This is a genomic window from Bradyrhizobium sp. 195, from assembly GCF_023101665.1.
GTDB lineage: Bacteria > Pseudomonadota > Alphaproteobacteria > Rhizobiales > Xanthobacteraceae > Bradyrhizobium.
Genome location: NZ_CP082161.1, coordinates 8,102,951 through 8,215,461, shown reverse-complemented (window position 1 = coordinate 8,215,461; position 112,511 = coordinate 8,102,951). Strand labels below are relative to the sequence as shown.

105 protein-coding genes and 1 pseudogene (2 of these 106 running past the window's edge) are annotated in these 112,511 nt (G+C 64.7%); 49 read left to right on the top strand and 57 right to left on the bottom strand.

Annotation, left to right across the window (positions count from 1 at the left end):
• From typA to IVB26_RS38245, 5 genes are all read right to left on the bottom strand, one after another.
• On the bottom strand, positions 1 to 1,344 hold the 5' portion of the coding sequence (gene typA, locus IVB26_RS38265; protein WP_247969996.1) for a translational GTPase TypA. Its footprint begins 483 nt before the window's first position; only the first 1,344 of its 1,827 coding nucleotides appear in the window; the start codon lies at positions 1,342 to 1,344; its stop codon lies off the left edge, out of view.
• Positions 1,345 to 1,582: 238 nt separating this feature from the next.
• Positions 1,583 to 1,876, bottom strand: a complete 294-nt coding sequence (locus IVB26_RS38260; RefSeq protein ID WP_247969995.1) for a hypothetical protein — start codon at positions 1,874 to 1,876, stop codon at positions 1,583 to 1,585.
• Positions 1,873 to 3,303: a radical SAM protein gene (locus IVB26_RS38255; protein WP_247969994.1), complete on the bottom strand. Its 1,431-nt coding sequence runs from the start codon at positions 3,301 to 3,303 to the stop codon at positions 1,873 to 1,875. Before IVB26_RS38255 ends, IVB26_RS38260 begins: the two co-directional genes overlap by 4 nt.
• Positions 3,284 to 4,000, bottom strand: a complete 717-nt coding sequence (locus IVB26_RS38250) for a prolipoprotein diacylglyceryl transferase family protein (RefSeq protein WP_247969993.1) — start codon at positions 3,998 to 4,000, stop codon at positions 3,284 to 3,286. Before IVB26_RS38250 ends, IVB26_RS38255 begins: the two co-directional genes overlap by 20 nt.
• Before the next feature lie 212 nt (positions 4,001 to 4,212).
• Positions 4,213 to 4,977, bottom strand: a complete 765-nt coding sequence (locus IVB26_RS38245; RefSeq protein WP_247969992.1) for a Crp/Fnr family transcriptional regulator — start codon at positions 4,975 to 4,977, stop codon at positions 4,213 to 4,215.
• A gap of 179 nt (positions 4,978 to 5,156) precedes the next feature.
• On the opposite strand from IVB26_RS38245, the gene IVB26_RS38240 reads away from it, so the two are divergent.
• A complete protein-coding gene (locus IVB26_RS38240; protein WP_247969991.1) occupies positions 5,157 to 5,537 on the top strand; it encodes a response regulator in 381 nt (126 codons plus the stop codon).
• Between the two features lie 3 nt (positions 5,538 to 5,540).
• On the opposite strand, the gene IVB26_RS38235 is transcribed toward IVB26_RS38240, so the two are convergent.
• From IVB26_RS38235 to IVB26_RS38225, 3 genes are all read right to left on the bottom strand, one after another.
• Entirely contained in the window at positions 5,541 to 6,269 is a 729-nt protein-coding gene (locus IVB26_RS38235; protein ID WP_247969990.1) for a hypothetical protein, read from the bottom strand.
• Positions 6,270 to 6,380: 111 nt separating this feature from the next.
• Complete coding sequence (locus IVB26_RS38230; protein ID WP_247969989.1) at positions 6,381 to 7,922, bottom strand: alkaline phosphatase D family protein; 1,542 nt, start codon at positions 7,920 to 7,922, stop codon at positions 6,381 to 6,383.
• A gap of 191 nt (positions 7,923 to 8,113) precedes the next feature.
• A complete protein-coding gene (locus IVB26_RS38225; protein WP_247969988.1) occupies positions 8,114 to 9,559 on the bottom strand; it encodes a TAXI family TRAP transporter solute-binding subunit in 1,446 nt (481 codons plus the stop codon).
• Between the two features lie 153 nt (positions 9,560 to 9,712).
• Here IVB26_RS38225 and IVB26_RS38220 point away from each other — a divergent pair, with 153 nt between their 5' ends.
• Together IVB26_RS38220 and IVB26_RS38215 are read left to right on the top strand one after the other, a co-directional pair.
• Entirely contained in the window at positions 9,713 to 10,003 is a 291-nt protein-coding gene (locus IVB26_RS38220; RefSeq protein ID WP_247969987.1) for a 4a-hydroxytetrahydrobiopterin dehydratase, read from the top strand.
• Between the two features lie 97 nt (positions 10,004 to 10,100).
• Positions 10,101 to 10,493: a YkvA family protein gene (locus IVB26_RS38215; protein WP_247969986.1), complete on the top strand. Its 393-nt coding sequence runs from the start codon at positions 10,101 to 10,103 to the stop codon at positions 10,491 to 10,493.
• Positions 10,494 to 10,656: 163 nt separating this feature from the next.
• Here the strand turns inward: IVB26_RS38215 and IVB26_RS38210 are convergent, their stop codons facing one another.
• The 3 genes from IVB26_RS38210 to IVB26_RS38200 all read right to left on the bottom strand — a co-directional run bounded on the left by IVB26_RS38210 (position 10,657) and on the right by IVB26_RS38200 (position 13,973).
• Positions 10,657 to 11,823, bottom strand: coding sequence for a TAXI family TRAP transporter solute-binding subunit (locus IVB26_RS38210; protein WP_247969985.1), 1,167 nt, complete (start codon positions 11,821 to 11,823; stop codon positions 10,657 to 10,659).
• Between the two features lie 18 nt (positions 11,824 to 11,841).
• A complete protein-coding gene (locus IVB26_RS38205) occupies positions 11,842 to 12,684 on the bottom strand; it encodes a hypothetical protein (RefSeq protein ID WP_247969984.1) in 843 nt (280 codons plus the stop codon).
• A 314-nt stretch (positions 12,685 to 12,998) separates the two neighbouring features.
• Complete coding sequence (locus tag IVB26_RS38200) at positions 12,999 to 13,973, bottom strand: NADPH:quinone oxidoreductase family protein (RefSeq protein ID WP_247969983.1); 975 nt, start codon at positions 13,971 to 13,973, stop codon at positions 12,999 to 13,001.
• 219 nt (positions 13,974 to 14,192) lie between these two features.
• Here IVB26_RS38200 and IVB26_RS38195 point away from each other — a divergent pair, with 219 nt between their 5' ends.
• The 7 genes from IVB26_RS38195 to IVB26_RS38165 all read left to right on the top strand — a co-directional run bounded on the left by IVB26_RS38195 (position 14,193) and on the right by IVB26_RS38165 (position 22,021).
• On the top strand, positions 14,193 to 15,032 hold the full coding sequence (locus IVB26_RS38195) for an SDR family oxidoreductase (protein ID WP_247969982.1): 840 nt from the start codon (positions 14,193 to 14,195) through the stop codon (positions 15,030 to 15,032).
• Positions 15,033 to 15,139: 107 nt separating this feature from the next.
• Positions 15,140 to 15,787: an invasion associated locus B family protein gene (locus IVB26_RS38190; protein WP_247969981.1), complete on the top strand. Its 648-nt coding sequence runs from the start codon at positions 15,140 to 15,142 to the stop codon at positions 15,785 to 15,787.
• A 166-nt stretch (positions 15,788 to 15,953) separates the two neighbouring features.
• Positions 15,954 to 17,156: a 23S rRNA (adenine(2503)-C(2))-methyltransferase RlmN gene (gene rlmN / locus IVB26_RS38185; RefSeq protein WP_247969980.1), complete on the top strand. Its 1,203-nt coding sequence runs from the start codon at positions 15,954 to 15,956 to the stop codon at positions 17,154 to 17,156.
• Positions 17,157 to 17,320: 164 nt separating this feature from the next.
• Positions 17,321 to 17,815, top strand: coding sequence for a hypothetical protein (locus IVB26_RS38180; protein WP_247969979.1), 495 nt, complete (start codon positions 17,321 to 17,323; stop codon positions 17,813 to 17,815).
• 81 nt (positions 17,816 to 17,896) lie between these two features.
• Positions 17,897 to 18,673: a phosphatase PAP2 family protein gene (locus tag IVB26_RS38175; protein ID WP_247969978.1), complete on the top strand. Its 777-nt coding sequence runs from the start codon at positions 17,897 to 17,899 to the stop codon at positions 18,671 to 18,673.
• Between the two features lie 93 nt (positions 18,674 to 18,766).
• Positions 18,767 to 20,104, top strand: coding sequence for an argininosuccinate synthase (gene argG / locus IVB26_RS38170; protein WP_246931686.1), 1,338 nt, complete (start codon positions 18,767 to 18,769; stop codon positions 20,102 to 20,104).
• 159 nt (positions 20,105 to 20,263) lie between these two features.
• A complete protein-coding gene (locus IVB26_RS38165) occupies positions 20,264 to 22,021 on the top strand; it encodes an alkaline phosphatase (RefSeq protein WP_247969977.1) in 1,758 nt (585 codons plus the stop codon).
• A gap of 63 nt (positions 22,022 to 22,084) precedes the next feature.
• Here IVB26_RS38165 and IVB26_RS38160 read toward each other — a convergent pair whose 3' ends face one another.
• The 10 genes from IVB26_RS38160 to sdhC all read right to left on the bottom strand — a co-directional run bounded on the left by IVB26_RS38160 (position 22,085) and on the right by sdhC (position 34,040).
• Entirely contained in the window at positions 22,085 to 24,238 is a 2,154-nt protein-coding gene (locus IVB26_RS38160; protein ID WP_247969976.1) for an OmpA family protein, read from the bottom strand.
• A 186-nt stretch (positions 24,239 to 24,424) separates the two neighbouring features.
• Positions 24,425 to 24,667: a hypothetical protein gene (locus tag IVB26_RS38155; protein ID WP_247969975.1), complete on the bottom strand. Its 243-nt coding sequence runs from the start codon at positions 24,665 to 24,667 to the stop codon at positions 24,425 to 24,427.
• A gap of 81 nt (positions 24,668 to 24,748) precedes the next feature.
• Positions 24,749 to 25,135, bottom strand: coding sequence for a VOC family protein (locus tag IVB26_RS38150; RefSeq protein WP_247969974.1), 387 nt, complete (start codon positions 25,133 to 25,135; stop codon positions 24,749 to 24,751).
• A 25-nt stretch (positions 25,136 to 25,160) separates the two neighbouring features.
• The gene (locus IVB26_RS38145; protein WP_247969973.1) at positions 25,161 to 25,985 is read right to left on the bottom strand and encodes an FkbM family methyltransferase; all 825 of its coding nucleotides are present in this window, start codon (positions 25,983 to 25,985) and stop codon (positions 25,161 to 25,163) included.
• 165 nt (positions 25,986 to 26,150) lie between these two features.
• On the bottom strand, positions 26,151 to 28,106 hold the full coding sequence (locus tag IVB26_RS38140) for an ABC transporter ATP-binding protein/permease (RefSeq protein ID WP_247969972.1): 1,956 nt from the start codon (positions 28,104 to 28,106) through the stop codon (positions 26,151 to 26,153).
• A gap of 53 nt (positions 28,107 to 28,159) precedes the next feature.
• On the bottom strand, positions 28,160 to 30,313 hold the full coding sequence (locus tag IVB26_RS38135) for a hybrid sensor histidine kinase/response regulator (RefSeq protein WP_247969971.1): 2,154 nt from the start codon (positions 30,311 to 30,313) through the stop codon (positions 28,160 to 28,162).
• A gap of 204 nt (positions 30,314 to 30,517) precedes the next feature.
• Positions 30,518 to 31,300, bottom strand: coding sequence for a succinate dehydrogenase iron-sulfur subunit (locus IVB26_RS38130; protein WP_247969970.1), 783 nt, complete (start codon positions 31,298 to 31,300; stop codon positions 30,518 to 30,520).
• 101 nt (positions 31,301 to 31,401) lie between these two features.
• A complete protein-coding gene (gene sdhA / locus IVB26_RS38125; protein WP_247969969.1) occupies positions 31,402 to 33,237 on the bottom strand; it encodes a succinate dehydrogenase flavoprotein subunit in 1,836 nt (611 codons plus the stop codon).
• A gap of 3 nt (positions 33,238 to 33,240) precedes the next feature.
• A complete protein-coding gene (gene sdhD / locus IVB26_RS38120; RefSeq protein ID WP_247316609.1) occupies positions 33,241 to 33,645 on the bottom strand; it encodes a succinate dehydrogenase, hydrophobic membrane anchor protein in 405 nt (134 codons plus the stop codon).
• A complete protein-coding gene (gene sdhC, locus IVB26_RS38115; protein WP_247006393.1) occupies positions 33,642 to 34,040 on the bottom strand; it encodes a succinate dehydrogenase, cytochrome b556 subunit in 399 nt (132 codons plus the stop codon). Before sdhC ends, sdhD begins: the two co-directional genes overlap by 4 nt.
• Before the next feature lie 507 nt (positions 34,041 to 34,547).
• On the opposite strand from sdhC, the gene IVB26_RS38110 reads away from it, so the two are divergent.
• The gene (locus tag IVB26_RS38110) at positions 34,548 to 35,408 is read left to right on the top strand and encodes a sulfite exporter TauE/SafE family protein (protein WP_247969968.1); all 861 of its coding nucleotides are present in this window, start codon (positions 34,548 to 34,550) and stop codon (positions 35,406 to 35,408) included.
• A 189-nt stretch (positions 35,409 to 35,597) separates the two neighbouring features.
• Here the strand turns inward: IVB26_RS38110 and IVB26_RS38105 are convergent, their stop codons facing one another.
• Positions 35,598 to 37,127, bottom strand: coding sequence for a malonate--CoA ligase (locus tag IVB26_RS38105; protein WP_247969967.1), 1,530 nt, complete (start codon positions 37,125 to 37,127; stop codon positions 35,598 to 35,600).
• Between the two features lie 115 nt (positions 37,128 to 37,242).
• On the opposite strand from IVB26_RS38105, the gene IVB26_RS38100 reads away from it, so the two are divergent.
• The 4 genes from IVB26_RS38100 (at position 37,243) to IVB26_RS38085 (ending at position 40,492) form a co-directional block, all read left to right on the top strand.
• Positions 37,243 to 38,004, top strand: a complete 762-nt coding sequence (locus tag IVB26_RS38100; RefSeq protein ID WP_247969966.1) for an SDR family oxidoreductase — start codon at positions 37,243 to 37,245, stop codon at positions 38,002 to 38,004.
• Positions 38,005 to 38,331: 327 nt separating this feature from the next.
• The gene (locus IVB26_RS38095) at positions 38,332 to 38,886 is read left to right on the top strand and encodes a fasciclin domain-containing protein (RefSeq protein WP_247969965.1); all 555 of its coding nucleotides are present in this window, start codon (positions 38,332 to 38,334) and stop codon (positions 38,884 to 38,886) included.
• A gap of 183 nt (positions 38,887 to 39,069) precedes the next feature.
• Positions 39,070 to 39,699, top strand: a complete 630-nt coding sequence (locus IVB26_RS38090; RefSeq protein ID WP_247969964.1) for a cytochrome b/b6 domain-containing protein — start codon at positions 39,070 to 39,072, stop codon at positions 39,697 to 39,699.
• Between the two features lie 10 nt (positions 39,700 to 39,709).
• Positions 39,710 to 40,492, top strand: coding sequence for a molybdopterin-binding protein (locus IVB26_RS38085; RefSeq protein WP_247969963.1), 783 nt, complete (start codon positions 39,710 to 39,712; stop codon positions 40,490 to 40,492).
• A gap of 107 nt (positions 40,493 to 40,599) precedes the next feature.
• On the opposite strand, the gene IVB26_RS38080 is transcribed toward IVB26_RS38085, so the two are convergent.
• Positions 40,600 to 41,790: a YbfB/YjiJ family MFS transporter gene (locus IVB26_RS38080; protein WP_247969962.1), complete on the bottom strand. Its 1,191-nt coding sequence runs from the start codon at positions 41,788 to 41,790 to the stop codon at positions 40,600 to 40,602.
• A gap of 135 nt (positions 41,791 to 41,925) precedes the next feature.
• Here IVB26_RS38080 and leuB point away from each other — a divergent pair, with 135 nt between their 5' ends.
• Entirely contained in the window at positions 41,926 to 43,038 is a 1,113-nt protein-coding gene (leuB, locus tag IVB26_RS38075; RefSeq protein ID WP_247969961.1) for a 3-isopropylmalate dehydrogenase, read from the top strand.
• A gap of 130 nt (positions 43,039 to 43,168) precedes the next feature.
• Entirely contained in the window at positions 43,169 to 43,807 is a 639-nt protein-coding gene (locus tag IVB26_RS38070; protein WP_247969960.1) for a DapH/DapD/GlmU-related protein, read from the top strand.
• Positions 43,808 to 43,993: 186 nt separating this feature from the next.
• Here the strand turns inward: IVB26_RS38070 and IVB26_RS38065 are convergent, their stop codons facing one another.
• The gene (locus tag IVB26_RS38065; RefSeq protein ID WP_246919902.1) at positions 43,994 to 44,383 is read right to left on the bottom strand and encodes a hypothetical protein; all 390 of its coding nucleotides are present in this window, start codon (positions 44,381 to 44,383) and stop codon (positions 43,994 to 43,996) included.
• 156 nt (positions 44,384 to 44,539) lie between these two features.
• On the bottom strand, positions 44,540 to 45,325 hold the full coding sequence (locus IVB26_RS38060; RefSeq protein WP_247969959.1) for a hypothetical protein: 786 nt from the start codon (positions 45,323 to 45,325) through the stop codon (positions 44,540 to 44,542).
• A 116-nt stretch (positions 45,326 to 45,441) separates the two neighbouring features.
• On the opposite strand from IVB26_RS38060, the gene IVB26_RS38055 reads away from it, so the two are divergent.
• Positions 45,442 to 46,476 carry an aspartate-semialdehyde dehydrogenase gene (locus IVB26_RS38055; protein ID WP_247969958.1) on the top strand — a complete coding sequence of 345 codons (1,035 nt, stop codon included), beginning with the start codon at positions 45,442 to 45,444 and terminating at the stop codon, positions 46,474 to 46,476.
• 104 nt (positions 46,477 to 46,580) lie between these two features.
• On the opposite strand, the gene IVB26_RS38050 is transcribed toward IVB26_RS38055, so the two are convergent.
• Entirely contained in the window at positions 46,581 to 47,246 is a 666-nt protein-coding gene (locus IVB26_RS38050) for a carbonic anhydrase (RefSeq protein WP_247969957.1), read from the bottom strand.
• 112 nt (positions 47,247 to 47,358) lie between these two features.
• Between IVB26_RS38050 and IVB26_RS38045 the strand changes: the two genes are divergently transcribed.
• Together IVB26_RS38045 and IVB26_RS38040 are read left to right on the top strand one after the other, a co-directional pair.
• Entirely contained in the window at positions 47,359 to 48,240 is an 882-nt protein-coding gene (locus IVB26_RS38045; RefSeq protein WP_247969956.1) for an HpcH/HpaI aldolase/citrate lyase family protein, read from the top strand.
• A 106-nt stretch (positions 48,241 to 48,346) separates the two neighbouring features.
• Positions 48,347 to 50,062 carry a caspase family protein gene (locus tag IVB26_RS38040; protein ID WP_247969955.1) on the top strand — a complete coding sequence of 572 codons (1,716 nt, stop codon included), beginning with the start codon at positions 48,347 to 48,349 and terminating at the stop codon, positions 50,060 to 50,062.
• A 48-nt stretch (positions 50,063 to 50,110) separates the two neighbouring features.
• Here the strand turns inward: IVB26_RS38040 and IVB26_RS38035 are convergent, their stop codons facing one another.
• Entirely contained in the window at positions 50,111 to 50,329 is a 219-nt protein-coding gene (locus IVB26_RS38035; RefSeq protein WP_247973402.1) for a hypothetical protein, read from the bottom strand.
• On the opposite strand from IVB26_RS38035, the pseudogene IVB26_RS38030 reads away from it, so the two are divergent.
• Positions 50,278 to 50,781 (top strand): annotated as a pseudogene (locus IVB26_RS38030) (HpcH/HpaI aldolase/citrate lyase family protein); the annotation flags it as partial. The gene IVB26_RS38035 and the pseudogene IVB26_RS38030 overlap by 52 nt on opposite strands.
• 27 nt (positions 50,782 to 50,808) lie before the next feature.
• Here the strand turns inward: IVB26_RS38030 and IVB26_RS38025 are convergent.
• The 5 genes from IVB26_RS38025 to IVB26_RS38005 form a co-directional block, all read right to left on the bottom strand.
• Positions 50,809 to 53,763, bottom strand: coding sequence for a toll/interleukin-1 receptor domain-containing protein (locus tag IVB26_RS38025; RefSeq protein WP_247969954.1), 2,955 nt, complete (start codon positions 53,761 to 53,763; stop codon positions 50,809 to 50,811).
• Between the two features lie 246 nt (positions 53,764 to 54,009).
• Positions 54,010 to 54,459, bottom strand: coding sequence for a hypothetical protein (locus IVB26_RS38020; protein ID WP_247969953.1), 450 nt, complete (start codon positions 54,457 to 54,459; stop codon positions 54,010 to 54,012).
• 224 nt (positions 54,460 to 54,683) lie between these two features.
• Entirely contained in the window at positions 54,684 to 55,469 is a 786-nt protein-coding gene (locus IVB26_RS38015) for a glycosyltransferase family 32 protein (RefSeq protein WP_247969952.1), read from the bottom strand.
• A gap of 81 nt (positions 55,470 to 55,550) precedes the next feature.
• Entirely contained in the window at positions 55,551 to 56,156 is a 606-nt protein-coding gene (gene leuD / locus IVB26_RS38010; RefSeq protein ID WP_247969951.1) for a 3-isopropylmalate dehydratase small subunit, read from the bottom strand.
• An 81-nt stretch (positions 56,157 to 56,237) separates the two neighbouring features.
• Complete coding sequence (locus tag IVB26_RS38005) at positions 56,238 to 56,636, bottom strand: metallopeptidase family protein (RefSeq protein WP_247969950.1); 399 nt, start codon at positions 56,634 to 56,636, stop codon at positions 56,238 to 56,240.
• 156 nt (positions 56,637 to 56,792) lie between these two features.
• Here IVB26_RS38005 and IVB26_RS38000 point away from each other — a divergent pair, with 156 nt between their 5' ends.
• The gene (locus IVB26_RS38000; RefSeq protein WP_247973375.1) at positions 56,793 to 57,068 is read left to right on the top strand and encodes a hypothetical protein; all 276 of its coding nucleotides are present in this window, start codon (positions 56,793 to 56,795) and stop codon (positions 57,066 to 57,068) included.
• 56 nt (positions 57,069 to 57,124) lie between these two features.
• Complete coding sequence (locus IVB26_RS37995) at positions 57,125 to 57,385, top strand: hypothetical protein (protein ID WP_247969949.1); 261 nt, start codon at positions 57,125 to 57,127, stop codon at positions 57,383 to 57,385.
• 4 nt (positions 57,386 to 57,389) lie between these two features.
• Here the strand turns inward: IVB26_RS37995 and IVB26_RS37990 are convergent, their stop codons facing one another.
• Complete coding sequence (locus IVB26_RS37990) at positions 57,390 to 57,689, bottom strand: DUF1330 domain-containing protein (RefSeq protein WP_247969948.1); 300 nt, start codon at positions 57,687 to 57,689, stop codon at positions 57,390 to 57,392.
• A gap of 177 nt (positions 57,690 to 57,866) precedes the next feature.
• Here IVB26_RS37990 and IVB26_RS37985 point away from each other — a divergent pair, with 177 nt between their 5' ends.
• Entirely contained in the window at positions 57,867 to 58,427 is a 561-nt protein-coding gene (locus tag IVB26_RS37985; protein ID WP_247969947.1) for a hypothetical protein, read from the top strand.
• Between the two features lie 147 nt (positions 58,428 to 58,574).
• Here the strand turns inward: IVB26_RS37985 and IVB26_RS37980 are convergent, their stop codons facing one another.
• From IVB26_RS37980 to ffh, 7 genes are all read right to left on the bottom strand, one after another.
• Positions 58,575 to 58,784: a hypothetical protein gene (locus IVB26_RS37980; protein WP_247969946.1), complete on the bottom strand. Its 210-nt coding sequence runs from the start codon at positions 58,782 to 58,784 to the stop codon at positions 58,575 to 58,577.
• Positions 58,785 to 58,877: 93 nt separating this feature from the next.
• Positions 58,878 to 60,284: a 3-isopropylmalate dehydratase large subunit gene (leuC, locus tag IVB26_RS37975; protein ID WP_247969945.1), complete on the bottom strand. Its 1,407-nt coding sequence runs from the start codon at positions 60,282 to 60,284 to the stop codon at positions 58,878 to 58,880.
• A gap of 409 nt (positions 60,285 to 60,693) precedes the next feature.
• Positions 60,694 to 61,074 (bottom strand): 50S ribosomal protein L19, encoded by a 381-nt coding sequence (rplS, locus tag IVB26_RS37970; RefSeq protein WP_247969944.1) that lies wholly within the window; start codon positions 61,072 to 61,074, stop codon positions 60,694 to 60,696.
• A gap of 110 nt (positions 61,075 to 61,184) precedes the next feature.
• Positions 61,185 to 61,940, bottom strand: coding sequence for a tRNA (guanosine(37)-N1)-methyltransferase TrmD (trmD, locus tag IVB26_RS37965; protein ID WP_247969943.1), 756 nt, complete (start codon positions 61,938 to 61,940; stop codon positions 61,185 to 61,187).
• Positions 61,941 to 62,058: 118 nt separating this feature from the next.
• Entirely contained in the window at positions 62,059 to 62,616 is a 558-nt protein-coding gene (gene rimM / locus IVB26_RS37960) for a ribosome maturation factor RimM (protein ID WP_247969942.1), read from the bottom strand.
• Positions 62,617 to 62,625: 9 nt separating this feature from the next.
• Positions 62,626 to 62,958: a 30S ribosomal protein S16 gene (gene rpsP / locus IVB26_RS37955; protein WP_122400381.1), complete on the bottom strand. Its 333-nt coding sequence runs from the start codon at positions 62,956 to 62,958 to the stop codon at positions 62,626 to 62,628.
• 84 nt (positions 62,959 to 63,042) lie between these two features.
• Positions 63,043 to 64,590, bottom strand: coding sequence for a signal recognition particle protein (gene ffh, locus IVB26_RS37950; protein ID WP_247969941.1), 1,548 nt, complete (start codon positions 64,588 to 64,590; stop codon positions 63,043 to 63,045).
• Between the two features lie 446 nt (positions 64,591 to 65,036).
• Here ffh and IVB26_RS37945 point away from each other — a divergent pair, with 446 nt between their 5' ends.
• Positions 65,037 to 66,101 carry an MBL fold metallo-hydrolase gene (locus IVB26_RS37945; protein ID WP_247969940.1) on the top strand — a complete coding sequence of 355 codons (1,065 nt, stop codon included), beginning with the start codon at positions 65,037 to 65,039 and terminating at the stop codon, positions 66,099 to 66,101.
• A gap of 162 nt (positions 66,102 to 66,263) precedes the next feature.
• Here IVB26_RS37945 and IVB26_RS37940 read toward each other — a convergent pair whose 3' ends face one another.
• Complete coding sequence (locus IVB26_RS37940) at positions 66,264 to 66,980, bottom strand: SIMPL domain-containing protein (protein ID WP_247973374.1); 717 nt, start codon at positions 66,978 to 66,980, stop codon at positions 66,264 to 66,266.
• 5 nt (positions 66,981 to 66,985) lie between these two features.
• A complete protein-coding gene (locus IVB26_RS37935; RefSeq protein ID WP_247969939.1) occupies positions 66,986 to 67,765 on the bottom strand; it encodes a GyrI-like domain-containing protein in 780 nt (259 codons plus the stop codon).
• Between the two features lie 223 nt (positions 67,766 to 67,988).
• Here IVB26_RS37935 and dapF point away from each other — a divergent pair, with 223 nt between their 5' ends.
• Both dapF and mtaB read left to right on the top strand, forming a co-directional pair.
• Entirely contained in the window at positions 67,989 to 68,864 is an 876-nt protein-coding gene (dapF, locus tag IVB26_RS37930) for a diaminopimelate epimerase (protein WP_247969938.1), read from the top strand.
• The gene (gene mtaB / locus IVB26_RS37925) at positions 68,864 to 70,117 is read left to right on the top strand and encodes a tRNA (N(6)-L-threonylcarbamoyladenosine(37)-C(2))-methylthiotransferase MtaB (protein ID WP_247969937.1); all 1,254 of its coding nucleotides are present in this window, start codon (positions 68,864 to 68,866) and stop codon (positions 70,115 to 70,117) included. The genes dapF and mtaB overlap by 1 nt, the downstream gene beginning before the upstream one ends.
• 134 nt (positions 70,118 to 70,251) lie before the next feature.
• On the opposite strand, the gene IVB26_RS37920 is transcribed toward mtaB, so the two are convergent.
• Both IVB26_RS37920 and IVB26_RS37915 read right to left on the bottom strand, forming a co-directional pair.
• Positions 70,252 to 71,361 (bottom strand): DUF2336 domain-containing protein, encoded by a 1,110-nt coding sequence (locus IVB26_RS37920; protein ID WP_247969936.1) that lies wholly within the window; start codon positions 71,359 to 71,361, stop codon positions 70,252 to 70,254.
• Between the two features lie 239 nt (positions 71,362 to 71,600).
• A complete protein-coding gene (locus IVB26_RS37915; RefSeq protein WP_247969935.1) occupies positions 71,601 to 72,302 on the bottom strand; it encodes an RluA family pseudouridine synthase in 702 nt (233 codons plus the stop codon).
• Positions 72,303 to 72,363: 61 nt separating this feature from the next.
• On the opposite strand from IVB26_RS37915, the gene ftsY reads away from it, so the two are divergent.
• Both ftsY and IVB26_RS37905 read left to right on the top strand, forming a co-directional pair.
• A complete protein-coding gene (ftsY, locus tag IVB26_RS37910; RefSeq protein WP_247969934.1) occupies positions 72,364 to 73,311 on the top strand; it encodes a signal recognition particle-docking protein FtsY in 948 nt (315 codons plus the stop codon).
• Between the two features lie 126 nt (positions 73,312 to 73,437).
• Positions 73,438 to 74,040, top strand: a complete 603-nt coding sequence (locus IVB26_RS37905) for a septation protein A (RefSeq protein ID WP_247969933.1) — start codon at positions 73,438 to 73,440, stop codon at positions 74,038 to 74,040.
• 155 nt (positions 74,041 to 74,195) lie between these two features.
• On the opposite strand, the gene IVB26_RS37900 is transcribed toward IVB26_RS37905, so the two are convergent.
• The 5 genes from IVB26_RS37900 to ccmA form a co-directional block, all read right to left on the bottom strand.
• Complete coding sequence (locus IVB26_RS37900) at positions 74,196 to 74,789, bottom strand: DsbE family thiol:disulfide interchange protein (protein ID WP_247969932.1); 594 nt, start codon at positions 74,787 to 74,789, stop codon at positions 74,196 to 74,198.
• Positions 74,786 to 74,968 carry a heme exporter protein CcmD gene (ccmD, locus tag IVB26_RS37895; protein ID WP_247969931.1) on the bottom strand — a complete coding sequence of 61 codons (183 nt, stop codon included), beginning with the start codon at positions 74,966 to 74,968 and terminating at the stop codon, positions 74,786 to 74,788. The genes IVB26_RS37900 and ccmD overlap by 4 nt, the downstream gene beginning before the upstream one ends.
• Positions 74,965 to 75,759 (bottom strand): heme ABC transporter permease, encoded by a 795-nt coding sequence (locus IVB26_RS37890; RefSeq protein WP_247969930.1) that lies wholly within the window; start codon positions 75,757 to 75,759, stop codon positions 74,965 to 74,967. Before IVB26_RS37890 ends, ccmD begins: the two co-directional genes overlap by 4 nt.
• Before the next feature lie 106 nt (positions 75,760 to 75,865).
• Positions 75,866 to 76,534: a heme exporter protein CcmB gene (gene ccmB / locus IVB26_RS37885; protein WP_061880182.1), complete on the bottom strand. Its 669-nt coding sequence runs from the start codon at positions 76,532 to 76,534 to the stop codon at positions 75,866 to 75,868.
• A 232-nt stretch (positions 76,535 to 76,766) separates the two neighbouring features.
• A complete protein-coding gene (gene ccmA, locus IVB26_RS37880; RefSeq protein WP_247969929.1) occupies positions 76,767 to 77,369 on the bottom strand; it encodes a heme ABC exporter ATP-binding protein CcmA in 603 nt (200 codons plus the stop codon).
• 240 nt (positions 77,370 to 77,609) lie between these two features.
• On the opposite strand from ccmA, the gene acnA reads away from it, so the two are divergent.
• The 3 genes from acnA (at position 77,610) to IVB26_RS37865 (ending at position 82,322) form a co-directional block, all read left to right on the top strand.
• Positions 77,610 to 80,330, top strand: a complete 2,721-nt coding sequence (acnA, locus tag IVB26_RS37875; RefSeq protein WP_247969928.1) for an aconitate hydratase AcnA — start codon at positions 77,610 to 77,612, stop codon at positions 80,328 to 80,330.
• A 318-nt stretch (positions 80,331 to 80,648) separates the two neighbouring features.
• Positions 80,649 to 81,425, top strand: coding sequence for a DUF1223 domain-containing protein (locus tag IVB26_RS37870; protein ID WP_247969927.1), 777 nt, complete (start codon positions 80,649 to 80,651; stop codon positions 81,423 to 81,425).
• A gap of 525 nt (positions 81,426 to 81,950) precedes the next feature.
• Entirely contained in the window at positions 81,951 to 82,322 is a 372-nt protein-coding gene (locus IVB26_RS37865; RefSeq protein WP_247969926.1) for a DUF2794 domain-containing protein, read from the top strand.
• A 109-nt stretch (positions 82,323 to 82,431) separates the two neighbouring features.
• Here IVB26_RS37865 and IVB26_RS37860 read toward each other — a convergent pair whose 3' ends face one another.
• The 4 genes from IVB26_RS37860 to IVB26_RS37845 form a co-directional block, all read right to left on the bottom strand.
• Positions 82,432 to 82,962 carry a GNAT family N-acetyltransferase gene (locus IVB26_RS37860; protein WP_247969925.1) on the bottom strand — a complete coding sequence of 177 codons (531 nt, stop codon included), beginning with the start codon at positions 82,960 to 82,962 and terminating at the stop codon, positions 82,432 to 82,434.
• 331 nt (positions 82,963 to 83,293) lie between these two features.
• Entirely contained in the window at positions 83,294 to 84,085 is a 792-nt protein-coding gene (locus IVB26_RS37855) for a Bax inhibitor-1/YccA family protein (RefSeq protein WP_247969924.1), read from the bottom strand.
• Positions 84,086 to 84,365: 280 nt separating this feature from the next.
• Complete coding sequence (locus IVB26_RS37850; protein ID WP_247969923.1) at positions 84,366 to 86,936, bottom strand: ABC transporter permease; 2,571 nt, start codon at positions 86,934 to 86,936, stop codon at positions 84,366 to 84,368.
• Entirely contained in the window at positions 86,933 to 87,652 is a 720-nt protein-coding gene (locus IVB26_RS37845; RefSeq protein ID WP_247969922.1) for an ABC transporter ATP-binding protein, read from the bottom strand. The genes IVB26_RS37850 and IVB26_RS37845 overlap by 4 nt, the downstream gene beginning before the upstream one ends.
• 55 nt (positions 87,653 to 87,707) lie before the next feature.
• On the opposite strand from IVB26_RS37845, the gene IVB26_RS37840 reads away from it, so the two are divergent.
• The 12 genes from IVB26_RS37840 to IVB26_RS37785 all read left to right on the top strand — a co-directional run bounded on the left by IVB26_RS37840 (position 87,708) and on the right by IVB26_RS37785 (position 101,818).
• Entirely contained in the window at positions 87,708 to 88,352 is a 645-nt protein-coding gene (locus IVB26_RS37840) for an arylesterase (RefSeq protein WP_247973373.1), read from the top strand.
• Between the two features lie 172 nt (positions 88,353 to 88,524).
• Positions 88,525 to 89,061, top strand: coding sequence for an RNA 2',3'-cyclic phosphodiesterase (gene thpR / locus IVB26_RS37835; protein ID WP_247969921.1), 537 nt, complete (start codon positions 88,525 to 88,527; stop codon positions 89,059 to 89,061).
• Between the two features lie 210 nt (positions 89,062 to 89,271).
• Complete coding sequence (zapE, locus tag IVB26_RS37830) at positions 89,272 to 90,456, top strand: cell division protein ZapE (RefSeq protein WP_247969920.1); 1,185 nt, start codon at positions 89,272 to 89,274, stop codon at positions 90,454 to 90,456.
• 230 nt (positions 90,457 to 90,686) lie between these two features.
• Positions 90,687 to 91,655: a malate dehydrogenase gene (gene mdh, locus IVB26_RS37825; RefSeq protein ID WP_008145224.1), complete on the top strand. Its 969-nt coding sequence runs from the start codon at positions 90,687 to 90,689 to the stop codon at positions 91,653 to 91,655.
• Between the two features lie 221 nt (positions 91,656 to 91,876).
• Positions 91,877 to 93,073, top strand: coding sequence for an ADP-forming succinate--CoA ligase subunit beta (sucC, locus tag IVB26_RS37820; RefSeq protein WP_246925377.1), 1,197 nt, complete (start codon positions 91,877 to 91,879; stop codon positions 93,071 to 93,073).
• Between the two features lie 4 nt (positions 93,074 to 93,077).
• Complete coding sequence (locus IVB26_RS37815; protein WP_247969919.1) at positions 93,078 to 93,557, top strand: DUF1579 domain-containing protein; 480 nt, start codon at positions 93,078 to 93,080, stop codon at positions 93,555 to 93,557.
• A gap of 33 nt (positions 93,558 to 93,590) precedes the next feature.
• Positions 93,591 to 94,475, top strand: a complete 885-nt coding sequence (gene sucD / locus IVB26_RS37810; protein WP_212252234.1) for a succinate--CoA ligase subunit alpha — start codon at positions 93,591 to 93,593, stop codon at positions 94,473 to 94,475.
• Positions 94,476 to 94,612: 137 nt separating this feature from the next.
• Positions 94,613 to 97,582 (top strand): 2-oxoglutarate dehydrogenase E1 component, encoded by a 2,970-nt coding sequence (locus IVB26_RS37805; protein WP_247969918.1) that lies wholly within the window; start codon positions 94,613 to 94,615, stop codon positions 97,580 to 97,582.
• A gap of 163 nt (positions 97,583 to 97,745) precedes the next feature.
• Positions 97,746 to 98,981 carry a 2-oxoglutarate dehydrogenase complex dihydrolipoyllysine-residue succinyltransferase gene (gene odhB / locus IVB26_RS37800; RefSeq protein WP_247969917.1) on the top strand — a complete coding sequence of 412 codons (1,236 nt, stop codon included), beginning with the start codon at positions 97,746 to 97,748 and terminating at the stop codon, positions 98,979 to 98,981.
• Between the two features lie 52 nt (positions 98,982 to 99,033).
• On the top strand, positions 99,034 to 99,795 hold the full coding sequence (locus IVB26_RS37795) for an SDR family oxidoreductase (RefSeq protein WP_247969916.1): 762 nt from the start codon (positions 99,034 to 99,036) through the stop codon (positions 99,793 to 99,795).
• Between the two features lie 57 nt (positions 99,796 to 99,852).
• Positions 99,853 to 101,253, top strand: a complete 1,401-nt coding sequence (lpdA, locus tag IVB26_RS37790) for a dihydrolipoyl dehydrogenase (protein WP_247969915.1) — start codon at positions 99,853 to 99,855, stop codon at positions 101,251 to 101,253.
• Between the two features lie 34 nt (positions 101,254 to 101,287).
• The gene (locus IVB26_RS37785) at positions 101,288 to 101,818 is read left to right on the top strand and encodes a hypothetical protein (RefSeq protein ID WP_247969914.1); all 531 of its coding nucleotides are present in this window, start codon (positions 101,288 to 101,290) and stop codon (positions 101,816 to 101,818) included.
• 129 nt (positions 101,819 to 101,947) lie between these two features.
• Here the strand turns inward: IVB26_RS37785 and IVB26_RS37780 are convergent, their stop codons facing one another.
• The 3 genes from IVB26_RS37780 to IVB26_RS37770 all read right to left on the bottom strand — a co-directional run bounded on the left by IVB26_RS37780 (position 101,948) and on the right by IVB26_RS37770 (position 104,929).
• Positions 101,948 to 103,123, bottom strand: coding sequence for an IS481 family transposase (locus IVB26_RS37780; RefSeq protein WP_247969913.1), 1,176 nt, complete (start codon positions 103,121 to 103,123; stop codon positions 101,948 to 101,950).
• 148 nt (positions 103,124 to 103,271) lie between these two features.
• Positions 103,272 to 103,862 carry a DUF4337 domain-containing protein gene (locus IVB26_RS37775; protein ID WP_246930832.1) on the bottom strand — a complete coding sequence of 197 codons (591 nt, stop codon included), beginning with the start codon at positions 103,860 to 103,862 and terminating at the stop codon, positions 103,272 to 103,274.
• Positions 103,863 to 103,963: 101 nt separating this feature from the next.
• Complete coding sequence (locus IVB26_RS37770; protein ID WP_247969912.1) at positions 103,964 to 104,929, bottom strand: tyrosine recombinase XerC; 966 nt, start codon at positions 104,927 to 104,929, stop codon at positions 103,964 to 103,966.
• 111 nt (positions 104,930 to 105,040) lie between these two features.
• Between IVB26_RS37770 and IVB26_RS37765 the strand changes: the two genes are divergently transcribed.
• The gene (locus tag IVB26_RS37765) at positions 105,041 to 107,251 is read left to right on the top strand and encodes a primosomal protein N' (RefSeq protein WP_247969911.1); all 2,211 of its coding nucleotides are present in this window, start codon (positions 105,041 to 105,043) and stop codon (positions 107,249 to 107,251) included.
• A 380-nt stretch (positions 107,252 to 107,631) separates the two neighbouring features.
• On the opposite strand, the gene IVB26_RS37760 is transcribed toward IVB26_RS37765, so the two are convergent.
• Positions 107,632 to 108,138: a septal ring lytic transglycosylase RlpA family protein gene (locus IVB26_RS37760; RefSeq protein WP_247969910.1), complete on the bottom strand. Its 507-nt coding sequence runs from the start codon at positions 108,136 to 108,138 to the stop codon at positions 107,632 to 107,634.
• Between the two features lie 675 nt (positions 108,139 to 108,813).
• On the opposite strand from IVB26_RS37760, the gene IVB26_RS37755 reads away from it, so the two are divergent.
• The 4 genes from IVB26_RS37755 to atpD form a co-directional block, all read left to right on the top strand.
• Complete coding sequence (locus IVB26_RS37755) at positions 108,814 to 109,374, top strand: F0F1 ATP synthase subunit delta (RefSeq protein WP_247969909.1); 561 nt, start codon at positions 108,814 to 108,816, stop codon at positions 109,372 to 109,374.
• Positions 109,374 to 110,903 (top strand): F0F1 ATP synthase subunit alpha, encoded by a 1,530-nt coding sequence (gene atpA / locus IVB26_RS37750; RefSeq protein WP_247969908.1) that lies wholly within the window; start codon positions 109,374 to 109,376, stop codon positions 110,901 to 110,903. The genes IVB26_RS37755 and atpA overlap by 1 nt, the downstream gene beginning before the upstream one ends.
• 174 nt (positions 110,904 to 111,077) lie before the next feature.
• Entirely contained in the window at positions 111,078 to 111,953 is an 876-nt protein-coding gene (locus IVB26_RS37745) for a F0F1 ATP synthase subunit gamma (RefSeq protein WP_247969907.1), read from the top strand.
• A 52-nt stretch (positions 111,954 to 112,005) separates the two neighbouring features.
• A protein-coding gene (gene atpD / locus IVB26_RS37740) for a F0F1 ATP synthase subunit beta (protein WP_246931249.1) crosses the window boundary here: on the top strand, positions 112,006 to 112,511 show its 5' end (the start). Its footprint extends 937 nt past the window's final position; 506 of the gene's 1,443 nt are visible here — the first part of the coding sequence; its start codon is at positions 112,006 to 112,008; its stop codon lies off the right edge, out of view.

Genomic DNA, 112,511 nt, shown 5'->3' with positions numbered 1-112,511 from the left:
GCCGCGGGTCGGCGCGTAGAACACCAGGCGCTGGCGGTTGCCGCCCGAGGGCTTCATCTCGATCAGCTCGGACTTGCGCTCGCTCATCTTCTGCACGACGACGCCGGAGTGCTCCTCGTCGACGTCGATCACGACTTCCTCGATCGGCTCCATGGTGGCGCCGGTTGCTTCGTCCTTCTGGTAGACGACGCGCGGACGCGACACCGAGAGCTCAAAGCCTTCGCGGCGCATGGTCTCGATCAGGATCGCGAGCTGCAATTCGCCGCGGCCCGACACTTCCATCGCGTCCTTGTCGGAAGCTTCGACCACGCGCAGCGCGACATTGCCTTCGGCCTCGCGCAGGAGACGGTCGCGGATCATGCGGCTCGTCACCTTGTCGCCTTCGGTGCCCGCGAGCGGGGAGTTGTTGACGATGAAGGACATCGACACGGTCGGCGGGTCGATCGGCTGTGCCGGCAGCGGCACGTCAACGGTCGGATCGCAGAAGGTGTCGGCGACGGTGCCCTTGGTCAGGCCCGCGATGGCGACGATGTCGCCGGCTTCGGCTTCATCGAGCGGCGTGCGCTCGAGACCGCGGAACGCCAGGATCTTGGTGATGCGCCCGGACTCGACCAGCTTGCCCTCGGCGTTGAGCACCTTGACCTGCTGGTTCGGCTTGAGCACGCCCGACGAGATGCGGCCGGTGATGATGCGGCCGAGATAGGGATTGGCTTCCAGGATGGTGCCGATCATCTTGAACGGACCTTCCTCGACCTTCGGCGGCGCGACGTGGTTCAGGATCAGGTCGAACAGCGGCTCCATGCCCTTGTCCTTCGGACCTTCAGGGCTTTCGGCCATCCAGCCCTGCTTCGCCGACCCGTAGAGAATCGGGAAGTCGAGCTGCTCCTCGCTGGCGTCGAGCGCCGCGAACAGGTCGAACACCTCGTTGATGACTTCGGTCGGGCGCGCGTCGGGGCGATCGACCTTGTTGATGACGACGATCGGCTTGAGGCCGACCTTGAGCGCCTTGGAAACCACGAACTTGGTCTGCGGCAGCGGGCCTTCGGCGGCGTCGACCAGCACCAGCGCGCCGTCCACCATGTTCAGGATGCGCTCGACCTCACCGCCGAAGTCGGCGTGGCCCGGGGTGTCGACGATGTTGACGCGGGTGTCCTTCCACTGCACCGAGGCTGCCTTGGCCAGGATGGTGATGCCGCGCTCACGCTCCAGATCGTTGGAGTCCATGGCGCGATCGGTCACCTTCTGGTTTTCGCGGAACGTGCCGGACTGCTGGAGGAGCTTGTCGACCAGGGTCGTCTTGCCGTGGTCGACGTGGGCGATGATGGCGACGTTACGGAGGTTCATGAGTGAGCTTCTTTGCGTTCGAACAATGGGTTAAGCGCGATCTCGCCGGTCGGACCGGGACCTCTTCTCGAAATAACGCTGGAAGACTGGAAACGGGCGCTCGCCGCCCAAAAAGGAAGCCCGGCCATCTTGACCGGGCACCCTACGCGTTGCGGCGCAATATATGCAAAAACCGCCAAAAAAACAATGTGTTCTTTGGCCGTTGGTTGATTGAATTTTGTCCGGAGATTCCCGGGGTTTAGGCTTGCGTTCCAGGATGGGCGGGGGCCTTCCGCCCCTTGATGGCCGCCCAGATCAGGGCGATCCCGCCTATTCCCACGACCAGGCCCAGAAAGACCAGTGGTGCGATGTCGGAGGCGATCCGGCCATCCTCGACCACCGACATTCCGCCGAAGATCAGCGCACAGGCACCCGGCAGCAGCATGAGGATCCCGAAGATCGCCATGAGCGCGGTCAGGCAGCCGCTGCGCTTTTCCGTCGGGGCAGGAGGCGGACCCGGGGGTGCCGGTGGCGGTGCGTCGCTGATGCTCATTCCTGCAAGACCCCTTCCCTCGCCTGCGCGGCAAGCGCGGTGCGGATGCCGTCGATCTTGCCGTTGCGGTAGAACAGATTGTAGGTGTCGAATGGAATGATCGCGCCCTGCTCCGTCACGAAATGGATGCAGCTGCGCTTGACGTTGCCGACGCAGAAATTGAAGCGGTCGAGAAACTGCACGATGGTGACACGGAACACGTTCTCGTAGGAGAGTCCTTCCGGCACCTCGAAGCTCGGCAGGCAGCACAGCAGCTCGCAGACCCGCTCGCTGGTGTTGAGCGGCCCCGACGACAGCGAAAACAGATCGACGAATTTCTCGCGCAGCATCGGATATTTCTCCGGGCTGATGGTGTTGGGCATCACCGCGACCAGCTGCTCCTGCGGGATCAGCGAGGTCAGCGGCAGCACCTTCTCGCCATTGCGCAGGCCGTAACCGATCGAGATGCTTTCGGGGTTGCAGGGCAGCGGAATCATGTCCTTGTCGCCGAACACGCCGGTCTCGATCACGCGCTTGCGGATCTCCGACAGCATGATGCGGTCGGTATTCTTGTCGAAATTCTCGTTGCGGCCGGCGTCCTGCACCGGCTGCAGCGTGACGCCGCGCACGCACTTCCAGGTGAGCGCGTGGCGGACGATATCGCCGATCTCGGCCTCGTTGACGCCGCGCTTGATGGTCGCGACCAGCGTGGTCGACACGCCGTAATGCTCGAGATTCTCCAGCGCTTGCTGACGAATCTTGCGCAAATCCGCGCCGCGCAGGTTGATCAGCGCATCGCGCTGCAGCGAATCGAACTGGAGATAGACCTCCAGCCCGCGCTTGTTCTCGGCCAGCCGCGCCACGAAATCCTTTTCGCGGGCGATGCGCAGGCCGTTGGTGTTGATCATGACGTGGCGGATCGGGCGGGCGCGCACCGCGTCCAGGATCTCGAAGAAATCCGGGTGCAGCGTCGGCTCGCCGCCGGAAATCTGCACCAGATCAGGCTCGCCCTCGCTTGCGACCAGCGCGTCCAGCATCTTCTCGACCGTTGCGAGCGGGGTGAATTTCGTTCGTGTTGGCGAGGATTCCGCGAAGCAGACCGGGCAGGTGAGATTGCAGTGCTCGGTGATCTCGATCAGAGCCAGGCAGGAATGCTGCTCGTGGTCGGAACAGAGACCGCAATCATAGGGACAGCCGAATTCCGTGCGCTGCTGGAATTGCAGCGGCCGATCGCCGGGCTTGATGAAATCCTTGCACAGACGCCAATAGGCGGCATCCGTCGACACCAGCGTCGATTGGACGCCGTGCTCCCTGCAGCGCTTTTCGTACCAGACCTCGTTGTCTTGGATCTGGATCTTGGTCGGCACCAGCTTCAGGCAGGTCTCGCACAGGGATTGGGTCTGGCCCCAGAAGATATAGGGACGCGACTTACGCAACGGCGCGTTCATGCACAGGTCTCGCTTTGGGGGCCGTCGCCAGCATGAATGCGGCGTAGAGCAGGATGGACAGCGACAGCAGGTGAAACAGGGTGAGGGGACCGATCAGCGGGCCGTAGGGTTTGAGGAATTCCCACAGAAAGCGTTGCGCTCCGTAATAGGCGAGCACCAGGTAGAAACCATTGGTGATCACAGAGGCGTTCCGGTTCAAGACCGCCGGCACATAGAGCAGAGCGAATACGGCCATGGCCGCGCTCTCATAGAGCTGCACGGGATGGCGCAGAACGCCGTCACCGAAATCATGGCCGAAGGGCAGCGCGGTCGGCGTACCATAGGTGAAATCGTCAAGGCCGGCGAAGTAGCAGCCGAGCCGGCCGATCGCGATGCCGAGCGCCAGCGGCAGCGCAAACCGCGCGCCGGTTCGGACCGTGATCCCCGCGGACCATTTGTAGAGCTCGATCGCCACGATGCCGCCAGCCAGGGCGCCCTCCACCGAGCGCGCAATGCCGCTCTGACCCGACAACCACAGATTGGCCGAGCCGAACAGATAGGCGCCGAGACCCGCACCGAACACCAGCGCGGCAATATAGGGCAGCTCGAAGGATTGTGCCGGAAACTGCAGGCGCCGCCGCGACAGCCAGTAGACGGCGACGGCCGCCGCCAGCCACGCCAGGATGTCGAAGATGGTGTGAAGAACGGCCCCGCTCATGCGGGGAGAGTATAGCACGGTACGACCGGAAAAGCGCCGCGCATGACCGTGCCCTCTCGCCTTGCGGGAGAGGGCAGCTCCGCTATTTGCCACAAGCTCATTGGGGCGAGGGGTCTCTCGCACCTAGGCGAGTTCGCGGATAGAACCTCTCATCCGACGCGCGCAGTGCGCGCGCCACCTTCTCCCACCGGGGGAAAAGGAAGAACGGCTCGTTATCCGGCCTCTCGCTCCTCGGTCGGATAGACGCCGCGCAGCACCTCCTCGAAGTGCATTTTCACCGCGTCGTTGCACAGGCAGGCGCGAAGCCTCAGGCCGTCGCGGCTGCGAACCAGGATCGATCCGCGCCTGGTGTCGAGAATCCGTTCTGCCTTGAACGACTGAAGCACGCGGCTGGCATAGCTGCGGCCAACGCCGAGCAGCGTCGCAAGCTGTTCGTGCGTCAGGGGTACGCTGTTCTCGTCGCCGGTCCGCTCCATCGCCGCCAGGATCCATTTGGCGGTCCGCTGCTCGATCGAATGGATCGCGTTGCAGGCGGTCGACTGGAAGATCTGCGCCAGCATGCAATCGGCATAGCGGGCGAAGATGTTGCGCAACGACGCCGAGCGCAGCTTGGCCGCTTCCAGCTTGGCGACATGAACGCGCGCAAACGGCCCGCCGAATTTCACGCAGATCCGGGTATAGGCCGGCAGGAATCCCTCGCTAACGATGCCGCCCACCGCGCCCTCGCGGCCGACCAGGATGGTTTCGACGTCGCGGCCGTCCTCGTTGGGGACGAGAAAGGTCGCGAGCGAGGGACCACAGGGGAAGTGGACGACCTGGACGTCGTCGCCGGGATTGTAGAGCAGCTGGCTGGCCGAGCAGTCCTCGACGGAGACGTCGGGCGCAAGCAACGCGTAATCCGCCGCGTTCAGGCGCCGTAACAGATTGTTAGCCGGCCGACTGTCGACCTCGGTTGTAGTGCCGATACGCGCATCCATCGTGAAACCCCCGTCCTCCTCTCACAATACCGAGTTCCGTCCATGTCCTGTGTGCACAAGTGGACAGACTGAATAACTGTGATGTGGTGGGTTTCGTTCCGGGAACCCCCCGATGCGCTGGGCGCAGGTATCGTGGCGCGGCTGTCCCTGATCAGAAAAACCCCCTTCAAGATGCGATCATGGCACCTGCACTTCCCGACGGCTCATCCTGTCCTGCCGACGTCCTGGTCGTGGAGGACGATCCGATCATTGCGATTGATTTCGAGGACCGCCTGCTCGGATTTGGCGTGAGCCATGTGCGTACCGCCGGGTCGGTGACGCAGGCGCTGGACGCGATCGACAAGCGCGCCCCCGATTTCGCACTGCTTGACGTCGAGCTGACCCGCGAGACCAGCTTTGCGGTCGCCGAGCGGCTGGTCGCGATGAAGATCCCGTTCGTGTTCGTCACCGGCTATGGCGCCGAGGTACGCATCCCGGCCGAATTCTCCGGTCTGCCACGCTTGCAGAAGCCGTGTTCGAGCGACGCGCTGGAGGCGGCGTTGCGCACGCGCGGCGCCTGACGGCTATGTGCCGGAGCGGATACAGAGTTCGGCGAGGTCGTTCTCGACGCCCTTGAAGAAAGTGTGCGGAAGCGGCGGCGGTGGTGATGCGATCTTCTTGATCGCCGCGGCTTGCGCAGCTCCCGCCTCCTCCGACAATTGCAGGAAACGCTTCAGCGCCTTCGACCGGCTCTTGCCGGCGAATTCGTCCAGCTTCTCCTCCGTGGGCTCGATTGGATTGAGACGAAGCAGAGCCTCGTTGCCAGTGGCAGGCGCAGACACCGCACCGAGCTTCACGCGGCTGGTCAAATTGTAACGGTCGAAATGCTCGAAGATCAGATCCAGGATCTTGGCCTGGCGCAGCGGCTCTTCCATCGCCAGATAACGCTTCACATCCGCATTGCCCTTCAGGCTTTCCAGCTCGGCCGCGCCGGCGAACGGGTTGTCCGCGGTTTGCCGGTCGATGCGCGCGAATGCATTTTCCAGTATGCGCGTGCCCCATGTGATGACGATATCGCGGCCGCGCGGCTCGAGCTGGTCGGCGACTAGCCCCTTGTCCGTCAGGCATACGGGATCGGCGCTTGCGCGGAGCGACTTGCCGAGCTCGGCGGTCAGGGCCTTGCCGTAGGGCGATGCAAACGCTTCGCGCACCAGCGTGGCCTTGTCCTTGGTTTGCTTTTGGGGCTGCGCCCATGCGGGCAAGGCCGCGCTCAGCAGGAGGACGATGACGATGGTTCGGCGACGGAACAGCACGGCTTCAACTCAAAAATGGTCCGGACGGCATCAGGCCAGCGAAAATGCACGGGCCTGCAATGGTCGTTCGGGCCGGCCGGATGGTTCACCGCCATCCGGCTGCGAGCTGGGTCACGCAAGCTTCGGATCGAGCGTCGTCGACCACAGCGCGACGTCGGCGCGGTCGCGTAAGGTCACAATCATCTGGCCCGAGGCGCCGTCGATCTTGACGTGACCGAAGAACTGCATGCCGGCGGACGGCGGCAGGTTCTGGCTGTCCGGGCCCGGCGCCTTGACGAAGCGCACCTCGGGTCCAAAGGTGTTGTCGAGCGCGTTGGGGCCAAACGTGCCTGCATGCAGCGGGCCCGAGACGAATTCCCAGAACGGCTCGAACTCCTGGAATTGCGCCTTGTTCGGATCGTAATAATGCGCGGCGGCGTAGTGCACGTCGGCGGTCAGCCACACCGTGTTGCTGATCGGTGCCATCTTGATGAAGCGCAGGATGTCGGCGATCTCGAACTCGCGGCCGCGCACCGGTCCGTCTCCTTGCGCGAATGCTTCCGAGCCACCCTTCGGCGTGTCTGGCACGACGAGACTGAGCGGCATGTCGGAAGCGATCACCTTCCAGGTCGCTCGCGAATTGAGCAGGCCGCGCTTGAGCCAGGCGATCTGGTCCGGGCCGAGAAAATAGCTGGCGGAGCCGTAAGCGGTCTCGACATTGGGACCGTTCGGGCCGCGATAGCTGCGCTCGTCGAGCACGAACACGTCGAGATGCGGGCTGTAGGAAATCTGGCGATAGACCCGGCTGGGCTCATTGATGCTCTCGCGCAGCGGATACATCTCGTGAAAGGCGCGCGCGCCGCGCGCGGCGAGCAGCGCGATGTCGCGCTCCTTGTAGGCGGCCGGCAACTCCTTCGACAGCGACCAGTTGTTGGTCACTTCGTGGTCGTCCCACTGCACGAAGATCGGCACTTCGGCATTGAAGGCGCGGATATTGTCGTCGGTGAGATTGTATTTGTGCGCGGCGCGGTACTCGTCCAGCGTCTCGGCGACCTTGGCCTTCTCGGGGATGGTGACGTTCTTCCAGATCTTGCCGTCGGCGAGCTTCACTTCGGATGCAATCGGGCCGTCGGCATAGATGGTATCGCCGGAATGCAGGAAGAAGTCCGGCCGGTGCTTGCGCATCGCGGAGAAGGTGAACATGCCGCCGTCATCGGGATTGATGCCCCAGCCCTGGCCCGCGACGTCACCGCCCCAAACGAAGCTGACATCGCGGCGATCGGCCGGCGCGGTGCGGAAACGGCCGACGACCGCCTCGCCCTCGACCGCGCTGTGCGAGAGATCGCGGAAGCGGACGCGGTAAAAGATGTCTTGGCCGCCCGGCAAGTCTTCGATCAGCATCTTTGCGGTGAAGTCGCTCTCGGGCAGCGCGGCGATCGGCGGCAGCGCGCGGGCATTCCTGAACGTGTCAGTCGTCGCCACCTCGACCAGCATCTGCGCGGGCCGGTCGGTGCGCGCCCACACCACGCCGCCACTGGCCGTGACGTCGCCCGACTGTACGCCATGCGTGACCACGGGCCGATCGGCCGCGCGCGAGAGATAAGGCATCGCGATCGTGCCGAGCGCACCGGCACCGGAGGCGAGGAAGCGGCGGCGGGAGAATTTCAAGTCCATGAATATTGGCTTCGAACCCGAGCTGGCAGGAAAGTCCGTCATTCCGGGGCGCGCCGTCGGGGCGCCAGCCCGGAATCCATTTCTCCTCGTGTATGCGGCGCGATGGATTCCGGGCTCGATGCTTCGCATCGCCCCGGAATGACGGAAGCTATAGTGAGGCAATGTGACGCAGCGATTACGCGGACAAGCGCTTAGGCGTTGCCGGCGGCCCTGAATTGCGCGCCTGCGCGCTGCAGGTTCTGCGGCAGGCTGAACAGCACCGCCTTGCGGTCGGCGACGGCGGCGTGGAATTGATCCAGCGCGATGTTGAAGGCGGTGAGCGCGGCTTCCTCGATCGCGCCGTGATCGAAGCAGCGCAGCGTGTCGCGCAGGATGTCGTCGGCCTCGGCCTGCATCTGGTCGAGCTCTTCGGTCGTCTCGCACTTGCGGGCCGCCGCGATCATGTCCAGCAGCCGTTCGCGCAGATGGCTGTTGTTGTCGCGCTCGTCCTTCTTCAGATAGCCCGCGAACCAGGCGCCGATCGAGCCCATGGCCGAGAGCGCCATCAGGCTCCACCAGATGTAATCGCTGTATTTGTCGAGGAAGGTCTTCTCCTCGCCGTCGACGAAGGCGGCGGCGCCGGGATGCACCGGGATCACCGCATCCTTGTCGGTGTCGGGCGTTTCGATTTTCGCCGCGAGCGGGAATTCCGTCACCAGTTGTTGGCGCACCGCGAACAGCTGGCGCGTGAACGCTGCGATGGTGGTTTCGGACACGCCTTTGCGCGCCACGACGTGGTGCGAGAAGCTGATGGTCTTGACCTCGTCCTCCGGGCGGGCGGGCGAGCCGCCATAGGTGCCGGCGGGAATCTCGGACGCTTCGTAGACCGGATGATTCTGCGCAATCGCATCCGCCGAATCGATCGCGAGGAAGTTGGGTGCGCCGAAATCCTTGATGGAGGCGGCGATCGCATCCGCCGTGATCTTGCTGTTGACCGGGCCGGCGGCGAGATAGATGTCGGCCTTCTGGGCCTTGATCGCCTCGGCGACTTCGTTGGCCGGGAATTGCACGATCTCGACCTTGGCGGGATCGACGCCGTATTGTTGCAGGATCACCTTGAGCAGATTGACGTTGGCTTGGGTGCGGCCGACCACGCCGATGCGATGGCCGGCGAGCTGCGAGATCTTGGTGATCTTCGGGCCCCGCTTCTTGCCTTTGCCCGGTACGGACCACAGCACCACGACGTTCTTGCGCAGGGTCGCGACCGCTTGCGCGTTCTTGGGCACATCGAGGTCGCCGCGCACGATGGCGAGATCGACCTTGCCTTCCGCAAGTGCATTGGCGCTGGCCGTGGCGCCGTCGGTCTGGATCGGCCGCAGCCGCACCTGGCTCTTGGTCTGTGTGAAGGCCTGCGTCAGTGCCTGCACGACCTTGACGTCATCGCTGTTGGCGGGACCGACCGCGATCTTCAGCGTCACCGGCCGCATCGCGAAGTAATAGCCGCCGACGAGCGCGCCGACGATTGCAAGCACGAGTGCAAGGGTCACAAGCGCCGTCTTCCGCGCCGCGGATCGCGGCGAAGGCGGAGGGGGCGCTTCGGCCAGGTCCAATCCCCCGGTCATCGATCTCCCAAACAGGCGCTTCAGGCTCAGTTTCATCTTGGCCGGCGATTTACGCCCGTAATTGTAGCAAATTTCTTGTCCGGCGGGGTTACATCTCCGTCATGGTTAGCGGATCGCGGAAATCCCCCTGTGAACCCGGGGCGCCAGGACGGTGTTAGGGTAAAGTTCCCCTGAAGGACGGAGACAACCATGGCAGAACGGCTCTCGGCGGAGGCGCGCAAGCAGGCGCTGGGCGGACTACCTGGCTGGAACGAGGTTCAGGGCCGGGATGCCATCGGGAAAACCTTTATCTTCAAGGATTTCAATGAGGCGTTCGGCTTCATGACCCGCGCCGCGATCGCCGCCGAGAAGATGGATCACCACCCCGAATGGCGCAACGTCTACAAGACGGTGGAGGTGGTGCTGTCGACCCACGACGCCGGCGGCGTCACGGCGCTCGACATCGCGCTGGCCAAGTCGATGAACGCGATCGCAGGCTGAGATCGGCGATGTCTTGCAGGGGTCGGCCACATCCCCATCTTGTGATCAGCCAGGATGCGGAGATCCGCCACCTGGCTGAACGGGGAGTTTATCGAATATGGCTGCCGAACACAGCGTCGGTTTCGAGCCGGCCGATCGGCTCGCGAAGGATCGCGAGAGCGTGCGCCGCCGCTTCTGGCGCAAGCTGAAGCGTGTCGCCGCGCATCTGCCGTTCGCAGAAGACTTGCTTGCTGCCTATTACTGCGCGTTCGACCGGCAGACCCCTCGCCACGTCCAGGCCTCGCTGCTCGGGGCGATCGCTTACTTCATCCTGCCGTTCGACTTCGTCGCGGACGTGATGCCGATTCTCGGCTTCGCCGATGACGCCGCCGTGCTCGCCACCGCCATCCGCATGGTTGCCGGCCACATCACGAACGAGCATCGCGAGGCCGCCCGCGCGGCACTGAAGCGGGAGCTGGATGAGGCGGAAGCGGCTCAGGAGGCAATCTGACCGCACACACTGCCGTCATGTCCCGGCCTTGTCGGACGACAGTCGGTGTTTGGGTGCTGCTCACCTCAGGCTCGTCATTGCGAGCGAAGCGAAGCAATCCAGAGTCGTTTCCGCGGTAGCAATCCGGATTGCTTCGTCGCTTTGCCCCTCGCAATGACGGCGTTCATTTCTTCTCGGCCCCGGCCTGTGCCCGCGCCTTCTCAGCGTCCCATGCCTGGAATTGCTTGAACAACGTTTCCTTGTCCGCGTCGGACACCTGCGCCGCCGCCGGGCTCTGCTTCAAAAACGCCTCGAAGCGCTGCCGTGTCACCGGCTCGACGCCGTGTTTGTCGAGCCATTGCTGCGCCACCGGCAATCTGTTCCAGCCTGACAGGGGGGCTGCGAGCGAGACCTCCTTCCACTTGGGATGGAAGGGCGGGTTTTGCAGCGCGGGAAATTTCGTGAAGAACGCGTCCACGAACAGCGCGAGCTTGCGGTAGCGCTCGGTGTTGGGCGCCCAATTATAGGCCGCGAGCACTGCGGGCACCGCGATCGTGTCCACATTCTCGCCGTCCTTGATCAGGTTCGGATAGTCCTTGGCGGTCAGCGTCGCCGGCAGATAGTCGCTCTGCAGCGGCTTCGCGTAGTCGACCTTCGCAAGATGGAAGCGGCCGTCATTGCCGAAGGTCGAGACCGATTTATATGGCTTGCCGCCGACCACGACGACGGCGTCGATCTCGCCGGCCTTCAGCTTCTCCATCGCGATGCGCTGCTCGACATAGACGAACTTCGCCTTGATCCCGAGTCGTTCGAACACGGTGAGCGCGGTGACGAAGGTGCCGCCATTGGGCAGGTCCACGCTCACAGTCTTGCCTTCGAGATCCTTCAGGGTCGCGACCGATTTCGGCGCGATCACCTGCATCTCTTCGTTGTAGAGCTTGGTCACATAGGTGAACTGCTTCTTGATGTCCTTGGCAAAACCCTTGCGCTCGAGATAGTCGAGCGTGTCGGCGCGCACGATTCCGAAATCGACGCCTTGCAGGAACAGGATGTCGGCAACGCTCTGCACCGAACCGCGGCCGACGATCGGCAGCACCCGGATCTTGTTGCCGTCGTCGAGCACCGAGGCGAGGTCGGCGCCGAATTGCACATAAGTGCCGCCGATCGTGCCGGTGATCAGCGTGACGGTGTTGGCGTTCAGCGCCTGCTTGGTCGAGGTCGAGCCGAACTGGAAGATGGCCTTCAGGCCGTCCGAGACCTTGGCCGGATCGTATTCGGCCTGTTCGGCGCGTGCCGCGAAGGCACAGATGGTCATGATGGCGGCAAGCGCCATTCCCAAAGCGTTACGCATGATGTCCTCTAACGAGTTCTAGTTCTGAAGCTGAGCGAGGCGCTGCCGCGCCTCCGCCGATCCGAGTGTCGCGGCTTTCCGGTACCAATCGCGCGCGGCGGTCGCGTCAGCGGCGATGCGCCGCGCGTCGCTGGTGCCCAGCACGGCCGGGTCATAGGTCTGCGCCAGCAGGAACGCCGCCGTCGCATCCTCTGCATTCGCCGCGCGCTCGAGCAGCAGGCGCGCCGCAACGATATCGCCGACGGTCAACAGGCTCTTCGCGCGCGCCATCAGCCCCGCCAGCGTGTCGGCGTCGAGCGTCCTGGCAGGTTGAGGGGGCGCCGGCGGTGTCGGCGCTGGCAGCGGTGCAGGCGTCTGGGCTTGCAACGCGGTCTGATAAGCGGTCGCGATCGCTTCGCGGCTCGGCGTTGACGGTGCAGGAAGATCCTGCGCGTCAGCGCTCGCCAGCCTTGCGTCGGTCACGCGCGCCGGATCCTTGAGCGCGGCCTGCGGCACGGCCGGCGCGTTGGCCGACGCCATGGCCAGGCCTGGCGCGACCCCCACCCAGCTACCGACGTTGGCGGTTAAGAAGCCGCGAAAGTCGGACTGATACAGTGCGGCCAGCACTGCCAGGGTGGATGCCGCCAGGACGGCCGCGAGAACGCGCGGCACAATTCTGGAACGCAACTCCACTGGCGTATATTCGCTTGGGTCCGGCGGACCGAGCGGATCGGACAGGAAGAGCGGAATCGGATCGTCCTGCGAAAGATCGGCCCGTGCGGCGCGCGCACGGATAAATGACGCGGTCGGCGGATGTGATGCGGCTCGATTGGAGTCAAGCGCCCTCGACTCCTTCGACGGGCGGTATGCCGTCGTCTCCATGGTGATGCTCCCCATTACTAACGCAATGCAGGGCATTCCCGGCTTTAGTCTTTTTATTGTTGTCCAGAAGTGCCCCGCAAACTGGAGCCGGTAAATCGCCGTCTGAATCAGCCCAAAAAGCGACGACGATTTGCGCGAATCGGGAGAGATTTGGGTTTGATTGCGGCGAAGCAGGGGAATACACCGCAATTTTAGCGGGAATGGTTGAGGGCGTTTTACCAAGCGGTAGCGCACGAAAAAGCCGGCGCAGCTTCAGCGGCGCCGGCGATTTGAGCGTGACAGTTGCGTGTGTAGCGCCGGCGACGCCCACATCTTCAGGGATGCAGGATCACCTTGCCCATGGCCTGGCGTCCCGCGAGCACCTTCAGCGCGTCCGCGGTCTGTGCCAGCGGGAAGGTGCGATCGACATGCGACGAAATCTTTCCTTCCGCCGTCCACTTCACGAGCTTCTCGAGATTGGCGCGATTCTTCTCCGGATTCTGCCGCGTCCATGCGCCCCAGAACACGCCGCGGATGTCGCAGCCCTTCAGCAGCGCGAGGTTCAGCGGCATCTTCGGAATGTCGCCCGCGGCAAAGCCGATGACGAGGAAGCGGCCTTCCCACGCAATCGAGCGCAGCGCCTGTTCGGCATACGCACCGCCCACGGGATCGAAGATGATGTCGACTCCCTTGCCGCCGGTGAGCTTGCGCAGGCCCTCCTTCAGATCTTCCTTGGCGTAGTTCAACGTCAGCTCGGCACCATGCGCTTTCGCGAATTCGAGCTTCTCGTCCGACGAGGCGCAGGCGATCACCTTCAACCCCATCAGCTTGCCGAGCTCGCAGGCGGCAAGGCCGGTGCCGCCGGCTGCGCCGAGCACCGCGAGCGTCTCGCCCGGCTTCGGGCTGGCGCGATCTTCCAGCGCGTGCAGCGCCGTGCCGTAGATGATGATGATGCCGGCTGCGCGGTCGTAGTCGAGATTGTCGGGAATCTTCACGATCGAAGCCGCCGGCAGCGCGATCTTCTCGCGCGCGCCGTTGTGGCCGCAGGATGCGACGACGCGATCGCCGACTTTCAGATCACTCACGCCAGGGCCGATGCTCTCGATCACGCCCGCGACTTCCGCGGCCGGCGAGAACGGGAACGGCGGCTTGATCTGGTACTTGCCCTGAATCATCAGGATGTCGAAGAAGTTCAGCGCTGCCGCCTTGATCGCGATCACTGCTTCGCCGGGACCGGCCACCGGATCCGGCACCTCAGTCAGCACGAGATCGTCGGGCTGGCAATATTGCGAGCAGAGGATGGCTTTCATGGTGGCACCTTGGGGCGTTTCGAGTGGAATTATAGTTGGCCCGGTTTTGCCGGATTTAGTGCGGCCCGACAATCCGGATTCTTTGTCTAAGACGGCTCGAGGGCCTATCCTCGTCATTGCGAGCGCAACGAAGCAATCCAGATTATTTCCGCCGCACGGTCTCTGGATTGCTTCGCTGCGCTCGCAATGACGGAGTGTGAGATATCGAGGATTCAAACGATGTTTGAAACAAGCCTGCTCAGGAACAAGCGCATTCTCGTCACCGGCGGCGGATCGGGGCTTGGCGCGGCGATGGGGCGTCGCTTCCTCACGCTCGGCGCCGAGCTCGTCATCTGTGGTCGCAAGCTCGATCGGCTGGAAGCGACCGCGGGTGAGATGCGCGAGGAGACCGGCGGCAAGGTCACCACCATCGCCTGCGATATTCGCGACGGTGCGGCCGTCGAGGCGATGATGGACGCGATCTGGCGTGAGGCGCCGCTCGATATCCTCGTCAACAACGCTGCCGCGACCTTCATCGCCCAGAGCGAGCATCTGTCGTTCCGAGCGGCCGATGCGATCCTGGCGCCGACGCTGCATGGCGCGATGTATTGCACACTCGCCGCCGGCAGGCGTTGGATCGAGGACAAGCATGGCGGCGTCGTGCTCTCGATCCTCTCGACCTCGACCATCACCGGCCGAGCCTTCACCGTGCCGTCTGCGATGGCGAAATCGGCGCTGCTGGCGATGACCAAAAGTCTTGCGGTGGAATGGGGGCCGAAAGGCATCCGCACCGTCGCCATCGCGCCGGGTCCGTTCCCGACCGCGGGCGCGTCGGGGCAGCTCCGTCCCGAAGGCCGTGACGATGGCTGGGCCGCGCGCAATCCGCTTGGACGTACGGGCGAGCACAGCGAGCTTGCCGATCTCGCCAGCTTCCTGGTCTCGGATCGCGCCGGCTACATCAATGGCGAGATGGTCGTCATCGACGGTGGCGCACATTTGCGCAGTTCCGGCGCCGAGGATTTGCTCGGCTGGACCGATGCGCAATGGGCCGAGCAGCGTGCCGCACGATCCAAAGGCTGATACCGCTAACTGCCTTCCCAAATTGGACTTTCCCCGCTATCCCTGCCACGGGGACAACGCGCGGCCGGGCCATCTTCCAGTCACAATATTGAGGGAACCACTCCAGCATGTGGCGGGTGCTGATTTTAGCTTTGATGACTGGCGTGGCGGCCGGGGGTATCGCCGATTCCGCGCGGGCGCAGACGGCGCAACCGGCGCCCAAAGCTGCTCCAAAAGCGGCTGCGCCAGCGGCCCCTGCAGCGGCGAAGTCGGCTGCAAAGCCCGAGAGCAAGCCGGCAGCCCCGCCCGCGGCAGTTGCGGGTGGCGCAGAGCCGACGCTGATCGGCCAGTTCGGCACCTGGGGCGCCTATTCGGCGACGCCCAACGGCAAGAAGGTCTGCTTCGCGCTGGCCAAGCCATCGTCGTCGAAGACCAATCCGCCGAATCGGCCGCGCGATCCCGCCTATGCCTTCGTCTCGACCCGTCCGGCCGAGAAGGTGAACAACGAAGTCTCGGTCATGATCGGCTACGCGCTGAAGCCGGGCTCGGAATCCTCGGTCGAGGTCGGCGGCGCCGCCTTCGCCATGTACACGCAGGGCGACGGCCTCTGGATCAAGAACGCGGCCGAGGAGGAGCGGATGGTCGAGGCCATGCGCAAATCCGCCGAGCTGGTGGTCAAGGGCGTCTCGGCCAAGGGCACCGAGACGACCGACACGTTCTCGCTGAAGGGCCTTGCCCAGGCGCTGGACCGGATTTCCCAGGATTGCAGGCGTTAAGGCTGCGGGCGATAAGGTCGCAATCGCCGGTTCTGGTTGCTATATAGGGCCGGTTCCAAGTTTTCCGTCATTCCGGGATGGTCCGAAGGACCAGACCCGGAATCTCGAGGTTCCGGGTTCGATGCTCCGCATTGCCCCGGAACGACCACCTGATCAGGTCCATTCAATGCAACCGACGACCGAGCCGCATAACGCAATCCTGGTGGAGAAGACCCCACTCGAAACCTATGTGCCGCCGGCAAAGCCGTCGCTGATCGGTCTGTCGCGCACCGAGCTTGCCGATCGCCTCGGCGAGATCGGCGTCGCTCCGGCGCAGCGCAAGATGCGGGTGCAGCAGCTGTGGCACTGGCTCTATTTCCGGGGCGCCCAGAGTTTTGACGACATGACCTCAATCTCGAAGGGCATTCGCGCCGAGCTCGCGCAGCACTTCACGGTCGACCGGCCCGAGGTCGTCGCCGAGCAGATCTCGAACGACGGCACCCGCAAATGGCTGCTGCGGCTGCCGAGCGGCGACAATGTCGAGCGCGCTCACGAGGTCGAGTGCGTCTACATCCCCGAGACCGATCGCGGCACGCTGTGCGTCTCCTCCCAAGTCGGCTGCACGCTGAACTGCTCGTTCTGCCACACCGGCACGCAGCGCCTCGTACGCAATCTCACCGCCGGCGAGATCGTGGGGCAGGTGATGGTCGCACGCGATCGCCTGAATGACTGGGCCGATCGCGAGGACGGCACGCGCCGCGTCACCAACATCGTGATGATGGGCATGGGCGAGCCGCTCTACAATTTCGACGCGGTGCGCGATGCGCTTCTGATCGTCGGCGACAATGAAGGCATCGGCATCTCCCGTCGCCGCATTACGCTGTCGACCTCGGGCGTGGTGCCGAACATCGTGCGCGCCGGCGACGAGATCGGCGTCATGCTCGCGATCTCGCTGCATGCGGTGCGCGACGAATTGCGCAACGAGCTGGTGCCGCTCAACCGCAAATATCCGATCAAGGAGCTGCTGCAGGCCTGCCGCGATTATCCCGGCGCCTCCAATGCGCGGCGCATCACCTTCGAATATGTGATGCTCAAGGGTGTCAACGACTCGCTCGACGATGCAAAACTGCTGGTGAAGCTGCTCAAGGGCGTTCACGCCAAGATCAATCTGATCCCGTTCAATCCCTGGCCCGGTACGGCCTATGAATGTTCGGACTGGGACCAGATCGAAAAATTCTCCGAATACATCTTCAACGCCGGCTATTCCTCGCCGGTGCGCACCCCGCGCGGCCGCGACATCCTCGCCGCCTGCGGCCAGCTGAAATCGGAGACTGAGAAGCTCAGCGCTCGCGAACGCCAGACGTTGCGCGCCATGGCGATGACGGACTAGCCAGTTATGTGCACGCTGTTGCAACCTCGTCATTGCGAGGAGCGCAGCGACGAAGCAATCCAGACTGTCTCCGCAGACGCATCTCTGGATTGCTTCGCGGAGCCTGTCATCGGGCCGCGCTTTGCGCGGACCCGGTGGCTCGCAATGACGACGAGGGCGGCGTCATGTCCTTGATTGGCCGCCTCATCGTCATCTTCATCGGCTTTCTCGCCGCCTGCTTCGTCGGCGGCATGATCGTGGTCGTCGCGCTATTGTTTCCGGAATTCGCCGATCTCGGCGCAGGCCCCGTCGATCAAGGCACCATCGATATCCTGCTCGGCTTCGGCTTTATCTTCGTCTCCGGCTTTGCCCTGGTTCCGGCGGCGGTGATCGTTGCGATCACCGAGGCGCTCTATATCCGGAGCGCGCTCGCTTACGCAGTCGGCGGCGGCCTCGTCGGGCTCGCCTGCTATCTCGGTCTCGTTCCGTTTCACGCCGACACGTTCCAATTTGAAGGCGTCGTCCGCCGGCATCTGGAAATCATGACCGGCGCAGGCATCGTTGCCGGCGTGGTCTACTGGTTGATCGCCGGCCGCAACGCCGGCGCCTGGCGCGATCCGCTACCTCCGCGCGAGCCGCCCCCGCCGCTGCCGTCGAATTCAAGGCCGGATGCGCGGTGATCTTCTACCCTCCCCTCCAGGGGAGGATGTGCCCCGCCGTCGGGGTTTCCATCCCCGCCCCACTCCGCTAAACCGCGCGCCATGAACCGTACCGGACTCTTCATCGCCCTGGCGCTGTGGCTCGTAATCGGCGTCGTTTTCGGCCTCTATCCCGAGCTCGATCTCAAGCTCGCGTCGCTGTTCTTCGATCCCCAAACGAAAACCTTTCCGCTCAAGCTGAACGACTGGGCAGGCTTCGCGCGTGATGCTGCGATGTGGGTGGCCTGGGCCTTCGTGCTGCCGTCGCTTGTGGCGCTCTTGGTCAAGATGATCAGGCCCGACCGGCCGTTGATGGTGTCGGGGCGCGCGATCGTGTTCCTGCTGGTCACGATCATTCTGTCTGCCGGCATTCTCACCAACCTCACCTTCAAGACCTATTGGGGCCGGCCCCGGCCGGTTGTGGTGACCGAGTTCGCCGGCGAACAGCAATTCGTGCCATGGTGGGATCCGCGCGGCGGCTGCGCGCGCAACTGCTCGTTCTTCTCGGGCGAGGGCGCGACCGCGTTCTGGACGCTGGCGCCGGCCGCGCTCGCCCCGCCGGCGTGGCGGCCGCTCGCCTATGCCGGCGCAATCATCTTTGGCGCCGTCACCAGCGGGCTGCGCATGGCCTTCGGCGGGCACTTTTTCACCGATGTCTCAATTGCCGGCCTCGTCACCTTCGTCGTGATCTGGTTCGCCTACGCGCTGATTTACCGCTGGCCGCGGACGCGGTTTTCCGACGAGGCCGTCGATGCCGCCCTGACCCGGCTGAACATGCCCGCCTACCGGCTCCGCCAGCGCCTGTTCGGCCGCAAGACCGGTCCCGAGCCGTCGGTTTGAGCCATTAAATGCGTGCCGATCCCTGCGAAATTTGATATTCGCCCGGTCAACCCGTCCATGACATCAGCCCCTTGAGACCCGATTGGAAGCGCCATGACCACGATCCTGAAAAGCCTGCCCAAGGGTGAGAAAGTCGGCATCGCTTTTTCGGGCGGCCTCGACACCTCTGCAGCGCTGCTCTGGATGAAGCAGAAGGGCGCGCGCTGCTACGCCTACACCGCCAATCTCGGCCAGCCCGATGAGGCCGACTACAACGAGATCCCGCGCAAGGCGATGGAGTTCGGCGCCGAGAAGGCCCGGCTGGTCGATTGCCGCACGCAGCTGGTCCACGAAGGCATCGCCGCGATTCAGTCGGGCGCCTTCCACATCTCGACCGGCGGCATCACCTATTTCAACACCACCCCGCTCGGCCGCGCCGTCACCGGCACCATGCTGGTCGCGGCGATGAAGGAAGACGGCGTCAACATCTGGGGCGACGGCTCGACCTTCAAGGGCAACGACATCGAGCGCTTCTACCGCTACGGCCTCCTCACCAATCCGGGCCTGAAGATCTACAAGCCCTGGCTCGACCAGCAGTTCATCGACGAGCTCGGCGGCCGCGCCGAGATGTCGGCGTTCATGACGGCGCAGGGCTTTGCCTACAAGATGAGCGCCGAGAAGGCCTATTCGACCGACAGCAATCTGCTCGGCGCCACGCACGAGGCCAAGGATCTCGAAAGCCTCGACAGCGGCATCAAGATCGTCAACCCGATCATGGGCGTGCCGTTCTGGCGCGACGACTGCGCCGTCAAGGCCGAGAAGGTCGTGGTGCGTTTCGAGGAGGGCCAGCCGGTTGCGCTCAACGGCCAGACCTTCCCCGATCCCGTCGCGCTGTTCCTGGAAGCCAATGCGATCGGCGGCCGCCACGGCCTCGGCATGAGCGACCAGATCGAGAACCGCATCATCGAGGCCAAGAGCCGCGGCATCTATGAAGCGCCCGGCATGGCGCTGCTGCACATCGCCTATGAGCGCCTCGTCACCGGCATCCACAACGAGGACACGATCGAGCAGTACCGCATCAGCGGCATGCGCTTGGGACGCCTGCTCTATCAGGGCCGCTGGTTCGACTCGCAGGCCCTGATGCTGCGCGAGACCGCGCAGCGCTGGGTCGCGCGCGCCGTCACCGGCGAAGTCACGCTCGAGCTGCGCCGCGGCAACGATTATTCGATCCTCAACACCGAGAGCCCGAACCTCACCTATGCGCCTGAAAGACTCAGCATGGAGAAGGTCGAGGACGCCGCGTTCTCTCCGGCCGACCGCATCGGCCAGCTCACCATGCGCAATCTCGACATCGCCGATACCCGCACCAAGCTGAAGCTCTACAGCGACACCGGCCTGCTCTCGGGCAGTGAAGGCTCGCAGATCTTCCGACTGGAGAGCGACAAGGGCTGAGGCCTTCGTAGCCCGGATGGAGAGCAGCGAAATCCGGGACTTCTTACTGCGCGGACAGATCCCGGATTGCGCTTCGCTCCATCCGGGCTACGAGCTTAATGACGGTGTCATTCGAGATCGCTACGCTTCCTATTGAAACGGGATTGCGGACAATCGCGCATGGTCAAGAAATCGGTAATCGCTTTTCTCATTGTCCTCTGTTGGACAGCGCCACTGTCGGCACAAACGATCTATCCGATCGATCGCGCCGAGATACTGGCCGGAGCCCGATTCGACTTCAAGGTCGAACTCCCCGGGCTGGTTGATCCGGCCAAGTTGAAGATCGCGGTGAACGGCGCGGATTATGCGACCGCGTTCGGCCGTTCCGGGACCTTCACCGACCGCGAGGACGGCAAGGATCAGTCGGCACTGGTCTTGCGCGACGTTACGCTCACTCAGCCGGGCACCGTCACGGTTGAAGTCAGCGACGGTACACGCGAGCGCAGCGTCACATGGACGGTCTTCGACACGGGTCCGCGCAAGGCGAAGAACGTCATCCTGTTCATCGGCGACGGCATGTCGCCGGCACATCGGGTGGCAGCCCGCATCCTGTCCAAGGGCATTTCGGAGGGCAAGAGCCGAGGTAAGCTCGCCATCGACGATATGCCTCATATGGCGCTGGTGGCGACCGCGGGCTCGGACTCCATCATCACCGACTCCGCGAACTCGGCCAGCGCCTATGCGACCGGGCATAAGGGCGCCGTCAACGCCTTGGGTGTCTATGCGGATCGTACCGCAAGCCCATTCGACGATCCCCGGATCGAAACCATCACGAGCCTCGCCAGGAGGCGGCTCGGCATGGCGATCGGTGTCGTCACCAACACCGAGATCGAAGACGCGACGCCGGCGGCAATGGTCGCGCACACGCGCCGGCGCGCGGCTTATGACGAGATCGTCGAGCAGTTCTTCGCGGCGAAGCCGGATGTGCTGATGGGCGGCGGCAGCGCGAACTTCATGCCGAAGTCCAGCACCGGCTCGAAGCGCAAGGACGAGACCGATTACATCGCGAAGTTTCGCGATGCAGGCTATCAGGTGGCGACCACCGCGGGCGAGCTCGGTGCTCTCTCTGCAAAGCCGGAGACGGGCAAGCTGCTCGGCCTGTTCGCCACGGGAAACATGGACGGCGCGCTGGACCGCAAATTCCTGAAGGCTGGCGGCGTCAAAAAATTTCCGGAGCAGCCCGACCTGACCGAGCAGGTGCAGGCCGCGCTCAAGCTGTTGTCGCGAAATGAGGCCGGCTTCTTCCTGATGGTCGAGTCCGGAATGATCGACAAATACGCGCATCTGCTCGACATGGAGCGGGCCGTCTACGACACGATCATGCTCGACAACGCGGTGCGCCAGACGCGTGAATGGGCGCAGGCGCGCGGCGACGACACCCTCATCCTGGTCTTGGCGGACCACAATCATCCCAACAGCCTCGTCGGCACGGTGAACGACGACATGGCCACGACACCCAACGTGGCGCTGCGCGAGCGCGTCGGCGTCTACGAGCAAGCCGGATTTCCCAATTATCCGGCACCGGATGCGGAAGGCTATCCGGCGCGCGTCGACGTGAGCCGGCGGCTCGCCATCTTCTCGGCCAGCCTGCCCGACCATTACGAGACCTTCCGCCCGAAGCTCGACAATCCCAATGAGCCGACCGTCAAGTCCGGCGACGACGGGACCTTCAAGGCCAACGACAAATACAAGGACGTCCCGGGCGCGGTGCTGCGCCCCGGCAATCTGTCGGCGCTGATCGGTGCCAGCGTGCATTCGGGCGAGGACGTTATCCTGACCGCGACCGGTCCAGGCAGCGAGCGCGTGCACGGCTCGATGGACAACACCGAGGTCTTTCGCGTCATGGTCGACGCGCTTGGACTGGCCGCTCCGCAGTAGTGGCGATGCATCCAAATAAAAATGGCCGGGATCGCTCCCGGCCATTTGCGTTGGTGTGTGCCGTTACCGCGGCGGCGCAGTGCCGGGCGGGGGCGGCGGCAGCGAGGCCTGGCCGCCGTTGAGCAGCGGCGTGATGTTGCGGACGGTGACGCGCCGGTTGATCAGGCTCGGCCCTTGCGACTGCTCCTTCAGATACTGCTCGCCATAGCCTTGCGACGTCAGGTTCTCCGCCGGCACGCCAAACTGCTGCGTCAGCAATTCGGCCGCGGACTGCGCACGGCGGTCCGACAAGGACAGATTGTCGACCTCGTTGCCGACCGCGTCGGTGTGGCCTTCGATCAGGAACACCGCGCGCGGATTGGCCTGGATCGCACGGTTGAGACCGTCGGCGATCGCCTGCAGCCGGGCCGCCTGGTCCGGCGGGATGGTCCACGATCCCGTCTCGAAGTTGATCGTGTTGACGTCGATGCTCGGCATCTGCATGCGAACATTGGGGCTGTAGCGGATCTCGTCGAGCGAGTAACGCCGATCGATCCGCTGTACCGGCGGTGCCACCATGGTCTGGTAGATCACGTCCGGCGACGCTTCCTGGGCGTCGACGATGTAGCGATCATAGGGAATGTTCACGACCGGCGGCGGCACGTCGACATAGAAGCCGCCGACCGCGCGCGGATCGCGGTAGGTGTTGTCGATGATGATGATCTCGCGCCCGCCGGGGTCCCTGCGGATTCGCCGCCGCAGCGAACCGTCCGCGCCGACCAGGGTGATCACCTCGCTGCCGTCGGGACGCACCACGACAGTGCGGGTTTCGCCGCCGACCGTGTCGGTGCGGATGTCGCGGGCGCCATAGCGGAAGCGATAGAGATCGTTGCCGCGGACATAGGCCTGCCCGCCCGGATCGCGGACGATGATGCGGTCCGGCTCGGTGTAGACGGTGCGGCCGCCTTCGACGGCCTCGCGTCGCTGGTTGTGGAGGTCGGCGATGGTCGCGCCGACCACGACGCCGGCGACAACGCCTGCACCGATTGCGAGCGGCGTCAGGTCACGCTGTGCCGGACGAGGGGGCGGCGGCAAGGGCGCTGCGACCGTCGGCGCGGCCCGGAAGGCCGGGGCAACCGTCGGCGGTCTGTATTGTGCCCTGTCGGGCGGCGGCGCTGCGGCCGGCGTGCCGGGGACGACGGTTGGTGCAGCCGCACCGGCGGGAGGCGCCGGAGGCCGGGCCGGGCCGCCAGCCTGCGGTGACGCAGGCGGAGCTCCGGCAGCAGGAGCGCCCGCAGGCGGTGTACCACCCTGAGGACCAGGTGTTGGCGCTACGGCGCCGGGGGCCGGCGTCGCCGGCGGGGCCGCGCCGGGACGTCCGGGCGGCGGAGTCGGAGTGCCCGCACCCGGAGCCGGTGTGGCCGTTGGAGCGGGTGCTGCGCCGGGAGCCGGCGTTGGTGATCCTGCAGCCGGAGGCGTGCCAGGACGTGCGCCGGGCGGAGGTGTACCGGGACGGCCGGCTGGCGGCGCACCAGGCGTGCTGCCCGGAGCTGGGGTCGCGGTCGGCGCAGGTGTTGTCGTGGGTGCAGGCGTGGCGGTTGGTGCAGGCGTGGCCGCCGGGGCGGGCGCGCCCGGACGAGCCGGGGGCGCTGCGGTCGGAGCCGGAGGCGTCGCCGTGGGCGCAGGCGCGGGCCGTCCCGAAGGACCTGCTGCAGGAGGCGGCGGAGGCGGAGCAGGGCGAGCGGCAGGTGGAGGTGTCGCTGGTGCGTGCTGCTGCGGAGCAGCGGCCGGCGGCGGCGCTGGCGGCGTGGGAGCCGGGCGTGCCGCGGGCGGCGGTGTCGGGGCATGCTGCTGCGGGGCCGCAGCCGGCGGCGGCGAAGGCTGCTTCGGAGCGGCAGGCGGCGGTGGGGGCGGCGGCGGCGCCGGACGGGCCGCAGGTGGCGGCGGAGGCGGAGGCGGCGCCGCTGGGCGCGGCGGTGCGGCCGCGGGCGGAGGCGCGGCGGGCGGATGGGGCGGTGCAGCCGCGGGCGGCGGTGCGGCCGGGCGCGCGGGCCCAGCAGGCGGCGCGGCCCCTGGCCCCTTCGGCGGCTGCTTCGGTTTTCCGTCAGGGCCCGTGTCTTGCGGCTGGGCCTGCGCAACCACGAGCGGCGGCGCACTTTGCGCATGCGATGCGGAGCTTGCGAATTGCATCGCGGTCAGAGCCGTCGTTGCAAGCAGCACGAAACGAAGGTTGGTCATGGTGGTGAACTTCCCCGGAAGGTTCTTTGACGAAGTGTTGGGATGAACCGCTATGCGTTAGGCCGGATTGTGGCGGGCCGAGCAGTGGCGGCCCGATTTATTTCTGCACGCAAATCACCTCACTATGGTGACGTTCATTGCGCATTCAGACGCGGGTTGCAATCGCCACACATGCGATCGCATAGCTCACGCGCGATCCCGCGGCGAACTTGCGTCCGTCGCGGGATTGGGCGTGAGCGGTCCGTTCGGCCCGCGTGATGGAATCTCTTCAGGCATGTGGCCCGGCAATTCGTCGGGCCGTGGTGGCGAGCCGGGCTCGCGCACCGGCGGCGTGATTTCAGGCTGCGGACCACCGGGCGGGATTCCGGGCGGAGGCTCCGTTGGCGTGCCGGGAGTCGACGGCGGAATCTCGGGTGGTTCGATCGGCATCGGCATCATCGGGATAGTTGTCCAGAGGACAACAACGATGATGCCGCGCTGATGTTCCGCACCGCATCGCGCCGGCCTGCCTTATTCCGGAGTGTGGCAGACGGCCTCGATGTTGTGGCCGTCGGGATCGAGCACGAAGGCGCCGTAGTAGTTCGGATGGTAGTGCGGCCGGATGCCGGGCGGACCGTTGTCGCGTCCGCCGGCCGCGATCGCGGCCTTGTAGAAGGCATCGACGGTGGCGCGGTCCTTGGCCGCGATCGCGATGTGCACCGGCTTGTTCAGCGCGCCTTCGCCGCCGAACCAGAAATCCGGCTTGCCGTCGGCGCCGAACCCGGCCGCCGCTGCGTGACCGGTCTGCTCCGCCGTGACTTCCATGATCAGGCCGTAGCCGAGCGGCGCCAGCGCCTTGGCGTAGAACGCTTTGGCGCGCTCATAGTCGGAGACGGAAAAACCCAAATGATCGATCATCGCTGGCCTCCATTGTTCATTCTCGTCAGCGTGACAGGAACGTGTTGCTCCGCGTCTTGCGCGCGATCGTAAAGCCGCGTGCGACCATGTCAGCGATACAATCCTGCTGCCATTCGTTTTGTGACAGGTGCTCGATCACCACCGCGCGCGGCCACAGCGATGGTGGCGCATCGCGGAAAAAACCGATCAGCACGCGGTCCTCGAAACCTTCGACGTCGATCTTGAGCGAATCGATCTGCGTGACGCCGGCCTCGTCGAGAATGCGCGTCAGGCGAAGCGACGGCACCTTGATCGCGTCAGCGCTGGCTGCGCCGGTGACGACGTGGGTGGCGCCGAGATTGCCGCCGCCGCTCTCGATCATCAGCTCGCCGTCACTGTCGCCGGCTGCCGCCTGTACCAGACGCACCTGCGTCGCTTTCGATGCGGCTTGATTGAAGGAAAGGCGGGCAAAGGTCATCGGATGCGGCTCGATCGCGACCACCTTGCCCATGGTGCCGACCTTTTGCGCCATCACCAGCGCAAATGTTCCGACATTGGCGCCGACGTCGACGAACACGCCGCCCGTCGGGGTGTACTGGCGCAGGAAGTCGAGCTCGTCGAGATTGTAATCGGGATTGAACAGCGCGCCGCGCTCGGTCGCACTGCCCTGGTGATAGAAGCGGAACGAGGCGCCCTGATATTGCACGTCGAGCGGGCCGCTGCGCAGCAGGTTCACCAGCCGCGACATCCAGGGACGGAATGCGCCGCGCTTCAGTCCCGAGCGTGTCGCAAGGCGGATCACCGCAGCCTGCGCCGCAGTGGGCGCAAACGCGCCGAACGGCGCGGACGAAGGGGTGTTGTCGGTCGTCAAAAAGGCGATCCTCGTTGCAAGCGGCGCATGCATAGCCGGTTTTGGTGAGGACTCCAACGTTGCGAGAAAAGAATGTAGCCCGGATGGAGCGTAGCGAAATCCGGGGCTCTCGCGTCTTGGATGGATCTTCCCGGATTGCGCTGCGCTCCATCCGGGCTACGCGGCTCACGCCGCCTTCTTCGCTGCCTTCCGCTGCCTCAGGAATCGCCCGAGCAGCTTGCGTCTGCCCTTGCGCGGAATCAGGTCGATGTCGCTGACCAGCCTGGCACCGCCCTTGCGGCGCTCCAGCACGATCTTGCGGCTGTGGAAGGCTTCCAGCTCGGCGCGATGCGCGACGCTGACGATGGTCGCCTTGGGCAGCTCGTCGGTGACCATCTTCATCATCTTGTCCTGGCTCTTCTCGTCGAGCGCCGAGGTCGCTTCGTCGAGCACGACGATATCCGGGTTGTGCAGCAGCAGCCGCGCGAAGGCGAGGCGCTGCTTCTCGCCGCCTGACAGCGTCTGGTCCCATGGACCCTCCTCCTCGATCTTCTCCTTGAGATGATCAAGCCCGACCTTGTGCAGGGCTTCGCCGAGCTCGTCCGCGGTCCAGTGGTCGGCGGCGCCGGGATAGGCGACCGCGCGGCGCAGCGAACCCGAGGGTACGTAGGGCCGCTGCGGCAGCATGAACAGCCGCCGGTCGGGATGGAAATTCACGCTGCCGCCGCCCCAGGGCCACAGGCCTGCGATGGCGCGCACCAGCGTGCTCTTGCCGGTGCCTGATTCACCGGCGACGAGGAGTCGCTCGCCAGGCTCGATCACCACTTCGGTCTCGCCGACCACGGCGGTGCCGTCATCCAGCGTAACCGAAAGATCCTTCATCTCCAGCATGGCGTCATTGCTGGTCTCACCGCACTTGATGCGGCCGAGACCGTCGCCCTGCTCGGCGCGTTCGAGGCCATCGAGCGACATCATCAGCGAGGCGATGCGGCGCGCGCAGGCGTTCCAGTCGGCGAGCCGCGGATAATTGTCGACCAGCCAGCCGAACGCGCTCTGCACGATGGTGAAGGCGGAGGCCGCCTGCATCACCTGCCCGAGGGTCATGCTGCCGTCGAGGAATTTTGGCGCACAGAGCAGGAGAGGGACCACGGGCGCAACGAGGCTCGACCCTTGCGACACCAGCGTGGTGCGCATGTGCTGGCCAGCGAGCCGCGCCCATTGCCGCAGCACGCTGGTGAAGTTGCGGTCGATGCCGCCGCGCTCTTCCTCCTCGCCGCCGAGCAGCGCGATGCTCTCGCCGTTCTCGCGCACGCGCGTCAGCGTGTAGCGGAAATCGGCCTCGGCCTGGTTCTTGTCCTCGGACACCTGCACGAAGCGCCGGCCGATCACCAGAATGGAGCCGGAGGCGATTCCCGCATAGAGCATCGCGGCGATGACGAGGAAGCCGGGAATGGTGATGCTGGAGCCGCCGAGCGTGACGGTGAGCGCGCCGCCGATGGTCCAGAGCACGACGATGAAGGTCGCAGCCGACAGCAGCGCGGCCGTCACGCCTGCGACGAAATCGACAGGAGAGTCGGTCGCGACGCGCAAATCCTCGGCGATGCGGTATTCAGGATTCTGGTGATCGCCGCCGACGAGGTTGAGCTGGTAGTAGCGTCCGTTGGCGAGCCACCGCGTCAGCACGCTCGCCGTCAGCCAGGCGCGCCAGCGCCGCTGAATGCCCATCCGCGCGAACACTTGCGCCACGCCGAGCACGATGCTGCCGATCGCGAGCGGGAAGAACATCGCGGTGAGATGAAAGACGCTCGCCGCATCGCGCTTCTCGATGGCGTCGAAGATCGCGCGATTCCAGACATTGATGCCGTATTGGAAACCGACGGTCAGGACGATCAGCACGCCGAGGCCGATCGAGAGCGGCCAGGCGAGGCGGTCGCCCTTGCGACCCCAGAAGCCGCGCGCGCTGATCCAGAAGCGTGTCAGCAAGTAATCCTTGCGGACCTGCTCGGCCTCCTCGGGTGACAGTTCGGGATCGGGCTCGAGCAGCTCCGGAGGCGGTGCTGCCACGTCATCGCCGTTCTCGCCTTTGATCTCGACAATGGGCGGCTTCTTGCCCTGATCGCGCTTTGCGGCCCGCTTGTGCATGAGCGGACAACGCAAGGGAAATCAAACGGTTCCCTTCGGTTCCGAGCGCCGAATCACTCCGCGGCGCCGTCCCGGACGCGCCGGATCCGGGCCGCCCGATGCAGAACGCGCGACAATTCCTCGATCGAATAGGGCTTTTGCACGAGATCGAAGCCGGCCACGCCGTCTTGTGACAGCGCCTGGCTGTAGCCCGTGGTCAGCACGACCGGCACGTCGATGCCGCGGTCGCGGATGGCCTGCGCCAGATCCAGCCCGGTCATCCCGGGCATGACGACGTCCGAGAACACGACGTCGAAGCGATCGGCGTCGATGACCAGCTCGGCGAGCGCGTCGGTGGCGTTGTCGACCAGCGTGATGCTGTAGCCGAGCTCGGTGAGACCATCGGCGGCGAAATTGGCAAGCTCGATATTGTCCTCGACCACCAGCACCGACATGCCGCTGCCGGCCACCGCCGGCGCCGTGTTGGGCGCCTGCCGCTGCGGCAGCAGGTCCGCCGCCACGCGCGGCAGGTAGAGCGAGAAGGTGCTGCCCTGTCCCACTTCGCTCGTGACCGTCACCTCGCCGCCGGACTGCCGGGCGAAGCCGAACACCTGGGACAGGCCGAGGCCGGTGCCGTGGCCGACCTGCTTGGTGGTGAAGAACGGCTCGAAGATGCGCCCCAATCGGGCGGCGGGAATGCCGATGCCGGTGTCGCTGACGGTCACGCTGATGAAGCCATGGTGTCCCGGGATCCGGCCGTCCGGGGCGCCAGCCAGCGTGTCCGGAACGGTCGTCGCGGCCTCGACCTTGAGGGTGATCCGGCCCTTGCCTTGCATCGCATCGCGCGCGTTGGTCGCCATGTTGATCAGCGCCGTCTCGAACTGGCCGGCATCGGCACGGACCAGGCAGGGCTCCGCGGGCAGGCGCATGGCGATCTCGATGGCCGGCCCCAGCAGGGGCGCGAGCATGTCGTGCAGCGCCTGCATCCGTTCGCCGACGTCGAACACCTCCGGCTTCAGGGTCTGACGCCGCGCAAAGGCGAGCAGCTGCGAGGTCAGCTTGGCCGCGCGGGCCACGGCGTCTGCAATGGCGGTGATGTAGCGCTGGCGCCGCTCCTCCGTCAGTTGCGGCCGGTTCAACAGGTCGACCGAGGCGCGGATCACCGTCAGCAAATTGTTGAAATCATGCGCGACCCCGCCGGTGAGCTGCCCGAGCGCCTCCAGGCGCTGGCTGTGCTTGAGGGCCTCCTCGGCCTCACGCCGCTTTGCGGCTTCGGCCTGAAGGTGCTGGGTGCGCCGCAATGCCAGCGCCAGCAACAGAAACAGAAGTGCGGTGGCGGGAATGCCAAATACAAGATGCTGGCCGATGGTGGCGAACCAGCGTGCGCGGATCGCCGAGGTTTCGAGCCCGGCGCTGACATAGATCGGGTATTCCGAGACGCGTCGGTAGCCGATGCGACGCTCGATCCCGTCCGACGGCCAGGCGACGGTGATGAGGCCGTGCTCGGGGCGCGCCGCGATTTCCCGGCCGACCGATCCGGTCGGATCGAGCCGAAGGTCGCGGTCGAGCCGCGGGAAATGCGCAAGCAGCACGCCGTCGGTGCGTCCCATCGCGAAGAAGCTGCCGGCATCCGAGCCGATGCGCGCATAGAAACTGTCGAAATATTCGGGGAGGACCGAGGCCTGGATCACCCCGATGAAGCTGCCGTCGTCGGAGTCGCGGCGGCGGCTCACCCCGAAGAAGCGCGCGCCCTGATAGGGCGGACGGGGTGTCAGGGCCGTGCCGATGAACGTGCCGATGCTCTGGTCGATGTGGGCATAGAAGTAATTGCGGTCCGCAAAGCTCAACTCCGGCGGCGGCGAGGCGAGGCTGTTGACCAGCGCTTTTCCGTCCGCGTCGAAGATCCAGGCCGATTTGAGCTGTGGCAGCGAATCGGTCAGCCGCTTCAAGCGGCGATGCAGCGCTGGCTCGCGGGCGCGGATGGTGTCGTCGGGCAGGCCGCGGACCACCTCGTTGAGCTCGGCAAGGCTGCGATCGATGGTCTCGAACACCTTGAGCGCGTGCTCATGCACAACGTCGAGCGTGCGCTCGATCTCCCGGTCGGCGATATCGCGGGTCGATGTGTAGGAGATCGTTGCGGCGATGGCGAACAGAGCAATCGGCAGCGCCAGGGATGCCGCCATCATCCACTGCAACAGTCTCAGCGAGTTGCGTTGCGCCCTCTGCACAGTCGCTCCGTCCCTGAGGGGAGCTTAACTGAATCTGGCGCGGGGAAGGAAGCAGCTTATGCTGGAACCGATGGTTGCGATCTAAAAATTTGCCCGCACAGCGGGTCGGAGAGAATTCTCCTCGAATTGGAAAATTCTACTCGAATTGACTGCGATCTCAGAATGTCCCGGCCGGTCTGGCCGGGACGCAAAGCATGACCCGTCTCAGATCTGCCGTTCGACCATCTTGAGCTTGAGCTCGGCGATGGCTTCCGCGGGGTTCAGTCCCTTCGGGCAGGCCTTGGCGCAGTTCATGATGGTGTGGCAGCGATAGAGCCGGAACGGGTCCTCGAGATTGTCGAGCCGCTCGCCGGTCGCTTCATCCCGCGAGTCGGACACCCAGCGGTTGGCCTGGAGCAGGGCGGCGGGGCCGAGATAGCGGTCGCTGTTCCACCAATAGCTCGGGCAGGAGGTCGAGCAGCAGGCGCACAGGATGCACTCGTAGAGGCCGTCGAGCTTCTCGCGGTCCTCGTGGGTCTGGCGCCATTCCTTCTGCGGCGTCGGCGAGGTCGTCTTCAGCCACGGCTCGACCGACGCATATTGCGCGTAGAAATTGGTGAGGTCGGGGACGAGGTCCTTCACGACCGGCTGGTGCGGCAGCGGGTTGATCTTCACCGCGCCGTCCTTCACGTCGTGCATCGAGCGGGTGCAGGCCAGTGTGTTCTGGCCGTCGATGTTCATCGCGCAGGAGCCGCAGACGCCTTCGCGGCAGGAGCGGCGGAAGGTCAGCGACGGGTCGATGTTGTTCTTGATCCAGATCAGGCCGTCCAGCACCATCGGACCGCAATCATGGGTGTCGACGTAATAGGTGTCGACACTCGGATTCTTGCCGTCGTCCGGATTCCAGCGATAGACGCGAAACTCGCGAACCTCGGTCGCGCCCGCGGGCTTCGGCCAGGTCTTGCCGCCGGAAATCTTGGAGTTCTTCGGAAGTGCGAATTCAACCATAAGTCCTGCCTCTGGTTTCTTCCGTCATGCGTGGGCTTGACCCGCGCATCCATCTTTAAAGGATGGATCGCCGGGTCAAGCCCGGCAATGACAAGCAATGATCAATACACGCGCGCTTTGGGCGGGATGTACTGCACGTCGTTGGTCATGGTGTAGTCGTGAACCGGACGGTACTCGATCTTGACCTTGCCGGCATCGTCCAGCCAGGCCAGCGTGTGCTTCATCCAGTTCTTGTCGTCGCGCTCGGAGAAGTCCTCGCGCGCATGGGCGCCGCGGCTCTCGGTGCGGTTGGCGGCCGAGTTCATCGTCACCACCGCCTGCGAGATCAGATTGTCGAATTCCAGCGTCTCGACGAGGTCCGAATTCCACACCAGCGAGCGGTCGGACACGGCGATGTCGGTGATGCCGCTGTGGACCTTCTCGATCAGGTTCTGGCCTTCGCTCAGGATGTCGCCGGTGCGGAACACCGCGCAATTGTTCTGCATCACGTGCTGCATGCCTTCGCGCAGTTTTGCGGTCGGCGTGCCGCCGGAGGCGTAGCGGTAATGGTCGAGGCGGCCGAGCGCGAGCTCGGACGAGTTCGCCGGCAGCTCGGGCTGCTTGGCGTTCGGGGTGAGCTTTTCGGCGAGGCGGAGCGCCGCGGCGCGACCGAACACGACGAGGTCGATCAGCGAGTTGGAGCCGAGGCGGTTGGCGCCGTGCACGGAGACGCAGGCGGCTTCGCCGATCGCCATCAGGCCGGGGATGATCGCGTTGTCGTCGCCGTCCTTCTTGGTCAGGACTTCGCCGTGATAGTTCGTGGGGATGCCGCCCATGTTGTAGTGCACGGTCGGCACGATCGGGATCGGCTCGCGCGTCACGTCGACATTGGCGAAGATCTTTGCCGATTCGGAGATGCCCGGAAGCCGTTCGGCCAACACCGCGGGATCGAGATGGTCGAGGTGCAGGAAGATGTGGTCCTTCTTCTTGCCGACGCCGCGTCCTTCACGGATCTCGATGGTCATCGCGCGCGAGACGACGTCGCGCGAGGCGAGGTCCTTGGCCGACGGCGCATAGCGCTCCATGAAACGCTCGCCTTCGGAGTTGACGAGATAGCCGCCTTCGCCGCGCGCGCCTTCCGTGACGAGACAGCCCGAGCCGTAGATGCCGGTCGGGTGGAACTGCACGAACTCCATGTCCTGCATCGGCAGGCCGGCGCGCAGCACCATGCCGCCGCCGTCACCGGTGCAGGTGTGCGCGGAGGTGCAGGAGGCGTAGGCGCGGCCGTAGCCGCCGGTCGCCAGGATCACGGTCTGGGCACGGAAGCGGTGCAGCGTGCCGTCATCGAGCTTGAGCGCGATGACGCCGCGGCAGGTGCCCTGGTCGTCCATGATCAGGTCGATGGCGAAGAACTCGATGAAGAACTCGGCCGCGTGGCGCAGCGACTGGCCGTACATCGTGTGCAGCATGGCGTGACCGGTGCGGTCGGCGGCGGCGCAGGTGCGCTGCGCCTGGCCCTTGCCGTAATCCATGGTCATGCCGCCGAACGGGCGCTGGTAGATCTTGCCGTCCTCGGTGCGCGAGAACGGCACGCCCCAATGCTCGAGCTCGTAGACCGCCTCGGGCGCATTGCGCACCATGTATTCGATCGCGTCCTGGTCGCCGAGCCAGTCCGACCCCTTCACGGTGTCGTACATGTGCCAGCGCCAGTCGTCCTTGTGCATGTTGCCGAGCGAAGCGGAGATGCCGCCCTGCGCCGCGACCGTGTGCGAGCGGGTCGGAAACACTTTCGTGATGCAGGCGGTACGAAGACCCGCCTCGCCGCAGCCGACCACGGCGCGCAGGCCGGCGCCGCCGGCGCCGACCACGACGACGTCATAGGTGTGGTCTTCGATCGGGTAGGCCTTGCCGTTGGTGGCGGGAGCGCCGTTGCCCTTGCCATTCGTCTCGTTGGCCATGGGTTACACTCCGGATGAAAGTTTGAGGATCGCGTAGGTCGAGGCGAGCGCCACGGCGATCGAGAAGAAGTTGTTGAGCATAACCGCGGTGAGCTTCAGCTTCTCGTTATGGACGTAGTCCTCGATCACCACCTGCATGCCGATCTTCATGTGCCAGGCGCTGGCGAAAATGAAGAGGAGCAGGATCACCGCGACGGGAATGGAGCTCAGAGTCTGCGCAGCGTAGACCTGATTGCGACCGAGCAGCATCATGATGATCACCAGCCCCGGGATCATCAGCAGCGTCATGGCGACGCCGGTGATGCGCTGGCGCCAGAAATCGGACGTGCCGGAATGCGCGGCGCCAAGATTGCGGACGCGGCCGAGCGGGGTGCGCATGCTGCGCTTTGGCGTATCGGTCCCGCTCATCGTCCGCCTCCGATCGCATAGGCGATGATCCAGACCAGCACCGTCAACGCGATGCCGCCGATCAGCGCGCCCCAGGTCAGTGCTTCCCGCTCATTGGCCTTGAAGCCGTAGCCGAGATCCCAGATGAAATGCCGGATGCCACTGAGCATATGGTGCATCAGCGCCCAGGTGTAGCCGAACACGATCAGCCGGCCGATGATGCTGCCGGCGAAGGCCTGGACGTGGGCATAGGCGGCCGGGCCGGAGGCCGCGGCAACCAGCCACCAGACCAGCAGCAGGGTTCCGACATAGAGGGCAATGCCGGTGGCGCGATGGACGATGGACAGGGCCATCGTCAGCGTCCAACGGTACACTTGCATGTGTGGCGAGAGCGGTCGTTCGATCCGTGCGGTCATGGGCTTTGATGTTGTATGGCGGCCCAGCAGGGGGGCGCGCGGGGATCGGAAAGGTCGGCTCTATTTACGGAGTCGATTTCGCCGGCGCAATCACCAATTCGCCATAAATCGAACGGCGGTTCAGCTCTAGAGCCTTGATGTAACAAGGCCAATCGGGGGCTTGGTATACCAGAGCCCGAGTCCGCCAAGCAATTACTGATTGATAATTCATTTCTTGTGGGCCGCTGAGGCACATTGAAATTACTATTGGAACGCCTCTAAGCGAACGGGCTGGCACGTCGTTCGAGCCTGCGAGTTCATGACGACGGAAGCGGCCTCCACCAACTCCACTGCCGTCGCCAATTCCGCCATGCGCACCGATTTTCCGTGCGACGGCGGATATGCGCAGCCTGCATCCCACCCAAGACGGCCGACGCGGCGTGTCGACCCGCCAAGTCAGATCTCCTACAGCTGGACCAGCAGCCGAATCCGAGCGGACCTTTCGGAGGTGCTGCCGGGGCAGGCCGGGTGATTGCAGGTCTTGATATCAAGGAGATCATCGAGCTCGCGCTGTTGCTGATCGCAACGGGCGCGCTTTCGGGATTTCTGGCCGGCGTGTTCGGCATCGGCGGCGGCGCGATTCTGGTGCCCGTGCTCTACGAATGTTTCCGCATCGTTGGCGTGCCCCTGGAGGTGCGGATGCCGCTCTGCATCGGCACCTCGCTTGCCATCATCATCCCGACCTCGCTTCGCTCGTTCCAGGCGCATTACCGGCGCGGCGCCGTCGACATGACGATCCTCCGCCTCTGGTGGCTGCCGATCGTCCTCGGCGTCATCGCCGGCAGCGTGGTGGCACGCTACGCGCCGGAGCGGCTGTTCAAGATCGTCTTCGTCTGTGTCGCCTACGCCGCTGCGGCGCGGCTGATCTTCGCGCGCGAGGCCTGGAAGCTCGGTGGTGACATGCCCAAGGGATTGTTGATGCGCGCCTACGGCTTCTGCGTCGGCATCCTCTCGACCTTGATGGGCATCGGCGGCGGCCTGTTCTCCAATCTCCTGATGACCTTCTACGGCCGCCCGATCCACCAGGCGGTCGCGACCTCGTCGGCGCTGGCGGTGCTGATCTCGATCCCCGGCGCGCTCGGCTACATCTATGCCGGCTGGCCGGCGGCGGCGACCTATCCAGCGGTCGCAGCGCTGCAAATCCCGTTCGCACTCGGCTACGTCTCGCTGATCGGCGCCGTGCTGGTGATGCCCATGAGTCTTGTGACGGCGCCGCTCGGCGTGAGAGCCGCGCATGCGATGTCGAAGAGGACGCTGGAAGTGGCGTTCGGATGTTATCTGTTTATCGTCGGCAGCCGGTTCGTGATGAGCTTGGTTGGTGGGTTGTGAGGGTTTGAGGCAAACACGCACACCACATACGCGGTGTCATTGCCCGCGAAGGCGGGCAATCCAGTATTCCAGAGACAGCAGTGATTAAGCCGAGAGGCTGCGGCGTACTGGATGCCCCGGTCAAGCCGGGGCATGACAGCGCGCTGTTTGGATGCTCCTCGTCGCAAGAATTCGCACGACGAGTCCCCCTCATTTCTTCGCGTAGATATCCTTGTACATATCCCGCAGCACGTTCTTCTGCACCTTGCCCATGGTGTTGCGCGGCAGCTCGTCGACGACGAAGACGCGCTTGGGCATCTTGAATTTGGCGAGGCGTCCGTCGAGGCCTCTCAGCACGGCCGCTTCGTCAATGCTTGCGCCGGGCTGGCGCACCAGGACGGCGGTGACGCCCTCGCCGAAATCGGCATGGGGCACGCCGATCACGGCGGATTCGATCACGCCAGGCATGGCGTCGATCTCGCTCTCGATCTCCTTGGGATAGACGTTGAAGCCGCCGGAAATGACGAGATCCTTGCCGCGGCCGAGAATGTGGACGTAGCCCTTGGCGTCGATCTTGCCGAGATCGCCGGTGATGAAGAAGCCGTCGTCGCGGAATTCGGCCTTGGTCTTCTCCGGCATGCGCCAATAGCCCTTGAAGACGTTCGGGCCCTTCACCTCGATCACGCCGATGTCTTCGCGAGGCAGCTCTTTCCCGGTCTCGGGCTCGGTCACGCGCACAGCGACGCCGGGCAGGGGAAAGCCGACGGCGCCGGGCACGCGCTCGCCGTCGTAGGGGTTCGAGGTGTTCATGTTGGTCTCGGTCATGCCGTAGCGCTCGAGCACGGCATGGCCGGTGCGCGCCGACCATTCGCGGTGGGTCTCCGCCAGCAGCGGTGCCGAGCCCGAAATGAACAGCCGCATGTGCTTCGTGGTGTCGCGCGACAGCGCGGGATTTTGCAGAAGTCGCGTGTAGAAGGTCGGCACGCCCATCAGCACGGTGGCGCGCGCCATCAGCCTGATGATCAGATCCGGATCGAGCTTCGGCAGGAAGATCATCGACGCCCGCGCGAACAACGTCACGTTGGTCGCAACGAACAGGCCGTGGGTGTGATAGATCGGCAGCGCGTGGATCAGCACGTCCTTGTCGGTGAAGCGCCAATAGCCGACGAGCGAGAGCGAGTTCGACGCGAGATTGTCGTGGCTGAGCATCGCGCCCTTGGAGCGGCCTGTGGTGCCGGACGTGTAGAGGATCGCGGCGAGATCGTCATTTGCCCGCGCCACGGTCGCGAACTGGCTGCTCGCCTTGTCGGCGGCGTCCGTCAGCGAGCCTTTGCCGTCAGGCCCAAGCGTCTCGACCTTGGCCTTCACCTTGGCAGCGATCGGGGCGAGCCCTTCCGCCTTCGAGGGATCGCAGACCACAAGCGACGGCTCGGCATCGCCGATGAAGTAATCGAGCTCGTTCAGCGTGTAGGCTGTGTTGAGTGGCAAATAGACTGCGCCGGCCCGCACCGTGCCGAGATACAGCACGATGTTGGCGACGGACTTTTCGACCTGCACCGCGACGCGGTCGCCCGGCTTCACGCCGCGCGCGACCAGCACATTCGCCATTTGCCCCGCTCGCGCGATCAAATCGCCATAGCTGATATGGGCGCCGTCATGCGTCTCGATCGCGAGGCGCTTGGGATCGTCCAGGCCGTCGAACAGGCGGGAAAACAGGTTGGCGTTGGCAGCTGGGTTCATGCAAGATTTCCTCGACCGCAGGGACTTGTACAACAAGGCTTGTTGGACAAGGCCGGTCAAAACCGAGGGCTGGATTAGCAAAAACCGCCCCGATGAAGCAACGGAGACAGTTTGCATGACCAAGAACGGGAAACGCGTGGCCTGGGTGACGGGCGGGGGCAGCGGGATCGGAGAGGCCGGCGCCGAGGCGCTGGCTGCCGATGGCTGGACGGTGGTGGTGTCCGGCCGGCGGCAGGACGCCCTGGATACCGTGGTTGCGAAGATCAGCAAGTCCGGCGGGGCGGCCGAGGCCATTGCGCTGGACGTATCCAACGCCAGTGCGGCCCAGAAGGCCGCCGATCAGATCGTCGCAAAGCACGGCCGCATCGACCTCTTGGTCAACAATGCCGGCATCAATGTCCCCAAGCGCAGCTGGAAGGATATGGAACTGGACGGCTGGGACAGGTTGGTCCAGGTCAATCTCAATGGCGTGCTCTACTGCATGCGCGCGGTGCTGCCGACGATGCGCAAGCAGCAGGACGGCGCGATCATCAACGTCTCGTCCTGGGCCGGCCGCCACGTTTCGAAGATGCCGGGCCCGGCCTACACCACCACCAAGCATGCGGTGCTGGCGCTGACCCATTCCTTCAACATGGACGAATGCGTCAACGGCCTGCGCGCCTGCTGCCTGATGCCGGGCGAGGTGGCGACGCCGATCCTGAAGCTGCGCCCGGTGGTGCCGAGCGAGGATGAGCAGGCCAGAATGCTGCAATCCGAAGATTTGGGACGCACCATCGCGTTCATCGCGAGCATGCCGGCGCGCGTTTGCATCAACGAAGTCCTGATCAGCCCGACCCACAATCGCGGTTTCATCCAGACGCCGCACAACAGGGATTGAGACGGTACTGTCTCAACGGGCTCACGGCCGTGGGCAAAGGCGCGAAGCGCCGTGCCCACCATCTCTCTCCGCATTTGCGTTTGGTGGGCACACTGCGCTTTGCCCGCCCTACGGCATCGTTTGCTTGGTGCACGTTCGCACACACGAACATCCCCGCGCATAGTTTCACGCATCACAAAGAATTTTTCCCCGAAACCGCACCGCGAACCCTCCCGTAGTTCGGTCCAACGACGGCACTGCTGCATCATCTCACACTGTCGCAGTCGCCGTTGTTGCCCCAACCCAACACCGGCCATCGCCGGTACCAATTCAATCGGGAGACTTTCCATGTCGAAGCGCATTGCCTACCTCGCTGCCGCCGCCTTCAGCGCCCTGGCCATCACCGCGACCGTCGTCGCGCCTGTGAGCGCCGAGGAAAGGACCGTCATGGTCGGCGGCGCCGCGATGTTCCCGTCCAAGAACATCGTCCAGAACGCGGTCAACTCGAAGGACCACACCACGCTGGTCGCGGCGGTGAAGGCGGCGGGCCTGGTCCCGACGCTCGAAAGCAAGGGTCCGTTCACGGTGTTCGCGCCGACCAACGCCGCCTTCGGCAAGCTGCCGGCCGGCACCGTCGACAATCTGGTCAAGCCCGAGAACAAGGCCACGCTGACCAAGATTCTCACCTACCATGTCGTGCCCGGCAAGCTCGAGGCTTCCGACCTCACCGAGGGCAAGAAGCTGAAGACCGCCGAGGGCGAGGAACTGACGGTCAAGAAGATGGACGGCAAGACCTGGATCGTCGATGCCAAGGGCGGCACCTCGATGGTGACGATCTCCAACGTCAACCAGTCCAACGGCGTCATCCATGTGGTCGACACCGTGCTGATGCCGGCGACGTAACACCGCCCGCCCCTGTTTCATCCCCCGAACAGGGTGCTTCGAGACGGCGAGCCGGGGGTGCCCGGCTCGCTTTATTGTGACCACTATAGCCTGACGGCATCGATTCGATGGCGAGCAGGGCGTAACGAAAGCCGCAGCATCGGCGTATAATTGCTGTCAGACGACATTCAGGACGGAACCATCATGTCGAGCCTCACAGTCACCGACGAACAGGTCAGGGCCATCAAGGCCAAAGTGATCCAGCCGGCATGGGTCCGGATCATGCACTGGGTCAACGCGCTTGCCATGATCCTGATGATCCTGTCGGGCTGGCAGATCTACAACGCCTCGCCGCTGTTCGGCTTCAGTTTTCCGCGCGAGTATACGCTGGGTGGCTGGCTCGGAGGCGGCCTGCTCTGGCATTTCGCGGCGATGTGGCTCTTGATGATCAACGGCCTCGCCTATCTCGTCACGGGCTTTGCCACCGGCCGCTTCGCTAAGAAGCTGTTCCCGATCACCCCGGCAGGCGTGCTCCACGACGTCAGGGCGGCGCTGACGTTCAAGCTCGGCCATGACGATCTCACCGTTTACAATTACGTGCAGCGCCTGCTCTACGCTGGCATCATCGTGGTCGGCGTGCTGATCGTGCTCACGGGGCTCGGCATGTGGAAGCCGGTGCAGCTCTATTACCTCGTCGCACTGTTCGGCGATTATCCGACCGCGCGCTACATCCACTTCTTCTGCATGGCTGCGATCTGCGCATTCCTCGTCATCCACGTCCTGCTCGCGCTGCTGGTGCCGAAGAGCCTGCGCGCCATGATCACCGGTTGCTGAGGAGGACAACATGGCGAAGCGTTCATTCCTGATCCCCGGCGTCGACAAGCGGCTCCTGATCAAGGACTCCATCAAGACGATGCCTGACGTCACCCGCCGCCGCTTCATCGCGGGCGGCGCCAGTCTCGGCGCCCTGACGCTGCTGACCGGCTGCGACGTCGTCGACTCCTCCTCGGCCGAGGAGATGCTGAAGCAGGTGTCGAAGTTCAACGACGCGGTGCAGGCCTTCATCTTCAATCCCGACGCGCTGGCGCCGACCTTCCCCGAAAGCGCGATCACAAAACCGTTCCCGTTCAACGCCTATTACGATCTCGACGACGCGCCCGACGTGAGCGGTGCCGACTGGAAGCTCGAGGTGCGAGGTCTCGTCGACAACAAGAAGTCCTGGACGCTGGACGAGCTGTACAAGCTGCCGCAGGTCACGCAAATCACGCGCCATATCTGCGTCGAAGGTTGGAGCGCGATCGGCAGCTGGACCGGCACGCCCTTGCGCGATTTCCTCAAGCTGATCGGCGCCGACACCCGTGCCAAATACGTCTGGTTCCAGTGCGCCGACAAGGACGGCTACAACTCGCCTTTGGACATGCGCAGCGCGCTGCATCCGCAGACGCAGATGACGTTCAAATATGCGAACGAGATTTTGCCGCGCGCCTACGGTTTCCCGATGAAGATCCGCGTGCCCACGAAACTCGGCTTCAAGAACCCGAAATACGTAGTGTCGATGGAAGTCACCAACGACTACAAGGGCGGCTATTGGGAAGACCAGGGCTATAATTCGTTCAGCGGGAGCTAGCCGCGCTGCCGTAGGGTGGGCAAAGCGAAGCGTGCCCACGCATTCCATCCGTCATGAAGAAAACGTGGGCACGGCGCTGTGCGCCTTTGCCCACCCTACGGCACCGGTTATCTGGCCGGCCCCACCTTCCGCTGACAAAGCGCCGCTGCAGCCCCCAGCGCCAGCAGCGCCGCCGATACATTCAGCGCGTAACTCAAGCTCCCCAGCGCGTCCGTGATCGCGCCGACCACGATCGGGCCGAGCGTCTGGCCGACGCCGAACGAGATCGTCATCGCCGCGATCGCGGTCGGCCACATCTCCGGCGGATAGTTGAAGCGCACGAAGGCGGTGGTCGAGCCGACCACGGCGAAGAAGGCGACGCCGAACACCAGCGCGGAGACCGCGAGCCAGGCCGGCGAATGTCCGAGCATCGGCAGGGCCGCACCCAGCGCGTTGGTGCCGAGGATGATGGCGGTGGCAAGCCCGCCGCGATCGAGCGCCAGCACGCCGCGCCAGGCCCAGGGCGTTGCAAAGGCGGACAGGCCGATCAGGCTCCAGAACGCCGCCTGCGCCGCGGCCCCGCCGCCACTGTCGCGCACATAGGCGATCATGAAGGTCATGTAGGCGATGTAGCCGGCGCCGAACAGGAAATAGCCGGCGAGGTAAATCAGCACGGGCAGAATCGCGAACGATCCGTTACCGCCTTCGGAGAAGCGGACGCTGCTCTCGATGCGGATCAGGAACAGCGGGATCGTCATCGCGACGGACAGCAGCGTCAGCGCCCACCAGACGATCCACCACGAGCCCGGGCCGAAATATTGCAGCGTGAACGGGGCGATCACCCCCGAGGACAGAATGCCGATGCCGGGCCCGGCATAGAACAGGCTCAGCAGGAAATTGGCCCGCTCGGGGCGTGACTGGGCGATGGTCGCAGCCAGCGTGCCGCCGGCGACGAAGCCGGCTGCGGCGCCGAGACCCAGCACCAGGCGCGCCAGGCTCAGCGCAACGAAATTCCCCGTCAGCGCGCAGGTGGCGAGTGCGGCGACGCAGGCCAAAGTTCCCAAGCGGATTGCCGCCGCCCAGCCGACCCACTGGATCAGGCGGGACGCCACGAGCGCGCCCACGAGATAGCCGACGGCATTGATGGTGTTCATGAATCCGGCCGCCGAGTAGGACCAGCCGAGGTCCTCCCGCATGTCCGGCAGCACCAGGGCGTAGGCAAAGCGGCCGATGCCGAGCCCGACGGTGGCGGCCAGCGACAGGGTCAGGATCAGCCGCGCGGGATGTGCCTGTAGCGGGGGGCGGTCAGGGGCGTGCAAGGGAGGTACTCCGGCGGATCGCAGTGTGGCAGGCCCCGCCCGCCTTGCACAGCCGCGCGGCGGCAATGGTGTCTTGCCAAGCGCGCAACGCCGCTCTAGCACTCCGGCCGAAATTCGATCTCAGAGGAAACGACCATGGCGACCCACAAACTGCTGCTGCTTCCCGGCGACGGTATCGGCCCCGAGGTGATGGGCGAGGTGAAGCGGCTGATCGACTGGCTCAATTCGGCCGGGATCGCCAAGTTCGAGACGGATAGCGGCCTCGTCGGGGGCTCCGCCTATGACGCGCACAAGGTGTCGATCTCCGAGGGCGACATGGCCAAGGCGCTGGCCGCCGACGCCATCATCTTCGGTGCGGTCGGCGGCCCGAAGTGGGATGCCGTCCCTTACGAGGTGCGCCCGGAAGCCGGCCTGCTGCGCCTGCGCAAGGATCTCGCCTTGTTCGCGAACCTGCGTCCCGCGGTGTGCTACCCGGCGCTGGCCGAGGCCTCGAGCCTGAAGCGCGAGGCGGTCGAGGGCCTCGACATCATGATCGTGCGCGAGCTCACCGGCGGCGTCTATTTCGGCGAGCCCAAGACCATCACCGATCTCGGCAACGGCCAGAAGCGCGCTGTCGATACCCAGGTCTACGACACCTATGAGATCGAGCGCATCGGCCGCGTCGCCTTCGAGCTTGCCAGGAAGCGCAAGAACAAGGTGACGTCGATGGAGAAGCGCAACGTCATGAAGTCGGGCGTGCTCTGGAACGAGGTCATGACTCAGGTCCACAAGCGGGAATATCCCGATGTCACGCTCGAACATCAGCTCGCCGATTCCGGCGGCATGATGCTGGTGAAATGGCCGAAGCAGTTCGACGTCATCGTCACCGACAATCTGTTCGGCGACATGCTGTCCGACATCGCGGCGATGCTGACGGGATCGCTCGGCATGCTGCCCTCGGCCTCGCTCGGCGAGGTCGACGTCAAGAGCAAGAAGCGCAAGGCGCTGTATGAGCCCGTGCACGGCTCGGCGCCCGACATCGCAGGCCAGGGCCTCGCCAATCCCATTGCGATGATCTCGTCCTTCGGCATGGCGCTGCGCTATTCCTTCGACATGGGCGCGCTGGCCGACAAGGTCGACGCCGCGATCGCCGCGGTGCTCGCCAGCGGCCTGCGCACCGCCGACATCAAGTCGGAGGGCGCCACCGCCGTCTCGACCACGCAGATGGGCGAGGCGATCCTGAAGGAATTGCAGAAGCTGCACGCTTAAGGCGGGCACCGCTCTCGTAGGGTGGGCAAAGCGAAGCGTGCCCACCAAACGGTTGTGATCAGAGAGAGATGGTGGGCACGGCGCGTTGCGCCTTTGACCACCCTACGGCACCTGCTCTCGGAGTTACTTCATGGATGCCTCACCCCGCCCCAAGGTCGCGGAAACATTCATCCATGAAACGGCGCGCTTGCGCGAGGCGCAGATCGGGCGCCGCTGCGAGATCCTTAGCCATACCCGCATCGAATATGCCTCGCTCGGCGACTACTCCTATCTCGGCGAGAATTGCGAGGTCGCCGACGCCGCCATCGGCAAGTTCACGGCGATCGCCAATTCGGTGCGGATCGGCGCGCCGAACCATCCGATGGGCCGGCCGTCGCAACATCGCTTCACCTATGTCCCGGAATATTACGAGGCGAGCGTGACGCGCGACCGCGACTTCTTCGCAGACCGCCGCGGCGACCGCGTGACCGTCGGCAACGACGTTTGGATCGGCCACGCCGCGATCGTGCTGCCAGGTGTCACCGTCGGCGACGGTGCGGTGATCGGCGCGGGCGCGGTCGTCAGCCGTGATGTCGAACCCTACACCATCGTCGGCGGCGTTCCGGCGCGTGCGATCCGCAAGCGCTTCGACGAGTCCGTTGCGGCAAGCCTGCGCCGCATCGCCTGGTGGGATTGGCCGGATGCGCTCATCTTCGAGCGCCTCGGCGATTTTCGCTCCGAGGCGATCGACGAATTTTGCCGGCGCTACGACCCGGCAGCGAATTCGTAAAGCGGCTCTCGCACAAACAACAGGAATCGTAGGGTGGGCAAAGCGAAGCGTGCCCACGCATTTTTCGCGATCGAGGGAGATGGTGGGCACGGCGCAAGAGCGCCTTTGCCCACCCTACGGCACCTCTCGAAACGAGAATGGCCGGGCGTGAGCCCGGCCATTTTGATTCGAGTAGCCTCGTCCGCCTCAGTACAGCGGGAAATTCTGCGGGTAGCCGCCGACATCCTGCGGCGGCGAGAGCGGCTGGCGGTCGATCGGGCGGTTGAGATTCTCGCGGGCGAAGGACGGATAGCCCACGGCCGGCGGGAAGGCGTAGTCGGAGAACTTGCGGTCGCCCGGATTGACCTCGGTGCCGCCGTCGAGCCAGGAGCGCTTGCTGACATAGATGCGGGTGCGGCCCTGCTGGTACACGGAGTTGGGACCGCTCGGGCCGTAATAGTGCCGGCCGCGCTCGTCATAGCGTTTGGTCTTGTTGTCGGCCGAGGCCGGCGTCGCCAAACCGATGACAGAGGACATGGCAATCACGGCGCCCGCTGCAAACAAGGTCGCCAATTTGGCAGAGAATTTCGAGCTCATCACGTCCCCTTCAAGCGGCGCACCGCCAGTCGATCACACCCCATACTAGCCCGGCCGGGGTGAGCGCAACTAGGTCTATTGGGTCACACCAGCTCGGAATAATCGTGCGCGCCGGCAAAAGTTGCATCAATACCAGCCACTTGAGGCTGGTGCGGACTACAGCGCCCCGCGCAATTGAGCGTTCGCGGCGCCCAGCAGCCAGTCCGGTGAGCCCGCGAGGTCGCAAGCACGGCGCTTCAGCTCGGCATGGGCGAACAGGTCCGCCAGCTTCGGCTCGTTGCCCGAGGTCAGCAGCGTCAGCCGGTTGAGCGTACAGGCGATGGCCGCGCGCTGGGCGGGCAGGGTGTCGCCCTGGCAGGAGAAGCCGGAGATTTGCAGCGCGGGCTCCTCGCTGCGCTTGAGGTAGCCGAGGCATGCCCGCGCTCCCTCCGCTGCGACCGGCCGGAACAGGGCGACGGGGCCGAATTTGGTCCCGATCAGCCCGGCTTGCTCGAGCGCGCTGGCCGCGCCCAGGCCCATCTGGGCGGCGAGGTCCGCGGTTGCCGGACGTGTGACGTCGAATTCGCCGCCTTCCCGGTAAATATCGAGCTCGGCCAGAACCTGGTCAGCGTCGCCGGTCCAGCGCATGACGTCCCTGCGGCCGCCTTCGGGATGCCTGAGGATGGTGTAAGAGACTGTTTTTTCTGATGAATCGAGCTTGCTGAGGGCGAAGCCCGGACGTGAGCGGTCGGCCACGCTCCAGCCCGGCCTCGGCGCCGGCTCATTGTCGCGCCAATCAGGCAGCTGGCCGAGCGCGGCAAGGCCGAGGATGCAAAGCAGGGCGAGTGCCCCCACATAAGCGAACAGGCGCGCGAGCGTGCCGACGACCTCGTCGGCGAAGGCTGCAAGCGCCAGATGGATCTGGGTGGGGCTAACGGCCGTGCTGGCCTCAGGCGACTGCATCCACGTCCCTAAGGCATGGTCCAACGTTGTCTTGAGGCCGGTTCTCGCATAGAAGCGCTGCTCTTCCTGTTTAAGCGTCAGCTTCAGGAACGGGCTTTTTCATCGGAGAGTGAACGATGGGTTACAAAGTCGCAGTCGTCGGCGCGACCGGCAATGTCGGACGGGAAATGCTCAACATTCTGGATGAGCGCAAATTCCCGGCGGACGAGGTCGTGGCCCTGGCGTCACGCCGCAGCGTCGGCGTCGAGGTCTCCTATGGCGACCGCACCCTGAAGTGCAAGGCGCTCGAGCACTATGACTTCTCCGACGTCGACATCTGCCTGATGTCGGCGGGCGGCGAGGTGTCGAAGGAATGGTCGCCGAAGATCGGCGCCGCCGGCGCCGTCGTGATCGACAATTCCTCGGCCTGGCGCATGGACCCCGACGTGCCGTTGATCGTGCCGGAGGTGAACGCAGGCGCGACCGAAGGCTTCAAGAAGAAGAACATCATCGCCAATCCGAACTGCTCGACCGCGCAGCTCGTGGTCGCGCTGAAGCCGTTGCACGAGAAGGCGACCATCAAGCGCGTGGTGGTCTCGACCTATCAATCGGTGTCGGGCGCCGGCAAGGACGGCATGGACGAGTTGTTCTCGCAGACCAAGGCCGTCTACACCAATGACGAGCTGATCGCGAAGAAATTCCCCAAGCGCATCGCCTTCAACGTCATCCCCCACATCGACGTCTTCATGGAGGACGGCTACACCAAGGAAGAGTGGAAGATGATGGCGGAGACCAAGAAGATTCTTGATCCCAAGATCAAGCTCTCCGCCACCTGCGTGCGCGTGCCCGTCTTCGTCGGTCACTCCGAGGCCGTCAACATCGAGTTCGAGAATCCGATCAGCGCGGACGAAGCCCGCGACATCCTGCGCAAGGCGCCCGGCTGCCTCGTCATCGACAAGCAGGAGCCCGGCGGCTACGCCACGCCGTATGAAGCCGCCGGCGAGGACGCGACGTATATCAGCCGCATCCGCGAGGACGCGACGGTGGAGAACGGCCTCGTGCTGTGGTGCGTGTCGGACAACCTGCGCAAGGGCGCCGCGCTGAATGCGATCCAGATCGCGGAAGTGCTGATCAACCGCAAGCTGATCAGCGCGAAGAAGCAGGCGGCGTAACTCCGCTGCCGTAGGGTGGGCAAAGGCGCAAAGCGCCGTGCCCACCATCTCTTCATGATTACGAACGAATGGTGGGCACGCTTCGCTTTGCCCACCCTACGAATTCAAGCCGAGCCGCGAGGGGCCTGCTCCACACTTCGCGCGTTCCGAAATTCCTTGCTCGCCTTGTCCAGCACGAACAGCGATCCCTCCGCGACGCCGAAATAGGCGCCGTGGGTCTGCATCTGGCCGCTCTCCACGGCCTTGCGCACGAACGGGAAGGTCATCAGGTTTTCGAGGCTGCGGAACACCGCGGCCTTCTCGATGCGCTCGACGAACTGCGCCATCGTTTCGTGCTCGCGCTGCTCGACCACCTCGCCCGGCTTGATGAACATCTGCATCCATTTGCCGATGAAGTCGCCCGGCGTGAGCGGCTCGATCTTGTCGACGAAGGCACGGATGCCGCCGCATTGCGCGTGGCCGAGTACCACGATGTGCTTCACCTTCAACACCGTCACGGCATATTCGAGTGCGGCCGAGACGCCATGTGCGTTCTCGTCGGGCTGATAGGTCGGCACCAGATTGGCGATGTTGCGGACCACGAACAACTCGCCCGGACCGACGTCGAAGATCACCTCGGGCGAGACGCGGCTGTCGCAGCACCCGATCACCATCACCGGGGGCGACTGCCCCTTCACCGAGAGTTCGCGGTAGCGGTTCTGCTCGGTCGGCAGCCGCTGGGTGGCGAAGGCCCTGTAGCCTTCCAGCAAATGCTCTGGGAATACGATCATGGCCTATGCCTAAACATATACCGTCGGGGCGAACAAGCCTTTCGAATAGGCAGGCCAGGTGCTATCGCCTCCGGTCAAGAGCCCGTTTGAGGAAACCGGAAGGAACGCTTGCATGACCCGCCCGCGCCGCAGCCATCTGTTCATGCCCGGCTCCAACCCCCGCGCGCTGGAAAAGGCGCGCAATCTTGCCGCCGACGGCTTGATCCTTGATCTCGAGGATTCCGTCGCCCCCGACGCCAAGGCGGTCGCGCGCGATGGCATCGCCGCTGCGATTGCGGCCAAGGGTTTTGGCAGGCGTGAAATCCTGATCCGGACCAACGGCCTCGACACGCCGTGGTGGGCCGATGACCTCGCGATGGCCGCCAAGGCTTCGCCGGATGGCATCCTGGTTCCGAAAGTTTCAAGCATCGAAGATCTCGACGTCATCGGCCGGCGCCTCGCCGAGCTTGGCGCGGCGGCGACCGTGAAGGTCTGGGCCATGATCGAGACCGCGCGCGCCGTGCTGCATGCGGAGGAACTGGCTGCCGCCGGGCGTGATCCATCGAGGCGCCTCTCAGGCTTCGTGTTCGGCCCGAACGACATTTCGCGCGAGACGCGGATCCGGATGCTGCCCGGCCGCGCCGCGATGATCCCGATGATCACGCATTGCATCCTGGCGACGCGCGCTCATGGCCTCGAAATTCTCGATGGCCCCTACAGCGACATCGCCAATTCCGACGGCTTTGCCACCGAATGCGCGCAAGGCCGCGATCTCGGTTTCGACGGCAAGACGCTGATCCACCCATCGCAGATCGACGCCTGCAACGCGATCTTCACGCCTCCCGAAGAAGAAGTCGCGCGCGCGCGAAAGATCATCGCCGCGTTCGAACTGCCGGAAAACGCCTCGCGCGGCGCGATCCGTCTCGACGGTGCGATGGTCGAGCGGCTCCACGCCGACATGGCGCGGCGCACGATCGCAATCGCGGACGCGATCGCGGCGATGAGCAAGGGTTAGGGTCAGAGCCGAACAACATCGACACAGTCGTCCGTTTTGTCCGGAGAGCGGCGATTCCCTCGAAATCTTTCGGGCTCCGCTTTTCTCATTGCGGTTGTAAAAAGCGGTGCTACCCTCGCTGCCGGTATTTTATCCGGGCAATCAATTGATGCGTAACTTTAGGGCTGCAGTCTTTCTCGTCACGTCGCTCTTGTTCGCTCAGTCGGCGCTCGCGCAGCAGTCGCGGGTCGCTCTTGTCATCGGTAACGGCACCTATGAGAAGGTGCCTGAGCTGCCGAACCCGACCCGCGATGCGGCCGACATCGGCCGCGCGCTGGAGCGACTGGATTTCAAGGTCACCCAGGTCAAGAACGCGACCGCGCAAGAGATGAGGAAGGCCGTCGTCGACTTCGGCCGCTCTGCCGAGGGATCCGACATCGCCGTTGTATTTTACGCCGGGCACGGCTTGGAGGTTGGCGGCGAGAACTGGCTGATTCCCATCAGCGCGGAGCTGCGGAGCGATACCGACATCGAAAGCGAGGCCATCAGCCTACGTTCGGTGAGCCTTCAGGTTTCGAAGGCACGGAAGTTGGGCCTGGTCATACTCGACGCGTGCCGCAATAACCCGTTTGCGGCGAAGATGAAGCGTTCCATCAGCACCAGGGCAGTGGCGCGCGGACTCGCGCCGACCGAACCATCCGACAACGTTCTGATCGCATACGCCGCCCGGGACGGGACCACGGCGAGCGACGGCGATGGCCGGAATAGCCCTTTTACGGCATCGCTCCTTCGGCACATCGAAACATCGGGCCTTGAGATATCGTTTCTGTTTCGTCGGGTTCGCGACGACGTGATGGCCGCGACTAAGCGCGAACAGCAGCCTTTTGTGTATGGCTCCTTGTCGAAGGAGGAGATTTACCTGAAAGCGCCCGCCGCTAATGCTCGGGCGCCTGTTGCGCCATCTCCAGTACCTACAGCTCCGGCGGAAGACGAGAAGTCCTGGCTGGCGATCCGGACATCGACAGTGGCCGGCCCGTATGAAGAGTTTCTGGCTAGGTATCCGCGCAGCAGTCATGCTGCTGAAGCTCGCCAGCGGATCAAGGATATCAAGGCCAAGGAGGTGGCGGCGGTATCGCCTCCGGTTGCCTCCCCGGCACCGGATGCAGGCGGGCGTCAGGGGACCGATACGAAAGCGGTTGCCCGAAATCTATTTGCGCCCGAGGACAATCAAAAGGTTGCCGCCATCGCGGCCGCACAGCAGCTCAAGCTGCCGAACTTCACGATCTCGTCCAGCGAGGATGTCTCTCTGAAATCCGATTCCAGGTTTGTTGGGGTGTGGTCCAACAAGCGTGGGTGGACGAATGGCAAGGGACGCTATGCAATGCTGATCGTGACCGAGGTCTCTGACACGGGGTTAGCCAAAGGCTACTACCTCTGGGGGCCGCCGACAAAGGCATCGTGGGCAAAAGACGAGGCGGGATACCGATCGTTTGCAGAGTACATCACGGACAATAAATTTTCGATCGCCGGGACGCCAGTTACCGTCAGGATGGAGAAGAACGTCCTGGCCCTTTCTTCCTTCAGGAAGGAGAACCCCTCCGAGACCGCGAACATAGAGCTTGGTCCGGTCTGGCAGCTCGTGCCGATGCCACAGGACGTCGCCCCTTCAGCTAAGCGCGAAAAAGCCTCGCAGCCTCATGCCATCAAGAAGGAAAGTACTGCCGAGCCGCATGCGCCGGCAAGTGTTGGCGGAGGGAGCATGGAAGAGCGCTATCGTGCCTGCAAGAAGCTCGTGAAAGGGTTTGCCCGGCGCGAGGCTTGCGCGCGAACTGGTGTGATCTAGCGTGCGGCGAGCACGCCAGTCGTTGAATGATCTATCGATTGCAGAACCTCAGTGCGGCGCGACGTCGGCGCGTGCGAGCGATTCCAGTGTCGAGGCGTCGCCGCAATAGCCGTGATAATTCTCCGCGGCGGTGCCGTCGGCGAGATCGCGGTCGCATTGTCCCTTGTGATTGCAGAGCGAGCAGACCCGCTCCATGCCGCGCAGCAGCAGCGGCTGGGCGCGCCGTGCTGCATGCCGAGGAACTGGCTGCCGCCGGGCGTGATCCATCGAGGCGCCTCTCAGGCTTCGTGTTCGGCCCGAACGACATTTCGCGCGAGACGCGGATCCGGATGCTGCCCGGCCGCGCCGCGATGATCCCGATGATCACGCATTGCATCCTGGCGACGCGCGCTCATGGCCTCGAAATTCTCGATGGCCCCTACAGCGACATCGCCAATTCCGACGGCTTTGCCACCGAATGCGCGCAAGGCCGCGATCTCGGTTTCGATGGCAAGACGCTGATCCACCCATCGCAGATCGACGCCTGCAACGCGATCTTCACGCCTCCCGAAGAAGACGTCGCGCGCGCGCGAAAGATCATCGCCGCGTTCGAACTGCCGGAAAACGCCTCGCGCGGCGCGATCCGTCTCGACGGTGCGATGGTCGAGCGCCTGCACGCCGACATGGCCCGGCGCACGATCGCAATCGCAGACGCGATCGCGGCGATGAGCAAGGGCTGAAGATCATCAAGCGGTCGTTGGTCCGCTTCAGCTCCGTGAATTGCGCCCGATCAGTTTCTTGAACCGTTCGACGACGGCACGGCCGAGATCGGTCCAGTACTCCGATGACAGCGGTCCATGCTGGCGGCAGGGGTTCACGCCGGCGAGGCCGACGAGGATCGGATCTATTGCATCCACAATCGTGAAGGTCTGCGCGCCAGCCAGCTTTTGCATGCAGACGGTTCGAACGAGAGCGTCACCGTGCAGCGTCATCCCGAAGCTCACGTCCCATATGCGCGCGGTTCCATCCATCGAAGAAGTGAGGACGCGTCCGCCATCGGGACTGAAGACGGCGGTCTGCAGGCCGCGACCATGTCCCTCGATCACGCGGAGAACCTCACCGCTCGCGGCGTCCCAGATCTGCGCGGTTCGATCGTTCGAGGCCGTGATGATGCGCGTTCCATCGGCGCTGAACGCGGTACTCGAAACCTGGGCGGCATGGCCCCTGAGTTCTCGCAACATGTCGCCGGTGTCGGTATTCCAAACGCGGACAAGCCCCGAAAACCCGGTAGTGGTGAGACGTTTACCGTCCGGGCTCAGCGCCGTAGTCCATATACCACCTGGGCTCACGATCTCCCGCACCAACGTTCCGGTTGCGGCGTCCCAAATCCGGGCATGGTCACCTCGACTGTCGGAAATGAGCCGCCCATCGGCGCTGACGCCGGGCGAGCCATAGCCGCCCCCGTGGTCCTTCAGCTCGCGCACCAACGTACCGCTTTTCGCGTCCCATATCGCTGCGCGCTTGCGGAACATGAGAACGATATGGGGGCTGGTGCGATCGGCTATGAACCTCGCGCCGTAAATCCCTTCATCGTCGCGAAATTCGCGGATTGTATCGCCGGTCGAGGCGTCCCACACGCGGACCATGTTCTCCGAGAGCGTCAGGATGAGCGCATTATCGGGGCTGAAGGCCGCATCATTGGCAAAACCGTTGAGAGGCAGTTCGCGGAGCATATTCCCGGTGGCGGCGTCCCAGATGCGGGCCGCGCCCGACAACGTAATGACTCGTGAGCCTGTGGCATCGAAGGCGGCGGTCACGACGGGATTGTCGTGGCGCAAGGGCGGTGGCTCGCTTGTCGCGTCCCAGATGCGTAGCGTGCGGTCGGACGAGCCGGTGACGATGCGGCCATCGGCGCTGAATGCAACGCCGGTGACCGCGTCGTCGTGGCCTTTGAGCTCGAGCAGGAGTCCTCCGGTCGCGATACTCAGCAATCGCACGGTCTGATCCGCTGACGTCGTGACGAGCGCCGATCCGTCGGCACTGAACGCGACTGCCTTGACCTCTGCATCGTGAGGCTCGAATTCGCGGATAAGCTTGCCGGTGACCGCGTCCCATACACGTGCAAGCCGGTCGCCCGCACCAGTCGCGACTTTCGTTCCATCCGCGCTGAACGCAACGGCGTGGATGTAGTCCTTGTGTCCAGCCAGCTCATGCAGCATTGTGCTGTTGGTCGTGTCCCAAATCTGGGCCGTTTCCATTCCCCCTACGATCGCTCGTGTGCCGTCGCCGCTGATGGTGGCGCTGGCAGGGCGAGTTTTGATCTGGAGCTCTGCCAAGATCTTGCCGCTGGTGAGGTCCCACACATTCGCACGACTGTATGTGGTGGCGACCAGAGCCCGTTTCCCGTCGGTGCTGAATGTTCCGCTGACGAGAAAAATCCGCCTGACGGAGCTGTAGCTGCTGGCAACCTTGATCGCGGCCGACGGCGTGCCGCTAACGGCATCCCACGAACGCAGCACGCTGTCCGAACCATTCGACGATGCCGTGAAGACGCGCCTGCCGTCTGAGCTGAATGCGACGCGGCCCACCGCACCTTCATGCTTCAGCTCGTGCAACAGCTCGCCGCTTCGCGAGTCCCACACCCGGGCGGTTCGATCCGACGAGCCGCTGACAATGCGCGTGCCGTCGGTACTGATGGCAACGCTGTTGATTGTATCCGTGTGGCCTGACAGCACGCGTTGCAGCCGGCTGAGCTGGGCCGCACCCGCGAGCTTCGCCTCGAGTCCCGCGACCTCGCGGGTCGACCAGCCCAGCGTCACCGGTAAACGTCCCGGCGGTGGCAGGCCCTCCACCGCGATCCGCATGGCCGTGTCGTACCTCTTCTCGGCGATGGCACGATGTGCCGCGCTCGTCATCACCAAGATTTCGCGACGATCCGTCTCGCGCTGCTGCCACAGGACGTAGCCCGCGCCGGTGACGACGAGCAGTGCGATGCCGGCGAGCGCCCAGGCGCTTCGTCGTTGGAAACGCCGCGTGCGCGCGATCGCGGCGCGTTCCTTTTCGATCTCGCCGGTCTCGAAAAGGCGGCTCGCATGGACATAGGCGCGCTGCAGCTCGGTCGGGTCCGGCGCACCCTTGGGCGAGGTGAGCAGCCAGGCTTCGGCGTCGGCCAATTCCTCGCCGCGCAGCAGGCGGCCTCCGGACGCCGGGCGGCCGGCTCCGTCCCACCTTTGCGCCAGCTCGCCGATGCGCGTGTGCTGGCGAATCCAGGCAATGTCGGTATCCAGAGCGTCCGCCAGCGCCGACAGCCCGACATCGAAATCGTCCTCGTCGCGCAGCAAGATGTAGTTGAGCCGCGCCAGGCGTGGCGGCAGGTCGGCGTCGGCGACAGGCCGGTACACCAGCGGCAGAAGTTTTTTCTGCAAGCTCTCGGTTCGTTCGGCCTCCCACGCGCAGACGGGAGACGCGATCAGGTCGGGGCTGATGACGATGCCGATCGCGTCGGCGGAAAGGATCAGCGCATCGAGCCGCTCCTGCCACGGCTCGCCCGGCAAGATGTCTTTCTTGTCGAGATAGGCTTCGAAGCCGCGCGCGTTGAGGGCATCGACGAGCCGGTTGGAAAATACGGAGTCCTTGCGGGAATAGGAGATGAAGACGCGGGTCTTCCGGTCGCGGTTGCTCGTCGCGGCGACAGCAGCTTTCGCAGCAATGGCGGCGTCCATGGTGTGTCCCTTGCGGAACGAAGCACGCGCAATGATCGAAAAGGAGAATCACGACAGGCGCGAGGCGAACAAGCCCCAGGCTAGACCGGCGCGCCCGGCGAGCATATGAGGTGCTTCACACCTAGGCGCGCCCGCGATTGCCGCCATCGCGAGCGCCGAGCCGGCTAAGCCATTGAAAGACGGCCGGATCAGGCCCCGGATCCGGACCTGTGCAAGAAGATTGTGACGGGGTTGTCTCGGCGCGTTCTACAGCACCGAGAGCTCCGGCTTCTGGTTGTCCTGCGCCGCCAAGTCGCTGCGATCGAGCGACTCCAGTGTCGAGGCATTGGCGCAGAAGCCGTGATAGTTCTCCGCGGCGGTGCCGTCGGCCAGCTCGCGATCGCATTGGCCCTTGTGATTGCACAGCGAGCACACGCGTTCCAGGTCGCGCAGCAACAGCGGCTGCGCGCGGCCGAGTCCTTCGGCGCTGATGCCAAGCTGTTCCAGCATCTTCGGCAATTCGTCGGCGGAGTGCTTGCCGTGGCGAACCAGTTCCTCCAGATCGTCAGGTGCGATCCTGAGGTCGTTGGCGATGCGGTCGAAATCGGCACGGTCGAGCTGCCGCATCTCGTTCATCTCGCGGCGATGCTTCAGCCAGCTCGCAAAGGAGTCGATGAGATCCTGCATGATGGGATAAGGCCTGCTTGCGGTGCTCATGGAAAGCTCCTTCGGACAGCGGAATTGGAGCGAATTAAGCACAATGATGCAGGAGCGCGTTGCGCTGGATCAAACTGGGAAAGAAGGAAATTGCTCTCGTGTCCCGGACGCGGTGCGGCGCGAAGTGCCGCTCCGCAGAGCCGGGACCCATCGCACGGCTGTGCTAGGCCCCGGCTCGGCAGGGCATCACCAAGGGGTGCTGCGCTGCGTCCGGGGCACGAGAGCTAAGCAAATCGCTCCGCAGCCCAGGCATACAGGCTGCCCGGAATCGGCTTTTCGCCGCCGCGGCCCTTGGGCGAGATGTGCAGGCCGATGATCTCGGGGTTGGTGACGAGGCCGAGATAGCTTGACGGATCGAAGAAGAGTTTTGGCTCGGCATGCACGGCATAAAACGACTGCTTCGGCAGCGCGCATGCGAGTTCGCCGGTGCGGCGCGCGAGCGCGGTGAGCGCTGCGGGGCCATAGATCGCAACGCGGATGTCGGAGAGGCGGCTCGAGCCGCCGCGCAGGCGGCGCATCATGAAGGTGATGCGGTGGCGCACCGACAGCCAGTTCGGCGTCAGTTCCTCCTGCTCCATCAGCTCCTCGAAGGCGTTGACGATGCCGTGGTCGGGCGGCAGATAGATCACGGAATTGCCGAGCTGCCGGGGGCGCTCCCAGGCAAAGTAAGGCTTTGCCGGATCGATCTCGACGGGCTTCAAGAGCAGCACGTCGGCGTCGAGCCAGAGGCCGAGGCCCTTCGCCATCAGCTTCATGCGGAAGAAGTCGCTGAACTGAAGCGTGGTCCAGTCGCGCCAGCTTCCGTCCGGCTGCGGTGGCCGCAAGCGTTCGGAGAATGCGTGCGGCAGGATCGCTTCGGCATCCGCGTTGGCGACACCGGCGGGAAGGCCGGGAATGGTGTCGAAGCTGTAGACGGTGACCTTGTGGCCAGCCGCCAGCTGCGAGCGCAGACAGGTCTGGCGCAGCGCGTCCATCGGGCCATGCCAGAAGGTGACGATCTCGGACAGCATGCGCGGAAGCTATAAGGGATAGTTTGGACAAAGAAAAAGCCCCGGCGCCATTAGCACCGGGGCTCGAACGAAAACTTGCGATCAGGCCCAGGCGCGTTCGCGCTTGAGCTTGTCCTCATAGGTGTCGATCGAGGCTTTCTTCTCCATCGTGAGGCCGATGTCGTCGAGGCCGTTGATCAGGCAGTGCTTGCGGAACGGATCGATCTCGAACTTGACCTTGCCGCCGTCGGGGCCGCGGATCTCCTGGTTCGGCAGGTCGACCGTCAGCGTCGCATTTGCGCCGCGCTCGGCATCGTCGAACAGTTTGTCGAGGTCTTCCTGGCTGACGCGGATCGGCAGGATGCCGTTCTTGAAGCAGTTGTTGTAGAAAATGTCGCCGAACGAGGTCGAGATCACGCAGCGGATGCCGAAGTCGAGCAGCGCCCACGGCGCGTGCTCGCGGCTCGAGCCGCAGCCGAAATTGTCGCCGGCGACCAGCACCTTCGCATTGCGATAGGCGGGCTGGTTGAGGACGAAATCCGGATTCTCGCTGCCGTCGTCCCTGTAGCGCTGCTCTGAGAAGAGCCCCTTGCCAAGGCCGGTGCGCTTGATGGTCTTGAGGTACTGCTTCGGAATGATCATGTCGGTGTCGACATTGATGATCTTCAGCGGCGCCGCGACGCCTTCCAGCGTGGTGAACTTGTCCATGGTTGGGCTTTCCCGGATGGGTCTAGGGGAACAGGTATTTATCGCGATCGGGGCGGAAATCCTAGGTCGAATTCGGCAGATCTACTCTGCCTTGGCCTCAATCGCGGCCATATCGTCGTCCGAGAGGCCGAAATGGTGGCCGATCTCGTGGATCAGGACGTGGCGGACGATGTGGCCGAGGCTCTCGTCGTGCTCGGCCCAGTAATCCAGAATCGGCCGGCGGTAGAGCCAGACCATGTTGGGCAGCCGCGCCACGTCGCCAAGGCTCTGCTGCGGCAAGCCGATGCCCTGGAACAGGCCGAGCAGATCGAACTCGCTCTCGCATTCCATCTCGTCCAGCACTTCCTCGCTCGGGAAGTCGTCGACCCGGATGATCACGCCCTCGCACAGGGTGCGAAACTCCGCCGGCAGGCGCTCGAAGATGTCATGCGCCGTGGCTTCCATCTCGGCCAGCGAGGGTGCTTTCAATTCCGTCCACATGCCACCCTCTTAGCGCGGGTTCCGCGGCGATGCATCCGGCTTTATAAACGCGGCGAGGTTGACGGGCGCTTCCAAAACGGGGAGCGTGGGGTCTTAAATGGGACGTTTCACGTGGGCGGAAAAATGCGAGCGAAAACAGCGCTGACGCTACTGTGCATGGGGTTGTTTTCGCCATTTTGCGTTGGCGCGGAGGCCCAGACTGCGGGCCCCGAGATCCGCCTCGCCCAGGCCTCACCTGATGCCCCGCCGCCGCGCAAGCGGCCTCCGGCGCGGCTGCGCGTCACGCCCTACTACAGCCCGGACGGCGTCTATCCGCGCTACAATCCCGGTCCCGATGCAGTCCGCGTGTGCAACGCCACCTATGTGCAGGAATTCCGGCCGAGCGGCACGGTGATCGTGCCGCGTGTGAGCTGCTACTGGCGCCGCGGCTGAGAGACCGGCTTGATGCCCCGCCAACCAAACAGCGTAGTCGCCTCGCGGGGTTCGTGGTGACGAGATGGGTTGCAGTGGTCGTCGCCGTCGCGCTTGCCGCCGGCCTGCCGCGCGCCTTCGCGGCGCCAAGGGTGACGGTGCCAGAGGCCTCCGCAGGGATCGCGGTTTTCGATGTGCGGCGACCCGCGCGAAACCAACACATTGCACGGCCCCTCGTGCGCCGTGATCCCCGCTATTACGCGCGGCCCGTGCACTACCGTCCCTATCCCTACCGCGTGCCCGCACCCTTCGTGTTCGGCTACGGGCCGTTCTGGTGACGCGCTAGCCGGCAGGCTCAAATCCCTTGACCAGCAGCACGGTCGCCTGCGCGCCGGCCTTGCGATCGCGCGAAATCTCCTCGTAGTCGGGTGAGTTCGAGAAGGCGAGGAAGGCAGCTTCGTCGGGAAACGACATCATGACGAGCTTGTCCTGCGGCCACGCCCCTTCGAGCACGCGCGGGCGCTCATCGGCGGCGAGCAGCCGACCATTGTACTTCCTGAACACATCGAAGAACCGCGCCTGATAGCGGTCATAGGCCGCGCGGTCCGTCATCTTCAATTGTGCAATCGCGTAAACAGTCATTTTCAAAATTCCTTCCGTCGCGGCACGGCGCCGCAGCGCGGGGCCCAGCTTCGTTCATTCATGGTGCGTTCACATCGCTGTCCGCAATTTAATCCCGGGAGCGACTGCAATTGAACAGGGATGATGCGGGCCGCGACGAGCATCGCAATTCCGCTGTCCAGATTCAGGGAGGAGTCCATGCTGAGGAGTTTGGGTCTCACGGCAAGCCCGATGCGCCTGCTCGGGATTGCGGCCGCCACGACGCTGATGCTGTCGGCCGGCACTGCGCGTCGTGCTGAAGCGCTGACCCTGATCAATCCGGCGACGTCACCCGCGACGAAGGCTGCGGCCGACGACCTCGTCACGCAGGTTCGCCACGGCGGCGGCGGACATGGCGGGGGCGGACATTTTCACGGCGGCGGAGGCTTCCGCGGTGGCGGCTTCCATGGTGGCGGAGGCCATATCGGCGGTTTCCGCGGCGGTGGATTTCACGGCGGCCATATCGGCGGCTTCCGCGCAGGGCCGGCCTTCCACGGTGGCGGCTATCGCTATGGTGGATTTCACCGCTATGGCGGGTTTCGTCGTTACGGGATCTATCGCCCGCACTACGGCTATCGTCACTTCCACCGGCGCTATTATTACGGCGGCTACTATCCCTACTACCACTATCCGCGCCGCTGCCGGATCATCTGGACCTATTACGGCCCGCGCCGCATCTGCCGCTGGCATCGCTGGCACTATCCGTATCGCTATTGGTGATGTGAGTTGTGTCGTCATGCCCGGGCTTGTCCCGGGCATCCACGATCTTTCTGTCTGCGCCTAAAAACGTGGATGGCCGGGGACATAGGCGAGCGGAAGCGACGCCGTCCTACGGACGGCTATGCCGGCCATGACGGTGTACGCGGCCTAAAGCCAATCCTTCAGCTTCCACGACGAAGCTTTCCACCGCGTCAGGTTCTCGATCTTCCACTGCTTGAATATCGCCGGCGGCCAGCGGCTGAGCTTTGAGGTCTCCTCGATCTCGGGCTTGGCGACGACGCGCAGCGGCGCGGCGCGCCGCCGGTGCTGGCGCGTCGCTTCGCCGATCAGATCGACATATTCAGGCTTGTTGGCCATGAGGCGTGTCCTCGCGAAACCTCGCGAGGACGAGAGTGTCAGGCGATCGATTAACGGCGGTTTGCCGCGATCGCTACAATTGCAGGAAGCGGTTTAGCGCCAGTCCCTGACGTCGACGAAGTGACCGGCGATCGCCGCCGCTGCCGCCATTGCCGGCGACACCAGATGGGTACGGCCCTTGAAACCCTGGCGGCCCTCGAAATTGCGGTTCGAGGTCGAGGCGCATCGCTCTTCCGGGGCCAGCTTGTCCGGGTTCATCGCGAGGCACATCGAGCAGCCCGGCTCGCGCCATTCGAAGCCGGCCTTGATGAAGATCTTGTCCAGACCCTCGGCCTCGGCTTGCTCCTTCACGATGCCGGAGCCCGGCACGACCATGGCGTTGACATGTGCCGAGACGTGCTTGCCTTCCGCGATCTTGGCGGCCGCGCGCAGATCCTCGATGCGGCCATTGGTGCAGGAGCCGATGAAGATGCGGTCGACCTTGATGTCGGTGATCTTCGTTCCCGCCGTCAGGCCCATGTATTTCAGGGCGCGATGCTTGGACAGACGCTTGGCCTCGTCCGCGATCTTGTCGGGATCGGGCACGATGCCGGTCACCGAGATGACGTCCTCCGGGCTCGTGCCCCAGGTCACGATCGGCGGCAGCTTGGCCGCGTCGAGGCGCAGCTCGTTGTCGAAATGCGCGCCGTTGTCGGAGCGCAGCTTCTCCCAGTAGCGCATGGCGGCATCCCAGTCCGCGCCCTTCGGCGCCTTCGGCCGGCCGCGCAGGAAGTCGAACGCCTTCTGATCGGGCGCAACGAGACCGGCGCGGGCGCCGCCTTCGATCGACATGTTGCAGACCGTCATGCGGCCTTCCATGCTGAGCGCGCTGATCGCATCGCCGGCATATTCCAGCACGTAGCCGGTACCGCCCGCGGTGCCGATCTCGCCGATGATGGCCAGAATAATATCCTTGCCCGTCACGCCCTCAGGCAATTTGCCATCGACGGTGACGCGCATGTTCTTCGCCTTCTTCTGGATCAGCGTCTGCGTCGCCAGCACGTGCTCGACCTCGGAGGTGCCGATGCCGTGCGCGAGCGCGCCGAAGGCGCCATGCGTCGAGGTGTGGCTGTCACCGCAGACGATGGTGGTGCCGGGCAGGGTGAAGCCCTGCTCGGGGCCGATGACGTGGACGACGCCCTGGCGCTTGTCGAACTCGTCGTAATATTCGATGCCGAATTCCTTGGCGTTCTCGGCCAGCGCCTTGATCTGCTCGATGCTCTCAGGATCGGGATTCGGCTTGGTGCGATCGGTGGTCGGCACGTTGTGGTCGACGACGGCGAGCGTCTTCTCCGGCGCGTGGACCTTGCGGCCGGTGGCGCGCAGGCCTTCGAACGCCTGGGGCGAGGTCACCTCGTGCACCAGATGACGGTCGATGTAGAGCAGGCAGGTGCCGTCCTCGGCTTCGTGCACCAAATGGTCGTTCCAGATCTTGTCGTACAATGTGGTCGGCTTGGACATGAGCGTCAGCTCCGAAGAATGTGTGAAGCGGGTGTGCGCAGGCAGCGCACGGGCAACAAAATCGTCAGCGCAGCCTTTCAGGCTGCGCGAATAAGCTCTGACGTTGCCGAGGTCGCGAAGCGTCCGAAGAACCGGCCAGGCAGCCGCAAGCGATCGTCGATGACGACGCGCTTGACGGGGACGAGGCTGGTCGGATCTGGAAACATTCTAGAAGCTATATAGCACGCAGCGGTAAAAGCGCGAGAGTTTCGGCTCGTCATTGCGAGCGCAGCGAAGCAATCCAGAAATGCGTCCGCGGATATAGTCTGGATTGCTTCGTCGCTTCGCTCCTCGCAATGACGGCGGGGGCAAAAACAAAAAAGCGCGGAGCCGAGCCCCGCGCTTTCGAAACCTTGCCTGGTGGCGAAGCTTACTCGCCGACGGCAGCCGAGCGGTCCTGCTTCTCGACGATGCGGGCCGACTTGCCGCGAAGGTTGCGGAGGTAATAGAGCTTGGCGCGACGCACCTTGCCGCGGCGCACCACCTTGATCGAGTCGATCATCGGCGACATCACCGGGAACACGCGCTCCACGCCCTCGCCGTAGGAGATCTTGCGAACAGTGAAGCTCTCGTTGAGGCCACCGCCGGAACGGCCGATGCAGACGCCTTCATAGGCCTGCACGCGGGTGCGGTCGCCTTCGACGACCTTCACGTTGACGATCACGGTGTCGCCGGGACCGAATTCCGGAATGTCCTTGCCGGCGGACAGCTTGTCGAATTGCTCTTGCTCGAGCTGCTTGATCAGGTTCATGGGTAAATCTCCATCGGCGCGCCCAGCCCTGGAAACGGGGGGCTGCGCAAAATTCGTCTATCCAGCCATTGCGGATTTGGCCGCTCCTATAAGGCAAGCCGGAGCGTTTGTCACCCGTCTGTCTTGTTTTTTGGCGTTTTTTGGCGGCCAGCCCGATTCGCCGGCTTGGGTGGGATCTTGGCCCATAAATCGGGCCGCCGGGCCGCCGTCAGGGCCTCCGATTGCGCCCGCCGCCAGCCAGCAACCTTGGCGTGGTCGCCGGAGGTCAGGATCTCCGGGATCGGTGCCCCCTCGAACAGCTGCGGGCGGGTGTATTGGGAGTATTCGAGCAGGCCGTCCGAAAAGCTTTCGTCGGTTCCCGAGGCCTCCTTGCCCATCACGCCCGGCAGCAGCCGGACGCAGGCATCGATCAGCGCCAAAGCCGCGATTTCGCCCCCGGACAGCACGTAATCGCCGATCGAAACCTCCTCCAGGCCCCGCCCGTCGATGACCCGCTGGTCGATCCCCTCGAAGCGCCCGCAGACGATCAGGGGGCCGGCGCTCTGGGCCAGTTCCACAACACGGGCCTGGGTCAATGGCCGACCCCTCGGGCTCATCAGGAGTTTTGGCCGGTCCGGGCCGATCTCAGCGGCGTCGATGGCAGCCGCCAAAACATCCGCCCGCAGCACCATGCCCGGGCCGCCGCCGGCCGGGGTGTCGTCAACGCTGCGGTGGCGGTCGGTGGCGGAAGCCCGGATGTCCCGCGCCTCGATCTCCCAGAGGCCCGAGGCGAGCGCCCGGCCGGCGAGGCTCACGCCGAGCGGTCCCGGAAACATCTCCGGAAACAGCGTCAGCACCGTCGCGCGCCAGGGTGAGGGATTGGTCATTCGATCTCAGTTGTTGTCGTCCCGGGGCGCGCGAAGCGCGAGCCCGGGACCCATAACCACCACAGCCAGTTTTGCGATGGCTGGAGCAAACAGCTTAGCGAAAAATTTCGGCCTGTGGTTACGGGTCCCCGCGTTCGCGGGGACGACTCGGGGAGAGAGCTTCGCCTCGATCCTCCCCCTCGACTTCCTGCGGCAGCGCGATCACCACGCGACCGCCTTTGAGATCGACCTCCGGCACCACCGCGTTCGTGAACGGCAACAGCAGCGTCGAACCCTTGGGCGGAGCGATCTCGATGATATCGCTGGCGCCGAAATTGTGGATCGCGAGCACGCGGCCGAGCGCATCGCCATCGGTGGTGACGGCGGCGAGCCCGATCAAATCGGTGTGGTAATATTCATCCTCATCTGTCGCAGGCAGCTTATCGCGCGCGACATAGAGCTCGATGCCGTTGAGGCGCTCGGCCTCATCGCGGGTCGTGACGCCCTTGAACGTCGCGACCAGATGATCTTTGGCCTCGCGCGCCGTTGCGACCTCAAACTGGCGCTTGCCGTCCTTGGCGAGAAGCGGACCGTAGCGCCTGACGGCAAAGGGATCTTCGGTGAAGGTCCACAGTTTGACCGCACCGCGCACCCCATGCGCGGCGCCGATCCGCGCGACGCAGACCAGCGCCGACATGATCTAGCCTTAGCCCTTCGCGGCGGCTTCGGCCTGCGCCTTGCGCTCCTTGCGCGGCACGGCCTTCTCGGGGTTGTTGCGGGCTTCGCGCTTCTTGACGCCAGCGGCGTCGAGGAAACGGGCCACGCGGTCCGACGGCTGCGCGCCCTTGGCGAGCCAGGCCTTCACCTTCTCCATGTCGAGCTTCAGGCGGGTCTCGTTGTCCTTCGGCAGCAGCGGGTTGAAATGGCCGAGACGCTCGATGAAGCGGCCATCGCGCGGAAAGCGCGAGTCGGCGACGACGACGTGGTAGACGGGACGCTTCTTGGTGCCTGCGCGGGCGAGGCGGATAACGACGGACATCTAGTTCTCCTTCAAAGTACAGTTCGTTCGGTTGATTGGTATTCCGCGTGCGCGGGACGCTTGCGATCCCCCGCGACGAATTCCTCATTTCTTCTTGCCGGGAAAACCGCCGAGCCCCGGAAGGGTCGGCTTGCCGCTGAGGCCCGTAAGCCCCGGCAAATTTGGTAGACCCGAGCGAAGACCAGGCGGCAGATCCTTCGGCAGGCTGGGCAGACCTTGTCCACCGCCGGCCTGCATCTTCTCCTGCATCGCCTTCATCTCTTCCGGCGAAGGTGGCTTCATGCCGCCGCCAAAGCCCATCGCCTGCGCGATGCCGGCGAGCGGGCCGCGCTTGCCCGAGCCCATCGCCTTCATGACGTCGGCCATGTTCCGGTGCATCTTCAGCAGCTTGTTGACCTGCTCGACGCTCTGGCCGGAGCCTGCGGCGATACGCTTCTTGCGGCTGGCCTTGAGCAGGTCGGGATGACGGCGCTCGTCGCGCGTCATGGAATCGATGATCGCGACCTGGCGCTTCAAGATCTTGTCGTCGATGCCGGCCGCCGCGATCTGGTTCTTCATCTTGGAGATGCCGGGCATCATGCCCATCAGCCCGCTGATGCCGCCCATATTGGCCATCTGCGACAGCTGCTCGCGCATGTCGTTGAGGTCGAACTGACCCTTGCGCATGCGCTCGGCAGTGCGCGCGGCCTTTTCGGCGTCGATGTTGGCGGCGGCACGTTCGACCAGCGAGACCACGTCGCCCATGCCGAGAATGCGGCCGGCGATACGGTCGGGATGGAAATCTTCCAGCGCATCGGTCTTTTCGCCGGTGCCGATCAGCTTGATCGGCTTGCCAGTGACCGCGCGCATCGACAGCGCGGCGCCGCCGCGGCCATCGCCGTCCACACGTGTGAGAACGATACCGGTGAGGCCGACGCGCTGATCGAACGCGCGCGCGAGGTTCACCGCGTCCTGGCCGGTGAGTGAGTCCGCGACCAGCAGCACTTCGTGCGGATTGGCGGCAGCTTTGATTGCGGCGGCCTCCGCCATCATCTCTTCGTCGAGCGTGGTGCGGCCGGCGGTGTCGAGCAGCACGATGTCGTAGCCGCCGAGCTTGCCGGCTTCCAGCGCGCGCTTCGCAATCTGCGGCGGCTGCTGACCCGCGACGATCGGCAAGGTCGGAATATCGAGATCGCGGCCGAGCACGGCCAGCTGCTCCATCGCCGCCGGACGGTAGACGTCGAGCGAGGCCATCAGCACCTTGCGCTTGTCGCGCTGGACCAGGCGGCGGGCGAGTTTCGCGGTGGTCGTGGTCTTACCGGAGCCTTGCAGGCCGACCATCATGATCGGCACCGGCGGCACGGAATTGACGTCGATGGTCTGGCTTTCGGCGCCGAGCGTGTTGATCAGCTCGTCATGGACGATCTTGACCACCATCTGCCCGGGGGTCACCGACTTGACGACGGTGGCGCCGATCGCCTGCTCGCGGACGCGCTCGGTGAAGCTGCGCACCACTTCCAGCGCGACGTCGGCCTCCAGCAGCGCGCGGCGTACCTCGCGCATCGCGGCATCGACGTCCTTTTCGGTCAGCGCACCGCGCCCCGTCAGACGATCGAGAATGCCACCAAGCCGTTCCGACAGATTGTCGAACAATGCAATTGTCCCTTGTCCTGCTCGCGCAGGGTTGCCGCGTTCACACTGTCATGCCCCGGCTTGACCGGGGCATCCAGTACGCCGCGGCGCCTCGGTTCCAGCCGAGCCGCCTCTGGGATACTGGATCGCCCGATCAAGTCGGGCGATGACCACTTCCTTGATAAGCAATCTTCCAAACACCTTTACGCCCGAGGGCGCACAGCGCTGTCGGGCGTTGACCTCTGGCCTCCAGGGCCAGTCGGCGGGTCGAAAAGAAAGTCTTTCCGAGAAAGTGGCGGGGTTAAACGCCGCTCCCGCCCAAAAGTCAAGGAAAGTTGGGGCGTCGGGGTGCCTTTGCCAGGTCAAAGCCCTGAAACCGGCGGGCTTTTTGCGGCCGGTTCCTTTTCTCTGGGGTCCACCCATATAGAGGTGATGACCCGCCTCCGTTACCATCGCTGAAACCCGCCGTGCCGATCACCCGCCGCCACTTGTTCGGACTGCTCGCCGGGGCCGGCGCGCTGGTCGGCGTGCCCTCCCTCTGGATGTCCCGAATGAAAACCTACGACGGCCCGGTCTCCGACCATTTCGACGGCTTGACCTTCTTCGATCCCGACGGGGCGCCGCCGAGATCGCTCGGCGAGGTGCTACGTTGGCAATTAGGCGGCCGGGGACAGCGCGCCACTTGGCCCGACTGGGCCCCCAGCCCCCACGCCGATACCCCGCCGGCGTGTGTCGACGGCGACAACGTGCGGCTCTCCTTCGTCGGCCACGCCAGCTGGCTGATCCAGACCGGCGGCCTCAACATTCTGGTCGATCCCGTCTGGTCGGAGCGGGTCTCGCCGGTCGCCTGGGCCGGGCCGAAGCGGCACAACGATCCCGGCATCGCCTTCGAGAAGTTGCCGAAGATCGATGTCGTGCTGGTCTCGCACGGCCATTACGACCATCTCGACATCGCGACCTTGTCGCGCCTCGCGAAGAACTTTGGTCCGCGCGTGGTCACCCCGCTCGGCAACGACGTGACGATGCGCAGCTGGGATTCCACGATCAAGGTGGAAGCCTTCGACTGGCACGACCGCGTCGAGCTCGGTGGTGGCATCGCCGTGCATCTGGTGCCGACGCGGCACTGGACGGCGCGCGGCATGTTCGATCGCAACAAGGCGCTGTGGGCGAGCTTTGTGCTGGAGACGCCTGCGGGGAAGATCTACGTCGTCTGCGATTCCGGCTATGGCGACGGCACGCATTTTCGTCGCGTCGCCGAGAAGCACGGCCCCCTGCGCCTGGCGATCCTCCCCATCGGCGCCTACGAGCCGCGCTGGTTCATGCGCGACCAGCACATGAATCCGGAGGATGCGGTAAAGGCGTTGGCTGATTGCGGCGCCGAGGCCGCGCTCGGGCATCATCACGGCACGTTCCAGCTGACGGACGAGGCGATCGACGCGCCGGCGAAGGCGCTGGTCGAGGCGCTGGATGCGGCGAAACTTCCGCAGGAGCGGTTCGTGGCGATGAAGCCGGGGCAGGTGGTGGAGATTTAGCTTTCTTCGCACACACCGCCCGTGCCCCGGACGCAGCGCAGCGTCTCTTCGACGGTGCGCTGCAGAGCCGGGGCCCATGTCACAACGATGTACCGTGTTGCTTCCTGGGTCCCGGCTCTGCGCAGCGTCACTGCGTGCCGCAGCGCGTCCGGGACACGAGACCTATTGCTCTTTGGGCTTAATCGCCCAGCTCACATTCACCGTCACCGACAGCGTTTCCTCGCCCGGCGCGACCGCGGCCTGGGGCGCTGCCGCCATCGGCGCCGCCATGCGGCCCTTGAACAGCGGCACTGGGCCACCGCCTTCCGTGACACTGAGCGGCGCACCCAGCGTGACACCGGTGGCCCGGGCGTAAACTTCGGCCTTGCGCCGTGCATCGGCGACCGCCTGCTCGCGGGCATCGTCGAGCAGCTTTGAGGCCTGCGTCACCTCGAAGGAAATATTGCCGATATCGTTGGCACCGGCGCTGACCAGCGTATCGATGATGCCGGCGACCTTGGTCACGTCGCGAATTTTTACGGTGACGCGGTTGGAGGCGCGGAAGCCGACCACCGGAGATGCGCCGGTAGATTTGTTCTGGCCGTATTGCGGCTGCAGCGATAGCCGCGAGGTCTGGTAGTCCTTCTCCGCAACGCCGGCGCCCTTCAGCGCCAGCAGCACCTTGCCCATGGCCGCGTTGTTGGCATCGGAAGCTTCCTTCGCCGTCTTGGCGTCATTGGCAACGCCGGCATCGATCTGCGCGAGATCCGGCGCTACGGAAACATGGGCCTCGCCGCTCACCGAAATGGCGGACGGGAAATCATCGGCGAGCGCAGGTGCTGCCAACAGCGTGACGAAAACGGTGGCGAGGGAAGTAACGAGTACGGCAGGCTTTTTCATCATTCTCACTTCAGCGGCACGAAAACGTTGATCACGAGCTTGTCCTCAGCGGTCTTCAGGGGATCGGTAAGGTATTCCTCGATGAAGGTGTCCTTGGCTTCCAGTCTCTTGTCGTCGAGGTGATTGGTGATCGCCTCATAGGTGTTGTCCATGTTGTCGTAGGAACCGCGATGGACGAATTTCAGCGCCTTGCCCTCCGGCGATTTGCCGATGCTCATGTCCTTGGGCAAGCTCTTGGGATCCTGATCGACCGGGATCTCGGCCAGGAAGGTGAAGCCGGTGTCGTCGGTCGAGGTGTAAACGATCATCGAATTGCCGGCGTGCTTGATGCCCTGCTTGTCCAGCAGCGTGTTCAGCGCCTTGAAGGCGTCGACCAGCGTGTCGAAGGCCGAATCCCAATTGGCAGTGCCCTTGACCATCACGACCTTCCTGGACTCCAGCGCGGTCTCGAGGCCAAAGGGATCGGCGGTCTGCACCGGAGCGGGCGTTGCGGCCGCGGCAGGCGGCGGAGTCGCCGGGCTGGGGGAGGCGCTGGCTGCGGGCGAGGGCGACGTGGTCGGGGCAGGCGAAGCGCTAGCCGCCGGCGATGGCGCAGGTGAGGGCGTTGCCGCAGGCGCCGGTGAGGCGCTTGCGGCCGGAGCGGGGGACGCCGATGGGGCCGGCGAGGGACTTGCCGAGGCGGCCGGTGCCGGGCTCGGGGTCTGCGCCAGAGCCTCAGGCAGGCCAAGCGACAAGGCCGCTGCCGGGATCAGCGCGGCCAGAGCGAGACGACGAAACCTGAACATTTTATTCTCCCCAAGGCCTTAACCACCAAGGCCTAAATCCGTCTTTGCGCCCGGCCGCGCCCCGGCTCGCGCGAACGCGCCGTTCTAACACGCGAGCGCCAAATTCGTCCCATGACAGATGCGTCATGGCAGGCCTCCTGACAGCCCCTTGGCGACCGGTGGCAAAACACTGGCCAAGCCGGCAATGATGGCCATATAAGGCAGGCGAAATTCGGGAATTTTCATGAGCGCGCTGGCCAACCACGCATTTGCCAAGATGAACGGCATCGGCAACGAGATCGTCGTTGTCGACATGCGCGAGTCCACGGCAAAGGTGACGCCGGACGACGCGCGCGCGGTGGCGTCCGCGAACGGCGGCGTGGCCTACGACCAGCTCATGGTGCTTCAGAAGCCGCGGCTCGGCGGCACCGAGGCCTTCATCCGCATCTACAACAATGACGGCTCGGAGGCCGGCGCCTGCGGCAACGGCATGCGCTGCGTGGTCCGCCGGATCTTCGAGAAGAGCGGCCAGACCAATGCGACGTTCGAGACGGAAGCTGGGCTACTCAATGCTTGGCAGGGTCCCGCGCCGGATCTCTACACCGTCGACATGGGGGCGCCGAAGTTCGGTTGGCAGGACATTCCGCTGGCGGAAGAGTTCCGCGACACCCGCTACATCGAATTGCAGATCGGGCCGATCGACAAGCCGATCCTGCATTCGCCCTCCGTGGTGAGCATGGGCAATCCGCATGCGATCTTCTGGGTCGACGACGTCCATGCCTACGATCTCGAGCGTTTCGGTCCGCTGCTCGAAAACCATCCGATCTTCCCGGAGCGCGCCAACATCACGCTCGCCCATATCGTCGATGATAAGCACATCACGATCCGCACCTGGGAACGCGGTGCCGGCCTGACCAAGGCCTGCGGCTCGGCGGCCTGCGCCACGGCGGTTGCCGCGGCGCGCCTGAAGCGTGTCGAGCGCAATGTCGAGATCACGCTGCCCGGCGGCAAGCTCGGCATCGAATGGCGCGAGCGCGACGACCACGTGCTGATGACGGGCACAGCGACCTTCGAATATGAGGACACCTTCGATCCGGCGCTGTTCGCGCCGGTTGGCTGATGGCCGTCGACATCGTCACCTTCGGCTGCCGCCTCAATGCCTTCGAGGCCGAGGTGATCCGCCGTGAGGCCGAGGGCGCGGGCCTCGTCGACACCATCGTCATCAACAGCTGCGCCGTCACCAATGAGGCGGTGGCGCAGGCCCGGCAATCGATCCGCAAGCTGAAGCGCGAACGGCCGGGTGCGCGCATCGTCGTCACCGGTTGCGCGGCGCAGACGCAAAGCGGCATGTTCGCCGATATGACCGAGGTCGATCGCGTCGTCGGCAATGACGACAAGATGCGCAGGCAGGCCTGGCGCGAGGCCCGCGATGCGTTCGATCTCGGTACCAGCGAGAAGATCGCCGTCAGCGACATCATGGCTATCCGGGAGATGGCGCCGCATCTCATCGCCGGCTATGCGAGTGGCCTGCCGCGCGTATTCGTTCAGGTGCAGAATGGCTGCGACCATCGCTGCACCTTCTGCATCATTCCCTACGGTCGCGGCAATTCGCGCTCGGTGCCCATGGGCGCGGTGGTCGAGCAGGTGCGGACACTGGCCGAGCGCGGCCATGCCGAGATCGTGCTGACCGGCGTCGACCTCACCAGCTACGGTGCCGACCTGCCCGGCGCGCCGAAACTCGGCATGTTGACGAAGCAGATTTTGCGGCACGTGCCGGAGCTGAAGCGCCTGCGCATCTCCTCGATCGATTCGATCGAGGCGGATGACGATCTGCTCGATGCCATCGCTGATGATGCGCGGCTGATGCCGCATCTGCACCTTTCGCTGCAATCCGGCGACGACATGATTCTGAAGCGCATGAAGCGGCGGCATTCGCGGCAGGATGCGATCGCGTTCTGCGACCAGGTGCGCCGGCTGCGCCCGGACATCGCCTTCGGCGCCGACATCATCGCGGGCTTCCCGACCGAGAGCGAGGAGATGTTTTCACGCTCGCTCGATCTCGTCGAAGAATGCGGCCTGACATTCCTGCACGTCTTTCCCTACTCGCCCCGTCCCGGCACGCCGGCTGCAAAGATGCCGCAGGTTGCGGGCGGTGCGATCAAGGAACGCGCGAAGCGGCTGCGCGCGGCTGGCGAAGCGGCATTGCGGCGAAGACTGCAAGCGGAGAACGGCGCGACGCGGGATGTGTTGATCGAGAGCGAGGGGGCAGGCCGCACCCAGCACTATCTGCCGGTGGCGATTGCGGGCGAGCGGGTCGGGAGCGTGGTGCCGCTCAGAATCGCCGGCAGTGATGGTGAGCGGTTGATTGTCTAGCGCGCTGTCGTCGCCCGGCTTGACCGGGCGACCCAGTACGCGGCGGCTTCTCCGAATCTCACTGACGTCTCTGGAATACTGGATCCCCCGCTTTCGCGGAGGATGACACCGTTAGTTTGGCGAACAGTACTCGCCTACGACGCCCGCACCTGCCAGAACCGCAGCGTTCGCCGCGCATTCTCCGGCGCCATGTGCGCATAGTGACCTTGCGCGCGTGCGAGATCCGCCGGCTTCATCGCGCCGGTCGCAAAGCGGCTTTCGAGCACGGCGGTGGTGGTTTCCCAGCTGAGCTGCGCCGCCTTGCACGGCACCAGCAGGCCGTCGTCGCGCAGGCTCTGCATCAGCGGGCGAATGACTTCGACCGTCGATCCGGACAGCGCTGCCAGCGCGGCGGCGGTCTCCTCATAACGCCGTTGCCTGGCGAAGCCGAACAGCGTCGCCTCATTGAGCTGGCCGGTTGCCTTGAGCATTGCAATCGCGCGTTTGGCACCTTCGAATTCGCGGACGCCCGACATCTCGCGCTCGACGCCGACGGCGATGGCCGTGATCGCGCTCTGGATTTCCTCGAACAGATGCGGCGGCGCGCGCGACAACAGGCGGGCGCGCACGGCATCGGTCGCCGATTGCAGCAATCGGCGGCGCAGCTCCGACGGCAGGTCGACGCGGACGCCGATGCTGACGGCAAGTTCGGGGTCCGCCTCGGCTTGCCCGACCATGACGGCGAATCCGTTTCCGGAAACGCGCGCGCCGGGATTGGTGGCGAGCCGCCGGTTGACGCTGGGATAGCGGCGCGCCAGCAACGCGTCGGTGACGATCTCCTTCAGCCACCAGCGGCCAGCCATCGCAAGCAGATGCGGCTCGCCTTTGGATGATGCGATCTTCACCAGCTCGCCGTCGTCGAGGCGGGCGGATTCCTGCAGCACGGGACCGGCGATGCGGATCTCGTCATTGCTGGCGAGGCGGCGGATCACGGAGGGCGGCGCCTGCGCGATCGGCGCCAGTTGTGCGCTGATCTCGGCCAGCGCGATGCGTGCGCCCATGTCGGCAAGTGCGCGCAGCTCGATGGTGCCGATCAGGCGCTCGAGCACTTCGTCGAACAGCGCGATCTGCTCGTCGTCGAAACTGCCGGCGGAGGAGAGGAACAGATCGGTGACGCGCCGGGCGGTTTCCAGGCCCTTTTCCGCCGAGCCTGCTCGAATGGCGGATTCGACCTCGTCGATGATCGATAGCTCGGCCTTGGACATCACGCCTTGCTCGTCCTGAGCGGTTACAGAAGTTGTTCTAAGCAACCGCTATCATTAGAGGCGAGCACTGAAGGTTTGGTAAACCATGGGGGCCTCGCGGCGAGGGCAGTGGGCTCCCTCTCCCGCTTGCGGGAGAGGGCTGGGGAGAGGGTGTCTCCGCAATGGGATAACCCCCATGAGGAAAAAGCCCTCACCCGCGCCTTCGGTGCGACCTCTCCCGCAAGCGGGAGAGGTTAACACTATTCCCCGTTCCACCCGCAGGCACGGAGCTTCTCGTGCATGTGGGGCGGGGCCGGCGCGACGACGCGGATCGGCTCCTTGTTCCGGGAGATCGGCACCACGATCTCGCGGGAATGCAGGTGCAGCTTCGGCTCGCCGAAGCGCGGGCCGTTGCCGTAAATGTTATCGCCGAAGATCGGCCAGCCGGTCGCGGACGAATGCACCCGCAGCTGGTGGGTCCGCCCCGTGACCGGTTCCATGGCGAGCCAGGCAAAGCCCTCGCCCCGGCCCATCACCTTCCAGTTCGTGATCGCCTTCTGGCCCTCGGGGTCGGGCTTCTGCCACCAGCCGCGTTCGGCATTGAGCCGGCCGAGCGGCATGTCGATGGTCCCTTCGTCCTCGGTGGGGCCGCCCTCGACCACGGTCCAATAGGTCTTGCCGATCTTGCCGTGCTTGAAGAGGAGGCCGAGCGAGGCCGTCGCCTTGCGATGGCGGCCGAGCACGAGGCAGCCGGAGGTGTCCTTGTCCAGCCGGTGGGCCAGCACCGGCGGCCGCGGCAGGCCGAAACATAGCGCGCCGAAGGAGTCCTCCAGATTGGCGCCGCCCTTGGGGCCGCGATGCACCGGCAGGCCGGACGGCTTGTCGATGATCAGCATCAAGCCGTCGCGATGGAGCACGCGGGCCAGGATCTCATCGGCTGTCAATTCGGGAACATCGAGCAATTGCAGGACCTTCGGGTCAAGTCTTTCGTTTAACAGCGGGAACGGCTAACACACCGCCACCATGAACGATACCACGTCAGATCCCCCCAAGCTGAGCTGGTGGCGCCGCCTGTCCAACGGGCTGAAGCGCACCTCGTCCTCGCTCGGGACCGCGGTCGCCGACCTCGTCACCAAGCGCAAGCTCGACCGCGCCATGCTCGATGACATCGAGGATGTGCTGCTGCGCGCCGATCTCGGCACTTCCGTCGCGGTCCGGATTGCCGATGCGGTCGGCACCGGCCGCTACGACAAGGCGATCTCGGCGGACGAGGTGAAGGATGTCGTCGCGACCGAGGTCGAGAAGGTGCTGGCGCCGGTGGCGAGGCCGCTGGAAATCGACACGGCCAGGAAGCCGTTCGTGATTCTGGTGGTCGGGGTCAACGGCTCCGGCAAGACCACCACGATCGGCAAGCTCTCGCAAAAATTCGCATCCGAAGGCCGCAAGGTGATGCTGGCCGCCGGCGACACGTTTCGCGCAGCCGCGATCGAGCAGCTGAAGGTCTGGGGCGAACGCACGAAGACACCGGTCATCGCCGGGGCGCAGGGCTCGGATTCGGCGAGCCTCGCCTTCAACGCGCTGACCGCGGCGAAGGAACAGAGCGTCGACGTGCTCCTGATCGACACCGCCGGTCGCTTGCAAAACAAGGCCGAGCTGATGAACGAGCTCGAAAAGGTCGTGCGCGTGATCCGCAAGGTGGATGACACTGCGCCGCATGCCGTGCTGCTGGTGCTCGACGCCACCGTCGGCCAGAATGCGCTGTCGCAGGTCGAGGCCTTCCATCGCACCGCGGGGGTCACCGGCCTCGTGATGACCAAGCTCGACGGCACCGCGCGCGGCGGCATTCTGGTGGCGCTCGCGGAGAAATTCAAACTGCCGGTGCATTTCATCGGCGTCGGCGAAGGCGTCGACGATCTCGCGCCGTTCACCGCGCGCGACTTCGCCCGCGCCATCGCTGGAATCGAGTCATAGGTTTCTTTTGTCATGCCCCGCGTAGGCGGGGCATCCAGTACGCCGCGCCGCCAGTTATCGATCGAGGCGCCTCGGAATACTGGATCACCCGCCTTCGCGGGTGATGACAGCAACGAAGGTCAGGTAATGGACAAGACCCAGCCGCATCCGCTGTTCAAGCTGGCGACCGAGCTCGGTCCGCTGCTCGTGTTCTTCTTCGTCAATGCCAAGTTCAATCTGTTCGCGGCCACCGGCGCCTTCATGGTCGCGATCGTGGCGGCGATGGTCGCGTCCTATGTGGTGACGCGTCACATCCCGATCATGGCGATCGTCACAGGCGTGATCGTGCTGGTGTTCGGCACGCTGACGCTGGTGTTGCACGATGAGACCTTCATCAAGGTCAAGCCGACCATCATCTACGGCCTGTTCGCCGCGATCCTCGGCGGTGGCCTTTTGTTCGGCCGCTCCTTCATCGCCGTGATGTTCGACCAGATGTTCAATTTGACGCCGCAGGGCTGGCGCATCCTCACGCTGCGCTGGGCGCTGTTCTTCGCCGGCATGGCCATCCTGAACGAGATCGTCTGGCGCACCCAAAGCACGGACTTCTGGGTCAACTTCAAGGTGTTCGGCGTGACCCCGATCACGATGATCTTCGCCATCGCCCAGATGCCGCTGACCAAGCGCTATCACCTCGAGCCGGTGTCGCTGGAGGCAAGCGAGGCCGAAGCGGGCGATGTCAGGAAGGGGTAGCGAAGCGTTCGCCCCACATACCGCTGTCATGCCCCGGCTTGACCGGGGCATCCAGTACGCCGCGGCCTCTCCGTAAACGATTGACGTCTCTGGAATACTGGATCGCCCGATCAAGTCGGGCGATGACAGTTGAGTGTGCGGCACGAGAGCGGCAATCAGCTTCCCGCCTTCAACGCCTTCTCCATCTGCGGCAACAACACCGTCCGCAGATTGTCCGGCGTGACCGGGCCGACCAGCTTGTAGACGATGGTGCCTTCGCGCCCGACGACGAAGGTCTCGGGAACGCCGTAGACGCCCCATTCGATCGAGGCACGGCCGTTGGCGTCCACGCCAACGCGGCCGAACGGGTTGCCGTAGCGGCCGAGGAAGCGGCGCGCATTGTCGGCCGCGTCCTTGTAATTGATGCCGACCAGCTGGAAGCGCTTGTCTTTTGCCAGTTCGGTCAGGAGCGGTGCTTCGTCATGACAAGGCACGCACCAGGACGCCCAGACATTGACGAGGCTGACCTTGCCCTTGAAGGCGGCAGGATCGAGCCCCGGCACCGGCGCGTTGTCAGCCTGCAATCCCTCGAGCGGCGGCAGCACGGTCTGCGGCGCGGGGCGGCCGATCAGCGCGGAGGGAATCCGCGAGGGATCGCCGCTGCCGAGCCGGAACCAGAACAGCATCGCAAGGCCAATGAAGGCAATCAGCGGCAGCACCATCAGGAAGGTGCGGCGCTGCGGCGGTGCGGAGGTCGATTGTTCGCTCATGACGCGTCCATGGCGCCGCGGCCGGAGCGGCGGGTGATGCCGCTGCGGTCGAGCTCGCGCAGGCGCTGCGTCTGGTTGCGATGGTCGAGCACGATCCAGCCGATCAGGATCGCGACCACGACGGCCGCTGCGGCATAGGACGTCACGATGAAGGATGCATAAGGACCGAGCGACATCATCCTGCGGCCCCAACTTCTTTCGACGCGTTTTGTCCGCGCGAACCGGTGCCCGCTTCGCTCGAGAACGCGACACGGCTCGCCTGCATCATCTGCAGGGAACGGACGCGGCGGCGCAGGATCTCGTTGCGCATCGCCGCCAGGTGCAGCGTGACGAACAGCAGCGTGAATGCGATCGCCATCACCAGCAGCGGAATCAGGAACGATTTGTCCAGCGCCGAGCCGCCCATGCGCATCACCGAGGCCGGCTGGTGCAGCGTGTTCCACCAGTCGACCGAGAACTTGATGATCGGCAGGTTGATCGCGCCGACCAGGGTCAGCACGGCGGCGGCGCGCGCCGCGCGCGAGGGATCGTCGACTGCGCGCCACAGCGCCATCAGGCCGAGATACATCAGGAACAGGATCAGCACCGAGGTGAGCCGCGCATCCCATTCCCAATAGGTGCCCCACATCGGCCGGCCCCACAGCGAGCCCGTGAGCAGCGCGAGGAAGGTGAAGGAGGCGCCGATCGGCGCTGCGGCTTTGGCGGCAACGTCCGCCAGCGGATGACGCCACACCAGCGTGCCCAGGGAGGCGATGCTCATCACGCCCCAGACGAACATCGACAGCCAGGCATTGGGCACGTGGATGAACATGATCTTGACGGTCGCGCCCTGCTGATAGTCGTCCGGCGCGTTTGCGGATTGGTAGAGGCCGATCGCGAGCAGGATGATTGTCGCGGCCGCGAGCCACGGCAACACCCGCGCTGTCAGCGCGAGGAACCGGGTCGGGTTGGCGAGGTCGATCAGTGACATGGTACCGTGATAATCATCGGTGGCCGCTCAGGCAATCAGCACGAAAGCGAGGGACGAAAGTTGATCGGGGTCAAGGTCAGTCGAGCCCATCTCAATCGCGCCCATCTCAGTCAAGTCCATGCCGCAAGCTCGCTGCGGCTGCGAAGGGGCCGACCACGAGGCTGACCAGGGACAGCGCGCACAAGATCGAGAACGGCGCGCCGAACGTCATGGGACCGACGATCACGGCCTGCGAGGCCGCCACGCCGAAAATCAGGACGGGAATCGACAGCGGCAGCACCAGCACCGCCATCAGCAGTCCGCCGCGGTGCAGTGTCACCGCCAGCGCCGCGCCGATCATGCCGGTAAACGTCAGGGCCGGGGTGCCCGCCAGCAGCGTCAGCGCCACCGCCCCGGTCGCAACCATGTCGAGGTTGAGCAAGAGGCCGAGCACGGGGGTTGCGACAATCAGCGGCAGGCCAGCGGCCAGCCAATGCGCCAGCGCCTTGGCGGCGCAGGCGAGTTCCAGCGGCGTCCGGCTCATCGTGATCAGGTCGAGCGAGCCGTCCTCGTGGTCGGCCATGAACAGCCGGTCGAGGGTGAGCAGGCTCGCCAGCAGCGCGCCGAGCCAGAGAATGGCCGGCCCCAGCCGCGACAGGAGCGCCAGATCCGGCCCGACCGCGAACGGCATCAGCACCACCACGGTCAGGAAGAACAGCACGCCGATCAGCGCGCCGCCACCAACGCGGAGCGCGATCCGGATGTCCCGGCGAATGAGGGCGGACAGGGCGGTCATGGGATGGCCCTTTCGCGCTCCAACGGCGGTGCGCTCCCTCCCCCGCGTGCGGGGGAGGGTTGGGGAGAGGGTGTCTCGACAACGAAGATTCCCCCAGAGGAGAGAACCCTAACCCGGCGCTGCGCGCCGACCTCTCCCGCAAGCGGGAGAGGCGAGGGAGTCTGCGGCAATGGCTGCTTCCTGGGTGCGAGAGCGGAGCTTTGCCGTTCGAAAAACTGAGGGTCCCTCCGCCTCATGTCATTTCCCCGATCCGCAACTCCCGCGATTCGATCCCTAGCGGCGCATGGGTCGCCGCGATGATCAGGCCACCGTGCGCCAAATGCTGGCGCATCAAGCCGCCGAACATGTCCTGGCCAGCGGTGTCGAGCGCGTTGGTTGGCTCGTCCAGCAGCCAGACCGGGCGGCGGACGGTCAACAGACGAGCCAGCGATAGCCGGCGGCGCTGGCCGGCGGACAGGAAGCCGGCGGGCAGATGGGTGGCATGGTCGAGCCCGACGGTGGCGAGACTTTCGGCCGCGTCCAGGCGCTCGCCGCCGAGAAAATCGGCCCAGAATGCCAGATTTTCCGCCACGCTGAGCGCCGGCTTCAGGGCATCGCGATGGCCGAGATAGTGGCACTGCTCGGGCAGCGTCAGCTCGCCATCGCCGCCCTCCAGCGCGATCCTGCCTCCCGCCGGCACCAGCAGGCCCGCGATCAGCCGCAGCAGCGAGGTCTTGCCCGATCCGTTGCGCCCGACGACGGCCACGGCTTCGCCAGCGACAGCCTCGAAATCGAGCCCGGCAAACACCTCGCGGCCGCCGCGCACGCAGGCGACCCCGTGTCCGGAGAGCTGCATCTCGCCTCGTTTCAAGTCACTCAAAGCCGGGCCTCAGGAAAACTTGGGGTAGCGCATGGGAATTTTTGGCTCGCGATTGCTGCGGCACGATTGTGGCTGTGGCGGTGCGGTTAGAAAGCTTCTATAAGCCCGGAACTACTTGATGCAGCAACTCAACCTGCCCCTGCAAGCGGCCCAGCCTGATACGCTGACGGTGTTAAGATACCCTGCCGGGTATAACTAACCATTGGGATTTCCTACATGACCTCGCTCGACAGCTTCAAATGCAAAAAGACCCTCAAGGTCGGCGCCAAGACCTATGTCTATTACAGCCTGCCCACGGCCGAGAAGAATGGTCTGAAGGGAATTTCCAAACTTCCCTATTCGATGAAGGTGCTGCTCGAGAATCTGCTGCGCAACGAGGACGGGCGTTCGGTCAAGAAAGAGGACATCGTCGCCGTCTCGAAATGGCTGCGCAAGAAATCGCTGGAGCATGAGATCGCTTTCCGCCCGGCGCGCGTGCTGATGCAGGACTTCACCGGCGTGCCCGCGGTGGTGGACCTTGCCGCGATGCGCAACGCGATGCAGAAGCTCGGCGGCGATGCCGAGAAGATCAATCCGCTGGTACCGGTCGATCTCGTCATCGACCACTCCGTGATCGTGAACTTCTTCGGTGACAACAAGGCTTTCGGCAAGAACGTCGCCGAGGAATACAAGCAGAACCAGGAACGCTACGAGTTCCTGAAGTGGGGCCAGAAGGCGTTCACAAACTTCTCCGTCGTGCCGCCCGGTACCGGCATCTGCCACCAGGTCAATCTCGAATATCTCTCCCAGACGGTCTGGACCAAGAAGGAGAAGATGACGGTCGGCAAGAAGACCGGCACCTTCGAGGTCGCATACCCTGACTCGCTGGTCGGTACCGATTCCCACACCACCATGGTCAACGGTCTCGCCGTGCTCGGCTGGGGCGTCGGCGGCATCGAGGCGGAAGCCTGCATGCTCGGCCAGCCGCTGTCGATGCTGCTGCCCAACGTCGTCGGCTTCAAGCTGAAGGGCGCAATGAAGGAAGGCGTCACCGCGACCGACCTCGTGCTGACCGTGACGCAGATGCTGCGCAAGCTCGGCGTCGTCGGCAAGTTCGTCGAATTCTTCGGCCCCGGCCTCGACAATCTCTCCGTTGCCGACAAGGCCACCATCGCCAACATGGCGCCCGAATACGGCGCGACCTGCGGCTTCTTCCCGGTCGATGCCGCCGCGATCGATTATCTCAAGACGTCGGGGCGCGCCGCGCCGCGCGTTGCGCTGGTGCAGGCCTACGCCAAGGCGCAAGGGCTGTTCCGCACTGCCAAGTCGGCCGATCCGGTGTTCACGGAAACGCTGACGCTCGATCTCGCCGACGTCGTGCCGTCGATGGCCGGTCCGAAACGCCCCGAAGGCCGCATCGCGCTGCCGTCGGTTGCCGAAGGCTTCTCGCTTGCGCTCGGCACCGAGTACAAGAAGGCCGAAGAGCCGGCGAAGCGCTTTGCCGTCGAAGGCAAGAACTTCGAGATCGGTCATGGCGACGTCGTGATCGCCGCCATCACCTCCTGCACCAACACCTCGAACCCGAGCGTCTTGATCGGCGCCGGTCTGCTGGCTCGTAATGCCGCCGCGAAGGGCCTGAAAGCAAAACCGTGGGTGAAGACCTCGCTCGCCCCGGGCAGCCAGGTCGTCGCGGGCTATCTCGCCGATTCCGGTCTGCAGAAGGATCTCGACAAGGTCGGCTTCAACCTGGTCGGCTTCGGCTGCACCACCTGCATCGGCAATTCCGGTCCGCTGCCTGAGGAGATCTCGAAGTCCATCAACGACAACGGCATCGTCGCGGCTGCCGTGCTCTCCGGCAACCGCAATTTCGAAGGCCGTGTCTCGCCGGACGTGCAGGCGAACTATCTAGCTTCGCCGCCGCTGGTCGTCGCCCACGCGCTCGCGGGCAGCGTCACCAAGAACCTCGCGGTCGAGCCGCTCGGCGAGGGCAAGGACGGCAAGCCGGTGTACCTCAAGGACATCTGGCCGACGACGAAGGAGATCAACGCCTTCATGAAGAAGTTCGTGACCGCGTCGATCTTCAAGAAGAAGTATGCCGACGTGTTCAAGGGCGATACCAACTGGCGCAAGATCAAGACGGTCGAGAGCGAGACCTATCGCTGGAACATGTCTTCGACCTACGTGCAGAACCCGCCCTATTTCGACGGCATGAAGAAGGAGCCGGAGCCGGTCACCGACATCGTCGAGGCGCGCATCCTCGCCATGTTCGGCGACAAGATCACCACCGACCACATCTCGCCGGCCGGCTCGATCAAGCTTACCTCGCCCGCCGGAAAATATCTCAGCGAGCACCAGGTGCGTCCGGCCGACTTCAACCAGTACGGCACGCGCCGCGGCAACCATGAAGTGATGATGCGCGGCACCTTCGCCAACATCCGCATCAAGAACTTCATGCTCAAGGGCGCCGACGGCAACATTCCGGAAGGCGGTCTCACCAAGCACTGGCCCGACGGCGAGCAGATGTCGATCTACGACGCCGCGATGAAGTACCAGCAGGAGCAGGTGCCGCTGGTGGTGTTCGCCGGTGCCGAATACGGCAACGGCTCCTCGCGCGACTGGGCTGCCAAGGGCACGCGTCTGCTCGGCGTGCGCGCCGTGATCTGCCAGAGCTTCGAGCGCATCCACCGCTCCAACCTGGTCGGCATGGGCGTGCTGCCGCTGACGTTCGAGGAGGGTACCTCCTGGTCGTCGCTCGGCCTCAAGGGCGACGAGAAGGTCACGCTGCGCGGTCTCGTCGGCGAACTGAAGCCCCGCCAGAAGCTGACCGCGGAGATCGTCTCCGGCGACGGCTCGTTGCAGCGCGTTTCGCTGCTTTGCCGCATCGATACGCTGGACGAGCTCGACTACTACCGGAACGGCGGCATTCTGCACTACGTGCTGCGCAAGCTCGCGGCCTAAAGCATGATCCGGAAAAGTGCGCAGCGGTTTTCCGGAAAGATCATGCTCGAACAACAGCGCAAAGCGCGCTTACCGCGCTTTCGCGCGCGAATTTGTGAACGGTGGCTCACCGCGACGTGAGTAGAAGGTTAAACGAAGGCGGCCTATCACAAGGCCGCCTTCGTGCGTTTGCGGCATGCTTTAGATGGGCCCGCCCGGCGGAAACCTCCCTTTGGACGGTCTGCCTGGGCGGTCGAGTGTGCCGCGCCCCGTAAGACTACGGTGACCGTCCGGCGATAAGATCTCCCTTCCCACGAGCAATGGTGTGCGGCGTTCGACATGACAACAATGACGGCTTCTCATCTGGTTTCACGTTGGTCCGGTGCCCTCTGGTCGGGCGCTATCGGCATCTGTGCGATCGTCGCTGTCATCCGTCCTGCGCAGGCTGATCCCCGCGCCGTTGTCGAATTGTTTACCTCGCAGGGCTGTTCCTCATGTCCGCCCGCGGACCAGATCATCGGCGATCTCTCCAAAGACCCGTCGATCATCGCGCTGAGCATGCCGATCGATTATTGGGACTATCTGGGTTGGAAGGACACGCTGGCGGATTCGCGCTTCTCTGCACGCCAGCGTGCCTATTCGCGCATGCGCGGCGACCGCGAGGTCTATACGCCGCAGGTCGTGGTCAACGGCTCGACTCACGTCATCGGCAGCGACCGTACCGGCATCGAGAATGCCATCGGCAAGACCGACAAAGGCGCCGGCGTGATGAGCGTGCCGGTGACGATGTCGCTCGCGGGCAAGCAGATCAACGTGTCGGTGGCCGCGAGCAACGAGCCCGCAGCCTCGCATGGCGAGGTCTGGATCTGCTCGATCGCCAAGTCGGTGCCGATCGCGATCTCCCGCGGCGAGAATCGCGGGCAGCAGGTCACCTATCACAACGTGGTGCGCAACCTGCTCAAGGTCGGTGACTGGACCGGGCGTTCGGAAAGCTGGACGGTGCCGATCGAGAACCTCACGCGCGACGGCGTCGACGGCGCGGTGGTCTATGTCCAGGACGGCAGCCGAGAGAAGCCCGGCCCGATGCTGGGCGCGGCGTACACGTCGCTGCACTGATTCGAATTTCTCTAGCGCTACGCTCGTACTAACTCCTCATGGAGAGAGCGCGCGCAGGAGCGCGCTCCTCAAGATGAGGAGAGCGAGTCTTCGCGCGGATGTTTGGTGAGAAGATCGGTCGCGGCCGGAAACATTCCGACACAAACAAAAAAGGACCAACTTGCGTTGGCCCTCCTTGTTGCGCGTACAGACCCGATCCTGTTCGACCCCGGGGGGCTGGGGGCTGAGGAATCCGGAACCGAAAGGACCGGGTCAACGCACGTGAGTCTTTTCGCAATGCAGGGCGGCAGTCGCTGGGCGGAAAAGCGGCGAGAGTATGATTCCTGCTAACGATCCCGTGACGGTTTGCCGCGAGGAAGTTCCACTCCTGCGTGTGCGCTCATTCCGATAAGTTGAGTAGCGAGTTCCATCAAGAGCCTTGCAGCGGGGAACGGTTGGCGCAATCATATCACTGTCATGATCTGCGGTTCCGGGGACGGTTTTCGCGGACGCGATCATGTCGTGCGACGAGGAGGCGCGCTTCCCATGAGTCTGTCGGAGGATGCTGATCCGAGCGAGCAGCGCGCGGCGGCGCGTCCCGCCGCAGCCAGCGCCCAGCAGTCGAACCGGGTGACCTTCAACCGGCTCGAGCTGCACCGCATTCTCAATCTTTACGGCCGCATGGTCGCCGACGGCGAGTGGCGCGATTATGCCATCGACTTCCTCAGGGATCGCGCCGTGTTCTCGGTCTATCGCCGTGCCTCGGAAGTGCCGATCTATCGCATCGAGAAGGATCCGCGGCTGGCGCGCAAGCAGGGCATGTACAGCGTGATCTCGGCGACGGGCTTGATCCTGCGCCGCGGCCACGAGCTGGAGCGCGTGCTGCTGGTGATCGATCGGAAACTGGCGGTGGTCTAGCCACACGTCCGGTGCCGTAGGGTGGGCAAAGGCGCACCGCGCCGTGCCCACGTCCTTTCTCGATCGCCGTAAATCGTGGGCACGCTCCGCTTTGCCCACCCTATGAGACCTACTTCCCCGGCACGCTCCTCGCGCCCTCGCCGAGGTCGCGCTGCATCATCACCGTGTCGAGCCAGCGGCCGAATTTCAGCCCGACATTGGGATGGGTGCCGATCATCTTGAAGCCGCCTTTGGTGTGCACGCCGATCGAGCCGGCATTGGCGGAATCGCCGATCACCGCGATCATCTGGCGGAAGCCGCGCGCCTCGCATTCGGTGATCAGCCGGTCCAGCAGCAACGAGCCGACGCCGCGACGGTGGAAGGAGGGGTCGAGATAGATCGAGTTCTCGACCGTGAAGCGATAGGCCGGCCGCGGCCGGTAGGCGCCGGCATAGGCATAGCCCGCGACGCGGCCGTCGAGGATGGCGACGAAATAGGGATAGCCGCCGTCGACCAGCGCGCGATAGCGGCGCGTCATCTCCGAGAGTTCAGGCGGCTCCAACTCGAACGTCGCGGTGCCCTCGCGGACGGCCTGCTGGTAGATGGCGGTGATGGCGGGAAGGTCGGCCTCGGTGGCGGGCCTGATTTCAGGTGCGGACATGGAAAGAAGACTAAAGCCTTCCCGCGATGGCTGGAAGGGGCACCGCTGCATCCCCGTACGCCGTCATTGCGAGGAGCTCTTGCGACGAAGCAATCCAGGCTGCCTCCGCGGAGAGATTCCTGGATTGCTTCGCTCCGCTCGCAATGACCGGGAAAGACCGTCCTCGTAGCCCGGATGGAGCGCAGCGAAATCCGGGGTAGGTTCATCCGCGGGCTCGACTTTCCCGGATGCGCTACGCTCCATCCGGGCTACGCGCGCACGGCGCTTTCCCGGCCCAAACAAAAACCCCGGCCTTTCGGCCGGGGTTCATGTCGTTCACTCGGTTGAGCGCTTAGTCGCGCTGGCCGAGGAGCTGCAGCAGCAGCGTGAACAGGTTGATGAAGTTCAGGTACAGCGACAGCGCGCCGGTGATGGCCGCACGCTCCGCGATCTCACCGCCGGCCGAGGCGTAGCCGTAGATGTAGTCGTTCTTCAGTCGCTGGGTGTCCCAGGCGGTGAGGCCCGCGAACACCAGCACGCCGACCACCGACACGATGAACTGCAGCAACGAGCTCGCCAGGAACAGGTTCACCAGGCTCGCGATGATGATGCCGATCAGGCCCATGAACAGGAACGAGCCCATCCCGGTCAGGTCACGCTTGGTGGTGTAGCCGTAGAGGCTGAGCGCGCCGAAGGTCGCCGCGGTGATGAAGAACACCCGAACGATCGAGGTGTGCGTGAACACCAGGAAGATCGACGACAGCGAGATGCCCATCAGCGCCGCGAATACCCAGAACAGGATCTGGGCGGTCGAGGGCGCGAGACGGTTGATGCCCGCCGAGATCACGAACACCATGGCGAGCGGCGCGAGCATGAACAGCCACTTCAGCGGGCTGACGAACATCGCGTAGCCGAACGGCGTCAGGAACAGCTTGCCGACGCGGACGGCGTCCGCGGTCGGCACGTCTGTTACGGCAGCCATGTAGACGCCGAGCGCGGCAAGGCCGGTGATGGCCAGGCCAATGCTCATGTAGTTGTAGATGCGCAGCATATAGGCGCGCAGGCCGGCATCGACCGTCGCGGCGTCAACACGCCCGGCGGCCCTGCCGAAAGGAGAAGCGTAGTTACGGTCTAGGTCCGACATGGTCGAATTCCCGTTGGTTGGTCCGGTCCGGCATGAGGGTCGCCACGCCGCCGGTTCGTCAAATTCTATCTCGGATACCGATGCCAACCGACTAAATTTTGGCTAACAATCGGGGCTCCGAACCCATTCGATATGTGGGAAACTAACACATTCGCTGCAACCTTCCACGCGCGGCTGAATGTCGCCCTTGGCGGCGATCCTGACGCGAGCCTGACAAGCGATGTGGTTAATTGCGGAAACCGGGGGGATTCCGCCCGGCTTGATCCTCCGCTTCAATTTGTCACAAATTCCGCAACACCGTGGCGGGCTTTTTGTTCAACGCCAGCAGCGTGCCGGCAAGCCCGAGCCCGACCGTGACGACCAGGGCGGCCGCCACCACGCCCGCCGCGCTGCCGGCCTGCCAGACGAAGCTCAGCGTCATCAGCCGCGTCACGATCATCCAGGCCGCGATGCTGCCGGAGATCACGCCGAACAATGCGGTGGCGAGCCCGATCAGGAGATATTCGAGCGCATAGGCGCCCAGCAGCCGCAGCCGCGTCGCGCCCAGCGTCTTCAGGATCACCGCATCGTAGACCCGGTGGCGATGGCCGGCGGCGAGCGCCCCGCCCAGCACCAGGATCGCCGAGATCAAGGTCACGGCGCTGGCGCCGCGAATGGCCAGCGCCAGATTGGTCACCACCGAGCCGACCGTCTCCATCACCTCGCGTACGCGCACGCTCGTCACCATCGGGTAGGCGTCGGCGACCTGCTTGATGATCTTGCCGTCGCCTGCCGCATTTCCGCCCGCTTCCGTCAGCGTCGCGATGTGGGTGTGCGGCGCGCCCTTGAAGGCGTTCGGCGAGAACACGAGAACGAAGTTGATGCCGAGTCCCTGCCAGTCGATGGTGCGCAGATTGCCGATTCTAGCCGGAATGTCGCGGCCGAGCACATTGACCACGACTTCGTCGCCGAGCTTGAGGCCTAATCCGTCGGCGATCTTCTTCTCCATCGAGACCAGCGGCGGGCCGGAATAGTCCGCGCTCCACCATTCGCCCTCGACCACCTTGGAACCCTTCGGTAGCTCGCCGGTATAGGTCAGGCCGCGGTCGCTCTGCAGCACCCATTCGGAATCGGTGGTCGGCTTGAGCTCCTCGGCGCGAACGCCGCGCGCCGCGACGATGCGTCCGCGCAGCATCGGCACGTCCTCGACCTTCGCACCCGGCGCGATCTGGCGCAGATAGAGGTCGAACTGCTCGGCTTGCGTGCTCGGAATGTCGATGAAGAAGAACGACGGCGCCTGATCGGGAAGCGCCGCGAGGAATTGCCGGCGCAGATTGCCGTCGATCTGGGTGATGGTGACGAGCACGGCGAGCCCGAGCCCCAGCGACAGCACGACGGACGGCGTCAGCGCACCCGGCCGGTGGATGTTGGCGATCGCAAGCCGCAGCATCGGCAGCCGTGTCCGCGGCAGCCGCCGCGCGGTTGCCATCAGCAGGGCGGCAATGCCGCGCAGCAGGGCGAACACGACGACCGAGGAGGCCACGAACACCGCCGCGATGCGCTTGTCGAACGACAGCCCGATCACGACCGCGATCAGCAGCGCGATCACGACGCCCATGAACACGAGATAGCCCAAGCGCGGCCGGTGCCATTCCGAGCTGATGGTGTCCCGGAACAGCGCGGCCACCGGCACGTCGTGGACACGCCCGAGCGGCCACAGGCCGAAAGCGAGCGCGGTCAGGAGGCCATAGACGAAGGACAGCGCGAGCTCGTCGGCATGCACGGCCGGCACCACCGGCAGCGGCAAGAGCTTGCCGAACAGGCCGACGATGGCGAAGGGCATGGCGGCGCCGAGCGCAAGGCCGATTATCGAGCCGATGCCCGCCAGCAGAAGAACCTGCGCGAGATAGATGCCGAACACGTCGCGCCCGGTGGCGCCGACGGCCTTGAGGGCAGCGATCACTTCGAGCCGACGGTCGATATGGCTCTTCACGGCATTGGCCACGCCGACACCGCCGACCAGCAGCGCGGCGAGGCCGACCAGGGTCAGGAACTGGGTGAATCGGTTGATGTTGCGCTCGAGCTGCGGCGAGGCGTTGGAGCGGCTGCGGATCTCCCAGCCGGCCTGCGGCGCCGCGTTGCGTGCATCCGCGATGAAGGCTTCGGTGGCGCGCTCGTTGTTCGCAGCATCCGGCAGCTTCACCCGATAGACCCAGCGCACCAGGCTGCCGGGCTGGATCAGGCCAGTGGCCCGCAGGCCCGCCTCGCTGATCAGGAAGCGCGGGCCGAAGCCGATGCCGCCGGCGAGCTTGTCGGGCTCGGTCTCGACCGTGCTGCGGATCTGGAAGGTCGCAGCGCCGATGGTGACGCGATCGCCGGTCTTCAGCGACAGCCGCGCCAGCAGCGTCGGATCGGCGGCGGCGCCGAACGCGCCGTCACGTTCCGCAAGCAGATCGGGCATCGCCAGCTGCGGCGCAAGCTTCAGCTGGCCGAGCATCGGATAGGTGTCGTCGACCGCCTTCATCTCGACCAAAGCGAGCTGGCCGTCGGCCGCGCGCGCCATGCCGCGCAAGGTGGCGGCGGTCGAGACGTTGCCGCGCGAGCGCAGGAAGGCGACCTCTTCAGGTTTCGCTTCGCGCTGGAACAGCACGAAGGAGACGTCGCCACCGAGCAGCGTGCGGCCCTCGCGGGCAAGGCCGTCGGAGAGGCTCGCAGATACCGAGCCGACGCCGGCGATTGCCATCACGCCGAGCGCGATGCAGGCGATGAAGACGTAGAAGCCGCGCAAGCCCCCGCGCAATTCGCGCAGCGCGTAACGCAGCGACAGCGCGACGCCGCCGGGTTTCGCCGAGGGTTCGGCTGCCGCGCTCATGCCGGCGCCGACTGCGTGTCGATGCGCCCGGAGCGCAGGCGGATCACGCGATCGCAGCGTTGCGCGAGCGAGGAATCGTGCGTGACCAGCACCAGCGTCATGCCGCGCTCGGAATGCTTGCTGAACAGGAGATCGACGATCTGCTTCCCCGTGGCCTCATCCAGATTGCCGGTCGGCTCGTCGGCAACGAGGATGGCGGGATCGGGCGCCAGCGCACGGGCGAGCGCCACGCGCTGCTGCTCGCCGCCGGAGAGCTGCGTCGGATAGTGATGCAGGCGATCGCCAAGTCCGACCGATTGCAGCTCCTGCGCCGCGCGCCTTGCGGCGTCCGGATTGCCGGCGAGCTCGAGCGGCACGGCGACGTTTTCCAGCGCCGTCATGGTCGGGATCAGATGGAAGGACTGGAAGACGATGCCGACCTGGCGGCCGCGGAAGCGGGCCAGCGCGTCCTCGTCGAGGGCATTGAAAGGCGTACCTGAGACCACCACCTCTCCGCTATCAGGACGCTCCAGCCCCGCCATCACCATCAGCAGCGTGGATTTGCCCGAGCCTGACGGGCCGATCAGGCCGATCGTCTCGCCCGAGGCGACCCGCAAGCTGATATCCTTGAGGATGTGAACGCGTGCCGCGCCAGTACCCAATGAGAGATTGACGTTGGAGATGGCGATGGTGTCCGCGGCAGCGGCGAGCGAAGAGGTTTCGATGCGAGTGTCCATGGTCCGGTCATATGGCAACTCCGATAGCGCGGTCGAGAGGCGTTACGGATTGTTCATGCACATAGCCGTGTTGATGCTCGCTTTGATGACGATTGCGACAAGCGTGTCGGCACAAGCACAGCCGGCCGCCAAGCCGATCAAGCTGGTGGTTCTCGGTGATTCCTTGAGTGCCGGTCTCGGCCTCGCGGCCCAGGAGGCGTTCCCCCAAAAACTTCAAAAAGCCTTAGAGGCCAAAGGCATAGCGGTTGACATGACCAATGCCGGGGTGTCCGGCGACACCACCTCCGGCGGCCGCGACCGGCTCGACTGGTCGGTGCCGGACGGAACCGAGGGCGTCATCGTCGAGCTCGGCGCCAACGATGCGCTGCGCGGCATCGATCCCGATTTGACGCGCGCCGCGCTCACCGACATCATCCAGCGGCTCAAGGCGCGCAAGATTCCGGTTATGCTGTGCGGCATGCTGGCGCCACCGAATTACGGCGCCGATTATGCCGCGCGCTTCAATTCGATTTATCCGGAGCTTGCGAAGAAATTCGACGTGCCGCTCTATCCGTTCTTCCTCGACGCCGTCGCCGCCGATGCCAAGCTCAACCAGGCCGACGGCATTCATCCGACCGCGGCCGGCGTCGACATCATCGTCGGCAACATCATGCCCACGGTGGAGGCATTCATTGGCACGATCGCTGGGCAGCGGCGTTGAATGCAGGCAGGGCGATCCGTAATTCCCAGGGATTTACCGGGGGTGGGGCGTGCGATGCTTCGCAGAGTCACACAACTGCGATAGGAATCAAGGTACCGGTGATTCGTCACCGGCTCTAATTTGGATATGATCCTGCTCAGGGATTGTACCCAAGCATCGGGAGTGCGAAACGATGCCGCGTTTGTTCACTGGTCTGGAAATTCCGGCCGAGATCGGCCAGTCGCTTTCCAACTTGCGGGGTGGCCTTCCCGGCGCCCGGTGGATCGATCCCGAAAATTATCACGTCACGTTGCGCTTCATCGGCGATATCGACGGCCTGTCCGCCAACGAGATCGCCTCGATGCTGTTTCGGGTCGACCGCAAGCCGTTCGAGGTGAAGGTGCAGGGTTTGCAGAGTTTCGGCGGACGCAAGCCGCGCGCGGTGGTCGCAACCATCGCGCCTAGCAAGCCGCTGATGGAATTGCAGGCCGAGCTCGAGCGCATGATGCAGCGGATCGGCCTCAACCCGGAGGGGCGCAAGTTCATTCCGCACGTCACGCTGGCCCGGTTGCACGACGCCACCGACCGCGACGTCGCCGACTATCTCTCGCTGCGCGGCTACTTCCCGAGCAAGGCGTTCATGGCCGAACGTTTTGTGCTGTTCTCATCGCGGGCCTCGACGGGCGGCGGGCCGTATGTGGTCGAGGACGCGTACGAGCTGTGTGAGTAGCGCCGCTCTCGTACCCGGACGCGGCGCAGCGCGTTAGCGAGGCGCCGCTGAGCCCGGGGGCCCATCGTTCCACGATCGATGTACGAAACAGCGGGTCCCCGCTCTGCGAAGCAGCGTTGCACGCTGCAGCGCGTCCGGGACACGAAGGCGCATACCCCGCCCACCAATTCACGGCTTGCAATTTCCGCCGGTCTCTGGCGGTAAGGGGCCATGCTCTCGACCCCCAGTTCCCCATTCAGCGAAGCCTATCAGGCCGAGATCGCCTCCGGCGCGATCGAGCCGGATGCCGCGCAGGCCGAGGTCGCCGAGGCCTATGCGGCGCTCGACCAGCGCCTCGCTGCTTACAAGCCGCTGCGCAAGCAGGGTCTGCTCAGCCGCCTGTTCAGCAGCGACAAGGACGAGGCGCCGCGCGGGCTCTACATCCACGGCGAGGTCGGCCGCGGCAAGACGATGCTGATGGATTTGTTCTTCCAGCACTCATCCGTCGAGCACAAGCGGCGCGCGCATTTCCACGAATTCATGGCCGACGTGCATGAGCGCATCTACGATTATCGCCAGGGCATCGCGCGCGGCGAGATCGCCGACGGCGACGTCATCGCGCTGACCGCGAATGCGATCTTCGAGGAGAGCTGGCTGCTCTGCTTCGACGAATTCCACGTCACCGATATCGCGGATGCGATGATCCTGGGACGCCTATTCGCCAAATTGTTCGAGCTCGGCACCGTCGTGGTCGCGACCTCCAACGTTGCCCCCGACGATCTCTACAAGGGCGGCCTCAACCGGTCGCTGTTCCTGCCCTTCATCAAGAACATCACCGACCGCATGGACGTCGCGCGGCTCGACGCGCGCACCGACTTCCGGCTTGAGAAGCTCCAGGGCGTGCCGATGTGGCTGACGCCGGCGAATAGCGATGCGGATGCCGCGCTCGACCGCGCCTGGTCGCGGATGTCGGGCGGCGCCAAATGCAGGTCGCGCGATATTTCGATCAAGGGCCGCATCCTGCACGTGCCGTGCTCGGCTCACGGCGTGGCGCGGTTTTCGTTCGCCGACCTCTGCGAGAAGCCGCTCGGCGCATCCGATTACCTCAGGCTGGCGCACGACTATCACACCATCCTGGTCGACCATATTCCAGTGATGGATCTCTCCCAGCGCAATGCCGCCAAGCGCTTCATCACGCTGATCGACGCGCTCTATGACAATGCCGTGAAGCTGATGGCGTCGGCCGACGCCAACCCGATCTCGCTCTACCTCGCCCATGAGGGCAACGAGGCCATGGAGTTCAGGCGGACGGCATCGCGCCTGATCGAGATGAGCTCGGAATCCTATCTGGCGCTGGCTCACGGCCGCAAGGATTCCACCGCCAGCGGCTCCACCAAAGGCCTGGTGGAGACTTAAGTCCTATTTGTCAGCGCTGTCATTTTCCCGGGCGCGACGCGCCACAATTTTCTGCTGCCCGATGGATTCCGGGCCTGCGCCTGTCGGCGCATCCCGGAATGACGGACCCGGTATGGCTGCTCTTGCGGCAAGCCTGACAAATGGGCATCCGGCGACTTGAACGGGGGAAGCGAAAGGGATAACCACCCTCTCAGTTTTCCCCTCCTTACGTGTCTAAAGGACAGGCTCACATGGCGCGCGACAAGATTGCTTTGATTGGCTCCGGTCAGATCGGTGGAACGCTGGCTCACCTCATCGGCCTGAAAGAACTGGGCGATGTCGTGATGTTCGACATCGCCGAGGGCGTGCCGCAGGGCAAGGCGCTCGACATCGCGCAGTCGTCGCCGGTCGACGGTTTTGACGCGCATTATACCGGCGCCAATTCCTACGAGGCGCTCGACAATGCCAAGGTCTGCATCGTCACCGCCGGCGTGCCGCGCAAGCCTGGCATGAGCCGCGACGACCTCCTCTCCATCAACCTCAAGGTCATGGAGCAGGTCGGTGCCGGCATCAAGAAGTACGCGCCCGACGCCTTCGTCATCTGCATCACCAACCCGCTCGACGCGATGGTCTGGGCGCTGCAGAAGGCTTCTGGCCTGCCGCACAAGAAGGTCGTCGGCATGGCCGGCGTGCTGGATTCGGCCCGCTTCCGCTACTTCCTCGCCGATGAGTTCAACGTCTCGGTCGAAGACGTCACCGCCTTCGTGCTCGGCGGCCATGGCGACACCATGGTGCCGCTGGTGAAGTACTCCACCGTCGCCGGCATTCCGCTGCCCGACCTCGTCAAGATGGGCTGGACCTCGCAGGCGCGCCTCGACGAGATCGTCGACCGCACCCGCAACGGCGGCGCCGAGATCGTCAACCTGCTCAAGACCGGCTCGGCCTTCTACGCGCCGGCCGCGTCCGCGATCGCGATGGCCGAGAGCTATCTGCGTGACAAGAAGCGCGTGCTGCCCTCGGCCGCGTACCTCAACGGCGAATACGGCGTGAAGGACATGTATGTCGGCGTGCCCGTCGTGATCGGCTCCAAGGGCGTCGAGCGCGTCGTCGAGATCGAGCTCGCCGGCAAGGACCGCGAAGCCTTCGACAAGTCGGTCGGCGCGGTGCAGGGCCTGGTCGACGCCTGCAAGAAGATCGCCCCCGATCTTCTCGGCCGCTAAGGTCAAAACAATCCCGCCGAAGACCAAAACCCGGTCTTCGGCGGTTTCATTTCCGGGGCTTGGCTGCATCACGTGTTGAAGGCTTGGCGGGTTCCCGGTTCGGCAGTCCAGAGATCGATGTCAAAGAATCCGGGTTGCAGTTCCTGTGGTATATGGTATGCCAGCCACAAGACTGAGGTGGGCCCAAGAGGTCACCGCCCGCGGGTTCAGGGAGCGACCATATGAATATCCATGAATATCAGGCCAAAGCGCTGCTCAGCGAGTTCGGCGTAGCGATCTCCAAGGGCGTGCCCGTCCTGAAGCCCGCCGACGCGGAAGCCGCCGCCAAGGCGCTGCCCGGTCCGGTCTGGGTGGTAAAGAGCCAGATCCACGCTGGCGGCCGCGGCAAGGGCAAGTTCAAGGAAGCCTCTGCCGGCGACAAGGGCGGCGTCCGCATCGCCAAGTCGGCGGCGGAGGTCTCCGAATTCGCCAAGCAGATGCTCGGCGCCACGCTGGTGACGATCCAGACCGGTCCCGCCGGCAAGCAGGTCAACCGCCTCTACATCGAGGACGGCTCGGACATCGACAAGGAATTCTACCTCTCGCTCCTGGTCGACCGCGAGACCTCGCGCGTCTCCTTCGTCGTCTCGACCGAAGGCGGCGTCAACATCGAGGACGTCGCGCACAACACGCCCGAGAAGATCGTCACCTTCTCGGTCGATCCCGCCACCGGCATCATGGGCCATCACGGCCGCACCGTCGCCAATGCGCTCAAGCTCTCCGGTGACCTGGCCAAGCAGGCCGAGAAGCTGACCGCCCAGCTGTTCACGGCATTCGTCGCCAAGGACATGTCGATGCTGGAGATCAACCCGCTGGTCGTGACCAAGCAGGGCCAGCTCCGCGTGCTCGACGCCAAGGTGTCGTTCGACGACAACGCGCTGTTCCGCCATCCCGAGGTGCTCGCGCTGCGCGACGAGACCGAGGAAGACGCCAAGGAAATCGAGGCGTCCAAGTACGACCTCAACTACGTCACGCTCGACGGCAACATCGGCTGCATGGTCAACGGCGCCGGTCTCGCCATGGCGACGATGGACATCATCAAGCTCTACGGCATGGCGCCGGCCAACTTCCTCGACGTCGGCGGCAGCGCCAGCAAGGAGAAGGTCGCGGCCGCGTTCAAGATCATCACCGCGGATCCCAACGTGAAGGGCATCCTGGTCAACATCTTCGGCGGCATCATGAAGTGCGACGTGATTGCCGAGGGCGTCACGGCGGCCGTGCGTGAAGTCGGCCTCAGCGTGCCGCTGGTGGTTCGCCTCGAAGGCACCAATGTCGAGCTCGGCAAGAAGATCATCCGCGAATCCGGTCTGAACGTGGTGCCGGCCGACAATCTCGACGACGCCGCGCAGAAGATCGTGAAGGCCGTCAAGGGAGGCTGAGGCCATGACCCAGGACCATCTCGCCGCATCATCTCCGCTTGCAGAGCACGCGCGCCTCGCCGCGTTCGCCGGCGAATGGAATGGCGAAGAGGTGGTCTTTCCGTCGCGCTGGATGGAGGGTGGCCCTGCCACCTCTCACATCGTCGCGCGCATGGATCTCAATGGCTTCTACCTGATCCAGGACACGGTGCAGACGCGTAGCGGCAAGCAGAGCTTCGCCACCCACGGCATCTTCACCTTCGACCGCGACGACCGGACCTACAAATTGTTCTGGTACGATTCGCTCGGCTACACGCCGCCCTCGCCCGCCTCCGGCGGGTGGGTCGGCAAGACCCTGACGCTGGTGCGCGGCTCGCTCCGCGGCAATGCGCGCCACGTCTACGAAATCATCGACGACAATTCCTATTCGTTGAAGATCCAGTTCTCGCCGGACGCGGAAGGCTGGGCCGACGTGCTCACCGGCGTCTACCGCCGCATCCACTGACCTCTCACTCGTTAGTTCGCGAAAGCAGACCTCATGTCCATCCTGATCGACAAGAACACCAAGGTCATCTGCCAGGGCTTTACCGGCAAGAACGGCACCTTCCACTCGGAGGCCGCGATTGCGTACGGCACCAAGATGGTCGGCGGCACCTCGCCGGGCAAAGGCGGCGCGACCCATCTGGGCCTGCCGGTGTTCGACACCGTGCGCGATGCGCGTGAGAAGACCGGCGCCGATGCGTCGGTGATCTACGTGCCGCCCCCGGGCGCGGCCGATGCGATCTGCGAAGCCATCGACGCCGAGATCCCGCTGATCGTCTGCATCACCGAGGGCATTCCCGTTATCGACATGGTGCGGGTGAAGCGCTCGCTGGCGGCTTCCAAGTCGCGCCTGATCGGGCCGAACTGCCCGGGCGTCATGACCGCCGGCGAATGCAAGATCGGCATCATGCCCGCCAACATCTTCAAGACCGGCTCGGTCGGCATCGTCTCCCGCTCCGGCACGCTCACTTACGAAGCCGTGTTCCAGACCTCCCAGGAAGGCCTCGGCCAGACCACCGCGGTCGGCATCGGCGGCGACCCGGTCAAGGGAACCGAGTTCATCGACGTGCTGGAAATGCTGCTCGGTGACCCCAAGACCGAGTCGATCATCATGATCGGCGAGATCGGCGGTTCCGCCGAGGAAGACGCCGCCCAGTTCCTCAAGGACGAGGCCAAGCGCGGCCGCAAGAAGCCGATGGTCGGCTTTATTGCCGGTGTCACGGCCCCTCCCGGCCGCCGCATGGGCCACGCCGGCGCGATCATCTCGGGCGGCAAGGGCGACGCTGGTTCCAAGACCGAAGCGATGAAATCGGCAGGGATTACAGTGTCCCCGTCGCCCGCGCGCCTCGGCCATACGCTTGCCGAAAAGTTGAAGGGTTAATTCACTTCTTCGTACTTTTCCGGGCGAAGTTTCGCAGCAAATAGGGTAAAGGGTGCCTGTCGCGCCGAGCCTCTGCCGGGGAGCTCGGTGCCAGCGCCGTTTATTATGCGCGAACCGAAATCGCCAGGAACTCCAGTATGTCTCGCCAGGACGCGAACGCAGCCTTTGCCTTGTCCTCTTTTTTGCAGGGCACCAACGCCACCTACATCGACGAAATCTACGCCCGCTACGAGAAGGACCCGTCCTCGGTCGACGCCGAGTGGCAGGAGTTCTTCAAGAGCCTCAACGACCAGCCGGCGGACGTCCGGAAGAACGCCGAGGGCCCGTCCTGGGAGCGCGACAACTGGCCGCTCACCCCGCAGGATGACCTGACCTCCGCCCTCGACGGCAATTGGGCCGAGGTCGAGAAGGCGGTCGGTGCCAAGATCGCGGCCAAGGCGCAGGCCAAGGGAGGCGACAAGGGCGCCGGTCTCTCCTCGGCCGACCTGCTCCAGGCGACGCGCGACTCCGTCCGCGCCCTGATGCTAATCCGCGCCTACCGCATGCGTGGCCACTTCCACGCCAAGCTCGATCCGCTCGGCATCGAGCCCCCGCGCAACCGCGAAGAGCTCGACCCGCGCACCTACGGCTTCAGCGAAGCCGATTTCGATCGCAAGATCTTCCTCGATCACGTGCTCGGTCTCGAATACGGCAGCTTGCGCGAGATCACCGCGATCTGCGAGCGCACCTACTGCCAGACGCTCGGCGTCGAGTTCATGCACATCAGCAATGCCGCGCAGAAGGCCTGGATCCAGGAGCGCATCGAGGGGCCGGACAAGGAAATCTCGTTCACCCGCGAAGGTCGCCGCGCCATCCTGATGAAGCTGATCGAGGCCGAGGGCTTCGAGAAGTTCTGCGACACCAAGTTCACCGGCACCAAGCGCTTCGGCCTCGACGGCGGTGAATCGCTGATCCCCGCGCTCGAGCAGATCATCAAGCGCGGTGGCAATCTCGGCGTGAAGGAGATCGTGCTGGGCATGCCGCATCGCGGCCGCCTCAACGTGCTGACCCAGGTGATGGGCAAGGCCCACCGCGCGCTGTTCCACGAGTTCAAGGGCGGCTCGGCCAACCCCGACGCGGTCGAAGGCTCCGGCGACGTCAAGTACCACCTCGGTGCGTCCTCGGACCGCGAGTTCGACGGCAACCGCATCCATCTGTCGCTGACCGCCAACCCCTCGCATCTCGAGATCGTCGATCCCGTCGTGCTCGGCAAGGTCCGCGCCAAGCAGGACCAGCACGGCGATCCCCCGGACATGCGCATCTCTGTGCTGCCGCTGCTGATGCATGGCGATGCCGCGTTCGCCGGCCAGGGCGTGGTGGCTGAATGCTTCGGTCTGTCCGACCTGAAGGGCTACCGCACCGGCGGCTCCGTGCACTTCATCGTCAACAACCAGATCGGCTTCACCACCTATCCGCGTTACTCGCGCTCCTCGCCCTATCCGTCCGACGTGGCGAAGATGATCGACGCGCCGATCTTCCACGTCAACGGCGACGATCCGGAAGCCGTCGTGTTTGCGGCCAAGGTCGCGATCGAGTTCCGGCAGAAGTTCCACAAGCCGGTCGTCATCGACATGTTCTGCTACCGCAGGCATGGCCATAACGAAGGCGACGAGCCGGCTTTCACCCAGCCGGTGATGTACAAGAAGATCGCGGCCCATCCCTCCACGCTCGAGCTCTACGCCCGCCGCCTCATCAGCGAAGGCGTGCTGACCGAGGGCGAGGTCGACAAGGCCAAGGCCGACTGGCGTGCGCGGCTCGACGCCGAGCTCGAGGCCGGCTCCGGCTACAAGCCCAACAAGGCCGACTGGCTCGACGGCAAGTGGGCCGGCTTCAAGATTGCCGACCAGGAAGAGGATGCGCGGCGCGGCGTCACCGGCGTCGACGTCGCCGAGCTGAAGGATATCGGCCGCAAGATCACCAAGGTGCCGGACGGTTTCCGCGCCCACCGCACCATCCAGCGCTTCCTGGAGAACCGCTCCAAGGCGATCGACACCGGCGTCGGCATCGATTGGGCGACCGGCGAGGCGTTGGCGTTCTGCACGCTGCTCAACGAGAACCACCACGTCCGCCTGTCGGGCCAGGACTCCGAGCGCGGCACCTTCTCGCAGCGTCATTCCGTCCTGATCGACCAGGAAGACGAGAGCCGCTACACGCCGTTCAACCATCTCGGCCACGAGCAGGGCCATTACGAGGTCATCAACTCGCTGCTGTCGGAAGAAGCCGTGCTCGGCTTCGAATACGGCTATTCGCTCGCCGAGCCGAACACGCTGACCCTCTGGGAAGCCCAGTTCGGCGACTTCGCCAACGGTGCGCAGGTCGTGTTCGACCAGTTCATCTCCTCGGGCGAGCGCAAATGGCTGCGCATGTCCGGCCTGGTCTGCCTGCTGCCGCATGGCTATGAAGGCCAGGGGCCGGAGCATTCCTCGGCGCGCCTCGAGCGTTATCTGCAGATGTGCGCCGAAGACAACATGCAGGTGGTCTACCCGACCACGCCGGCGAACTACTTCCACGTGCTGCGGCGCCAGCTCCATCGCGAGATCCGCAAGCCGCTGATCCTGATGACGCCGAAGTCGCTGCTGCGTCACAAGCGGGCGGTGTCGCGTCTCGAGGAGCTCGCGAAGGACACGACCTTCCACCGCATCCTCTATGATGACGCCCAGATGCAGCCGAGCGAGGCGACCAAGCTCGTTCCCGACGAGAAGATCCGCCGCATCGTGCTGTGCTCCGGCAAGGTCTATTACGACCTCTACGAGGAGCGCGAGAAGCGCGGCATCGACGACATCTACCTGATGCGCGTCGAGCAGCTCTATCCGGTGCCGCTGAAGGCGCTGGTAGCCGAGCTGTCGCGCTTCAAGAAGGCCGAAGTGGTGTGGTGCCAGGAAGAGCCGCGCAACATGGGCGCCTGGCACTTCATCGAGCCCTATCTGGAATGGGTGCTGAACCAGGTGCACGGTGCGAGCCGGCGTCCGCGTTATGTCGGCCGCGCCGCTTCCGCTGCGACCGCCACGGGTCTGATGTCCAAGCATCAGGCGCAGTTGAAGGCGTTCCTGGACGAAGCACTGAGCTAAGAAGTTTTTAAAGACGTCGTCATGCCCCGCGAAGGCGGGGCATCCAGTATTCCGCGTCGTTCGTCGTCATCATGACCGTCACGGCGTACTGGATCGCCCGCCTTCGCGGGCGATGACACCTGTGAATTCACGACCGCACCGGCGATCCCTAAGGACAAAGACCATGACTGAAATTCGTGTGCCGACGCTCGGCGAATCCGTCACCGAGGCCACCATCGGCCGCTGGTTCAAGAAGGCCGGCGATCCCGTCGCCGTTGACGAGCCCTTGGTGGAGCTCGAGACCGACAAGGTCACCATCGAAGTCCCGGCGCCATCCGCGGGCACGCTGAGCGAGATCATCGCCGCCGATGGTGCCACCGTCGCCGTCGGCGCGCTGCTCGGCCAGATCACCGATGGTGTCGGCGCTGCCAAGCCGGCCGCTGCGCCTGCCAAGCCTGCTGCTGCTCCCGCGGCAGCCGCTGCTGCATCGGCCCCGGCTGCGAAGGCGCCGCCGGCCGACGCCCCGCTCGCGCCTTCCGTGCGAAAACTGTCGGCCGAGAGCGGCGTCGACGCCTCCACCGTTCCGGGCTCCGGCAAGGACGGCCGCGTCACCAAGGGCGACATGCTCGCCGCGATCGAGCGTGCGGCCTCCGCGCCGACCCCGGTCAACCAGCCCGCCGCCGCCGTGCAGGTGCGCGCGCCCTCGCCGGCGGATGATGCCGCCCGCGAAGAGCGCGTCAAGATGACCCGGCTGCGCCAGACCATCGCGCGCCGGCTCAAGGACGTGCAGAACACCGCGGCCATGCTGACGACCTTCAACGAGGTCGACATGACCAACGTGATGGCGCTGCGCGCGCACTACAAGGATGCGTTCGAGAAGAAGCACGGCTCCAAGCTCGGCTTCATGGGCTTCTTCACCAAGGCCGTGGTGCAGGCGCTGAAGGATATCCCGGCCGTCAACGCCGAGATCGACGGCACCGACCTGATCTACAAGAACTACTACCACATCGGCGTCGCCGTCGGCACCGACAAGGGCCTCGTCGTGCCCGTGGTGCGCGACTGCGACCACAAGTCGATCGCCGACATCGAGAAGGGCATCGCCGATTTCGGTCGCCGCGCCCGCGATGGCCAGCTCAAGATCGACGAGATGCAGGGCGGCACCTTCACCATCACCAATGGCGGCATCTACGGCTCGCTGATGTCGACCCCGATCCTGAACGCGCCGCAGTCGGGCATCCTCGGCATGCACAAGATCCAGGATCGCCCGATGGTCGTCGGCGGCAAGATCGAGGTCCGCCCGATGATGTATCTGGCGCTGTCCTATGATCACCGCGTCATCGACGGCAAGGAAGCCGTCACCTTCCTGGTTCGCGTCAAGGAGAGCCTGGAAGATCCGGCGCGCCTGGTGCTCGATCTCTGATCCCTGATGCTCTGCGAGCGCCGTCGCGATTCGCGGCGGCGCATGTCGAACCATGGAGGCGCGCGTGACCGATAAAGTCGTTGTCATCACCGGCGGCAGCCGCGGCATCGGGCGGGCGACCGCGATTGCAGCGGCCGCGCGCGGCTTTCGCGTCGTGGTCGGCTATGCCAGCAACAAGACCGCCGCTGACGAGGTGGTCGCGCAGATCGCGGCCAGCAACGGCAAGGCGATCGCGGTGAAATGCGATGTCGCCGAGGAACGCGACATCATCGAGCTGTTCAAGGAAGCGGACAAGTTCGGCACGCTCGGCGCGCTCGTCAACAATGGCGGCATCGTCGGTCAAAGCGGCGTGCGCGTCGACGAGATGTCGGCCGAGCGCATCCAGCGCGTGATGGCGGTCAACGTCACCGGCTCGATCCTCTGCGCGCGCGAGGCGGTGAAGCGGATGTCGACCAAGCACGGCGGCAAGGGCGGCGTCATCGTCAATCTGTCGTCGGTCGCCGCCAAGCTCGGTGCGCCCAACACCTATGTCGACTATGCGGCCTCCAAGGGCGCGATCGATTCCTTCACCATCGGCCTCGGTTATGAGGTTGCGAACGAGGGCATTCGCGTCGCAGGCATCCGCCCCGGTCTGATCGACACCGAGATCCACGCCGCCGGCGGCGAGCCCGACCGCGCCCATCGTCTGGCCCATTTGGTGCCGATGAAGCGCGTCGGCACCGCCGACGAAATCGCCAACGCCATCGTCTGGCTGATGTCGGACGAGGCCTCCTACGTCACCTCAGCCATTCTCGATGTGTCCGGCGGACGCTGACGCGCCGCGCGGACGCTGACGCATCCTCATCACGCTAAACTTACGGGACTTTCTCTCATGGCTACCTACGATCTCGTCGTCATCGGCACTGGACCTGGCGGTTATGTCTGCGCGGTGCGCGCCAGCCAGCTCGGCATGAAAGTCGCCGTGGTCGAAAAGAACGCCACGCTCGGCGGCACCTGCCTCAATGTCGGCTGCATGCCGTCGAAGGCGCTGCTGCACGCCTCCGAAATGTTCGAGGAAGCCGGCCATTCCTTTGCGAAAATGGGCGTGTCGGTCTCGTCGCCGAAGCTCGATCTTCCCGCGATGATGAACTTCAAGCAGCAGGGCATCGACGGTAACGTCAAGGGCGTCGAGTTTCTGATGAAGAAGAATAAGATCGACGTGCTCAAGGGCACCGGCAAGATCCTCGGCAGCGGCAAGGTCGAGGTCTCCGCCGACGGCAAGTCGCAAGTCGTCGACACCAAGAACATCGTCATCGCCACCGGCTCGGACATCGCGCGTCTGAAGGGGATCGAGATCGACGAGAAGCGCATCGTGTCCTCGACCGGCGCGCTGTCGCTGGACAAGGTCCCCGGCAAGCTTCTGATCGTCGGCGCCGGCGTGATCGGCCTCGAGCTCGGCTCGGTCTGGCATCGCTTAGGGGCCGAAGTCGTGGTGGTCGAATTCCTGGATCGTATCCTGCCCGGCATGGACGGCGAGATCGCCAAGCAATTCCAACGCATCCTGGAAAAGCAGGGTTTTGCGTTTAAGCTTGGCGCCAAGGTCACCGCCGTCGACACGGCAGGCAAGTCGCTGAAGGCGACGATCGAGCCCGCCGCCGGCGGCGCCGCCGAGACGCTGGACGCCGACGTCGTGCTGGTCTGCATCGGCCGCGTGCCGTACACGGACGCTCTCGGCCTGAAGGAAGCCGGCGTTGCGCTTGATCCCCGTGGCCGCGTGCAGATCGATCCGCATTTCGCCACCAGCCTGAAGGGCGTCTACGCCATCGGCGACGTCGTCGCGGGCCCGATGCTTGCGCACAAGGCCGAGGACGAAGGCGTTGCGGTGGCCGAGATCATCGCAGGCCAGGCCGGTCACGTGAATTACGATGTGATCCCAGGCGTCGTGTATACCACGCCGGAAGTATCCTGCGTCGGCAAGACCGAGGAGGAACTGAAACAGGCAGGGACAGCCTATACCGTCGGAAAGTTCCCCTTTACCGCCAACGGCCGCTCCAAGGTCAATCAGACCACTGACGGCTTTGTGAAGATCCTCGCAGATGCGAAGACCGATCGCGTGCTCGGCGTGCACATTATCGGCCGCGAAGCCGGCGAAATGATCCATGAAGCCTGCGTTCTCATGGAGTTTGGCGGCAGTGCGGAGGATCTCGCGCGCACCTGCCACGCCCATCCGACCCGCTCGGAGGCCATCAAGGAGGCCGCGCTTGCAGTCGGCAAGCGGGCCATCCATATGTAGGCACGCGCCCAGGACCGAATCGGGCGGGAAACACATGCTGCGCCGCCTTCTTCAACCGGTCTGGGTCCTGCTTGCGATCGTCTTCCTGATCGAAGCTTGGCTGTGGGACCATCTCGAGCCGATCGTCGCGCGGATTGTCGCGGCGATTCCGCTGGCGCGCTTCAAGCAATGGCTGACGGAGCGGGTCGACGCGCTGTCGCCGGCCACGACGCTGATCGTGTTCGCGGTCCCCATCGTCCCGCTGTTTCCGCTCAAGCTGGTCGGCCTGTGGCTGCTCACGCATGAGTACTGGACCAGCGCGATCTTCACGATCGTTTTCGCAAAGCTGCTCGGCGTCGGCGTCACCGCCTTCGTGTTCGACGTGACGCGCGACAAGCTCTTGGAGATGCACTGGTTCGAGCGGATCTACGATCTCGTGCTGAAGGTGCGCGCCAAGGCCGCCGAGCTGGTCGACCCGGTCAAGCGCCGCATCCGCGAGCTGATCGCCGGCAACGGGGAGGGGTGGTCGTCACGTACGCTGCGTTTGATCCAGCGTTTCAGGAAGAGCGTGCACGAGGCGCGCTAATTGCGGCGTAGACCGCTGTTATCGCCCGGCCAGTGCGCAATTGCGCACTAGGACCGGGCGATCCAGTATTCCAGAGACGTCAGTGGTTGAACCGAAAGGCCGCGGCGTACTGGATGCCCCGCCTACTGTTTAGTCCGGAGACATGGCTGACACCTGTTCGGACACATCACTGACAGGTTGGCCATTGGTCAAGTCGATCGATGCGACCTGCCAGCTGGCGAAGAAGATGCCGTAATGGCCATCGCGGTCCAGCGGCCGGATGGCGAGGCGCTCGCGGGCGAAGGCCTGGGAAACCTTCCAGAAGCGCCCCTTGAAGGAGATGTAGGGTCTTGTCGATGAGACTCTGCGCACGATCTCACCGCTGTCGTATTCGACGATCGGAACGCGAGCCGGCATGGCACGGGTGCTCGGCCGGAAGCGATCGGCGGGGACGTGCATATCGAGGCCCTGGTGGGGACGTTCCAGATTGTAGACTGGCCGCCAGGCGTCGAAGGCGCGCTGGACCTCCGGCAGAGTGCGGAAGCGACGCATGGCAAGAACCTCGGCCTTCAGGGTGCGATGGAAGCGTTCGTTCTTGCCGCGCGCCTGCGGGTGACAGGGCCTGGCATGCACCACCCTGACACCGAGCTTGAGCAGCCACACCTTCAGCCCGGTCCAACGAACACCTGACGTATCGCCCCACGGTGAGCCGTTGTCGGTGTAGAAAGCCTCCGGCAGGCCGTAGCAGCGGAACGTCGTCGTCAGATGATCCTGCACGGTAAGACGCTGCTCGTCGGCGCAGGCCTTCAGGCACAGGACATAGCGCGAGTGATCGTCGACAATTGTCAGCGGATGACATCGCGTCCCGTTGGCGAGCGGCAGGTGTCCCTTGAAGTCCATCTGCCACAGCAGGTTAGGAGCTTCCTTCTCGAAGCGATGCCCCGGATTGGGCGGTGCATTCTCGCTTGGCTTGACCCGACCGTGCCGACACAGGATCTGGTGCACCGTTGACGGCACGGGCACCGTCTGCCCGCGCCGCTTCAGGCAGTGAGCGATCTTCCGCGCTCCCCAAGCCGGATGCTTGTCCCGCACGGCCAGAACCTGTGCCTCGACCGCAGCCTCACTGCGCTTGGGCATCGCATGCGGGCAACGGCAGCGGTCGGCCAGCTCTCGATCGCCAGCCTGCCAGCGCCGCAGCCATTTGTAGCCCACGTCAGGGCTGATGTTGAACCGTCGGCACAACTCGCGCCGATTGGCGCCCTCCTGCAAAGCCAGCCGCACGAACTCGTGACGCTGATCCATTGCTGACACCTCACTCCAGGGCATGGACGGCCTCCCGAATCGGACCAATCCAGCCAATGTTGATGTGTCAGCTATGTCTCCGAACACCCGTCAGTGATCTGTCCGGGCTAAACACTCGACCGGGGCATGACACTGTCTGTGAGGCTTCAAGCGTGCGCGACAGCGCGCTCCCTCAATGCAAGTGCAGCAGATGCGGCCACCACAGGCCGAGCGCGGTCATGAAAAGGCCGGCGAGCGTCAGGATGCCGCCGACATAGGCCAGCGCGAACATGCCGGTGATGATGGTCGCCGAGGCCAGCACGATGCCGATCTGGAACGCGGCCGACGCCAGCTCGAAATGGTGGTATTTCGCGGTCGCCTCGTCGCGATCGTGCTCGGCGTGCTTGGCCTTCTCCGCGAGTTGCTCGGTGCCTTCGCCGGTCTCGGGCTCGGAGCGGTAGCGCTGCGCAGTCTTGGTCCAGTCGTCGACCTGCTTCTGAACCGTCGCCCTCATGGCGTCGTCACTCGTGCCGCCCAGCGTCAGCTTGCCCTGCTCGGCCGCGGTGATCACCACGGTGCGGCGGATGCTCTTGGCCTGGAAGAACGCCCAGAGATTGGCGGCCTCGACGTTCTTGCTGATCGATTCGGTCTGGGCGCCCTTGCCGAGCGTCTCCGAGATCGCCAGGAATAGCGCCAGCACGGCGATCAGGAGCGCGATCTTCTTGTTCGAGCCGGACGCGTGTTCGGCGTGCTCGGCGTGCTCCATGCTTTCATGTGCGCTCATACGTCTCTCCTGCCTCGGTTCCGCAACGATTGACCGAACCGCGGGCGACGCGCAAGAGGCACGCGAGCTATGACAGCTTCATGTCAGGATTCAGCGCCAGTTCAGCGCCGCGGATGCGCGCTGGCATAGACTTCGAGCAGGCGCTCGGAATCGATGCCGGTATAGACCTGCGTGGTCGAGAGCGAGGAATGGCCGAGCAATTCCTGGATGGCGCGCAGGTCCCCGCCGCGTGACAGCAGATGCGTGGCGAAGGAATGCCGGAGCGCGTGCGGCGTGGCGCTGTCGGGCAGGCCGAGCGCACCGCGCAGTCGCTCCATTGCGAGCTGGATGATGCGCGGGCTCAAGGGGCCGCCGCGCGCGCCGACGAAGATCGGGCCGTCCGCCGGCAGCGAGTACGGACACATCGCAACGTACTGCTGCACCAGCTCCAGCACATTCTGCAGCACCGGCACCATGCGGGTCTTGTTGCCTTTGCCTGTGACGACGAGCACGTCGCCTTCGCCCGGCCGCGGCACCTCGCGGCGCTTCAACCCCAACGCTTCGGAGATGCGCAGGCCCGAGCCGTACAAGAGCGCCATCACCGCTGCATCGCGCGACAGAATCCAGGTTTCGCGATCCTCGCCGGCGCGCTCGTCGGCGTCGGCAAGACGCTTTGCGGATGCCATCGGCAGCGGCTTTGGCAGACTCTTTGCGACCTTCGGGGCGCGAATGGCAGAGAGCGCGCCGACCTTGCCATTGCCTTCGCGCTCGAGAAAGCGGCCGAAGGAGCGCAGGCCCGCCAGCGCGCGCATCAGCGAGCGGCCGGCAATGTCGTCGGCGCGGCGCATCGCCATGAAGGCGCGCACGTCGGTTGCTTCCAGCGCGGCGAAGCGCTTGAGCGTGACGCGCTCGCCCCAATGGGCACAGAGGAAATCCAGGCATTGCCGCAAGTCGCGGCCATAAGCCTCCAGCGTCTTCGGCGACAGTCGCCGCTCGGCGCCGAGATGCGACAGCCAGCGCGTTATCTCCTGCGCGATCGAGGGATCGGCGCTGGCGAGCTCGATTTGTGGGGCGGCCGCTTTGCTCATGCGCTCTGGACGTGGTGATTCCCTACAGTATATCGCATCACACTCGTTTATCGTTCGCTAAGGCCGCCCCAGGGCGATAGCCTTGAAATCCCGGGTTCCGATTCTCCGTTCATGGATCACACGTCGCGCAGCACCACCGCCCCCACCAACGCGACCGGCATGGTCGACGTGCTGGTGCCGGTCGCGCTCGACCAAACCTATTCCTACAAGGTGCCCCGCGGGATGGAGTTGAAGGCCGGCGATCTCGTCGGTGTGCCGCTCGGGCCGCGCGAGGTGCTGGCCGTGGTCTGGGGAGAAAACGCCAATCCGGATCCGCGCCTGCACAACCGCCTCAAGGAGGTCAGCGAGAAGCTCGACATCCCGCCGCTCAAGCCCGAGCTGCGGTCCGTGGTCGATTGGGTCGCCAATTACACGCTGAGCCCGCGCGGCATGGTGCTGCGGATGTGCCTGCGGATGGGCGAGAATCTCGGCCCCGAGCGGGTGCGCCCCGGCGTGCGCCTGGTCGGCGATCCGCCGCGACGGCTGACGCCGGCACGGGCGCGCGTGATCGAGGTGCTGTCGGACCGGCTGCTGCACGGCAAGTCGGAGGCCGCCAAGGAGGCGGGTGTCTCGGCCGGCGTGATCGACGGCCTCGTCGATGAAGGCACGCTCACGGTCGAGCCGATGCCGCCGCCCGCGCCCCCGCCTGTGCCCGATCCGGATTTCGGCCGACCAGATTTCTCGCCGCTGCAGCGTGCCGGTGTGGATGCAATGCGCGCGCTCGCGGCCAACGGCACCTTCCACGTCGCACTGCTCGACGGCGTCACCGGCTCGGGCAAGACCGAGGTGTATTTCGAGGCCGTTGCTGAAACGATCCGCCGCGGCAAGCAATCGCTGATCCTGATGCCGGAGATCGCGCTGACCGGCCAGTTCCTCGACCGCTTCGCGCAGCGTTTCGGCGTGCGGCCGATCGAATGGCACTCCGAGCTGACGCCGCGCACCCGCGCGCGCAATTGGGCGGCGATCTCTGGCGGTACCGCGCCGGTCGTGGTCGGCGCGCGCTCGGCGCTGTTTCTGCCCTACGCCGATCTCGGCCTCATCATCGTCGATGAAGAGCACGACCAGGCCTACAAGCAGGACGAGGGCGTGCATTATCACGCCCGCGACATGGCGGTGGTGCGCGCGCATATCGCAAAGATCCCGGTCGTGCTGGCGTCCGCGACGCCCTCGGTCGAGTCCGAGGTCAATGCGCGCAAGAACCGCTATCAGCGCATCGCGCTGCCCTCGCGCTTTGGCGGCCAGCACATGCCGCATATCGAGGCCATCGACATGCGCCGCGAGCCGCCCGCGCGCGGCCGCTTCATCTCGCCGCGGCTTGCCGGCGAGATCAGAGGCGCGATCGAAAAGCGCGAGCAGGCGCTGCTGTTCCTCAATCGCCGCGGCTATGCGCCGCTGACACTGTGCCGCGGCTGCGGCCATCGCTTCGCCTGCACCATCTGCGATGCCTGGCTGGTCGATCACCGTTTCCGCCAGCGCCTGGTCTGCCATCATTGCGGCTTCTCGATGCCGCGCCCGCACATTTGCCCTCACTGCTCGGCCGAGGAATCGCTGGTCGCAGTCGGGCCCGGCGTCGAGCGGCTGCAGGAGGAGGCGGCTGCGCTGTTTCCGCAAGCGCGCACCATGGTGCTGTCGAGCGACCTCATCACCTCGATCGAGACGATGCGCAGCGAACTCGCCGAGATCGCGGAGGGTCGCGTTGACATCATCATCGGCACGCAGCTCGTCGCCAAGGGCCACAATTTCCCGCGGCTCAATCTGGTCGGCGTGGTCGATGCCGATCTTGGTCTGAGCAACGGCGATCCGCGCGCGGCGGAGCGCACCTGGCAATTGCTCAACCAGGTGATCGGCCGCGCCGGGCGCGAGCAGGGCCGCGGCGTCGGCTATCTCCAAACCCACCAGCCCGATCATCCCGTGATGAAAGCGCTGATCGCCTGCGACCGCGAGGCATTCTATGACAGCGAAATCGATCTGCGTGAGAAGACGCTGTATCCGCCGTTCGGCCGGCTCGCGAGCCTGATTATCTCCGCGGGCGACCGCCCGAGCGCCGAGGGTCTTGGCCGCCGTCTCGTCGCGCTCGCGCCGCGCGATGAGCGCGTCGTGGTGCTCGGGCCTGCGGAGGCGCCGCTCGCCGTGATCAAGGGCCGCTACCGCTTCCGCATCCTGGTGAAATCGGCGCGCGGCTTCGATCTGTCGGACTATTTACGCAACTGGCTCGCGGTCTGCCCCAAGCCGACGGGCAACCAGAAGCTCGAAGTCGACGTCGATCCGCAGAGCTTTTTGTAGCCGCCGCTCTCTCCACGTCATTGCGAGGAGCCCTTGCGACGAAGCAATCCAGGAGTCCCTCCACGGAAAGATTCCTGGATTGCTTCGCTGCGCTCGCAATGACGCCGTGAGAGCAGTGCTTCTCTCTCCTCCGTCGTGCCCCGGACGCAGCGCAGCGCTCCTTAGCGGTGCGCTGCAGAGCCGGGGCCCATGTCGCAGAGGAGCTCGCGGCTCCTGGGTCCCGGCTCTGCGCCGCAACGCCTGGCGGCGCTGCAGCTTGTCCGGGACATTAGCGGCATGACAGGCAACAAAAAGCCCGCGGTCCCCCAAGACCGCGGGCTTGTTTCATGTGCGCAGCAAACTGATGAAAAACTGCGCGGTCGATGAGGCGCTAACGCGCCCTAGGAGACGACTTCCGCGGTGACGCGGCCGACGCCGCGACCGGTGAGGCCGATGGCGCGGGCAGCGCCCGTGGAGAGATCGAGCACACGGCCGCGAATGAACGGGCCACGGTCATTGATGGTGACGATGACGCTCGAACTGCCATGGGTGACGCGCAGCTTGGTGCCGAACGGCAGCGAACGGTGCGCCGCGGTCATGGCGTTCTGGTTGAAGCGTTGGCCCGAGGCAGTCTTGCTGCCGGACTCGTTGCCGTAAAAGGACGCGACGCCGGAGAAGCTGCGGCCGGTGCCGGAGGTCGGCGTCATCGACGCATTGGCGTTGCGCCAATCGGAGGTCGCGTTGGTCTCGGCCTGGGCGGCGTGGTGGCGGTGATGATGGTGATGCCGGTGATGGCGAGATTTGGCGGAAGCTTCGGTGGCGGTTCCACCGATGAGGAGAGTTGCGGCAACGAAAGCAATCGCCGTGCGCGGCCGGGTCACAAAGCCCAGCGTCTTCAAAGACAGCATTTACTGGTCCCTAAGCTAGTATTGCCACATATGTGGCTAGTGGAGCCCCCATCAGTTTGTGAGCGGGTTGGCGTTTCGATTCCTAATGAGGCGTGAATTGGGCAGTAAATCCATTCTGTTTCGTCATGAAATATCTTGTTACCGCTATCGGATATTCAGCCGATGTTCCGTAATCTTCGGCTTTAACGATTTATTAATCCTTTGATTACATGTGAATACTGTAAAACGAAGTCAAAGCGCTGAGCGTTTAGAATTGGGTAAGTATTCGGCGAGTGGATTTGGGGAGGCCAAAATCACGCCTCAGCGATCCGTGTTCATGGCCGCTATGCGCTGAGGGCAGGAACCAACGAGGGGAGTTCGCTCCGAAGGCTCGCGACAATTCCGTGTTGGGGCGGATCGCTCCCGACGTCCTTGTTGATCGGTCCTTGCACCAGCTGGTGATCGATGCATCCGGCGTGCGACGAACTGGCGACAGAACCTCGTGCCTTTAATTTGGCGTCATGTTGCACCTGCGCGCCTGCTATGTTAGCAAAGCCGCGATTTTAACGAGCCCGGCACGTCCCGTGCTGGTCGGAAATCGAAGTCCCGCTTGAATTCCAAGGGCTTGGATCGCTTGGCGCCGCTTCGTGGCGACGGTTTTTCCCTTGCGAGTTTGACAGCAAAAAGAGCGCGTCTGTGGCTGCAGAAGATACGTCCGTTTCAGGTGTGTCGGGCCGTTATGCAACGGCCTTGTTTGAACTGGCCCGCGACCAGAAAGTGGTCGACGAGGTCAAAGCCGATCTCGAGAAATTCGAGGCCATGCTGAACGAGAGCGCCGATCTGAAGCGCCTCGTCCGCAGCCCGGTTTTCGCGGCCGATGCCCAGTCCAAGGCCCTTTCGGCCGTGCTGGCCAAGGCCGGCATCGCCGGCATCTCCGCCAATTTCCTCAAAGTCCTGACCGCCAATCGCCGCCTGTTCGCGGTGGCTGACGTCATCCGCGCCTACCGCGCCCTGGTCGCCCGGTTCAAGGGCGAGGTGACGGCCGACGTCACCGTGGCGGAGACGCTTTCGGACAAGAATCTCGACGCCCTCAAGGTTGCCCTGAAGTCGGTGACCGGCAAGGACGTCGCGCTCAACGTGAATGTCGATCCCTCGATCATCGGTGGCCTCGTCGTCAAGCTCGGCAGCCGCATGATTGATAGTTCGCTTCGCACCAAACTCAATTCGATCAAGCACGCGATGAAAGAGGCAGGCTGATGGACATCCGCGCCGCGGAAATTTCCGCGATCCTCAAGGACCAGATCAAGAATTTCGGCCAGGAAGCTGAAGTCTCCGAAGTCGGACAGGTGCTGTCCGTCGGCGACGGTATCGCTCGCGTCTATGGTCTGGACAACGTCCAGGCCGGCGAAATGGTCGAGTTCGAGAACGGCACCCGCGGCATGGCGCTGAACCTCGAAACTGACAATGTCGGTGTCGTTATTTTCGGCGGCGACCGTGAGATCAAGGAAGGCCAGACCGTCAAGCGCACCCGCGCCATCGTGGACGCGCCGGTCGGCAAGGGCCTGCTCGGCCGCGTTGTCGATGGTCTCGGCAACCCGATCGACGGCAAGGGGCCGATCCAGGCCGACAAGCGCATGCGCGTCGACGTCAAGGCGCCCGGCATCATTCCGCGCAAGTCGGTCAGCGAGCCGATGGCGACCGGACTCAAGTCCATCGATGCCCTGATCCCGGTCGGCCGCGGCCAGCGCGAGCTGATCATCGGCGACCGTCAGACCGGCAAGACCGCGATCGCGCTCGACACCATCCTGAACCAGAAGCCGCTCAACGCGCAGCCGGACGAGAACATCAAGCTGTATTGCGTCTATGTCGCGATCGGCCAGAAGCGTTCGACCGTTGCCCAGTTCGTCAAGGTGCTCGAAGAGCAGGGCGCGCTGGAATATTCCATCATCGTCGCCGCCACCGCGTCCGACCCGGCGCCGATGCAGTACATCGCGCCGTTCACCGGCTGCACCATTGGCGAGTATTTCCGCGACAACGGCATGCACGCTGTGATCATCTATGACGATCTGTCCAAGCAGGCCGTCGCCTATCGCCAGATGTCGCTGCTGCTGCGCCGTCCGCCGGGCCGCGAAGCCTATCCCGGCGACGTGTTCTATCTGCATTCCCGTCTGCTCGAGCGCGCGGCGAAGCTCAGCAAGGACCACGGTTCGGGCTCGCTCACGGCGCTGCCGGTGATCGAAACCCAGGCCAACGACGTGTCGGCCTACATCCCGACCAACGTCATTTCGATTACCGACGGTCAGATCTTCCTGGAAACCGACCTGTTCTTCCAGGGCATCCGTCCGGCGGTGAACGTCGGTCTGTCGGTGTCGCGCGTCGGCTCGTCGGCGCAGACCAGGGCGATGAAGAAGGTCGCCGGCAAGATCAAGGGCGAGCTCGCGCAGTACCGCGAAATGGCGGCGTTCGCGCAGTTCGGCTCCGACCTCGACGCCTCGACGCAGCGCCTGCTGAACCGCGGTTCGCGCCTCACCGAGCTCCTGAAGCAGCCGCAGTTCTCGCCGCTGAAGATGGAAGAGCAGGTCTGCGTAATCTGGGCCGGCACCAACGGCTATCTCGATCCGCTCCCGGTCAACAAGGTGCGTGCGTTCGAGGACGGTCTGCTCTCGCTGCTGCGCGGCAAGCACGTCGAGATCCTCAATTCGATCCGCGACACCCGTGACCTCGCCGACGACACCGCTGCCAAGCTGAAGTCGGTTGTCGAAGGTTTTGCGAAGAGCTTCGCGTAATCAAGAGCCGTCATGGCCGGGCTAAAGCGCGAAGCGCGTCTTCGCAATTGAAGTCCCGGCCATCCACGCGCCACCGCGTGGAGACGAAGACGTGGATGCCCGGGACGAGCCCGGGCATGACGACAAGACAGGGTCGCGGTCCAGCCACAGGCTGATCGCCGGGGTGAACGAAGAATGGCGTCACTTAAAGACATGCGCGTGCGCATCGCCTCCACCAAGGCGACGCAAAAGATCACCAAGGCCATGCAGATGGTCGCTGCGTCCAGGTTGCGCCGCGCCCAGCAGGCGGCCGAGGCTGCACGCCCCTACGCCGACAAGATGAGCGCGGTGATCTCCAACATCGCCAGCGCTGCCGCCGGTTCGCCCGGCGCGCCGGCGCTGCTTGCCGGCACCGGCAGGGACCAGGTCCACCTGCTGCTGGTCTGCACCGGCGAGCGCGGCCTGTCCGGTGCCTTCAACTCCTCGATCGTGCGTCTTGCGCGCGATCGCGCCCAGGCGCTGATGGCGCAGGGCAAGGAAGTCAAATTCTTCTGCGTCGGCCGCAAGGGCTATGAGCAGCTCCGCCGCCTGTTCGACAAGCAGATCGTTGAGCATCTCGACCTGCGCAGCGTTCGTCAGCTCGGCTTCGTCAACGCCGAGGACATCGCCAGGAAGGTGCTGGCCCGTTTCGAGAACGGCGAGTTCGACGTCTGCACGCTGTTCTACGCGCAGTTCAAGTCGGTGATCGCCCAGATCCCGACCGCGCAGCAGATCATTCCGCTGGTCGTGGAAGAGAAGGCGGCGAACGCGCCGTCGACGTCCTACGAATATGAGCCGGAGGAGGACGAACTCCTTTCGGGCCTGTTGCCGCGCAACATCGCGGTGCAGATCTTCCGCGCGCTGCTGGAAAACAACGCCTCGTTTTACGGCGCGCAGATGAGCTCGATGGACAACGCCACCCGCAACGCCGGCGAAATGATCCGCAAGCAAACCCAAATCTACAACCGAACCCGTCAAGCCCAGATCACCAAGGAGCTGATCGAGATCATCTCCGGCGCCGAGGCGGTCTGACGCACGAATTCAACGACGGTCGTTCAAGTACAGAATTTCGAAGGAGAGCTTCATGGCTACAGCAGCTAACCCGGTCGGTCGCGTCACCCAGGTCATGGGCGCCGTCGTCGACGTACAGTTCGAGGGCCACCTCCCGGCCATTCTCAATTCGCTGGAAACCAAGAACGGTAACATCCGCCTCGTGCTGGAAGTTGCGCAGCATCTCGGTGAGTCCACCGTGCGCACGATCGCGATGGACGTGACCGAAGGTCTGGTGCGCGGCCAGGAAGTGACCGACACCGGCCAGCCGATCCGCGTTCCCGTCGGCGAAGGCACGCTCGGCCGCATCATCAACGTCATCGGCGAGCCGATCGACGAAGCCGGCCCGGTCAAGTCCGAAGGCCTGCGCCCGATCCATCAGGACGCGCCGAGCTACACCGATCAGTCGACCGAAGCTGAAATTCTGGTCACCGGCATCAAGGTCGTCGATCTCCTGGCTCCGTATGCGAAGGGCGGCAAGATCGGCCTGTTCGGCGGCGCCGGCGTCGGCAAGACCGTGCTGATTCAGGAACTGATCAA

What these genes read in the sequence shown, in the direction of transcription:
- IVB26_RS37760 (WP_247969910.1), bottom strand. Translation starts at nt 108,138, where the DNA reads ATGCTGTCTTTGAAGACGCTGGGCTTTGTGACCCGGCCGCGCACGGCG.
- sucC (WP_246925377.1), top strand. Translation starts at nt 91,877, where the DNA reads ATGAATATCCATGAATATCAGGCCAAAGCGCTGCTCAGCGAGTTCGGC.
- IVB26_RS38020 (WP_247969953.1), bottom strand. Translation starts at nt 54,459, where the DNA reads ATGAGCACCGCAAGCAGGCCTTATCCCATCATGCAGGATCTCATCGAC.
- IVB26_RS37845 (WP_247969922.1), bottom strand. Translation starts at nt 87,652, where the DNA reads ATGGACACTCGCATCGAAACCTCTTCGCTCGCCGCTGCCGCGGACACC.
- IVB26_RS37770 (WP_247969912.1), bottom strand. Translation starts at nt 104,929, where the DNA reads ATGAGCAAAGCGGCCGCCCCACAAATCGAGCTCGCCAGCGCCGATCCC.
- rlmN (WP_247969980.1), top strand. Translation starts at nt 15,954, where the DNA reads ATGCAACCGACGACCGAGCCGCATAACGCAATCCTGGTGGAGAAGACC.
- IVB26_RS37980 (WP_247969946.1), bottom strand. Translation starts at nt 58,784, where the DNA reads ATGGCCAACAAGCCTGAATATGTCGATCTGATCGGCGAAGCGACGCGC.
- IVB26_RS38105 (WP_247969967.1), bottom strand. Translation starts at nt 37,127, where the DNA reads ATGAACCCAGCTGCCAACGCCAACCTGTTTTCCCGCCTGTTCGACGGC.
- ccmB (WP_061880182.1), bottom strand. Translation starts at nt 76,534, where the DNA reads ATGACCGCCCTGTCCGCCCTCATTCGCCGGGACATCCGGATCGCGCTC.
- leuC (WP_247969945.1), bottom strand. Translation starts at nt 60,284, where the DNA reads ATGTCCAAGCCGACCACATTGTACGACAAGATCTGGAACGACCATTTG.
- sdhD (WP_247316609.1), bottom strand. Translation starts at nt 33,645, where the DNA reads ATGAGCGGGACCGATACGCCAAAGCGCAGCATGCGCACCCCGCTCGGC.
- IVB26_RS38180 (WP_247969979.1), top strand. Translation starts at nt 17,321, where the DNA reads ATGTCCTTGATTGGCCGCCTCATCGTCATCTTCATCGGCTTTCTCGCC.
- IVB26_RS38025 (WP_247969954.1), bottom strand. Translation starts at nt 53,763, where the DNA reads ATGGACGCCGCCATTGCTGCGAAAGCTGCTGTCGCCGCGACGAGCAAC.
- IVB26_RS38015 (WP_247969952.1), bottom strand. Translation starts at nt 55,469, where the DNA reads ATGCTGTCCGAGATCGTCACCTTCTGGCATGGCCCGATGGACGCGCTG.
- IVB26_RS37765 (WP_247969911.1), top strand. Translation starts at nt 105,041, where the DNA reads ATGGATCACACGTCGCGCAGCACCACCGCCCCCACCAACGCGACCGGC.
- IVB26_RS38190 (WP_247969981.1), top strand. Translation starts at nt 15,140, where the DNA reads ATGTGGCGGGTGCTGATTTTAGCTTTGATGACTGGCGTGGCGGCCGGG.
- ccmD (WP_247969931.1), bottom strand. Translation starts at nt 74,968, where the DNA reads ATGATGTCGCTCGGTCCTTATGCATCCTTCATCGTGACGTCCTATGCC.
- IVB26_RS38245 (WP_247969992.1), bottom strand. Translation starts at nt 4,977, where the DNA reads ATGGATGCGCGTATCGGCACTACAACCGAGGTCGACAGTCGGCCGGCT.
- dapF (WP_247969938.1), top strand. Translation starts at nt 67,989, where the DNA reads ATGAGCGCGCTGGCCAACCACGCATTTGCCAAGATGAACGGCATCGGC.
- IVB26_RS38150 (WP_247969974.1), bottom strand. Translation starts at nt 25,135, where the DNA reads ATGATCGATCATTTGGGTTTTTCCGTCTCCGACTATGAGCGCGCCAAA.
- leuD (WP_247969951.1), bottom strand. Translation starts at nt 56,156, where the DNA reads ATGGACAAGTTCACCACGCTGGAAGGCGTCGCGGCGCCGCTGAAGATC.
- IVB26_RS38240 (WP_247969991.1), top strand. Translation starts at nt 5,157, where the DNA reads ATGGCACCTGCACTTCCCGACGGCTCATCCTGTCCTGCCGACGTCCTG.
- IVB26_RS38035 (WP_247973402.1), bottom strand. Translation starts at nt 50,329, where the DNA reads ATGGATCACGCCCGGCGGCAGCCAGTTCCTCGGCATGCAGCACGGCGC.
- IVB26_RS38225 (WP_247969988.1), bottom strand. Translation starts at nt 9,559, where the DNA reads ATGAAACTGAGCCTGAAGCGCCTGTTTGGGAGATCGATGACCGGGGGA.
- leuB (WP_247969961.1), top strand. Translation starts at nt 41,926, where the DNA reads ATGGCGACCCACAAACTGCTGCTGCTTCCCGGCGACGGTATCGGCCCC.
- IVB26_RS38205 (WP_247969984.1), bottom strand. Translation starts at nt 12,684, where the DNA reads ATGGAGACGACGGCATACCGCCCGTCGAAGGAGTCGAGGGCGCTTGAC.
- odhB (WP_247969917.1), top strand. Translation starts at nt 97,746, where the DNA reads ATGACTGAAATTCGTGTGCCGACGCTCGGCGAATCCGTCACCGAGGCC.
- IVB26_RS37990 (WP_247969948.1), bottom strand. Translation starts at nt 57,689, where the DNA reads ATGACTGTTTACGCGATTGCACAATTGAAGATGACGGACCGCGCGGCC.
- IVB26_RS38060 (WP_247969959.1), bottom strand. Translation starts at nt 45,325, where the DNA reads ATGCAGTCGCCTGAGGCCAGCACGGCCGTTAGCCCCACCCAGATCCAT.
- rpsP (WP_122400381.1), bottom strand. Translation starts at nt 62,958, where the DNA reads ATGTCCGTCGTTATCCGCCTCGCCCGCGCAGGCACCAAGAAGCGTCCC.
- mdh (WP_008145224.1), top strand. Translation starts at nt 90,687, where the DNA reads ATGGCGCGCGACAAGATTGCTTTGATTGGCTCCGGTCAGATCGGTGGA.
- zapE (WP_247969920.1), top strand. Translation starts at nt 89,272, where the DNA reads ATGCTCTCGACCCCCAGTTCCCCATTCAGCGAAGCCTATCAGGCCGAG.
- IVB26_RS37890 (WP_247969930.1), bottom strand. Translation starts at nt 75,759, where the DNA reads ATGTCACTGATCGACCTCGCCAACCCGACCCGGTTCCTCGCGCTGACA.
- IVB26_RS38100 (WP_247969966.1), top strand. Translation starts at nt 37,243, where the DNA reads ATGACCAAGAACGGGAAACGCGTGGCCTGGGTGACGGGCGGGGGCAGC.
- IVB26_RS37985 (WP_247969947.1), top strand. Translation starts at nt 57,867, where the DNA reads ATGCTGAGGAGTTTGGGTCTCACGGCAAGCCCGATGCGCCTGCTCGGG.
- IVB26_RS38000 (WP_247973375.1), top strand. Translation starts at nt 56,793, where the DNA reads ATGGGGTTGTTTTCGCCATTTTGCGTTGGCGCGGAGGCCCAGACTGCG.
- sdhA (WP_247969969.1), bottom strand. Translation starts at nt 33,237, where the DNA reads ATGGCCAACGAGACGAATGGCAAGGGCAACGGCGCTCCCGCCACCAAC.
- IVB26_RS37865 (WP_247969926.1), top strand. Translation starts at nt 81,951, where the DNA reads ATGAGTCTGTCGGAGGATGCTGATCCGAGCGAGCAGCGCGCGGCGGCG.
- argG (WP_246931686.1), top strand. Translation starts at nt 18,767, where the DNA reads ATGACCACGATCCTGAAAAGCCTGCCCAAGGGTGAGAAAGTCGGCATC.
- sdhC (WP_247006393.1), bottom strand. Translation starts at nt 34,040, where the DNA reads ATGACCGCACGGATCGAACGACCGCTCTCGCCACACATGCAAGTGTAC.
- IVB26_RS37940 (WP_247973374.1), bottom strand. Translation starts at nt 66,980, where the DNA reads ATGAAAAAGCCTGCCGTACTCGTTACTTCCCTCGCCACCGTTTTCGTC.
- trmD (WP_247969943.1), bottom strand. Translation starts at nt 61,940, where the DNA reads ATGACCAATCCCTCACCCTGGCGCGCGACGGTGCTGACGCTGTTTCCG.
- IVB26_RS38085 (WP_247969963.1), top strand. Translation starts at nt 39,710, where the DNA reads ATGGCGAAGCGTTCATTCCTGATCCCCGGCGTCGACAAGCGGCTCCTG.
- IVB26_RS37935 (WP_247969939.1), bottom strand. Translation starts at nt 67,765, where the DNA reads ATGTTCAGGTTTCGTCGTCTCGCTCTGGCCGCGCTGATCCCGGCAGCG.
- IVB26_RS38155 (WP_247969975.1), bottom strand. Translation starts at nt 24,667, where the DNA reads ATGCCGATCGAACCACCCGAGATTCCGCCGTCGACTCCCGGCACGCCA.
- rimM (WP_247969942.1), bottom strand. Translation starts at nt 62,616, where the DNA reads ATGTCGGCGCTGGTCTGCGTCGCGCGGATCGGCGCCGCGCATGGGGTG.
- IVB26_RS38260 (WP_247969995.1), bottom strand. Translation starts at nt 1,876, where the DNA reads ATGAGCATCAGCGACGCACCGCCACCGGCACCCCCGGGTCCGCCTCCT.
- IVB26_RS38230 (WP_247969989.1), bottom strand. Translation starts at nt 7,922, where the DNA reads ATGGACTTGAAATTCTCCCGCCGCCGCTTCCTCGCCTCCGGTGCCGGT.
- IVB26_RS37905 (WP_247969933.1), top strand. Translation starts at nt 73,438, where the DNA reads ATGGACAAGACCCAGCCGCATCCGCTGTTCAAGCTGGCGACCGAGCTC.
- IVB26_RS38090 (WP_247969964.1), top strand. Translation starts at nt 39,070, where the DNA reads ATGTCGAGCCTCACAGTCACCGACGAACAGGTCAGGGCCATCAAGGCC.
- IVB26_RS38045 (WP_247969956.1), top strand. Translation starts at nt 47,359, where the DNA reads ATGACCCGCCCGCGCCGCAGCCATCTGTTCATGCCCGGCTCCAACCCC.
- IVB26_RS38255 (WP_247969994.1), bottom strand. Translation starts at nt 3,303, where the DNA reads ATGAACGCGCCGTTGCGTAAGTCGCGTCCCTATATCTTCTGGGGCCAG.
- sucD (WP_212252234.1), top strand. Translation starts at nt 93,591, where the DNA reads ATGTCCATCCTGATCGACAAGAACACCAAGGTCATCTGCCAGGGCTTT.
- IVB26_RS37920 (WP_247969936.1), bottom strand. Translation starts at nt 71,361, where the DNA reads ATGTCCAAGGCCGAGCTATCGATCATCGACGAGGTCGAATCCGCCATT.
- IVB26_RS37840 (WP_247973373.1), top strand. Translation starts at nt 87,708, where the DNA reads ATGCACATAGCCGTGTTGATGCTCGCTTTGATGACGATTGCGACAAGC.
- IVB26_RS38005 (WP_247969950.1), bottom strand. Translation starts at nt 56,636, where the DNA reads ATGTGGACGGAATTGAAAGCACCCTCGCTGGCCGAGATGGAAGCCACG.
- lpdA (WP_247969915.1), top strand. Translation starts at nt 99,853, where the DNA reads ATGGCTACCTACGATCTCGTCGTCATCGGCACTGGACCTGGCGGTTAT.
- IVB26_RS37785 (WP_247969914.1), top strand. Translation starts at nt 101,288, where the DNA reads ATGCTGCGCCGCCTTCTTCAACCGGTCTGGGTCCTGCTTGCGATCGTC.
- IVB26_RS37900 (WP_247969932.1), bottom strand. Translation starts at nt 74,789, where the DNA reads ATGAGCGAACAATCGACCTCCGCACCGCCGCAGCGCCGCACCTTCCTG.
- IVB26_RS38160 (WP_247969976.1), bottom strand. Translation starts at nt 24,238, where the DNA reads ATGACCAACCTTCGTTTCGTGCTGCTTGCAACGACGGCTCTGACCGCG.
- IVB26_RS37805 (WP_247969918.1), top strand. Translation starts at nt 94,613, where the DNA reads ATGTCTCGCCAGGACGCGAACGCAGCCTTTGCCTTGTCCTCTTTTTTG.
- IVB26_RS37860 (WP_247969925.1), bottom strand. Translation starts at nt 82,962, where the DNA reads ATGTCCGCACCTGAAATCAGGCCCGCCACCGAGGCCGACCTTCCCGCC.
- IVB26_RS38065 (WP_246919902.1), bottom strand. Translation starts at nt 44,383, where the DNA reads ATGAGCTCGAAATTCTCTGCCAAATTGGCGACCTTGTTTGCAGCGGGC.
- IVB26_RS38195 (WP_247969982.1), top strand. Translation starts at nt 14,193, where the DNA reads ATGTTTGAAACAAGCCTGCTCAGGAACAAGCGCATTCTCGTCACCGGC.
- IVB26_RS38200 (WP_247969983.1), bottom strand. Translation starts at nt 13,973, where the DNA reads ATGAAAGCCATCCTCTGCTCGCAATATTGCCAGCCCGACGATCTCGTG.
- IVB26_RS38070 (WP_247969960.1), top strand. Translation starts at nt 43,169, where the DNA reads ATGGATGCCTCACCCCGCCCCAAGGTCGCGGAAACATTCATCCATGAA.
- IVB26_RS38175 (WP_247969978.1), top strand. Translation starts at nt 17,897, where the DNA reads ATGAACCGTACCGGACTCTTCATCGCCCTGGCGCTGTGGCTCGTAATC.
- thpR (WP_247969921.1), top strand. Translation starts at nt 88,525, where the DNA reads ATGCCGCGTTTGTTCACTGGTCTGGAAATTCCGGCCGAGATCGGCCAG.
- IVB26_RS38055 (WP_247969958.1), top strand. Translation starts at nt 45,442, where the DNA reads ATGGGTTACAAAGTCGCAGTCGTCGGCGCGACCGGCAATGTCGGACGG.
- IVB26_RS37780 (WP_247969913.1), bottom strand. Translation starts at nt 103,123, where the DNA reads ATGCCCTGGAGTGAGGTGTCAGCAATGGATCAGCGTCACGAGTTCGTG.
- ftsY (WP_247969934.1), top strand. Translation starts at nt 72,364, where the DNA reads ATGAACGATACCACGTCAGATCCCCCCAAGCTGAGCTGGTGGCGCCGC.
- IVB26_RS38165 (WP_247969977.1), top strand. Translation starts at nt 20,264, where the DNA reads ATGGTCAAGAAATCGGTAATCGCTTTTCTCATTGTCCTCTGTTGGACA.
- acnA (WP_247969928.1), top strand. Translation starts at nt 77,610, where the DNA reads ATGACCTCGCTCGACAGCTTCAAATGCAAAAAGACCCTCAAGGTCGGC.
- IVB26_RS38215 (WP_247969986.1), top strand. Translation starts at nt 10,101, where the DNA reads ATGGCTGCCGAACACAGCGTCGGTTTCGAGCCGGCCGATCGGCTCGCG.
- IVB26_RS38130 (WP_247969970.1), bottom strand. Translation starts at nt 31,300, where the DNA reads ATGGTTGAATTCGCACTTCCGAAGAACTCCAAGATTTCCGGCGGCAAG.
- IVB26_RS37795 (WP_247969916.1), top strand. Translation starts at nt 99,034, where the DNA reads ATGGAGGCGCGCGTGACCGATAAAGTCGTTGTCATCACCGGCGGCAGC.
- IVB26_RS38250 (WP_247969993.1), bottom strand. Translation starts at nt 4,000, where the DNA reads ATGAGCGGGGCCGTTCTTCACACCATCTTCGACATCCTGGCGTGGCTG.
- IVB26_RS38220 (WP_247969987.1), top strand. Translation starts at nt 9,713, where the DNA reads ATGGCAGAACGGCTCTCGGCGGAGGCGCGCAAGCAGGCGCTGGGCGGA.
- IVB26_RS38210 (WP_247969985.1), bottom strand. Translation starts at nt 11,823, where the DNA reads ATGCGTAACGCTTTGGGAATGGCGCTTGCCGCCATCATGACCATCTGT.
- IVB26_RS37815 (WP_247969919.1), top strand. Translation starts at nt 93,078, where the DNA reads ATGACCCAGGACCATCTCGCCGCATCATCTCCGCTTGCAGAGCACGCG.
- IVB26_RS37775 (WP_246930832.1), bottom strand. Translation starts at nt 103,862, where the DNA reads ATGAGCGCACATGAAAGCATGGAGCACGCCGAGCACGCCGAACACGCG.
- IVB26_RS38050 (WP_247969957.1), bottom strand. Translation starts at nt 47,246, where the DNA reads ATGATCGTATTCCCAGAGCATTTGCTGGAAGGCTACAGGGCCTTCGCC.
- IVB26_RS37855 (WP_247969924.1), bottom strand. Translation starts at nt 84,085, where the DNA reads ATGTCGGACCTAGACCGTAACTACGCTTCTCCTTTCGGCAGGGCCGCC.
- mtaB (WP_247969937.1), top strand. Translation starts at nt 68,864, where the DNA reads ATGGCCGTCGACATCGTCACCTTCGGCTGCCGCCTCAATGCCTTCGAG.
- rplS (WP_247969944.1), bottom strand. Translation starts at nt 61,074, where the DNA reads ATGAACCTGATCAAGCAGCTCGAGCAAGAGCAATTCGACAAGCTGTCC.
- IVB26_RS38095 (WP_247969965.1), top strand. Translation starts at nt 38,332, where the DNA reads ATGTCGAAGCGCATTGCCTACCTCGCTGCCGCCGCCTTCAGCGCCCTG.
- atpA (WP_247969908.1), top strand. Translation starts at nt 109,374, where the DNA reads ATGGACATCCGCGCCGCGGAAATTTCCGCGATCCTCAAGGACCAGATC.
- IVB26_RS37870 (WP_247969927.1), top strand. Translation starts at nt 80,649, where the DNA reads ATGACAACAATGACGGCTTCTCATCTGGTTTCACGTTGGTCCGGTGCC.
- ccmA (WP_247969929.1), bottom strand. Translation starts at nt 77,369, where the DNA reads ATGCAGCTCTCCGGACACGGGGTCGCCTGCGTGCGCGGCGGCCGCGAG.
- IVB26_RS38140 (WP_247969972.1), bottom strand. Translation starts at nt 28,106, where the DNA reads ATGCACAAGCGGGCCGCAAAGCGCGATCAGGGCAAGAAGCCGCCCATT.
- IVB26_RS37850 (WP_247969923.1), bottom strand. Translation starts at nt 86,936, where the DNA reads ATGAGCGCGGCAGCCGAACCCTCGGCGAAACCCGGCGGCGTCGCGCTG.
- IVB26_RS37745 (WP_247969907.1), top strand. Translation starts at nt 111,078, where the DNA reads ATGGCGTCACTTAAAGACATGCGCGTGCGCATCGCCTCCACCAAGGCG.